Annotated in this window: 110 protein-coding genes and 1 pseudogene (2 of these 111 running past the window's edge); 40 read left to right on the forward strand and 71 right to left on the reverse strand. The window is 56.7% G+C overall.

Features of this window, described 5'->3' with window-relative positions:
• From SOM40_RS02430 to SOM40_RS02440, 3 genes and pseudogenes are all read left to right on the forward strand, one after another.
• Positions 1-115: the final stretch of a type II toxin-antitoxin system HipA family toxin gene (locus SOM40_RS02430; RefSeq protein ID WP_320530010.1), read on the forward strand. The gene continues 1163 nt to the left of window position 1, outside the view; only the last 115 of its 1278 coding nucleotides appear in the window; its start codon lies beyond the left edge, outside the window; it ends in the stop codon at positions 113-115.
• A pseudogene (locus SOM40_RS02435) lies at positions 97-429 on the forward strand (DUF1176 domain-containing protein); the annotation flags it as partial. The gene SOM40_RS02430 and the pseudogene SOM40_RS02435, both read left to right, overlap by 19 nt.
• 141 nt (positions 430-570) lie before the next feature.
• Positions 571-804: a type II toxin-antitoxin system CcdA family antitoxin gene (locus SOM40_RS02440; protein WP_320529877.1), complete on the forward strand. Its 234-nt coding sequence runs from the start codon at positions 571-573 to the stop codon at positions 802-804.
• A gap of 185 nt (positions 805-989) precedes the next feature.
• Here SOM40_RS02440 and csiR read toward each other — a convergent pair whose 3' ends face one another.
• The 5 genes from csiR to glaH are packed head-to-tail and all read right to left on the reverse strand — an operon-like array spanning position 990 to position 6746.
• Positions 990-1673, reverse strand: coding sequence for a DNA-binding transcriptional regulator CsiR (gene csiR / locus SOM40_RS02445; RefSeq protein WP_320529878.1), 684 nt, complete (start codon positions 1671-1673; stop codon positions 990-992).
• Positions 1674-1718: 45 nt separating this feature from the next.
• Positions 1719-3002, reverse strand: coding sequence for a 4-aminobutyrate--2-oxoglutarate transaminase (gene gabT, locus SOM40_RS02450; RefSeq protein ID WP_312189579.1), 1284 nt, complete (start codon positions 3000-3002; stop codon positions 1719-1721).
• A 14-nt stretch (positions 3003-3016) separates the two neighbouring features.
• Positions 3017-4465: an NADP-dependent succinate-semialdehyde dehydrogenase gene (gene gabD / locus SOM40_RS02455; RefSeq protein ID WP_320529879.1), complete on the reverse strand. Its 1449-nt coding sequence runs from the start codon at positions 4463-4465 to the stop codon at positions 3017-3019.
• A 23-nt stretch (positions 4466-4488) separates the two neighbouring features.
• Positions 4489-5757, reverse strand: coding sequence for an L-2-hydroxyglutarate dehydrogenase (lhgD, locus tag SOM40_RS02460; protein WP_320529880.1), 1269 nt, complete (start codon positions 5755-5757; stop codon positions 4489-4491).
• A gap of 11 nt (positions 5758-5768) precedes the next feature.
• A complete protein-coding gene (gene glaH / locus SOM40_RS02465; RefSeq protein ID WP_106996111.1) occupies positions 5769-6746 on the reverse strand; it encodes a glutarate dioxygenase GlaH in 978 nt (325 codons plus the stop codon).
• Between the two features lie 350 nt (positions 6747-7096).
• Here glaH and SOM40_RS02470 point away from each other — a divergent pair, with 350 nt between their 5' ends.
• The 8 genes from SOM40_RS02470 to SOM40_RS02505 all read left to right on the forward strand — a co-directional run bounded on the left by SOM40_RS02470 (position 7097) and on the right by SOM40_RS02505 (position 15775).
• Positions 7097-8578 (forward strand): APC family permease, encoded by a 1482-nt coding sequence (locus SOM40_RS02470; protein WP_320529881.1) that lies wholly within the window; start codon positions 7097-7099, stop codon positions 8576-8578.
• A 32-nt stretch (positions 8579-8610) separates the two neighbouring features.
• Positions 8611-10035 (forward strand): aminobutyraldehyde dehydrogenase, encoded by a 1425-nt coding sequence (patD, locus tag SOM40_RS02475; protein ID WP_320529882.1) that lies wholly within the window; start codon positions 8611-8613, stop codon positions 10033-10035.
• A gap of 144 nt (positions 10036-10179) precedes the next feature.
• Positions 10180-10599: a FosA8 family fosfomycin resistance glutathione transferase gene (locus SOM40_RS02480; RefSeq protein WP_312189597.1), complete on the forward strand. Its 420-nt coding sequence runs from the start codon at positions 10180-10182 to the stop codon at positions 10597-10599.
• 354 nt (positions 10600-10953) lie between these two features.
• Complete coding sequence (locus SOM40_RS02485) at positions 10954-12195, forward strand: MFS transporter (protein ID WP_391488317.1); 1242 nt, start codon at positions 10954-10956, stop codon at positions 12193-12195.
• 17 nt (positions 12196-12212) lie between these two features.
• Positions 12213-13364 (forward strand): mandelate racemase/muconate lactonizing enzyme family protein, encoded by a 1152-nt coding sequence (locus SOM40_RS02490; RefSeq protein WP_320529883.1) that lies wholly within the window; start codon positions 12213-12215, stop codon positions 13362-13364.
• Positions 13358-14254, forward strand: a complete 897-nt coding sequence (locus SOM40_RS02495) for a dihydrodipicolinate synthase family protein (protein ID WP_320529884.1) — start codon at positions 13358-13360, stop codon at positions 14252-14254. The genes SOM40_RS02490 and SOM40_RS02495 overlap by 7 nt, the downstream gene beginning before the upstream one ends.
• Positions 14251-15144: a 2-dehydro-3-deoxygalactonokinase gene (locus tag SOM40_RS02500; protein ID WP_320529885.1), complete on the forward strand. Its 894-nt coding sequence runs from the start codon at positions 14251-14253 to the stop codon at positions 15142-15144. The genes SOM40_RS02495 and SOM40_RS02500 overlap by 4 nt, the downstream gene beginning before the upstream one ends.
• Positions 15134-15775, forward strand: coding sequence for a beta/alpha barrel domain-containing protein (locus SOM40_RS02505; protein WP_320529886.1), 642 nt, complete (start codon positions 15134-15136; stop codon positions 15773-15775). Before SOM40_RS02500 ends, SOM40_RS02505 begins: the two co-directional genes overlap by 11 nt.
• Here the strand turns inward: SOM40_RS02505 and SOM40_RS02510 are convergent.
• From SOM40_RS02510 to SOM40_RS02530, 5 genes are all read right to left on the reverse strand, one after another.
• Complete coding sequence (locus tag SOM40_RS02510; protein ID WP_225759687.1) at positions 15713-16402, reverse strand: helix-turn-helix domain-containing protein; 690 nt, start codon at positions 16400-16402, stop codon at positions 15713-15715. The two genes, SOM40_RS02505 and SOM40_RS02510, sit on opposite strands and share 63 nt — an antisense overlap.
• Before the next feature lie 134 nt (positions 16403-16536).
• Positions 16537-17358: an alpha/beta fold hydrolase gene (locus SOM40_RS02515; protein ID WP_166181463.1), complete on the reverse strand. Its 822-nt coding sequence runs from the start codon at positions 17356-17358 to the stop codon at positions 16537-16539.
• Between the two features lie 30 nt (positions 17359-17388).
• Complete coding sequence (locus SOM40_RS02520; protein WP_320529887.1) at positions 17389-18999, reverse strand: MFS transporter; 1611 nt, start codon at positions 18997-18999, stop codon at positions 17389-17391.
• Complete coding sequence (locus SOM40_RS02525) at positions 18996-19406, reverse strand: DoxX family protein (protein WP_370635197.1); 411 nt, start codon at positions 19404-19406, stop codon at positions 18996-18998. Before SOM40_RS02525 ends, SOM40_RS02520 begins: the two co-directional genes overlap by 4 nt.
• A gap of 5 nt (positions 19407-19411) precedes the next feature.
• The gene (locus SOM40_RS02530) at positions 19412-21283 is read right to left on the reverse strand and encodes an amidohydrolase (protein WP_320529888.1); all 1872 of its coding nucleotides are present in this window, start codon (positions 21281-21283) and stop codon (positions 19412-19414) included.
• Positions 21284-21520: 237 nt separating this feature from the next.
• On the opposite strand from SOM40_RS02530, the gene SOM40_RS02535 reads away from it, so the two are divergent.
• Genes SOM40_RS02535 through SOM40_RS02550 form a run of 4 tightly spaced genes read left to right on the forward strand, consistent with a single transcriptional unit; the run spans position 21521 to position 23131 of the window.
• Positions 21521-22213: a hydrolase gene (locus SOM40_RS02535; protein WP_106995638.1), complete on the forward strand. Its 693-nt coding sequence runs from the start codon at positions 21521-21523 to the stop codon at positions 22211-22213.
• A 59-nt stretch (positions 22214-22272) separates the two neighbouring features.
• Complete coding sequence (locus SOM40_RS02540; protein WP_032616311.1) at positions 22273-22482, forward strand: DUF1427 family protein; 210 nt, start codon at positions 22273-22275, stop codon at positions 22480-22482.
• Positions 22479-22736 (forward strand): DUF1427 family protein, encoded by a 258-nt coding sequence (locus SOM40_RS02545; protein WP_106995639.1) that lies wholly within the window; start codon positions 22479-22481, stop codon positions 22734-22736. Before SOM40_RS02540 ends, SOM40_RS02545 begins: the two co-directional genes overlap by 4 nt.
• A gap of 26 nt (positions 22737-22762) precedes the next feature.
• Positions 22763-23131, forward strand: a complete 369-nt coding sequence (locus SOM40_RS02550; protein WP_320529889.1) for a response regulator transcription factor — start codon at positions 22763-22765, stop codon at positions 23129-23131.
• 108 nt (positions 23132-23239) lie between these two features.
• On the opposite strand, the gene SOM40_RS02555 is transcribed toward SOM40_RS02550, so the two are convergent.
• Positions 23240-24370, reverse strand: a complete 1131-nt coding sequence (locus SOM40_RS02555) for an RNA-guided endonuclease InsQ/TnpB family protein (RefSeq protein ID WP_312189780.1) — start codon at positions 24368-24370, stop codon at positions 23240-23242.
• 108 nt (positions 24371-24478) lie between these two features.
• On the opposite strand from SOM40_RS02555, the gene SOM40_RS02560 reads away from it, so the two are divergent.
• Entirely contained in the window at positions 24479-30082 is a 5604-nt protein-coding gene (locus SOM40_RS02560; protein ID WP_320529890.1) for a trifunctional serine/threonine-protein kinase/ATP-binding protein/sensor histidine kinase, read from the forward strand.
• 9 nt (positions 30083-30091) lie between these two features.
• Here the strand turns inward: SOM40_RS02560 and SOM40_RS02565 are convergent, their stop codons facing one another.
• The 6 genes from SOM40_RS02565 to SOM40_RS02590 all read right to left on the reverse strand — a co-directional run bounded on the left by SOM40_RS02565 (position 30092) and on the right by SOM40_RS02590 (position 33871).
• Positions 30092-30691, reverse strand: coding sequence for a response regulator transcription factor (locus SOM40_RS02565; RefSeq protein ID WP_106995642.1), 600 nt, complete (start codon positions 30689-30691; stop codon positions 30092-30094).
• A 320-nt stretch (positions 30692-31011) separates the two neighbouring features.
• Complete coding sequence (locus SOM40_RS02570) at positions 31012-31554, reverse strand: VapC50 family PIN domain-containing toxin (RefSeq protein WP_320529891.1); 543 nt, start codon at positions 31552-31554, stop codon at positions 31012-31014.
• Positions 31554-32015: a helix-turn-helix domain-containing protein gene (locus SOM40_RS02575; protein WP_106995644.1), complete on the reverse strand. Its 462-nt coding sequence runs from the start codon at positions 32013-32015 to the stop codon at positions 31554-31556. Before SOM40_RS02575 ends, SOM40_RS02570 begins: the two co-directional genes overlap by 1 nt.
• Before the next feature lie 128 nt (positions 32016-32143).
• The gene (locus tag SOM40_RS02580; protein ID WP_320529892.1) at positions 32144-32557 is read right to left on the reverse strand and encodes a VOC family protein; all 414 of its coding nucleotides are present in this window, start codon (positions 32555-32557) and stop codon (positions 32144-32146) included.
• 1 nt (position 32558) lies between these two features.
• Positions 32559-33716 (reverse strand): MFS transporter, encoded by a 1158-nt coding sequence (locus tag SOM40_RS02585; protein ID WP_166181468.1) that lies wholly within the window; start codon positions 33714-33716, stop codon positions 32559-32561.
• Positions 33713-33871: a hypothetical protein gene (locus SOM40_RS02590; protein ID WP_166181469.1), complete on the reverse strand. Its 159-nt coding sequence runs from the start codon at positions 33869-33871 to the stop codon at positions 33713-33715. The genes SOM40_RS02585 and SOM40_RS02590 overlap by 4 nt, the downstream gene beginning before the upstream one ends.
• A gap of 98 nt (positions 33872-33969) precedes the next feature.
• Between SOM40_RS02590 and SOM40_RS02595 the strand changes: the two genes are divergently transcribed.
• Positions 33970-34740: a DeoR/GlpR family DNA-binding transcription regulator gene (locus tag SOM40_RS02595; RefSeq protein ID WP_320529893.1), complete on the forward strand. Its 771-nt coding sequence runs from the start codon at positions 33970-33972 to the stop codon at positions 34738-34740.
• Here SOM40_RS02595 and SOM40_RS02600 read toward each other — a convergent pair.
• Positions 34737-35033 carry an SH3 domain-containing protein gene (locus tag SOM40_RS02600; protein ID WP_320529894.1) on the reverse strand — a complete coding sequence of 99 codons (297 nt, stop codon included), beginning with the start codon at positions 35031-35033 and terminating at the stop codon, positions 34737-34739. The genes SOM40_RS02595 and SOM40_RS02600 overlap by 4 nt on opposite strands.
• A gap of 206 nt (positions 35034-35239) precedes the next feature.
• Between SOM40_RS02600 and SOM40_RS02605 the strand changes: the two genes are divergently transcribed.
• On the forward strand, positions 35240-36361 hold the full coding sequence (locus SOM40_RS02605; protein ID WP_312996632.1) for a ribosomal protein uL16 3-hydroxylase: 1122 nt from the start codon (positions 35240-35242) through the stop codon (positions 36359-36361).
• A 41-nt stretch (positions 36362-36402) separates the two neighbouring features.
• Here the strand turns inward: SOM40_RS02605 and SOM40_RS02610 are convergent, their stop codons facing one another.
• The gene (locus tag SOM40_RS02610; protein ID WP_106995658.1) at positions 36403-36588 is read right to left on the reverse strand and encodes a DUF2767 domain-containing protein; all 186 of its coding nucleotides are present in this window, start codon (positions 36586-36588) and stop codon (positions 36403-36405) included.
• Between the two features lie 211 nt (positions 36589-36799).
• Here SOM40_RS02610 and SOM40_RS02615 point away from each other — a divergent pair, with 211 nt between their 5' ends.
• From SOM40_RS02615 to foxA, 3 genes are all read left to right on the forward strand, one after another.
• Positions 36800-37033, forward strand: coding sequence for a DUF2171 domain-containing protein (locus tag SOM40_RS02615; RefSeq protein ID WP_106995659.1), 234 nt, complete (start codon positions 36800-36802; stop codon positions 37031-37033).
• Between the two features lie 147 nt (positions 37034-37180).
• The gene (locus SOM40_RS02620) at positions 37181-38161 is read left to right on the forward strand and encodes a helix-turn-helix domain-containing protein (RefSeq protein WP_320529895.1); all 981 of its coding nucleotides are present in this window, start codon (positions 37181-37183) and stop codon (positions 38159-38161) included.
• 120 nt (positions 38162-38281) lie between these two features.
• On the forward strand, positions 38282-40390 hold the full coding sequence (gene foxA, locus SOM40_RS02625) for a ferrioxamine B receptor FoxA (RefSeq protein ID WP_225759675.1): 2109 nt from the start codon (positions 38282-38284) through the stop codon (positions 40388-40390).
• 102 nt (positions 40391-40492) lie between these two features.
• Here the strand turns inward: foxA and SOM40_RS02630 are convergent, their stop codons facing one another.
• Complete coding sequence (locus SOM40_RS02630; protein WP_320529896.1) at positions 40493-41908, reverse strand: aminotransferase-like domain-containing protein; 1416 nt, start codon at positions 41906-41908, stop codon at positions 40493-40495.
• Between the two features lie 176 nt (positions 41909-42084).
• Here SOM40_RS02630 and SOM40_RS02635 point away from each other — a divergent pair, with 176 nt between their 5' ends.
• The gene (locus tag SOM40_RS02635; RefSeq protein WP_320529897.1) at positions 42085-42246 is read left to right on the forward strand and encodes a DUF1127 domain-containing protein; all 162 of its coding nucleotides are present in this window, start codon (positions 42085-42087) and stop codon (positions 42244-42246) included.
• Positions 42247-42339: 93 nt separating this feature from the next.
• On the opposite strand, the gene SOM40_RS02640 is transcribed toward SOM40_RS02635, so the two are convergent.
• On the reverse strand, positions 42340-42594 hold the full coding sequence (locus tag SOM40_RS02640; RefSeq protein ID WP_106995664.1) for a DUF4282 domain-containing protein: 255 nt from the start codon (positions 42592-42594) through the stop codon (positions 42340-42342).
• A 115-nt stretch (positions 42595-42709) separates the two neighbouring features.
• Complete coding sequence (gene pdxR / locus SOM40_RS02645; RefSeq protein WP_320529898.1) at positions 42710-44101, reverse strand: MocR-like pyridoxine biosynthesis transcription factor PdxR; 1392 nt, start codon at positions 44099-44101, stop codon at positions 42710-42712.
• A 101-nt stretch (positions 44102-44202) separates the two neighbouring features.
• On the opposite strand from pdxR, the gene SOM40_RS02650 reads away from it, so the two are divergent.
• The gene (locus tag SOM40_RS02650; RefSeq protein ID WP_320529899.1) at positions 44203-44655 is read left to right on the forward strand and encodes a carboxymuconolactone decarboxylase family protein; all 453 of its coding nucleotides are present in this window, start codon (positions 44203-44205) and stop codon (positions 44653-44655) included.
• A gap of 13 nt (positions 44656-44668) precedes the next feature.
• Here SOM40_RS02650 and SOM40_RS02655 read toward each other — a convergent pair whose 3' ends face one another.
• Positions 44669-45571, reverse strand: coding sequence for a LysR family transcriptional regulator (locus SOM40_RS02655; protein WP_320529900.1), 903 nt, complete (start codon positions 45569-45571; stop codon positions 44669-44671).
• A gap of 100 nt (positions 45572-45671) precedes the next feature.
• On the opposite strand from SOM40_RS02655, the gene SOM40_RS02660 reads away from it, so the two are divergent.
• A complete protein-coding gene (locus tag SOM40_RS02660) occupies positions 45672-47087 on the forward strand; it encodes an aldehyde dehydrogenase family protein (RefSeq protein WP_320529901.1) in 1416 nt (471 codons plus the stop codon).
• Between the two features lie 86 nt (positions 47088-47173).
• Here SOM40_RS02660 and SOM40_RS02665 read toward each other — a convergent pair whose 3' ends face one another.
• Together SOM40_RS02665 and SOM40_RS02670 are read right to left on the reverse strand one after the other, a co-directional pair.
• Positions 47174-47674: a GNAT family N-acetyltransferase gene (locus SOM40_RS02665; protein ID WP_181247332.1), complete on the reverse strand. Its 501-nt coding sequence runs from the start codon at positions 47672-47674 to the stop codon at positions 47174-47176.
• 24 nt (positions 47675-47698) lie between these two features.
• On the reverse strand, positions 47699-47968 hold the full coding sequence (locus SOM40_RS02670) for a type II toxin-antitoxin system TacA family antitoxin (RefSeq protein WP_106995670.1): 270 nt from the start codon (positions 47966-47968) through the stop codon (positions 47699-47701).
• 161 nt (positions 47969-48129) lie between these two features.
• On the opposite strand from SOM40_RS02670, the gene SOM40_RS02675 reads away from it, so the two are divergent.
• The 4 genes from SOM40_RS02675 (at position 48130) to SOM40_RS02690 (ending at position 50177) form a co-directional block, all read left to right on the forward strand.
• Complete coding sequence (locus SOM40_RS02675; RefSeq protein ID WP_166181481.1) at positions 48130-48453, forward strand: antibiotic biosynthesis monooxygenase family protein; 324 nt, start codon at positions 48130-48132, stop codon at positions 48451-48453.
• Positions 48446-48844: an amino acid-binding protein gene (locus SOM40_RS02680; protein WP_312077802.1), complete on the forward strand. Its 399-nt coding sequence runs from the start codon at positions 48446-48448 to the stop codon at positions 48842-48844. The genes SOM40_RS02675 and SOM40_RS02680 overlap by 8 nt, the downstream gene beginning before the upstream one ends.
• Positions 48816-49511: an ArsR/SmtB family transcription factor gene (locus SOM40_RS02685; protein WP_320529902.1), complete on the forward strand. Its 696-nt coding sequence runs from the start codon at positions 48816-48818 to the stop codon at positions 49509-49511. Before SOM40_RS02680 ends, SOM40_RS02685 begins: the two co-directional genes overlap by 29 nt.
• Positions 49512-49787: 276 nt before the next feature.
• Positions 49788-50177 (forward strand): hypothetical protein, encoded by a 390-nt coding sequence (locus SOM40_RS02690; RefSeq protein ID WP_320529903.1) that lies wholly within the window; start codon positions 49788-49790, stop codon positions 50175-50177.
• A gap of 56 nt (positions 50178-50233) precedes the next feature.
• Here SOM40_RS02690 and SOM40_RS02695 read toward each other — a convergent pair whose 3' ends face one another.
• Positions 50234-54349 (reverse strand): autotransporter outer membrane beta-barrel domain-containing protein, encoded by a 4116-nt coding sequence (locus SOM40_RS02695; RefSeq protein WP_320529904.1) that lies wholly within the window; start codon positions 54347-54349, stop codon positions 50234-50236.
• A gap of 387 nt (positions 54350-54736) precedes the next feature.
• On the opposite strand from SOM40_RS02695, the gene SOM40_RS02700 reads away from it, so the two are divergent.
• From SOM40_RS02700 to bglB, 7 genes are all read left to right on the forward strand, one after another.
• A complete protein-coding gene (locus tag SOM40_RS02700; RefSeq protein ID WP_261644686.1) occupies positions 54737-55300 on the forward strand; it encodes a helix-turn-helix transcriptional regulator in 564 nt (187 codons plus the stop codon).
• Between the two features lie 109 nt (positions 55301-55409).
• Positions 55410-55877 carry a MarR family winged helix-turn-helix transcriptional regulator gene (locus tag SOM40_RS02705; protein WP_225759667.1) on the forward strand — a complete coding sequence of 156 codons (468 nt, stop codon included), beginning with the start codon at positions 55410-55412 and terminating at the stop codon, positions 55875-55877.
• Positions 55877-56944: an HlyD family secretion protein gene (locus SOM40_RS02710; RefSeq protein ID WP_166185067.1), complete on the forward strand. Its 1068-nt coding sequence runs from the start codon at positions 55877-55879 to the stop codon at positions 56942-56944. Before SOM40_RS02705 ends, SOM40_RS02710 begins: the two co-directional genes overlap by 1 nt.
• The gene (locus tag SOM40_RS02715; RefSeq protein WP_320529905.1) at positions 56934-58001 is read left to right on the forward strand and encodes a DUF2955 domain-containing protein; all 1068 of its coding nucleotides are present in this window, start codon (positions 56934-56936) and stop codon (positions 57999-58001) included. Before SOM40_RS02710 ends, SOM40_RS02715 begins: the two co-directional genes overlap by 11 nt.
• Before the next feature lie 69 nt (positions 58002-58070).
• Positions 58071-59744 (forward strand): hypothetical protein, encoded by a 1674-nt coding sequence (locus SOM40_RS02720; RefSeq protein ID WP_320529906.1) that lies wholly within the window; start codon positions 58071-58073, stop codon positions 59742-59744.
• A gap of 242 nt (positions 59745-59986) precedes the next feature.
• Positions 59987-61042, forward strand: a complete 1056-nt coding sequence (locus SOM40_RS02725; RefSeq protein ID WP_320529907.1) for a hypothetical protein — start codon at positions 59987-59989, stop codon at positions 61040-61042.
• A complete protein-coding gene (bglB, locus tag SOM40_RS02730; protein ID WP_320529908.1) occupies positions 61039-62208 on the forward strand; it encodes a beta-galactosidase BglB in 1170 nt (389 codons plus the stop codon). The genes SOM40_RS02725 and bglB overlap by 4 nt, the downstream gene beginning before the upstream one ends.
• Here the strand turns inward: bglB and SOM40_RS02735 are convergent.
• Both SOM40_RS02735 and SOM40_RS02740 read right to left on the reverse strand, forming a co-directional pair.
• Positions 62104-63384 (reverse strand): DUF445 domain-containing protein, encoded by a 1281-nt coding sequence (locus SOM40_RS02735; protein WP_320529909.1) that lies wholly within the window; start codon positions 63382-63384, stop codon positions 62104-62106. The genes bglB and SOM40_RS02735 overlap by 105 nt on opposite strands.
• Before the next feature lie 69 nt (positions 63385-63453).
• Positions 63454-64218, reverse strand: a complete 765-nt coding sequence (locus SOM40_RS02740) for a metallophosphoesterase (protein WP_320529910.1) — start codon at positions 64216-64218, stop codon at positions 63454-63456.
• A gap of 117 nt (positions 64219-64335) precedes the next feature.
• On the opposite strand from SOM40_RS02740, the gene SOM40_RS02745 reads away from it, so the two are divergent.
• Together SOM40_RS02745 and SOM40_RS02750 are read left to right on the forward strand one after the other, a co-directional pair.
• The gene (locus SOM40_RS02745) at positions 64336-65334 is read left to right on the forward strand and encodes a type IV toxin-antitoxin system AbiEi family antitoxin (protein WP_320529911.1); all 999 of its coding nucleotides are present in this window, start codon (positions 64336-64338) and stop codon (positions 65332-65334) included.
• Positions 65297-66112, forward strand: a complete 816-nt coding sequence (locus SOM40_RS02750) for a nucleotidyl transferase AbiEii/AbiGii toxin family protein (protein WP_320529912.1) — start codon at positions 65297-65299, stop codon at positions 66110-66112. The genes SOM40_RS02745 and SOM40_RS02750 overlap by 38 nt, the downstream gene beginning before the upstream one ends.
• Here the strand turns inward: SOM40_RS02750 and SOM40_RS02755 are convergent.
• Positions 66109-66744 (reverse strand): LysE family translocator, encoded by a 636-nt coding sequence (locus SOM40_RS02755; RefSeq protein ID WP_225759661.1) that lies wholly within the window; start codon positions 66742-66744, stop codon positions 66109-66111. The two genes, SOM40_RS02750 and SOM40_RS02755, sit on opposite strands and share 4 nt — an antisense overlap.
• A gap of 47 nt (positions 66745-66791) precedes the next feature.
• Complete coding sequence (locus SOM40_RS02760; protein ID WP_320529913.1) at positions 66792-67535, reverse strand: AraC family transcriptional regulator; 744 nt, start codon at positions 67533-67535, stop codon at positions 66792-66794.
• A gap of 159 nt (positions 67536-67694) precedes the next feature.
• Between SOM40_RS02760 and SOM40_RS02765 the strand changes: the two genes are divergently transcribed.
• Complete coding sequence (locus tag SOM40_RS02765; RefSeq protein WP_262672793.1) at positions 67695-68117, forward strand: hypothetical protein; 423 nt, start codon at positions 67695-67697, stop codon at positions 68115-68117.
• 79 nt (positions 68118-68196) lie between these two features.
• Positions 68197-69567, forward strand: a complete 1371-nt coding sequence (locus SOM40_RS02770) for an NAD-dependent succinate-semialdehyde dehydrogenase (protein ID WP_106995688.1) — start codon at positions 68197-68199, stop codon at positions 69565-69567.
• A 134-nt stretch (positions 69568-69701) separates the two neighbouring features.
• Here SOM40_RS02770 and SOM40_RS02775 read toward each other — a convergent pair whose 3' ends face one another.
• The 33 genes from SOM40_RS02775 to SOM40_RS02935 form a co-directional block, all read right to left on the reverse strand.
• Positions 69702-70247, reverse strand: a complete 546-nt coding sequence (locus tag SOM40_RS02775) for a YfaZ family outer membrane protein (protein WP_106995689.1) — start codon at positions 70245-70247, stop codon at positions 69702-69704.
• A gap of 332 nt (positions 70248-70579) precedes the next feature.
• Positions 70580-71533, reverse strand: coding sequence for a GTPase (gene yjiA / locus SOM40_RS02780; RefSeq protein ID WP_106995690.1), 954 nt, complete (start codon positions 71531-71533; stop codon positions 70580-70582).
• Positions 71534-71543: 10 nt separating this feature from the next.
• The gene (locus SOM40_RS02785) at positions 71544-71747 is read right to left on the reverse strand and encodes a YbdD/YjiX family protein (protein WP_032616354.1); all 204 of its coding nucleotides are present in this window, start codon (positions 71745-71747) and stop codon (positions 71544-71546) included.
• Positions 71748-71840: 93 nt separating this feature from the next.
• Positions 71841-73991: a carbon starvation CstA family protein gene (locus tag SOM40_RS02790; protein WP_320529914.1), complete on the reverse strand. Its 2151-nt coding sequence runs from the start codon at positions 73989-73991 to the stop codon at positions 71841-71843.
• Between the two features lie 218 nt (positions 73992-74209).
• A complete protein-coding gene (locus SOM40_RS02795) occupies positions 74210-74479 on the reverse strand; it encodes a YkgJ family cysteine cluster protein (RefSeq protein WP_320529915.1) in 270 nt (89 codons plus the stop codon).
• Positions 74476-76047, reverse strand: a complete 1572-nt coding sequence (locus SOM40_RS02800; RefSeq protein ID WP_320529916.1) for a cobalamin adenosyltransferase — start codon at positions 76045-76047, stop codon at positions 74476-74478. The genes SOM40_RS02795 and SOM40_RS02800 overlap by 4 nt, the downstream gene beginning before the upstream one ends.
• Before the next feature lie 48 nt (positions 76048-76095).
• A complete protein-coding gene (locus SOM40_RS02805; protein ID WP_320529917.1) occupies positions 76096-77178 on the reverse strand; it encodes a chemotaxis protein in 1083 nt (360 codons plus the stop codon).
• A gap of 43 nt (positions 77179-77221) precedes the next feature.
• The gene (locus SOM40_RS02810) at positions 77222-78121 is read right to left on the reverse strand and encodes a helix-turn-helix transcriptional regulator (RefSeq protein ID WP_320529918.1); all 900 of its coding nucleotides are present in this window, start codon (positions 78119-78121) and stop codon (positions 77222-77224) included.
• A gap of 203 nt (positions 78122-78324) precedes the next feature.
• Positions 78325-79569 carry a capsule polysaccharide biogenesis protein gene (locus SOM40_RS02815; RefSeq protein WP_320529919.1) on the reverse strand — a complete coding sequence of 415 codons (1245 nt, stop codon included), beginning with the start codon at positions 79567-79569 and terminating at the stop codon, positions 78325-78327.
• An 85-nt stretch (positions 79570-79654) separates the two neighbouring features.
• A complete protein-coding gene (locus SOM40_RS02820; protein WP_320529920.1) occupies positions 79655-81658 on the reverse strand; it encodes a capsule polysaccharide biogenesis protein in 2004 nt (667 codons plus the stop codon).
• 50 nt (positions 81659-81708) lie between these two features.
• On the reverse strand, positions 81709-82257 hold the full coding sequence (gene rfbC, locus SOM40_RS02825; RefSeq protein ID WP_262661083.1) for a dTDP-4-dehydrorhamnose 3,5-epimerase: 549 nt from the start codon (positions 82255-82257) through the stop codon (positions 81709-81711).
• Between the two features lie 52 nt (positions 82258-82309).
• Positions 82310-83182: a glucose-1-phosphate thymidylyltransferase RfbA gene (gene rfbA, locus SOM40_RS02830; RefSeq protein WP_166181505.1), complete on the reverse strand. Its 873-nt coding sequence runs from the start codon at positions 83180-83182 to the stop codon at positions 82310-82312.
• 86 nt (positions 83183-83268) lie between these two features.
• Positions 83269-84156, reverse strand: a complete 888-nt coding sequence (gene rfbD / locus SOM40_RS02835) for a dTDP-4-dehydrorhamnose reductase (protein WP_320529921.1) — start codon at positions 84154-84156, stop codon at positions 83269-83271.
• On the reverse strand, positions 84156-85241 hold the full coding sequence (rfbB, locus tag SOM40_RS02840) for a dTDP-glucose 4,6-dehydratase (RefSeq protein ID WP_320529922.1): 1086 nt from the start codon (positions 85239-85241) through the stop codon (positions 84156-84158). Before rfbB ends, rfbD begins: the two co-directional genes overlap by 1 nt.
• Positions 85242-85307: 66 nt before the next feature.
• Positions 85308-86333, reverse strand: coding sequence for a glycosyltransferase family protein (locus SOM40_RS02845; protein WP_320529923.1), 1026 nt, complete (start codon positions 86331-86333; stop codon positions 85308-85310).
• Positions 86321-88333 carry a glycosyltransferase family 2 protein gene (locus SOM40_RS02850; RefSeq protein WP_320529924.1) on the reverse strand — a complete coding sequence of 671 codons (2013 nt, stop codon included), beginning with the start codon at positions 88331-88333 and terminating at the stop codon, positions 86321-86323. Before SOM40_RS02850 ends, SOM40_RS02845 begins: the two co-directional genes overlap by 13 nt.
• A 69-nt stretch (positions 88334-88402) precedes the next feature.
• Positions 88403-89311: a glycosyltransferase family 92 protein gene (locus SOM40_RS02855; RefSeq protein ID WP_320529925.1), complete on the reverse strand. Its 909-nt coding sequence runs from the start codon at positions 89309-89311 to the stop codon at positions 88403-88405.
• 78 nt (positions 89312-89389) lie between these two features.
• On the reverse strand, positions 89390-89767 hold the full coding sequence (locus SOM40_RS02860) for a hypothetical protein (protein ID WP_320529926.1): 378 nt from the start codon (positions 89765-89767) through the stop codon (positions 89390-89392).
• A gap of 224 nt (positions 89768-89991) precedes the next feature.
• Positions 89992-91158 carry a nucleotide sugar dehydrogenase gene (locus tag SOM40_RS02865; RefSeq protein ID WP_320529927.1) on the reverse strand — a complete coding sequence of 389 codons (1167 nt, stop codon included), beginning with the start codon at positions 91156-91158 and terminating at the stop codon, positions 89992-89994.
• An 83-nt stretch (positions 91159-91241) separates the two neighbouring features.
• Complete coding sequence (locus tag SOM40_RS02870; RefSeq protein ID WP_320530012.1) at positions 91242-92210, reverse strand: SDR family NAD(P)-dependent oxidoreductase; 969 nt, start codon at positions 92208-92210, stop codon at positions 91242-91244.
• A gap of 22 nt (positions 92211-92232) precedes the next feature.
• Positions 92233-92961 carry a hypothetical protein gene (locus SOM40_RS02875; protein ID WP_320529928.1) on the reverse strand — a complete coding sequence of 243 codons (729 nt, stop codon included), beginning with the start codon at positions 92959-92961 and terminating at the stop codon, positions 92233-92235.
• 33 nt (positions 92962-92994) lie between these two features.
• Positions 92995-94221, reverse strand: coding sequence for a glycosyltransferase family 2 protein (locus tag SOM40_RS02880; RefSeq protein ID WP_320529929.1), 1227 nt, complete (start codon positions 94219-94221; stop codon positions 92995-92997).
• Positions 94222-94245: 24 nt separating this feature from the next.
• A complete protein-coding gene (locus tag SOM40_RS02885; protein ID WP_320529930.1) occupies positions 94246-96660 on the reverse strand; it encodes a glycosyltransferase family 2 protein in 2415 nt (804 codons plus the stop codon).
• 2 nt (positions 96661-96662) lie between these two features.
• Positions 96663-99230 (reverse strand): class I SAM-dependent methyltransferase, encoded by a 2568-nt coding sequence (locus SOM40_RS02890; protein ID WP_320529931.1) that lies wholly within the window; start codon positions 99228-99230, stop codon positions 96663-96665.
• 126 nt (positions 99231-99356) lie between these two features.
• Positions 99357-100559 carry a sugar transporter gene (locus SOM40_RS02895; RefSeq protein WP_320529932.1) on the reverse strand — a complete coding sequence of 401 codons (1203 nt, stop codon included), beginning with the start codon at positions 100557-100559 and terminating at the stop codon, positions 99357-99359.
• Between the two features lie 15 nt (positions 100560-100574).
• Positions 100575-101225, reverse strand: coding sequence for an ABC transporter ATP-binding protein (locus SOM40_RS02900; protein ID WP_320529933.1), 651 nt, complete (start codon positions 101223-101225; stop codon positions 100575-100577).
• Between the two features lie 10 nt (positions 101226-101235).
• Complete coding sequence (locus tag SOM40_RS02905; RefSeq protein WP_320529934.1) at positions 101236-102036, reverse strand: ABC transporter permease; 801 nt, start codon at positions 102034-102036, stop codon at positions 101236-101238.
• 54 nt (positions 102037-102090) lie between these two features.
• Positions 102091-103854: a polysaccharide biosynthesis/export family protein gene (locus tag SOM40_RS02910; RefSeq protein ID WP_225759639.1), complete on the reverse strand. Its 1764-nt coding sequence runs from the start codon at positions 103852-103854 to the stop codon at positions 102091-102093.
• A gap of 17 nt (positions 103855-103871) precedes the next feature.
• Positions 103872-104246: a hypothetical protein gene (locus SOM40_RS02915; RefSeq protein WP_106995706.1), complete on the reverse strand. Its 375-nt coding sequence runs from the start codon at positions 104244-104246 to the stop codon at positions 103872-103874.
• A gap of 485 nt (positions 104247-104731) precedes the next feature.
• Positions 104732-105244 carry a 4-hydroxyphenylacetate 3-monooxygenase reductase subunit gene (locus tag SOM40_RS02920; RefSeq protein ID WP_320529935.1) on the reverse strand — a complete coding sequence of 171 codons (513 nt, stop codon included), beginning with the start codon at positions 105242-105244 and terminating at the stop codon, positions 104732-104734.
• A 17-nt stretch (positions 105245-105261) separates the two neighbouring features.
• Positions 105262-106824: a 4-hydroxyphenylacetate 3-monooxygenase, oxygenase component gene (gene hpaB, locus SOM40_RS02925; protein ID WP_106995708.1), complete on the reverse strand. Its 1563-nt coding sequence runs from the start codon at positions 106822-106824 to the stop codon at positions 105262-105264.
• 182 nt (positions 106825-107006) lie between these two features.
• Positions 107007-107333, reverse strand: coding sequence for an addiction module antidote protein (locus SOM40_RS02930; RefSeq protein WP_261644704.1), 327 nt, complete (start codon positions 107331-107333; stop codon positions 107007-107009).
• 12 nt (positions 107334-107345) lie between these two features.
• Complete coding sequence (locus tag SOM40_RS02935) at positions 107346-107678, reverse strand: type II toxin-antitoxin system RelE/ParE family toxin (RefSeq protein WP_261644705.1); 333 nt, start codon at positions 107676-107678, stop codon at positions 107346-107348.
• A gap of 391 nt (positions 107679-108069) precedes the next feature.
• On the opposite strand from SOM40_RS02935, the gene SOM40_RS02940 reads away from it, so the two are divergent.
• On the forward strand, positions 108070-108525 hold the full coding sequence (locus SOM40_RS02940) for a hypothetical protein (RefSeq protein WP_261644706.1): 456 nt from the start codon (positions 108070-108072) through the stop codon (positions 108523-108525).
• Between the two features lie 135 nt (positions 108526-108660).
• On the opposite strand, the gene SOM40_RS02945 is transcribed toward SOM40_RS02940, so the two are convergent.
• The 8 genes from SOM40_RS02945 to hpaD all read right to left on the reverse strand — a co-directional run.
• Complete coding sequence (locus tag SOM40_RS02945; protein WP_320529936.1) at positions 108661-109578, reverse strand: nucleotidyl transferase AbiEii/AbiGii toxin family protein; 918 nt, start codon at positions 109576-109578, stop codon at positions 108661-108663.
• Positions 109571-110344 (reverse strand): type IV toxin-antitoxin system AbiEi family antitoxin, encoded by a 774-nt coding sequence (locus SOM40_RS02950; RefSeq protein ID WP_312189756.1) that lies wholly within the window; start codon positions 110342-110344, stop codon positions 109571-109573. The genes SOM40_RS02945 and SOM40_RS02950 overlap by 8 nt, the downstream gene beginning before the upstream one ends.
• 99 nt (positions 110345-110443) lie before the next feature.
• A complete protein-coding gene (gene hpaA, locus SOM40_RS02955) occupies positions 110444-111334 on the reverse strand; it encodes a 4-hydroxyphenylacetate catabolism regulatory protein HpaA (RefSeq protein ID WP_106995711.1) in 891 nt (296 codons plus the stop codon).
• A gap of 9 nt (positions 111335-111343) precedes the next feature.
• The gene (gene hpaX, locus SOM40_RS02960) at positions 111344-112696 is read right to left on the reverse strand and encodes a 4-hydroxyphenylacetate permease (RefSeq protein ID WP_320529937.1); all 1353 of its coding nucleotides are present in this window, start codon (positions 112694-112696) and stop codon (positions 111344-111346) included.
• A 21-nt stretch (positions 112697-112717) separates the two neighbouring features.
• Positions 112718-113515 (reverse strand): 4-hydroxy-2-oxoheptanedioate aldolase, encoded by a 798-nt coding sequence (hpaI, locus tag SOM40_RS02965; protein ID WP_320529938.1) that lies wholly within the window; start codon positions 113513-113515, stop codon positions 112718-112720.
• 9 nt (positions 113516-113524) lie between these two features.
• Complete coding sequence (hpaH, locus tag SOM40_RS02970; protein ID WP_261644711.1) at positions 113525-114328, reverse strand: 2-oxo-hept-4-ene-1,7-dioate hydratase; 804 nt, start codon at positions 114326-114328, stop codon at positions 113525-113527.
• Positions 114329-114460: 132 nt separating this feature from the next.
• Positions 114461-114841, reverse strand: a complete 381-nt coding sequence (locus tag SOM40_RS02975) for a 5-carboxymethyl-2-hydroxymuconate Delta-isomerase (protein ID WP_320529939.1) — start codon at positions 114839-114841, stop codon at positions 114461-114463.
• A 9-nt stretch (positions 114842-114850) separates the two neighbouring features.
• Positions 114851-115343, reverse strand: partial view of a 3,4-dihydroxyphenylacetate 2,3-dioxygenase gene (hpaD, locus tag SOM40_RS02980; RefSeq protein ID WP_261644713.1) — the 3' portion only. The gene runs 359 nt beyond the window's last position; only the last 493 of its 852 coding nucleotides appear in the window; the start codon falls outside the window, past its right edge; its stop codon occupies positions 114851-114853.

Raw genomic sequence — 115343 nt, forward strand, 5'->3', positions numbered from 1 at the left:
GATATGTGGTGAGGCTTCATTGAGTGAAGTGGATCGCAGGTTTTTGTGGGGACGAGCGTTCCTCAATCCATTCATATTTGAAGGGGCTCCAGAAGCGATCATGCAGCTGCGTTGATTCGCGTTTTCTATTGTTGGCGAGCAGCCTATAACGAGGGATACGGTTACTGGGTGGTTGACAGCAAGCTTGAGGGAAAACCGGTTCTGATTACAAATTCTGGCTCTGATTACGCCGAGGGTGTGATTTCAATGAGTCAGAAAGGACGTGGCATCGGGGATTGCTGGACGTTGGCAAGCTGGGTTTGGGATGGTGAGACATTCCGCAAAAGTAGCCTTGCCACAACCGGGATGTGCCGTAATTTGCACCTCGGGGGCACCTGGGATTTACCTACCTGGGTGGCGGATGTTAAGCCCGCAAGTAAGCAAAAATAACGTCCCTTTGTGATTCCTCCTCGCATTCTGATACGGCCTTCCCGATTATCTTGTGGGAAGGTTGTGCTTAAAGGCATTCTGCTTTCACGAGCGGACCAGCCAAAATGGATATGTACCCAAATACATATAGGGATAAATATCATGTTTCGTACAGAACCAAAGAGAGCCGTCACCCTGACCGTGGACCCAGCCCTCTACGATGAAGTGAAGCAATCCGGGGCGAACATATCCGCTCTCCTTAATAAAGCACTGCTCGACGAACAGAAACGGCTGCAGGCCGCTCGCTGGACAGAAGAGAACAGGGAAGGTTTGGAAGAGATGCGCCACTTTTTTGAAACCCACGGCCGCTTTTCTGACGAACCAGGGAAGCTGTGATGCAATTCTGCGTTTACCGCATTAAAGGAAAGAACAAGGCCTATCCGTACCTGCTGGAGGTGTAGTCCCCCTGGCGGATGATTATTTGGGGCGCGGCGCATCTGCATCCGCCAGTGCAGCATCGCTTCCAGGCGCACAAACACGCATCCACTTCAAATTGCCTGTTTTAAGGTGCATTTAACTTTTCAGGTCGCCAGACCCACCCCCATCGCCCCCCTAATTATCGGAATCGGTGTCAACAAATGCTGATACATCAGTTCCCCCGCCTTATCCGCATCCCGCGCCAGCACCGCGTCCATCAGCTTCTGATGCTCCACATGCTTCTCTTCTAACATCGCCACCGACAGCACCGTCTTCCGCAGCCACACATACCGATACCGCGCCGCCAGATCAAAAAGCCGTTCCCGCATCTGCATCAGATACTGCGACCCACACCCGGCCACAATCGCGGTATGAAATGCCTGATGCCGCTGATCCCACTCGTCCAGCATCGTCTCGCTGGCGTCGCGGGATTCGAGCTTGTTCAGCAGATGCATCCGGGCGAGAAGGTCGGCTTCCCACTCTTCGCCGCCGCGCTCGATGGCGAGGCGCACCAGCATCGCCTCCATATTGGCGCGGGCATCAAAGATATCGAGCAACTCCTGTTCGGACATGGGGGCCACCCGGTAGCCTTTCTGGTTAATGACCGTGACCAGCCCCTCGGCAACCAGCTGCGACAGCGCTTCGCGCAGCGGGCCGACGCCCAGTTCATACCGGGAGGTCAGCAGGCTCATCCGCAGCTTCTCATCCGGGTGATACACCCCACGGATAATGTCGTTCTTCAGCCAGCGGTAGCCGTCGATGGCCGTTGCCTGGGAAATGATGGTCATGGTCGTGCTCCTTGAATACGGCCCGGCCTGCACCGGGCGTAAAGATTAACCCTGCTTCGCCTCGTCAAAACACGCGGCGATAATCGCCAGCCCCTGTTGGAGCTGCGCCTCTTCCACGGTCAGCGGCACCAGGATGCGCAGCACATTATGGTACGGGCCACAGGAGAGCAGGATCAGCCCTTTGTCCCGCGCCCGGGCCACAATCTGCGCCGTCAGGGCGGCGTTCGGCTTATGATGGTCGCCCTCTTCAAACAGCTCGATGGCGATCATCGCCCCCAGGCCGCGAACGTCGCCGATCTCAGGGTGTTTTTCAGCGATAGCCAGCAGGCCTTCGCGCAGGGTGTTACCTAATTTATTGGCTTTACCCAGCAGATCTTCCTGCTCGAAGACTTTCATCACCGCCAGCGCGGCGGCGCAGGCGATCGGGCTCCCGGCGTAGGTGCCGCCCAGCCCACCCGGAGCGATGGCATCCATCACCTCGGCACGTCCGGTGACGCCCGCCAGCGGGAAGCCGCCGGCAATGGATTTGGCGAAGGTGGTGATATCCGCCGCCACGCCCATCTGCTCCATGGCGAAGAAGGTCCCGGTGCGGCCCGCGCCGCTCTGCACTTCATCGGCGATCAGCATGATGCCGTGCTCGTCGCACAGGTCGCGCAGGCGCTGCATAAAGGCCGGGGAGGTGGCGTAGAAGCCGCCTTCACCCTGCACGGGTTCGATCACGATGGCGGCGATATCTTCCGGCGCGGCATCGTTCTTGAAGATGCGATGGATGCTGGCGATGGCGTCGTCATCGCTGATGCCGTGCAGGGCGCAGGGATAGAGCGCGCGATAGACGTGGCCCGGCATCAGCCCCATGCCTGCTGAGTAAGGGTTCACTTTCCCGGTCAGCGACAGGGTGTAGTGGGTGCGACCATGATAGGCCCCGGTAAAGGCGATGGTGCCGTTGCGCTTAGTCGCCGCGCGGGCAATCTTCACCGCGTTCTCGACCGCTTCGGAGCCGGTGGTCACCAGCAGGGTCTTTTTCGGAAAATCCCCCGGCACTTTCTGGTTCAGGGTTTCACAAAGCTCCAGATAAGGTTCATAGGCCAGCACCTGGAAGCAGGTGTGCGACAGCTTTTTCAGCTGCTCTTCCACGGCGCTGACCACCTCCGGATGCAGATGCCCGGTGTTCAGCACCGCAATCCCTCCGGCGAAATCAAGATACTCACGGCCTTCGACGTCCCACACCCGGCAGTTCTCGGCCCGGGCGGCAAAGATAGGGTGGATCTGACCCACGCCGCGGGGCACGGCATTGCTACGACGCTGCATTAACTCTTTGTTGGTGCTCATTGGATGCTCCTGAATTAAAGGCCGATGCACATATATTTGATTTCTAAGTAATCTTCGATGCCGTATTTGGAACCTTCCCGACCCAGGCCGGAGGCTTTAATGCCGCCGAACGGGGCGACTTCGTTGGAGATAATCCCGGTGTTGATCCCGACGATGCCGTACTCCAGCGCCTCGCCGACGCGAAAGACGCGGCTCAGATCGCGGGCATAGAAATAGGCGGCGAGGCCGAACTCGGTGTCGTTAGCCATATGGATAACATCTGCTTCATCCTTAAAGCGGAACAGCGGCGCCAGCGGGCCGAAGGTCTCCTCTTTAGCCACTTTCGCATCACCGGGTACATCTACCAGAATAGTCGGTTGGAAGAAGTTGCCGCCGAGTTTATGCAGCGATCCGCCGGTAATAATGCGCGCGCCTTTCTCCACCGCGTCGGCAATGTGTTCTTCGACCTTGTCCACCGCCTTGCTGTCGATCAGCGGCCCGATAGTGACGCCCTGGGTCAGGCCGTCGCCGATCTGCATCTTAGCCACCGCCTGCTGGAGTTTTTCGGCAAAGCGATCGTAAACGCCATCCTGCACGTACAGGCGGTTGGCGCAGACGCAGGTCTGCCCGGCGTTGCGGAACTTCGAGGCCAGCGCCCCTTCCACGGCCTTATCGAGGTCGGCATCGTCAAAGACAATAAAAGGTGCGTTGCCCCCCAGCTCCAGGGAGACCTTTTTGATGTCCTTCGCGCACTGGGCCATCAGCTGGCGGCCAATCTCGGTCGAGCCGGTAAAGGAGAGCTTGCGCACCAGCGGGTTGCCGGTCAGCTCGTTGCCGATGTCGGACGCCGAACCGGTGACCACGTTAAACACCCCAGCGGGGATCCCGGCGCGGTGCGCCAGTTCGGCCAGCGCCAGCGCGGAGAACGGCGTCTGACTGGCGGGTTTGAGCACCATGGTGCAGCCGGCTGCCAGGGCCGGGCCGGCCTTGCGGGTGATCATCGCCGCCGGGAAGTTCCACGGGGTGATGGCCGCCGTCACGCCAATCGGCTGTTTAATCACGATCAGCCGCTTGTCCGCCTGATGGCCTGGAATGGTATCCCCGTAGACGCGTTTCCCCTCTTCGGCGAACCACTCTATAAAGGAGGCGGCATAGCTGATCTCACCCTTGGCTTCCGCTAGCGGTTTACCCTGCTCGAGGGTCATCAGCTGAGCCAGATCGTCCTGGTTAGCCATCATCAAATCGAACCAGCGGCGCAGAATAGTGGCGCGCTCTTTGGCAGTGAGCGCTCGCCAGGCGGGCAGGGCACGGTTCGCGGCCTCAATCGCCTCGCGGGTCTCGTCGGTGCCCATTTTCGGCACGCTGCCCAGGGTCTCGCCGTTCGCCGGGTTGGTCACGGCGAGGGTCTCACCACGGTGGGCGTCGCGCCACTCTCCTTCTATATAAGCCTGCTGGCGGAATAAGCTGGGATCGTTGAGTTGCATGATGGCTTCCTGTCTCAGAATGATTAACGGGTAAACGCGGCATGTAAGGTCTCCACACTACCGGCAGCCCGCAGCGCACGCCCGGGGTTGTGCTGGCTGGCGAGCAGGGTCTGAACCTTGCTCACAATATGCGCCCCGATGGGGATCGCCGAGGTCGCTGCCGGGGAGGGGGCATTACAGGTATGGATGGTGCGCGGCGTGGTGACAAATAAAAAGTCGTCGATCAGCTTACCTTCTGGCGAAACTGCCTGCGCCCTCACACCCGCAGGCCAGGGGTGCAGATCCTTCACCGTCAGGCCCGGGCAGTACTTCTGCACCCGTTTCAGATAGCCGCTTTTGCACAGCGAGTTTTTCATCTCGCCGAGGCCCGAGCGCAGGTTGTTCTGCAGCACCCGGCGGATGCCCGTTGAGCCAATAATTTCCAGCATATCGGAGAGGGAGAAATCGCCCTTGCGGTAGCCCTCGCGCTTAAAGGCCAGCACCGCGTTCGGCCCCACCGTCACGCTGCCGTCGATCATCCGGGTGAGATGCACCCCGAGAAACGGCATCGCCGGGTCGGGGATGGGGTAGATAAGGTGGTTGACGATCTGATTGTGCTCCGGCGCGAGGCGGAAATACTCCCCGCGGAACGGGCAGATAATAAATCCGGGGTCGATGCCGAGCATCTTCACCAGCCGGTCGGCCATCAGCCCGGAGCAGCTGATTAAGGTGGTGGTTTCAAACTCGCGTCCGTCATGGGTGTGGATCACTACTCCGTCGGCGTGCTCTTTCAGGCCGCAGACCTCGGCGCGATAAAACACCTCTCCGCCCTTCGCCTGGAAGCGGTTCGCCATCGCCGCCGCCACTTCGCGATAGCTGACGATCCCGCTGGAGGGAACAAAAATCCCGCCCAGGCCGGTGATGTTTGGCTCGCGCTCGCGCAGTTCGGCGGCGCTGAGCCACTCGCGCTCGATGCCGTTGGCGGCAGTGCGATCCCACAGGGCCCGCATCCGTTCCATTTCGAGTCCGGAGGTGGCCACCAGCATCTTGCCGCAGGTGTCGTAGCGGATATTATTTTGATCGCAGAAGGCTTTGGTCGCCCGGTTGCCCGCCAGGCAGAACTGCGCCTTCAGGCTGCCGGGGGTGTAATAGACCCCGGCATGGATCACCCCGCTGTTGTGCCCGGTCTGGTGGCTGGCGGGGCCCGCCTCCTTCTCCAGCAGCGCAATGCGGGCATCCGGGTAGAGCTCAATCAGCTGCATGGCGGTGGACATGCCGATAATGCCGCCGCCGATAATCACGAAGTCATACATCCGCGCCATCCCTACTGATGAGTCTGATAGTGAGTAGTGGCGTAGCTGATATAGCCGCGCTGGCGCATCAGCTCCCGGCGCAGATCCGGGTGCGGGGTAAAGCGATCCCGGCCGTGCAGCCAGAACATATTGTTAATCAGCAGGAACTTACCCACCGGAACAGGAACGGAAACGATGCTTTTGCTGCTCTCCAGCGCGTCAGAAAGTTCGCTCAACCAGACGCCCTCCTCAAAATCTTTCGGCTGGACGAACTGGTCGATATAGCGCATCACCGGGCGGCCCTGCTGGTCGACGTCAAACACCGGATGGAACACATCGGCGGCGACGTTTTTGCTCGGGGGGGCCGTCCAGCGCAGGGGGCGACGGGCCAGCGGATGGCTGAAGAATTTATCCAGCGATTCCCAGTCGTCGAGATGCAGCAGCAGGGAGTTGCCGCCCTGCATGTTCTGCTCGTCGATCTTCATCATCAGCACGTAGTCGGTGACTTCGTCGACGAAGGTGCCGTCGTTGTGCAGCTCCAGCACGCGGTGGGGCTGGCGCAGATAGCTGTCTGAATTATCAACGTTTTTCACCGTAAAGCGGGCGTAGTACTGGCCGCTCATGGCGTCGTAATTTGAGCGGCCAATCAGGTGTGCGACTGCGGTGGCGATCTTCACCATCTCGTCGGCCTGGGCGACGTTATCTATCCCCTCGGCGTCGATCAGCAGCGCGCCCTGGTCCCGGCTGAGGAGGGTGTTCAGCAGCAGGGGCTGGAGCTGATTGCCGCACAGGTCATCGAGGATCTTCGCCACCCGAAAGCGCAGGAACGATTTGTACTCCAGGGCCTGAATGGGCCACTGCTCCACCTCCCGCAGGAACTGCTGCGTGACCTCCGCTGAGAACGTCAGCTCCAGCAAACGCGGAGACTGCACGGATGTCGCGATGCTGAAACCGGTGATGGTCCGGGACAACGCCTCGTCGGGCTGTTTTACGGCGGTAAGTGCATTCATCAGAATCAATCCTCTCAGAAAGTTTCAGGAGCAGGGCAGTGCATTTCGTAGCCATAAATTAAAAATATCTACATTTTTACGAAATGGGCCTGTTCCGCAGTGAATGTTTGAATTTTGTGATGAAGGCGTGAAAAACGGCGAAATGGCGGGGAAAATGCATGTACAGGTAGAGATGTGAAAAACCTCGCGTGATGCGCCTCACGGAAAATCATGGTTATCCTTAACAAAAACGTGACATATCCATACAAATCTTAACAAATCGCCCGAGCGACGCTGTACGGCCTTGAGGCGCTCTTCTATACCTTGATTCGTGTTACCTGCGACTCAACCACATCACAGAGAATAAACGTATGGAACAGACTTCTGGCAAGAAAAGTGAAGCAATTCATAGCGATACTACACAGCATTTCAACCGCTCCATCGGCCTTATCTCTAACTTTTCGCTCGGGTTCACCTACCTCTCACCGCTGACGGCGGTCTACTCCCTGTTTGCCCTGGCGGTGACGCTGGCGGGGCCTCCGGCGATCTGGTGGATCCCGATTGTGGCCTGCGGGCAGCTGCTGGTGGCGCTGGTGTTTGGCGAAGTGGCGTCGCAGTACCCGATCACTGGCGGTCTCTACCCCTGGGCGCGCCGCCTGTGGGGCCGCAAATATGCCTGGATCGCCGCCTGGATCTACCTTTGGGCGCTGGTGGTGACCATCACCTCGGTGGCGGAATACACCGCCACCTTCGTCGGGTCGCTGTTCGGATTTGAGATTTCGGCTGGCAATATGCTGATCACCTCAGTGGTATTGCTGCTGCTGATGATGGCGGTGAACATGTCCGGCACCAAAAACCTCGCCCGGGTCGCCCGGATTGGCTTCTGGTGTGAGATCATCAGCGTGATCGCGCTGGGGATCTACCTGCTGCTGTTCCACCGCGCCCAGCCCTTCTCGGTGGTCTTCGACTCGATGGGGGTGATCGCCAAAGACGGCAGCTACCAGCCCGCGTTTATGGCGGCGGCGCTGATTGGCCTGTTTATGTTCTTCGGCTTTGAAGCCTGCGGCAACGTGGCGGAAGAGGTGAAAAACCCGAGCAAAAAGATCCCGATTGCGATGATCCTCAGCATCGTGTTTGGCGCCCTCTCGGCGATGGTGTCGATCCTCGGCTACCTGCTGGCCTCCCCGAACCTGATGAATATCGTCAACGGCCAGATCGCCGATCCTATCCCGGCGATCCTCAACGAAGCCCTCGGCGAGACCGGTGCCACGGTGTTTATCATCATCGCGGTGATCGCCATGCTGTCGTGCATCCTCTCCCTGCAGGCCGCGTTAAGCCGTCTGATCTTCTCCTTCTCCCGCGACCAGATGCTGCCGGGTAGCGCCTGGATGTCGAAGCTGTCGAAAAACAGCGTCCCGGACAACGCGATGATCGTCAGCTGTCTGCTGCCGGTGCTGATCTGCGTGTGGGTCTACTTCCAGCCGGATAACCTGGCGCGTATCACCGCCTTTGCGGTTATCGGCATCTACATCTCCTTCCAGATGGTGGTCCTGGCGGCGCTGCGCCAGCGGCTGAAGGGCTGGAAACCGGCCGGGGAGTGGAGCGTCGGCGGCTGGGGGATGCTGGTCAATATTCTGGCGCTGGCCTATGGCCTGTGCGGCATCTGGCTGCTGGCGCAACCGGCCGAGAGCGCCAGCTTTATCGACCGCTGGACGGTGCTGGTGGGCCTGGCGGTGGTGGTGATCTCCGGTCTGATTTACATGGCGCTGGCCCGTCCGTTCGGGCGCTCGAACGCGCCGGAAAATGACGCGATTGAGCATGCAAAACGCCTCAACGCAGGACAACCTCTGTAATTTCCCGGAACATAAAAACAATGGAGTCGGCTATGCAAGACAACTTATTGATCAATGGCGAACTGATTGCGGGTTCAGGTGAGAAGCAGCCCGTTTATAACCCGGCGACCGGCGAGGTGCTGCTGGAGATTGCCGAAGCCAGCCCGGAGCAGGTGGATGCCGCGGTGCAGGCCGCCGATCGTGCCTTCCGCCAGTGGGGCCAGACCACGCCAAAAGCACGTGCCGAATGCCTGCTGAAACTGGCGGATGTCATCGAGCAGAACGCTGACACCTTCGCCAGACTGGAGTCGCTGAACTGCGGCAAACCGCTGCACTGCGTGCTGAACGACGAGATCCCGGCCATTGTCGATGTGTTCCGCTTCTTCGCAGGTGCAACCCGCTGCCTGAACGGCCTCGCTGCCGGGGAGTATATGGAAGGGCACACCTCGATGATCCGCCGCGACCCGGTGGGTGTGGTGGCCTCTATCGCCCCCTGGAACTACCCGCTGATGATGGCGGCGTGGAAGCTGGGCCCGGCGCTGGCAGCGGGGAACTGCGTGGTGCTCAAGCCGTCGGAGATCACCCCGCTGACCGCCCTGAAACTGGCCGAACTGGCCAAAGATATCTTCCCGGCAGGGGTGATTAACGTCCTGTTTGGCCGGGGTAAAACCGTGGGCGACCCGCTGACCGGCCACGACAAGGTGCGGATGGTCTCCCTGACCGGCTCCATCGCCACCGGAGAGCACATCATTTCCCACACCGCGCCGTCGATTAAGCGCACGCATATGGAGCTGGGCGGCAAAGCGCCGGTGATCGTCTTTAACGACGCCGACATCGACGCGGTGGTCGAGGGCGTGCGCACCTTTGGCTTCTACAACGCCGGGCAGGACTGCACCGCGGCCTGTCGCATCTATGCCCAGAAAGAGGTCTACAACGCGCTGGTGGAAAAACTGGGCGTCGCCGTCGCCAGCCTGAAAATGGGCGCCCCGGAGGATGAGACCACCGAGCTGGGACCGGTCAGCTCCGCCGCCCATCTGACCCGCGTCAGCGAGGCGGTGGAACGCGCCAAAGCCCTGCCGCACATCCACGTGGTCACCGGCGGCAATGTGGCGGGTGGCAAGGGGTACTACTTCCAGCCGACCCTGCTGGCCGGGGCGAAGCAGGAGGATGAGATTATCCAGCGCGAGGTCTTCGGCCCGGTGGTGAGCGTCAGCGTGTTCGACGACGAAGAGCAGGTGCTGGAGTGGGCCAACGACTCACAGTACGGCCTGGCCTCATCGGTCTGGACTCAGGACGTAGGCCGCGCGCACCGCATGAGCGCCCGCCTGCAGTACGGCTGCACCTGGGTGAACACCCACTTTATGCTGGTGAGCGAGATGCCGCACGGCGGGCAGAAGCTGTCCGGCTACGGCAAGGATATGTCGATGTACGGGCTGGAGGATTACACCGTGGTACGGCATGTGATGGTGAAGCACTAACCGGCATCGCCCGGCGGCGCTTCGCTTGCACGGGCCTACGGGTTTTGTAGGCCGGGATCGCTACGCGTCACCCGGCGTTTCTTTTTATACGTCGATAAACATGCTAAAGAAGTGACATTCACCCTTATCCAGGACTAGCCCCCCATGCTCCACGCCCTCAACCATCTGACCCTCGCCGTCAGCAACCTGCCGGCCAGCATCGCTTTCTGGCGCGATCTTCTTGGTCTGCGCCTGCACGCTGAATGGCACACCGGGGCGTATCTCACCTGCGGCGATCTCTGGCTCTGCCTGTCATATGATGAAACCCGACAATTCATCCCGCCGCAGAACAGCGACTACACCCACTACGCGTTCTCCATCGATCCAGAACACTTCGCAACCTTCACGCAAAAGCTTCAAGACGCTGGCGTTACCGTGTGGAAAGAGAACAAAAGCGAAGGGGAGTCGTTCTACTTTCTTGACCCGGATGGGCACAAGCTGGAACTGCATGTAGGGGATCTGGCCGCGCGGCTGGCGGCGTGTCGGCAGCAGCCGTATGCGGGAATGGTCTTTACGTCAGCCTGATGCCCGGCGGCGCTGCGCTTGCACGGGCCTACAGGTTTCGTAGGCCGGGTAAGCGCAGCGCCACCCGGCGTAAAAGTTTTCAGGCCAGTTCGGGTATATAGCCTCAGCCCATTTCCTCACTGTTTCACTATGTGAAACATTTCGCTCGACGCTTCTTTGATTCCCCTCACGCATCCCGATCCTGCGCTCGTCAGCCTCTGCGGATTCTTTACACTCAGCTTCATAACAATCACGTCACATTTGTTGACTCCTTTCCTGACCTCAGGAGGTTATATGGCTAATACCGACTCTGAATTCGCAGGTGATTACGCCCCTGCCGGGCAGCAAGCGCCCGCCCAAAGCCGTACCAAAATGATGCTCTCGGCGGGCATCGGGCATTTTATCGAGTGGTTTGATTTCGGGCTGTACGGCACCCTGGCGGCGATTATCGCCACCAACTTCTTCGCCAGCGGCGATCCGGTTATCGGGCTGCTGAAATCCTTCGCGGTCTTCGGCTCTGGCTTTCTGATGCGTCCGCTGGGCGGGCTCTTCTTTGGCTCGATGGGCGATCGGTTAGGGCGGCGCAAGGTGCTGGTGACCGTCATCGTCATCACCTCCTGCTCCACCTTCGTGATGGGCATTTTGCCGACCTGGCATCAGGTAGGAATACTCGCCCCGGTGCTGTTGGTGATTACCCGTCTGGTGCAGGGCTTTGCCGCTGGCGGTGAAAGCTCAGGCGTCATTACCTATCTGGCCGAAAGCGCCAAACCCAACCGGCGCGCCACGCTCACCTGCTGGAGTGAAAACTTCAGTTTTATGGCCTTCGTCTGTGGCTCCGGGCTGGTGCTGTTTCTCACCCATACCCTCGGCGAAAGTGCCATGAACGACTGGGGCTGGCGCATTCCGTTCCTGCTGGCGGCCCCACTGGGGTTAGGCGGGCTCTATATGCGCCGAAATATGGAAGACTCCAGCGAATTTAAAAAGCTGAAACAGACCGGCAAGCTGGAGAAATCGCCCCTGCGCAAATCGCTCTCCACCTCTTCACGCGCCTTGTTGTTCTGCACCGGCTTCGTGGTAGTAAAAGCGGTCAGCAGCTGGGTGCTGCAGTCCTTTATGCCGGGCTATCTCTCGACCCATTTGCACTACAGCAAAACCGACGCCTATCTCATCACCACGCTCGGATTACTGAGCGTCGCGGTCTGTATGCCGATCACCGGCTATCTCTCCGATATCTGGGGGCGCCGCCCGCTGATGCTGATGGGCTGTGGGGGCTTCATCCTGCTCACTTACCCGGCAATGCTGGTGATGAGCCAGGGATCGGTGGGTTCCTCCATCGCGGCCATGAGCATGCTGGGCATCTTTGTCGCCATGTTTAACGGCGGCTGCGGCGCGGCGATGGTTGAACTGTTCCCGACCGCCATTCGCTACGGCAGCATCGCCATCGCCTACAACCTTACCGTGGCGATCTTCGGCGGCGTCACGCCGCTGGCCTCCGCCAGCCTGATCTCGCTAACCGGCGATCCGCTTTCCCCTGCGTGGTACGTGATGATCACCGCGCTTATCTCATTCATTGCCGTGTGGCTGGCCAAAGAGACCGCCGGCAAGGTGCTGGATTAACTGTTCCCGGAGTTGTTATGAAAATACGTCACGTTGAATGTTTTCCGCTGAAGATTACCCCAAAGCAGGCCTATCTCGGGGGGAGCGTTGAGGGGCATGGCAGCGATTACTACTATCGCCCGGAGTACCGCTGCGTCTACTCGCGCAAAATGGAGACCTGCCTGGTCAAAATTACCACCGACGACGGCTGCGTAGGCTGGGGTGAAGCGCTGGCCCCGGTGGTTCCGCAGGTGATCGCGGAACTTATCACCCAGCTCTTCGCCCCGCTGCTGATCGGGCAATCGGCTTTTTCAAGCGGAGTGCTGAACGCCCGCATGTACGATGCGATGCGCGATCGCGGCCATATCACCGGCTACCATATCGATGCCCTTGCCGCCGTGGATATCGCTCTGTGGGATCTCAAAGGCAAGCTGCTCGGCCAGCCGGTGTGGCAACTGCTTGGTGGCGCTTATCGCCAGACGATCCCCTGTTATGTTTCCGGGCTGCCCGAGCCGGACCTGCCCGCCCGTTGTCAGCTGGCGAAACGCTGGCAGGAGAAGGGCTTTAATGCCGTCAAGCTGGCGCTGGGCTACGGCGTGCGGGAAGACATTGCCAACGTGAAGGCCATACGTGAAACCCTGGGCGAAGAGGCGCAAATCTTCCTCGATGCCCACTGGAATTACAGCGTGGCAGAAGCCGCCGAGCTGGCCACGGCGTTGCGCGAATTCGGCGTCGGTTTTCTCGAAGCGCCATTGTTGCCGGAAGATGTGGCAGGGCACCGTGAGCTGCGGGCCAAAAGCCCGGTGGCGATTGCGCTGGGCGAAACCGAGCGCACCCGCTACCAGTTCAAACCCTTTATCGAGCAGCGGGCGGCGGACATTCTGCAGCCGGACGTGGGCCGCACCGGCATCAGCGAGCTGATGCACATCGCCTCGCTGGCGGAGACCTGGAACCTGAAGGTCGCCCCGCATCTCAGCGTCGGTCTTGCGCCCTGTATCGCCGCGTCGCTGCACGTCGCCGCCGCCATCCCCAATCTCTACATGCTGGAGTATCAGCCTCCGGTCTTTGAGATTGCCAACCAACTTCTCACCACGCCGCTCATCTGCCAGCAGGGGGCGTATCAGCTGCCGCAGGGGCCGGGGCTGGGTATTGAAATCAATGAAGACGCCGTCATGGAGGCAACATGTTAAAAGGCAACGTACCGATTCTGGCCACCGCGTTTGATGCAGAGGGCGAAGTGGATTTCGCCTCGATTGAGCGGCTGGTGAAATTCCTCCTGCAACAGGGCGTCGATGGCCTGGCGCTGTTCGGCAATGCCTCTGAAGGCTATGCCCTGACCCTGGGCGAAAAAGAGGCGCTGTTCGCCTGCGTGAAAAAACTCACCGGCGATCTGCCGCTGGTGGCCGCCGCCGGGGGAGCCGCCTCTGCGGTGGCGATAGAAGATATCGCCCGGATACAGCGCTGGGGGGCGCAGGTGGCGATGGTCAATCCGCCGTCGGTGGTGAAACCTGGCCCGGAGGAGATCGTTAATTTTTACCGGGAGATCTGCGCGGCCTGCGATATCGACATCATGATTCAGGACGCGCCGCTGATGACCGGGGTAAACATCCCGGTGGCCACCCTGGTCACGCTGTGCCAGTCGTTTCCGGCTATCAAGTACATCAAAGTGGAGCAACCGCCCACCACGCTGAAAATTACCGCCCTGAAGCAGGCGCTGGGCGACAGCGTCGGGCTGTTCGGCGGCCTGAACGCCGGTTTTCTCTACGAAGAGCTACGCCGCGGGGTGATCGGCACCATGCCCGCCTGCGAATTCCCGGACGTCATCAACATGATTTTGCAGGCCTGGCAGCATAACCCGCGGGAAGCGCAGTCGCTCTTTTACCGCTATCTTCCCTTCCTGCGCTATGGCGTGCAGCCGGGCATCGGCGTGGCGATCCACAAAACCGTGCTGCACCGGGCGGGGATCTTCACCACTGACGTGGTGCGCGAACCGGCCAAACGGCTGGACGCGGTCACCCGCGACGAGTTGCAGGATCTCACCGACGCGCTGCCGCTGGCGGTGTCTGGAGCGCGGGTATGAATTACATTGCCGTTGACTGGGGGACCAGCAATTTTCGGGCGATAAGCGTGCGCGACGGCCAGGTGATCCGCACCGTGCAGGAGACCTGCGGCGTGGCGACCTGCGAGCGCGCTGAATTGCCGTCGATCCTGCGTAAGCAGTTGCTGCGGCTGGAAGAGGCCTGGGACCCGCATTTGCCCGTGCTGTTGTGCGGCATGATTGGCAGCAATATTGGTATTGCCGATGCGGGCTACATGGCGTTGCCGCTGAGCTTCCGCGACCTGCTGGGTAAGGGCCGCGAATTGCCCGGTATCCTTAGCAATCCGCTGACCTTACGACCCGGTATCTGCGATCCGCTGGCTAACGAAGTCTGCCGTGGCGAAGAGATGCAGTTAGCCGGGGCCATCGCCCTGACGGACGCCTGCACCTTTGCCGCCGTGGGTACCCACAGCAAATGGATGACCATTGACCGCCAGCAGCAGCGCGTGACGGGCCTGCGCACCCTGATGACCGGCGAGCTCTATCACCTGGTGTTAAATCATTCGGTGGTGGGTAAAGGGCTCCCCCCTCAGGTGACCTCCGCCAGCGCCTTCAGCGAGGGCGTCGCCGTGGCGCAATCGGTCGAGGCCGGGCAGGGCGAGCTGGTGAGCGAGCTGTTCCGCTGTCGGGGACGATACATTCTGGGGGATCTCGACCCGGCCAGCGCCGCAAGCTGGCTCTCCGGCCTGCTGATTGGACACGAGATCCTGCGCGGTCACCCCGGAAATGCGCGCGTCTGTTTTATCGGCAGCCGTGCCTTGCTTCCCCTCTACCAGCAGGCCTGCGAGCACATCGGGCTGCCCTGTTCCACCCTCGAGGCGGAAACCGCGCTGATTGCCGGGCTCAATGAGGTATTTCGACATGATGGTTAACGCCGGGATTATTGCGATTTTACGTGGCATCACCCCTGCCGATTGCGTGGAGCAGGTGGCCTGCCTGCGCGATCATGGCATCACCACTATTGAGATCACCACCAACTCACCGGAGTGGATCACCAGCCTGCGACGGCTGCGTGATGCCTTTGGCGATGGGGTGACGGTGGGCGCTGGCACAGTGTTAACGCCAGAGCATGTCGCACTCTGCGCCGCCGCCGGGGGGCAATTTATCCTCACCCCCAACCTCGATCTGCGGGTGATCCACGCGGCAAAAAGCCAGGGGCTGGGGGTGTGCGCCGGGGTGATGACGCCCAGCGAGATTTTCAGCGCCTGCGAGGCGGGGGCCGACGTGCTGAAGATTTTCCCGGCCAGCGCCCTTCCGGAAAACTATCCGCAACTTATCAAGGGCCCGCTGTCAGCGCCGGTGCGCTTTTCGGCGGTGGGGGGCGTGGACGTCAATAACGCCGCCGATTATCTGCGTTACTACGACAGCGTGGGGATCGGCAGTGCGCTCTATCGCCCCGGGCAGTCGGTCGCCGCCACGGCGGAGCGTTGCGTGCAACTGCTAGAGGGGCGGGAGCGCGGCGCCGCTGATTTTGCGCGCGGCAGAGATCAGAAAATGGCGTAGCTTGTCGATGTCCAGCTTATCGCCCTGGATGTTCGACAGGGCGATGGCGGCCTGCATTCCCGGAATAATGCAGGCCATCCGGTAATCCGTTTCGTTAAAGGTTTTACCAAACACCTGATGGCGCCGGGCCTCTTCGATATCGCGTTTGAGCAGCTGATAATCGTGTACGCCGAGGCGCGCCACGATCTCTTCGTCACTCATGGCCGACAGCAGTTTGATGCCAATCACCGAGTCATGCACCGGAAAAGATTCGTAGTTTCCGATGGCTCTGGCGATGCTTTTGCCGCCGCGGGTATGAATGAGGTAGACCACGTTTTTGCCGCTTAACACCCCTACGACAATCGACACCGAGTGGCTGCCGGTCTCCTCCAGCATCTCCAGCACGGCGGTATAAAACGCTGAATTATGGATCGCGTTCGCCGAGAGACGATGGATGCCCATCCCCAGGCTGTACTTGCGCCTGGCGTCCTGCTGCACCATCTCCAGCGCCAGCAGCGTTTGCATCAGGCGGGAGACTTTCGCCGGATCCAGCCCCATCTCACGGCCAATCTCACGAATACCAAAAGCACGACTCCCTGTCGCCAGCAGATTCAGGCAACGGAATGCGTCAAAGACAGTGCTGTTCATCTCACCTTCCGGGCAATGTATTCAGTGAGTTGAGTGTAAGGCGAGAAGGGGAGGAAAAGTATTGTCGGCAACGACGAGTGTGAACACGACGGGAAAAAAGATAACCGGGGAGCTCACGCTCCCCGGGCAACGCCTTACAGCGACTTCACAAACGTCAGCAGATCTTCGTTCAACTGGTCCTGATGGGTCAGCGCAAAGCCGTGCGGTGCATTGTCATACACCTTCAGTTCCGCCTTGCTAATCAGCTCCGCCGCCACTTTGCCAGTGGTTTCGAACGGTACGATCTGGTCGTTGCTGCCGTGGATCACCAGCGTCGGCACGTCGACTTTCGCCATATCCGGGCGGAAGTCGGTTTCGGCGAAAGCGGTCACGCAGTCGAGGGTGCCTTTCAGCGACGCCAGCAGGGCGATGTTCAGGGTCTGTGTCAGGCCGCCTTCAGAGACGTTCTGCCCGGCGTTGAGGCCGTAGAACGGGGTGGCGAAATCGCTGATAAACTGGGCGCGATCTTTCAGCAGTCCGTCACGAATACCGGCGAAAACAGACTGATCCACGCCCTGCGGGTAGGAGTCGGATTTACCAAAGATCGGCGTTACCGCACCCAGCAGCGCCAGGCCTGCCACGCGCTCGGTGCCGTAGGTGCCGATATAACGGCTCACGTCGCCGCCGCCCATCGAGAAGCCCACCAGCGTCACGTCGCGCAGATCCAGCGTGGTGATCAGGTCGTTGATGTCAGAGGCAAAGGTGTCATAGTCGTAACCGTTCCACGGCTGATCTGAACGGCCAAAGCCGCGGCGGTCGAAGGCGATGGCACGGAAACCGCGCTCGGCCAGATAGTTAAGCTGGCTGTCCCACATGTCGGCATCCAGCGGCCAGCCGTGGCTGAACAGAACCGGTTTACCTGCACCCCAGTCTTTGTAGTAAATCTGAGTGCCATCTTTCGCTTTAATCGTCGCCATAGTCTCTTCCTCAAAAAGTTGTTTTAGGTTTTAAACCGGCGCCACCAGATAACGGGTCGCCGGGGGTGCATCGCCCTGATGAAAAGCCAGCACGCGGCTTTGCAGCAGGTGGTCATTCATGGTGTGACGCTCCTGCAGGCGCAGGTGTTCCACCCAGGATCCCATCAGGAAAGTCTCGATATAGAGACCCGGCTGGTCGATATCTTCATACACCGCCCAGCTGATGGCGCCCGCGCGGCGGCGCACCCGGCGCAGCTCGTGGACGGCCTGCAGGAAATCGCTTACCGCTTCAGGATCAATCAGATACTCACAGGAGACCAGTACCGGGCCGCGCTCGTTGGGGATGCTCTCCCGCGCGTCGTCGGCAATCAGGCCGCTGGTATCGAGGTTCAGGTTGGGATCTTTCTCCAGCTTCCAGCGCAGCACCGTGGCGCTGGCCAGCAGCATCCCGATAGTCGCCACACAGAGTGACGTGGCGGTGTTAACGTGCGAGGCAATCTGTCCCCAGATGGCGCTGCCCGCGGTCATCGAGCCGAAGAAGACCGTCAGATAGACCGCCAGCGCGCGGGCTTTTACCCAGCGTGCGGCGCTGCGCTGCGCCCCCAGGTTGAGGGTGGAGAGCACCGCAATCCACGCAAAGCCGGTAAAGAACTCAAACAGGTTCAGCAGCCAGAAGTGGCGCACAAAGGCCAGAGCCAGCATGGTGAGGGCGAAGACCAGGCTTGCCGCCACCATCAGCTGGTCGGCGTTCAGACGCTGGCGCAGACGCGGCAGCAGCACCGCCCCGGCAATCGCCCCCAGCCCGATGCAGGCCAGCATAATGCCGTACCCCGCCGGACCGAGGCCCAGCTCGCGACGCGCCACCAGCGGCAGCAGCGCCCAGCCCGCGCTGGCGAAGACGAAGAACGCCACGGTGCGGATCAACACGTTACGCAGCACCGGAGCAGCGTGGACGTAGCGCACCCCGGCGCGCACCGCCGAGAAGAAGTGCTCCGGCGGCAGGCGCTGCACGGATGCCGCAGGCTTCCAGCGCCACAGCACCCAGGCCACGCCCAACACCGACAGGGCGTTGAGCATAAACACCATCCACGGCCCGGCCAGCGAGAGCAAAAAGCCCCCCAGCGCCGGGCCGATGGCACGACTGATGTTCACCCCCAGCGAGTTCAGCGCTACCGCCGGGCCCAGCTCCGCCTTGCTCACCAGATCCGGCACCACCGCCTGGAACGGCGGCGAGCTCATGGCGCTGCCGACGCTCAGCAGAAACGCCGCGGCCAACAGCACCGTCGGCGTGACCTGCCCGGTAAAGCTCAGAACCGCCAGCCCCGCGGCGGCAATAAACATCCACAGCTGGGAGAAAAGCAGATATTTACGCCGGTCGACGATGTCCGCCATCACCCCGGAAGGCAGGGCGAAGAGGAACATCGGCAGGCTGCTCGCCGCCTGCACCAGAGCGATATCCAGCGGATCGGCGCTGAGGGTCAGCATGCTCCAGTTGACCCCCACGTCGCTCATCCAGGAGCCAACGTTGGAGACCACCGTGGCGATCCACAGCATGCGGAATACCCGCTGGTGCAGCGGCTGCCAGGTGGACATCGTCGGGGCAGGCGGATGTTCCACGTGCGCGTCGGTAATCTGGGTCATGCGAATCTCTCCGTGACACGCGAGCGTACCCGCCACGCGCCGGGGCCGGTGATCGCCAGCGTCGTAAAGATGATCAGCAGCAGCCAGCCAAACTGGCCTTCAGCAATCGACCAGCCCGGATGCACCACCAGCATCGCCACCAGCAGCACGGCGATGATCGGCACGCAGGCCAGCCGGGTCGCCACGCCGAACAGGATCAGGATCGGGCAGATCACTTCGGCGACGATCGCCGGGATCAGGCTGAAATACGGCCCGAAGCCAAAGGGATCTTCGATCCGCGTCAGTTCTTCGCTGAAATGCAGCACCTTCGGCAGGCCATGCACGTACAACAGCAGCAGGCTACCGGTGATGCGCAGGAAGAACAGCCCCAGGTCAATCCGGGGCAGGGTCTGTGTGTGTGAGTTCATCATGATTAAAACGCGAAGCAGCTGCAGCCCAGCGCTCCCCAGAAGGCGTTATCGTCGGACACCGGCATCTCTGCGCTGCGGGCGAAATCATGCCCGTGGTTATGTACCCCGCACGGGCCGCTGCAGTGGTGCACAGCCTGCATTCCCACGCGGGTGGCCTGCGGTGGCGCGCTGCGGTAGTGGCCTGGTACCTTGACCACCGGCGACCACTCCGGCAATACCGGGATGGATGGCGGGGCCAGCGGGCCGAAGCTGCCTGCGGCGTAGACGATGTTGCCATCCACCACCGTCAGCACCGACTCGATGCCTTTGATCTCCTCTTCCGGCACGCGGAAGAAGTCTTTGCTCAGCACCGCGAGATCCGCGAGCTGGCCTTTTTTGATCTGGCCTTTCTGGCTCTGCTCGTTGGAGAACCACGCGCTGCCCTGGGTCCAGAGCATCAGGGCGGTGTCGCGATCCAGACGGGCGCTGTGATCGTACATCTGCATCCCGCCCACGGTACGGCCAGAGACCAGCCAGTAGAGCGCGGTCCACGGGTTGTAGCTCGCCACGCGGGTAGCGTCGGTGCCCAGACCTACCGGCACGCCGGTCTCCAGCATCCGGGTGACCGGTGGCGTGTGGCGCACCGCTTCCATCCCGTAGCGTTCGGCAAAGTACTCGCCCTGGAAGGCCATGCGGTGCTGCACGGCGATGCCGCCGCCAAGGGCCTTGATGCGGTCGATGTTGCGCTGGGTGACGGTCTCGGCGTGGTCGAAGAACCAGTGCAGGCCGTTGAAGGGGATCTCCCGGTTGACCTTCTCGAAGACGTCCAGCATCCGGCTGATGGACTCATCGTAGGTGGCGTGCAGGCGGAACGGCCAGCGGTGCTCCACCAGATGGCGCACCACGCGCTCCAGCTCGTCCTCCATCCCAGGGGCCAGATCCGGGCGCGGCTCGAGGAAATCTTCGAAGTCGGCAGCAGAGAAGACCAGCATTTCGCCCGCGCCGTTATGGCGGAAGAAGTCGGTGCCCTGGCCCGGCTTGAGCATATCGGTCCACTTCTCGAAATCTTCCAGCTCGTGGCCAGGACGCTGGGTAAACAGGTTGTAGGCGATGCGGATCGTCATCTGCTTTTTCTCATGCAGCTCGGCGATCACCTCATAGTCTTCCGGGTAGTTCTGGAAACCGCCGCCCGCATCAATGGCGCTGGTCAGCCCCAGACGGTTCAGCTCGCGCATAAACTGGCGGGTAGAGTTCACCTGCTGTTCCAGCGGCAGTTTTGGCCCTTTGGCGAGGGTGGCGTAGAGGATCATGGCGTTCGGACGGGCGATCAGCATCCCGGTCGGGTTGCCGTTGGCGTCGCGCTGGATCTCACCACCCGGTGGGTTCGGCGTATCTTTGGTGTAACCGACGACCTTCAGCGCCGCGCGGTTGAGCAGGGCACGATCGTACAGGTGCAGGATAAAGACCGGGGTATCCGGCGCGGCGGCGTTGATCTCGTCCAGGGTCGGCATCCGGCGCTCGGCAAACTGGAACTCGTTCCAGCCGCCCACCACGCGGACCCACTGCGGAGACGGGGTGCGCAGGGCCTGCTCTTTCAGCATCCGCAGGGCGTCAGCCAGCGAGGGCACGCCTTCCCAGCGCAGTTCGAGGTTGTAGTTCAGCCCGCCGCGGATCAGGTGCAGGTGCGAGTCGTTCAGGCCGGGAATAGCGGTGTGGCCTTTCAGATCAACCACTTTGGTGGCGTCGTCGTGGTACTGCATCACCTCGGCAACGGTGCCCACTTCAAGGAATTTGCCGTCGCGCACGGCCACGGCTTCGGCAAGCGGGTTTTCACGATCGACGGTATGAAACTGGCCATTCACCAGAATCAAATCTGCTTTAGCAGAGGAAGTCATAACTGCTCCTGACTGAGAGGGGAAATGTCAGGATTATTGGAACCGGTTACCGGAAAAAACCAGTTATACAATGGGATAGCTATACCAAAGTATAACTATACCTGCGTATAACTATACGAAAGGTTAATTATACAAAGAGATAATTACGCCAGCGCGGAGAGTCATCCAGGATACAGGTATCGCATCGTCGCCGCGTCGTGCGACGGATTTCATCTGTTCACCTCACTGGATACCATTATGTCTAACTCAAAACTCGAAGTGTTAACCCCGGATAACTGTCAGATGATCTTCATCGACCAGCAGCCGCAGATGGCGTTTGGCGTGCAGTCTATCGACCGTCAGGTGCTGAAAAACAACGTGGTAGGGCTGGCGAAAGCGGCCAACGTGTTCAACATCCCAACCATCATCACCACCGTTGAAACCCAGAGCTTCTCCGGCAACACCTTCCCGGAACTGCTGGACGTCTTCCCGGGCAAAGACATTCTTGAGCGTACCTCCATGAACTCCTGGGATGACCAGAAAGTGCGTGACGCCCTGAAAGCTAACGGCAAGAAGAAAGTGGTGGTTTCCGGCCTGTGGACTGAAGTGTGCAACAACACCTTCGCCCTGTGCGCAATGCTGGAAGGCGACTACGAGATCTACATGGTGGCGGACGCGTCCGGCGGCACCTCAAAAGAAGCTCACGACTTCGCGATGCAGCGCATGATCCAGGCTGGTGTGATCCCGGTTACCTGGCAGCAGGTGTTGCTGGAGTGGCAGCGTGACTGGGCACACAAAGAGACCTACAACGCGGTGATGGATATCGTGCGTGAGCACTCCGGCGCCTACGGCATGGGCGTGGATTACGCCTACACCATGGTGCACAAAGCCCCATCTCGCCAGAAGAGCGAGCACGAAACCCTGGCGCCAGTCCCGGCTCCGGTTCGCTAAGTTTTCAGCGGCAGGCTGGGCCCTCATCCGGCCTGCCGTTGACCTCTCTGGAGTCCACCATGAGTACTGGGTTAATTTCCCTTGCGGCAGGCGTGTTAATCGGCCTGCTGTACGCGCTGCTGAAAGTCCGTTCCCCCGCACCGCCTGCGCTGGCGCTGATTGGCCTGCTGGGGATGCTGGCAGGCGAACAGGCCACCCGCCATTTTCTGCATGCTGATGACACCGCGCAAAAAGCGCCCGTCACCCTCTCCACAGGAGCCTCGTCATGAAAGCCTGGGTTGTTTCGCTGAGCTGTGGAATTCTGGCAGGGGTGATTTATGCCGCAATTGATGTACACTCGCCCGCGCCACCCGTTGTCGCCCTGTTAGGGCTGTTTGGCATGCTGGTGGGGGAACAGCTGATCCCGATTGGCCGCCGCCTGTTCAGCCGTCAGCTGACGATGAGCTGGTTTCGCCATGAATGCGTCCCCAAAATCAGCGGCACTGCGCCTCCACCCCGTCCCGGTGACGGTAGCGAGGGTTAATCACGTTTCGTTTGAGGAAAGAGAGCATGCCGCAGCGCATAGCCATCATTGATGATGAACGGTCTGTTCGCAGCGGGTTAAGCAACCTGCTGCAGTCGGAGGGGTACGCAACGGAAGCCTTCGACTCGGCGGAGTGTTTTCTCAGCCACCCCACCGCGCTGACAGACGCGGCGCTGGTGATTGTCGACATCCGCCTGCGCGGGATGACCGGGCTGGAGATGTTCGACAAACTGCGCCTTATCGCCACCTCGCCGCCCCCGCTTATTTTTATCTCCGGTCATGCGGATGACAATATCCAGCGCTACGCTGTTGATCACGGCGCCGTTGCTTTTTTGCGCAAGCCGATTAATGTCGATGTGTTGCTGGCGCACATTCATCGCGCGCTCACCACCTGACAACACCTGCAAACATCCCCACGAGAACCATTAATGAAGAACAATAAGGAACGTGGTTGACTGCTCCCCACCGTAAACGGCGAGGATTCCCACTTCACGGAGCCGAACCTAAGCCGCTTTATACGATTCAGGATTTACTGTCTCTCCATGGGCTAACACTGCCAGCCCGGCAGCTTTGATATTACGGGCCGCGTTAATGTCACGATCATGGTCTGCGCTGCATTCCGGGCAGCGCCATTTACGCACATTAAGAGGCATTTTTTGCATGGTGAAACCGCAGCAGCTACAGCGCTTTGAGGACGGGAAAAACGGATCGATAGCGACTACATTACGTCCCGCCCACTCGCCTTTATACTCAAGCTGGCGCACTAACTCACCCCAGCTTACATCGGCAATTGCTTTGGATAGCCGCGGATTGTGGAGCATATTTTTCACTTTGAGGGATTCAACGCAAACAACTTGGTTATCGTTAATCAATTTGCGGGATAGCTTGTGCAGATTATCCAGTCGGCAATCGGCAATTTTCGCGTGGAGTCGAGCTACCTTTAAGCGGGCTTTAGCGCGGTTATTCGAGCCTTTCGCTTTCTTGCTTAACCGGCGCTGGAGTAGCGCCAGGCGTGCCGCATACTTTGCAGTATGGCGGGGATTACCTTGTTTGAATCCGGCATCGGTGACGAACAAATGTTTTAAACCAATATCAATGCCGACCGTTTTAGCAGTGATCGGCAGTGGTACAGGTTCAAACTCGCACAGGCAGGATACGAAATACCGTCCGGCGGCATCTCTGGTGATGGTGATAGTGGAAGGGCTGGACGGCAAAGGGCGACTCCAGCGTACATCTAGCGGTACCTTGCTCTTGGCTATATACAGCTTGCCATCGCGGTATTTAAACGCACTGGCGGTCAATTCAGCGGCCTGTTTATGGCGCTTACTTTTGAATACTGGATATGCGGCACGACCTTCAAAGAAGTTTTTGAAAGCGTTCTGCTGGTGGCGCAGAGACTGCTGGAGTGGTACGCAAGAAACGTCATTGAGCCATGCAAGTTCGGGCTTCTTTTTCAGTGTTGTCAGATGTGCGCTGGCCTGTGTATAGCCGATTTTTTCCTGATGCTCGTTGTACGCATCAGTGCGCCAGCGGAGGATGTTGTTATAGACAAAACGCACACAGCCAAACGTCCGCGCTAAAAGCTCAGATTGTTCAGGTGTTGGATAAAACCGATATTTATATGCGCGTTTCATATCGTGCATATTAGGGTAAAAAAATATGAAATCACAAAAAGAAGTTAGATTAGGTACCACCAATTTTCCTTTACGCCCGACTGAATGAAGCCTCCAGGAGGCACTTTGATGAACAACCCATCGCTGCCTGCACTCTGGCCCGCCCCCGGAAATTTATCCGAAGGGCGGGCTTTTGTGCTTAAAGAAGACGTCATTTTTACCCCGCTGGGGCAGGAGGGGAGCCTCTGCTGGCTGAATGCCCGCCTGCCCAGCTCCGGCGGGTCGTTTATCATCGCCACCGGGGTGAGCGATGAAGAAGAGGCCAGCGCAACGCGCCTGCTGCGCAACGAGTTTGCCCTGCGGGAGTACCTGAGTGACGACTGGGCTATCCGCCCGGTGGCCAGCACGCAGTACCACGGGCGCTTTGCACTGGTTTATGCCCCCTTTTCATTTGTGCTGCTAACCAGGATTGTCGGCGCGCCGATAGCCTGTATCCAGAGCTTTCTCGATCTGGCGATCCGCATCAGCCTGCCTTTACGCCTGATGCACCTGCGCAACCTGGTGCATGGGGATATCAAGCCCGGCAATATCTTTATTCACGATGACAACAGCTGTCGGCTGGGAGGCTTTGGCCTGTCGTCCGGCACCTCAGAAGAGCTACAGCAGGCGCGGCTGACGACCATCGGCGGCACGCCCGCCTACATGTCGCCGGAGCACACCACCCGCACCCATCGGGCGGTGGACAGCCGCAGCGATCTCTACAGCCTGGGGGTGGTGTTCTACGAACTGCTCACCGGCAGCCTGCCGTTTGAACTGAGCGGCGAGGATCAGGGCAAGTGGGCGCACTATCACATCGCCTCCGAACCGCGCTCTCCCGACGCGGTGTACCCCGGCGTGCCCGCCATGCTGTCGGCTATCGTCCTCAAACTGCTGGCAAAAAAACCGGAGAATCGCTACCAGACCGTCGATGGCCTGATTGCCGACCTGCGCCGCTGCCAGGCCACCCTCAGCGACGACGGGGAGATTGCCGCCTTTACCCCTGGCCTGCAGGATCGCTCTCCGGCCTTTCATCTCACCGATACCCTTTACACCGCCCATCCCCAGGCGGCGGATCTGATCCACGCCTTTGACCGGGTGAGCCGCGATAAGCTCGCCGGATTTGTGGCCATCAGCGGCCCGTCGGGGATCGGCAAATCCTCGCTGATCGCCTCCGGGCTGAAAGCGTTGCAGCACCGCAGCGTGCTGCTGGCGGTGGGCAAGGTGGATCAGTTTTCCCCCACGCTGCCCTATGCGGCGCTGACCTCGGCGTTTCGTACCCTGGTGCTGCATCTGCTGGGGCTGTCGGCGGAGGAGGTGGCCCAGTGGAAGGTCCGTCTGTCGCGCGAGCTGGAGGGCTACGAAGCCTTAGCCGTCAGCCTGGTGCCGGAGCTGCGGCTGCTGCTGGAGAGCAAACCGCGCTTCTCCAGCGACACTTTCTCCATCGATGCCCGGGCGCGCTTCAGCCACATGGTGCTGGCCCTGGTCAACACCTTCGCCAGCGCGGGCAGCCCGCTGGTGCTGCTGCTGGACGATATCCACTGGATCGACCCCGCCAGCCTGCAAATTCTCGAGTATCTGCTGACCCATGGCGGCAGCGTGCCGCTGCTGATGGTGGTGGCGCACCGGGATGCCTGCTCGCTGCCGGACAATGTCCTGCACAATCAGCTGGCCAGCCTGCACCGGGCCTCGCGCAATACCACCGAGCTGCGCCCGGAGCCGCTGTCGGTGAAGGCGGTCTCGCGCTGGCTGGCGAGCATCTTCCATACCCGCTCGGCGAACACCGCCGATCTGGCCGGGCTGATCCACGAAAAAACCGGCGGCAACCCGCTGTTTGTGCATGAGTTCTTTCGCCGCATCGTTGATGACGGGCTGGTGACGCACAATAAATATCAGGATAAGTGGCACTACGATCTGCACGCCATCCGCATCCGGCACTACACCGAAAACGTGGTCACCCTGGTGCTGCAGCAGCTGGAGGAGATGCCGGAAGAGACCCGGCGGCTGTTGGGCAGCATCGCCTGTCTCGGCGGCAGCGGCGAGCTGGAGATGGTCTGCCGCGTGGTGGCGATGTCGGTGCCGGAGATCCGCTATGCCCTGCACCCGGCGGTGACGGCGCAGCTGCTGACCCTCAGCGACGGCAGCTATGCCTTTACCCACGACCGGGTGCAGGAGGCGGCCTTCGCTCTGCTGGATAACGCCGAGCGCAGCCGTCTGCACCTTACCACCGCCAGCCTGCTGGCGGAGTCGGCCCGTCAGGCGGCGGGCAACGAGATCCTGTTCCGCGCCGTGCATCACGTCACGGCGGCGCTGGACTGTATTCAGCCTGCGCCCCAGCGGGAGATGTTCCGCGAGCTAAGCCTGCTGGCGGCCCGCCGCGCCCGGCGCTCGGGGGATTACCTCTCGGCCCTGAGCTATATCCAGACCGCCCGCGCGCTGGGCAACGCCGGTGCGCTGCCGGAGAGCGCCAGCGACTTCACCCTGGACAGCGAGGAGGCCGGGTGCCAGTTCGCGCTGGGCAATCTCGACAGCACTCGTCAGCTGTGCGACCGCATTCTCAACTCCCCCGGCGGGCTGGCGGAAAAAGCGCGGGCGGCCAACCTGCTGGCCGAAGTTTATATGCGCCAGTCCGATAACCAGCTGGCGCTGGAGGCGACCCTGAGCTGGCTGGCGGTGTTTGGCATTCATGTCAGCCGCCACCCGGAAGCCGCCGAATGCGACGAGGCCTGGCACAGCCTGTGCAACCGCGTCGGCGATAACCCGCAGGAACACTTTGCCGGGCTGCCGCTGATGAACGACGGCGACACCGAAGCGGTGATGAATCTGCTCAACAGCGCCTGCGTGTTCGCTAGCTTTACCCGCTCGCGCCTGCATTTCGTTCTGCTGTGCCGGATGATGCACCTGACCCTCGATCACGGCATTACCGGCGCCTCCGCCCCGGCGATCGCCTGGTTCGGGGTGCTGATTGGCCACCGTTACGCCGAGTATCGTCTCGGGTTCCAGTACGGCATCCTGGCGCGGGATCTGGTCAACCGCCACGGCTTCGACGCCTTTGAGGCCAAAACCCTGCTGCCGCTGGATCAGCTCAGCGTCTGGACCCAGCCGCTCTCCTGGGCCATCGAGTGCGCCAAAGCCTGCTTCACCTCCGCCGTCACTCACGGAGACATGACGATGGCCTGCTTTGCCGCCTGCCACCAGGTGATCAACTTCCTCACCCGGGGCGATCACCTCGATGGGGTGCTGACCAGCATTGAGCGCGGCCTGGCCTTTGTGCGCAAAACCCATTTCCAGGACGTGGAGGCGATCCTGATGATCCAGCGCCACTACGTGGAGCACCTGCGCACTCCGGTGAGCGGCCACTGGACCGCCATCGACGTGCTGCCGGAGTCCCTGCTGCCTGCCGCGCCAGAGCAGGCCACGGAGCAGACCTCCACCATGCTGTTCTGGTTCTGGCTCTACCGCGGGATGGCCCACTTCGCCTGCGGCGAGTTCCCGCAGGCGGCGGATAACCTTGCCCAGGCCGGGCGATTTGCCTGGTCCGCGCCGGGCCATATTCATCTTCTGGATTACCATCTTTACAGCGCCCTGACGCTCTCGCAGCAGCTGACGCCGGAGACCTTTTCCGCCGATCTGCGCCGTCAGATCCACCTTCATTACGACAAAATCGTTCTCTGGGCGCGGATCAATCCCGGCACCTTTGCTGATAAAGAGGCGCTGATCTACGCCGAGATCGTACGGCTCGACGGCATGAACAGCATCGCCCTTGAGCAGTACGAGAAGGCGGTGCGGCTATCGCGCGAGGGAGGCTTTAACGCGTTCAACGCTCTGGCCCACGAGCTGGCCGGACGCTTCGCCCACGCCTGCGGCTACACCACCGCCGCCGATGCCCATTTCCGCGGGGCGATGACCGCCTGGGGCCGGGCCGGGGCGCAGTCTAAAGTGCGCCAGCTGGAGCGGGATTTCCCCTACCTGCTGACTCCCGGTCAGGCCAACGCCTGGGACACGGTGACCTTTGCCCGCAACGAGGAGATCCGCGATCTGCAGAGCGTGATCAAGGCCTCGCGCGCCCTGTCGGAGGAGATCAACCTCGAGCGGCTGATCGAAACCCTGATGACCATCCTGCTGGAGCGGGCCGGGGCCCAGCGCGGCTTGTTGATTCGGGTGAATGACAACAACATCCCGGAGATCGAGGCCAGCGCCAGCACTACCACCGACGGGGTGCGGGTGCAGATCCGCAAACAGGTGCCGCTGGCCACCGACATGCCGCTGACGGTACTGGCGGCGGTGATCCGCACCGGGCAGGAGATCCACACCGGCAAACCGGAGGAGTTCCATCCTTTCAGTCAGGACCCGTATCTGGTGACCTCCGGCGCGGCGGTGATGTGCGTCCCGATGTTCAAACAGGCGCGGCTGGTGGGGGTGCTCTATCTGGAGAACCGCCTGATGCCGGAAGTCTTTACCGTGGAACACTCCCGGGTGGTGAGCCTGCTGGGGGCGCACGCCGCCATCTCGCTGGAGACCGCCCGGCTGTATGCCGAGCTGCTGGAAGAGAACCTCCAGCGCCGTCGGGTTGAGAAAGAGCTACGGGCCAGCCAGACCTCGCTGATGCTCGGGGAGCAGATCAGCCACACCGGCAGCTGGCGCTGGGAGCTGCAGCAGGATCTGATGTTTATGTCGGAAGAGTACGCCCGCATCCTTGGCCTGCCCGAAAAGCAGAAGATGATCTCGATGGCCGAGTTCCTGACGTTTGTGCATCAGGATGACTATCCGCGCATCAGCACCCTGGTGACGGAGAGCGTGCGCGATGGCCTGACCATGCGCGCCGAGTTCCGCATCATCCGCGCCGACGGCGCCACCCGCACCATTCTGGGGATTGGCGATCCGGTGGGGGTGGGCAGCGAAGTGAACGAGTATTACGGCATCATCACCGACATTACCACCCAGCGGACGGCGGAAGACGCCATGCGGGTGGCGCAGGCGGAGCTGGCCCGCGTCGCGCGCGCCACCACCGTCGGGCAGCTCACCTCGTCGATAGCCCATGAGATCAACCAGCCGCTGATGTCGATTGTTGCCAACGCCGGGGCCAGCCTGCGCTGGCTCAACCGCGATCCGGCCCGGCTGGATAAGGCCCGCATCGGGCTGGAGGAGATCGTCTCCGAGGGCGAGCGGGCAGGGGAGATCATCCGCAGCCTGCAATCCCTCACCCGCAAGCAGGACCCGGCTTTCGCCCGCATCGATCTGCACCATCTGGTGCGGCACATTATCACCCTGTCGCGCAGCGAGCTGGAGCAGCGACGCATCAGCGTCAACTATGCCCTGGCGGCGGCGGACAGCTTTATCGTGGGGGACAGCGTGCAGATCCAGCAGGTGCTGCTGAACCTGGTGATGAACGCGGTGGAGGCGATGGCTGAGATCAAGGATCGTCCCGGCACCCTGCTGCTGTCGACGTCGAACCCGGAGGGCGGGGGGATTACCTTTGAAATCGCCGACAGCGGTACCGGCATCGGGCCGGGGATGAGCGAGCGCATCTTTGACTCGTTCTACTCCACCAAAGCCCAGGGGATGGGGGTGGGACTGACCATCAGCTACAGCATTATCGAGCGGCACCGGGGCAAGCTGACGGCCCGCAATCGCGAGCCGCACGGCTGTATCTTCGCCTTTACCCTGCCGCTGGCAGCGAGCGAGGAATCACTCTGACGGCAGGCTTCAGGTCAGGCGCTCGGCGGCCCTGACCAGATCCGCCAGCGAGCGGGCCTGCATCTTGTCCATCACCCGGCGGCGATGGACTTTAACGGTGATTTCGCTGACACCCAGCTCGGCAGCAATCTGCTTGTTCAGCAGGCCGCTGATCGCCAGCTGTAAAACCTGCTGCTCACGCGGGGTGAGGGAGAGATGGCGCTGTTTCAGGGAGTACTGCTCCCGCAGGTGCGAGGCATTATCTTCCGCCAGCTTCAGCGCCGCACCAATCGAGTCGATCAGATCGTTCGATGCGACCGGCTTGGTGAGAAACTCGTACGCGCCGCCCTTCATCGCCTTCACCGACATGGGAATGGTCCCGTGCCCGGTGAGGTAGATAATTGGGATTTCGCGCCCACCGGCCTTCAGGGCATCCGCCACCTCAAACCCGCTGATGGTCGGCATCTGCATATCGAGGATCACGCAGGAGGGCACATCTTCAAAGGTGTGTTGCAGAAAAGATTCTGCCGAAGAAAAATCGAGGGCGTTCAGCCCGGCAGACTCCAGCAGCCCAACCACGGACCGCCTGACAGCGTGATCATCATCAACGACGTAAACAATGTGTTCCATTAATAGCCCCAATGATTCAGCCTGACAGAGATGAGAGGATTTTCGCTCAGCGTGAAAACCACCCCCTGATGTTCAAGCGATTATGGTGGCAGCCTTCGAACGCAACTACTCTAACACATTAATTCTCATTATCATTTAACAATATGATAACTATATGAAAGCAATATGTGGTTTTTCAAAACCGCTTTTCACATTGAGTAAGCGTAGGCCAGAAATGGTTAAATTGTCGGCAATTGAGAAGGGGTGAGTGATAAACGCAGTGGGTTCAGGCGCATGCCGGAGAGAGGGCTAAATCATTACTCTATATTTTTCCAGCTCAGTCACTGTTTTCGGCAAGCCCAGCTGTAGCAGGCCTTGCAAAAATTGGTCTGGGGTGAGGGGGGATGACGCAGGTGCGAACGCTGCATTCTCACCGCTTCGAGAACCAGCGCATGGTTCAGGTCAAAAAGGTCTGATAAGAACTCATCAGGGTGAAGCGCTTTGACATCAAATTCAGCCAGGTTTCCGCCAGGAAAATCGACAAGGTTGTAGGTCACAATCACTTCGGAATCCGAACGAATAGCTGCGGCGAGCACATGCCTGTCATCCTGATCCGGCAGGTTAAGGCCATCAATAATGCTCTCATACCCTGATACGAAGGCGTCGCCGAAGGCTTTATTCATTAGCATTTCGGTGCGCTTCAGCTGGTCTGGGGTGATATCAGGGCGATTAATAAGCAGATTTCGCTGCCATTCATCGTGTATCTGGGTAGTCCATTTGGGCTGATATAAGCCAGTCTTCCCTATGTGCATGAGAAGATCCCGCAGCATTGATGGGTATAGCACGCAGGCATCAAGAACGACGGGATAGGGTGAGTGTGTCATCAGTAAAAGCCAAGCTCCTGACTTTGTTCCGCCAGCTCGCGAAGTGCTTGTATGCTTTCTGCATCACGCTGATCTTTGTACTTCATCAGGTCTGCAAAAAGAATACGGCGATGACGGCCAGTTTTATGGAACGGTAGCTTGCCTTCCTCGAGAAGTTTCACCATATGTGGGCGAGAAACATTCAGGATATTGGCTGCTTCCTGCGTAGTTAGTTCGGCATGCACAGGCACAACCTGGACGGCGTTGCCCGCAGCAAGTTCACCGAGAATACTCATCAGAAGCGTCAGTGAAGAGGTTGGCAGCTCTATTTGATGAGTGACATCCTGTGCATCCTGGATCGTAATTTTTTGCGTTTCCTGCTTTGTGGACAGAAACGTAGCAAGCTCCCTTTGTCCGCGTACAGCTGCCTCAATCTCCTTTGGAGCCGGTAACGTAAGGCTGTTCAGAAGTGAGTTTGTCATTTCAGTATTCCAGTAGTGTCGAGTTTCATGTTTACGGTGAGTAAAAGTACACCATAGAGAACTGTAATCGAAACAAACGAAAAGCACAACAAACGAAATAAACGAAAAAGCCCCGCATTGCGGGGCTTTTACTCCAGGTAGTATTCAGTGGGTACCCACTTCCCCACCAGCTCAATACGGTTCCCATCCGGATCCGCAATCACCGCCTCATAATAGCCATCTCCGGTCATTCGTGGGGCGCTCAGTAGCGTGTTGTTTAACCGCGCCTGCTCCGCCATGCGATCCACATCCGCTTTGCTCCCGACGTTCAGGGCGATATGCGCCCAGCCGATAAACTCCGGGTGGGCGGGGGCATCGGGCAGATCCGGGACGGTCATCAGCTCGATGGTCGGCCCGTCGCTGAGGGTCATAAAGTGCGATGCAAATCCCGGGCGGTTTTTACTCAGGTAGCGCTCGTTACAGCGTGCGCCAAACACCGTTTCCCAGAAGTGAACCTGGGCGTTCAGGTTGCGGGTCCAGAGTGCGACATGTGCAATATTCATCTTATCCCTCGCTGCGGGCGGGTTGGTTGGCGGTGACGGTCACAGACAGCGCGGCGACGACCAGCATCAGCACCATAATGACCATAAACGCCTGGGTTAACGAGGTGGCATGCGCCACGTAGCCGATAATCGCGGGTCCGGCGAGCACGCCGAGATAGCCCAGCGTGGTGATGGCCGGTACGGCAACCGCCTGCGGCATGCGGGTCTGACGGCCAACGGCGGAGAACATCACCGGCACGATATTGGCGCAGCCGGCACCCACCAGCACATAGCCGACCAGCGACAGCTGCCACTGCGGGACAAAGGTCACCAGCGCAAAGCCGACGGCAGCCACCAGCGCGCCGCCGACCACCGCACGCAGGGCGCCGGTACGGGCAATCAGTTTGTCGCCGGTTAAGCGGAAAAGGGTCATCGCCACCGCAAAGCAGGTGAAGCCCAGCCCGCCCAGCGACTCCGGTACGCCCCGCACTTCGGTCAGGAACACCGCGCTCCAGTCCAGCACCGTCCCTTCGGCGAGGAACACCGCAAAGCAGATGGCACCAATCAGCAGCACCACGCCGCGCGGTACGGCAAAGGCCGGGCCGGAGGCAGGGTTGGCCCACGGCAGCAGCCCTTTCAGGCTGGCGGCCAGCATCAGAATGACGCTCAGGATGATGATCAGACAGGCGGCAAAGGCGCTGGCTCCGAGGGTCAGCAGCAGGGTCATCGCCCCCGCGCCCGCAATCCCGCCGACGCTGTACATACCGTGAAAACCGGACATCACCGGCGTGGGCGAGTCGCGCTCGACGATGATCGCCTGAATGTTCATGGCGCAGTCTGTCACCCCCACGCCCACGCCGAACAGCAGCAATGCGGCGGCCAGCAGGCGCGGATCCGGAATGATCGCCAGCAGAGGCGTGGTGAGCATCACGATCGCCAGCGCGGTGACAATCACCCGACGGCAGCCGTAGCGGCTGGTCAGCATCCCGGTGAGCGGCATCGCAATCAGCGCCCCCATTCCCAGGCACAGCAGCAGCGAGCCGAGCGTGGCCTCGTTGACGCCAGTATTGGCCTTCGCGTAGGGCACCAGCACCGCCCAGGTGGCGGTGACGTAGCCGGCAATAAAAAAGACGATCCGGGTGGCAAGCCGCTGAACGGCGCCGGTGGTCTGCTGGGTCATTTCACATCCTTATAAGGTTTCAGTCCCGGGGAGGCCGGTGTTTTATGCTGCTCCTTTTCCCCGGCGCGCGCATTGGCGGTTACAGGCTCAAACAGGAAGCCGTCATGGGGCCTGGTGGCGGGCACCTGCTGGCGGTAATTATCATCGTATTTCATCGTGACGCTCCGGTTTAAGGCCTGGTGGATTGACAGAGCGCGCCGTCATGCAACATTATGCGCATTGTTGCTCGATTCAAATCCAGAGAAGATAATTTATGCTCGATTATGCAGCTTTCCCGGAACAACGACAAGATCTGATCCGCCAGATCCTGCAGGAAAATGGCAGGGTAGTGTGCGCCGAACTGGCGAACCGAATGCAGGTCTCGGAACACACCATTCGCCGGGATTTACATGAGCTTAGCAAAGAGGGGTTCTGTAAGAAGGTCTACGGCGGGGCGGTATTGCAGCTGGCGGATGCCGGGAACTTCTTTAGCCGCGAGCAAAAAAATTACGCAAAAAAGGTCACGATCGCGCAGAAAGCGGCAACCCTCATCAAACCAGGCAGCTCTATTTTTATTGATACCGGCACCACTAACCTCGCGCTGGCGAAGGCTTTGCCAGCGGATCTGGCGCTTACGGTGGTTACCAACTCTCCGGCCATTGCCACCGAACTGCTGCGTCATCCCCTGTGCGAGGTGATTATCACCGGCGGCCAGATCCAGCGCACCTCCGGCGGTGCGGTGGGGGCCACGGCGGCGAACCAGATCCAGGGGATTATTTTCGATCAGGCATTTATCGGCGGCTGCGCGATGGATCCGGGGATGGGGTTAACCGGGTTCGACTTTGCCGACTGCGAGTTCAAGAAAGCGGTGATCGCCCAGAGCAGCCAGACCATTGTGGCGCTCACCACCGATAAAATCCCCGGCGTGGCGCGCTTTGTGGTGGCGAAAAGCCGCGACATCGACGTGCTGGTGGTAGAGGCGAACCTGGATCAGGAGACGATCGCGGCCTTTGCGGCGCAGGATGTGCGGGTGATCATCACCTAACGTACCTCAAACACCACCGCCGTCCATTTGACTCTGGTATATGGCGGAAACGCGGGGCAAGGCTCAATCCGGGTACAGGCACCCGACCAGATAAAGGTATCCTCATCAATCCGGTACCAGTGCGGATTGCCCTGCACCGCATCGCCCACCACTGTCGCCTGCACGCTGATGCGGCTCCCCGCAGGCAGCTCGTCGGCCACAGGTGCGAAAACGGACGGGTTCTCTTTTCGCGTATAGACCCCCATCAAGGTCTTCACACAGGCGGAAACGGGCAATTCGATAAATGGGCTCATGGCAGGCCTCATAGCAATACACTCCTTGTCATTAACGATATAAGTCGCTCTGTAACTCGCGCTCACGATAAAGCGTGAAACTGTCAGGCTGTGTCATGCGAATGGCTGAATGCAGCAGATTTCATCCCCGCTTGACCCACGACAAGGCAGCCTGGCCCGGCCTCTTTCTATAATCAGGCCCGTTTGTCTTTTCACTGGTGCTAACCATGGCGTATCAACTCAACCTCAACTGGCCGGAATTTTTAGAAAAATACTGGCAAAAGAAACCTGTCGTATTAAAAAACGCCCTGCCCAATTTTATCGATCCTATCAGCCCGGATGAGCTGGCAGGGCTGGCGATGGAGCCGGAAGTGGACAGTCGCCTGGTCAGCCATAAAGAGGGTAAATGGCAGGCCAGCAACGGTCCGTTCGAGCACTTCGACGACTTAGGCGAAACCGGCTGGTCATTGCTGGCGCAGGCGGTCAACCACTGGCACGCTCCGGCTGCCGAGCTGGTCCGTCCGTTCCGCGTGCTGCCGGACTGGCGTCTGGACGACCTGATGATCTCCTTCTCCGTCCCGGGCGGCGGCGTGGGTCCGCATATCGACCAGTACGATGTGTTTATCATCCAGGGGATGGGCAGTCGTCGCTGGCGCGTAGGGGACAAACTGCCGATGCGCCAGTTCTGCCCGCATCCGGCGCTGCTGCATGTCGATCCTTTTGAGCCGATCATCGACGAAGATCTGGCCCCGGGCGATATCCTCTACATTCCACCTGGATTCCCGCACGACGGCTTCACCCATGAGACTGCCCTTAACTACTCGGTGGGCTTCCGTGGTCCGAACGGCCGGGATCTGATCAGCAGCTTTGCCGATTACGCGCTGGAAAACGATCTGGGCGGCGAGCACTACAGCGATCCGGATCTGACCTGTCGTGAACACCCGGGTCGGGTAGAGGAGTACGAACTCGAACGCCTGCGCAAGATGATGATCGAGATGATCAGCCAGCCGGATGACTTTAAGCAGTGGTTTGGTAGCTTCATCTCCACCCCGCGCCATGAGCTGGATATTGCCCCTGCCGAGCCGGAATATACGTCTGAAGAGGTGCTCGACGCGCTGCTGGGCGGTGAAATCCTGACGCGCCTAAGCGGGCTGCGGGTGCTGAATATCGGCGGTAGCGTCTTTATCAACAGCGAACAGCTGGAGACGGTGGATGCGACAGCGGCGGATGCCCTGTGCCGCTACACTGAGCTGGGCCAGGCGGAGCTCGGCGCTGCGCTGCAAAATCCGGCATTTGTAAAAGAGCTGACCGGTCTGATTAACCAGGGATACTGGTTCTTCGACGAGTGATCGTACCGGCGGCGCAGGGCGCAGGCCCCACGCCGCCAACGTTAAGCCGCGAGGATATGACAAGCTCTCCAGTAATCCAGAAGACGCTCGTCATCGCTTTCTCGCTCGGCTTTGCTTTTCATGGCCCGGGCAAGATTTTCTCTCGACACCTCCTGGCCTTTTTGCACAACCTCTAAAACCGCTTCACCAAGAGCCAGGGATATTTCGGTGTGATTTGCTTCTACCATATATGCCTCCGTGTTGAGTGCGTGATATTAATTATGTCGCACAGTAACGGGTGTAGAATATTTCTCGGCACATTCTTATATATTTAATATAACCTCCAGGCCGTTGCGTAAATAATGTTTCGAAATGCTAATGAAGCGGTAAATAACGAATTTATGGTCTACAGTTAGTTTCGTATCACAACGCGCAAACACATGATGAGGAGAATTAACCATGGTAAACAAGAGTGAAATCAAGGAACATGCTCCGGTTGTTGCAAGCTGCGGTCACCATGTCGGCACGGTTGACCATCTTGACGGCGAGCGTATTAAGCTGGCAAAAAACGATTCCGAATCCGGCGGCAAACACCATTATATCCCGCTGGAATGGGTCGATAAAATTGACGGCAATAAAGTGGTGCTGAATAAAAATCATGAAGAGACGTTTGCGAGCTGGCAAGAGGCGTAATGCTCTGACGATCCACTTTATTAATATTTGGCTCTGGCGTTTCGCCGGAGCTTAATATTGCTGAAAAGGCGGCAATTTTACCTGCATTGCCGCCGCGCTAAAGGAGTGATACTGTTTTATTTTTAATAGCTTCCTCCAGGCGCAGGCATGTCCAACACAAGGCTCCATAATCCGACCGCTGCAACGAAAAAAACCTTTTCCGTGGCAGACTTTAAGGTATTTGGCGAGCGCTACGGCATTGACTACCGCTTTCCCCTGCTGACCGATACCTGTGCCAACACCAGCCCCGTGCTGCACGGTGATGTCGAAGAGATGACTCTCCCGTCCGGCATTTCGTTAACCCATTCCGATGTACGCGTGCTGCAACCCTATGAAACCACCTCTCGCCACAGCAGTCCCTTGTACGTGCTGGTGGTGCTGGAAGGTTGCGTGACCCTGACCCTAAGCGGCGAAGTTTACTCTGTCCGGCCCGGCATGGCGTTCAGCGCCAGGCTGAGCGAACAGCAGGCAATGTCTGCCCGTCACGATGCGGATATTGCCCTGAAAACCCTCTCCTTTGGCGTCTACCCTGACGATGCCCGCCGTGAAAGCCTGCTCGCCTCTCTGCTGACGCAGTGGGAGAAACTTAACGCGCCCACCTTTGTCTGGCAGGTACCCGATTTTGTGCTGGCCGGCATTCAGCATGCCCGACAGCGCGAGCGGAGCAGCCTCTCGCGCCAGCTGCTGCTGGAAGGGGTGATGTACCAACTGCTGGGCCACGGCCTGCACCTGCGGGAGCAGCAGGGTACGGCGCTGGCAGCGGCGTCCAGCGGGGAGCACGCCCGGCTGGAGCAGATCCGCCACCTGCTGGAACAGGCCCCGGAGCAGGATTACACCCTCGCCCAGCTGGCGGCCCGGGCGGCGATGAGCCCCAGCAGCCTGCGGAGTAAATTCCGTCAGGCCTACGGCTGCACGGTGTTCGACTACCTGCGCGACTGTCGTCTGGCGCAGGCGCGGCGCTATCTGCTGGAAGGCCACAGCGTCCAGCAGGCGGCGTGGATGTCGGGCTATCAGCACGCCACCAACTTTGCCACCGCCTTTCGTCGTCGCTACGGCGTCTGTCCCGGCACGATCCGCAGCAGTAGTTAACCCGCTTTTCCCCGATCGCCAACGTTATTGATGCGGTTTGGCATTACGCATACGTACTCTGGCGGCGCGCATAGCTATCTTCCAAATGAAAAAGGTAATAATTCTTATTAACAATTAGAAATGGTTTTGGAGATTTTCATGTTCGCTAAATCGCGGCTGGCACTGGTAGTGGGATGGGTTACCGGGAGCGTTGCACTCCCCCTGATGGCGCAGGAGACGCCGAAAACCGAAACCGTGGTGGTAACCTCGCAAATGCAGAGCGGCGCCACCAAGCTGGCGACCCCCGATATCGAGACCCCGCAGGCGGTGTCGATCGTTACCCGCGAGCAGTTCGAAGAGCAGGGTGCTACCAGCGTACGTCAGGCGGTGAGCTACACCCCGGGCGTCTACAGCAACCAGATCGGCGCCTCAAACCGCTTTGACTACATCGTGCTGCGCGGCTTCTCCGACGGCAGCCTGGACAACGTCTACCTCGACGGTCTGAAGATGATGGGCGACACCAACTCCCACAGCTCGCTGGTGGTCGATCCCTGGTTCCTGGAAAATATTGAAGTGGTGCGCGGCCCGGCTTCGGTGCTGTATGGCCGCTCCTCTCCGGGCGGGATCGTGGCGCTCACCTCGCGCAAACCCTCGTTCGATCCGGGCGGCGAGATCAAGCTGTTCGCCGGGAATAACGATCAGCGCGGGGCGATGTTTGATGTCACCGGCGCGCTGGACGACAACGACCGGGTGGCGGCCCGTCTGAGCGGCATGACCCGCTATGCCGACTCCCAGTTCGATCCCCTGAAGGAAGAACGTTACGCCCTGATGCCAAGCCTGACCTGGCGCATCACCGATAACACCCGTCTGGATCTGATGGCCTATCTGCACCGCGACCCTGAGGGCGGGAGCCACTCCGGCCTGCCGTACGACGGCACCGTGGTGCCGCATAACGGGAAGATGATCTCCAACACCTTCTTCGAAGGTGAGGATGATTATGACAAGTACGATCGCCGCGAGGAGATGGTCGGCTACAACATCGAGCATATGTTTGACAGCGGCTGGTCGGTGCGCCAGAAGCTGCGCTATCTGCATACCAAAGTGGAGCTGAATCAGGTCTACGCTGCCGGCTGGCTGAACGAAACCGAGCTTAACCGCGGATATTCCGGCTCGGACGAGAAGATGGATGCCATCACCCTCGATAACCAGATCGACGGCAGCTTCGATACCTGGGCGGTGAACCATCGGGTGCTGATTGGCCTCGACTATCAGGATCGCAGCAACAATACCACCGGCTATTACGGCGGTTTCCCGCCGATCAACGCCTTTAACCCGGTGTACGGTGCGAAGCCTGACTACATCACCATGTACAGTCAGGAGAAGCACAAGCTGCGCCAGACCGGCTACTACCTGCAGGATCAGCTCTCGCTGGACCGCTGGCGTCTGACCCTGGGCGGTCGCTACGACCAGGTGAGCGTGTCGAATATCGACAAGCTCAACGATACCCGTAGCGATCTGGACAAGAACAACTTCAGCAGCCGTGCGGCGCTGCTGTACCTGTTTGATAACGGCATCGCGCCGTACATCAGCTACTCCACCGCCTTCACGCCGACCAGCTTTGCCGATGCCAACGGCGATCTGCTGGATCCGATGGAAGGCAAGCAGTGGGAAGCGGGGGTGAAGTTTGAACCGGAAGGGATGAACAGCCAGTTCAGCGCCTCGGTGTTCCGCATCAACCAGAAAAACATCGCCACCAAAGAGGAGCCGACCGATCCGTACCGCTCTATCGGCGAGATCGAATCTGAAGGGGTGGAGCTGGAAGCGGTAGGGCAGCTGACCGACAACCTGCGTCTGCAGGCGGCCTATACCTACACTGACATCCGCTACAAGAAGAGCAGCCCGGAGGAAGAGGGCAAGCGTGCGGTCTATGCGCCACGCAATATGGCCAGCGGCTGGCTCAGCTATGACGTCAAAACCGGGCCGCTCGATGGCCTGACGGTGGGCTCCGGCGTGCGGTATGTGAACGGCGTGACCAGCGATCGCATGAACACCCACACGCTGCCGTCGTACACACTGGTGGATCTGGCGGTGGGCTATGACCTGTCGAAGGTCGGGCTGACGGGAGTGAGTGCCCAGCTGAACGTTAACAACCTGACGGACGAAAGCTACGTGGCGGCGTGTAACTCGTTGTCATACTGCTACTTTGGTGCCGAGCGCAGCATCGTTGGCAGCGTGTCGTGGAAGTTCTGATGTGGAGGTAAAAGCAAAACGGCAACCTCGTTGCCGTTTTTTGTGTTTGCTCCCTCTCCCCGTGGGAGAGGGCCGGGGTGAGGGCAAACAGGCCGCACCCCACTACGCCTCCATCGCAATATGAATCGCCTCACCCATCTTTTTCAACGCCTCGCGGTTCTTCTCGTTCGGCGGTAACGCCACGTTGATCCGCAAGCAGTTGCGATACTTCCCCGACGCCGAAAACAGCGATCCCGCCGCGGCCTGGATCTTCAGGCGACTCAGCTGCTTGCTGACGCACACCATATCCACCTGTTCCGGCAGCTCCACCCACAGCAGGAAACTGCCCTGCGGGCGCGTGACGCAAATCTCCGCCGGAAAATACTGCCGCACCCAGCAGGTGTAACGCTCCATATTCTGCTGATAAATCTGGCGCATACGGCGCACGTGACGATGGTAATGCCCGTCGCGGATAAACGCTGCCACCGCCATCTGCGTGCCCGGCACGTTAAACCCGCCCGCGGCATATTTCATGTGCATCACCCGGTCGTAATACCGCCCCGGCACAATCCAGCCGACGCGCAGCCCGGGGGCCACGGTTTTGGTAAAGGAGCTGCAGAGCAGCACGCGTCCGTCGATATCTAACGAGTGAATGGTGCGCGGGCGCGGGTACTCCACCGCCAACTCACCGTAAATATCATCCTCCACAATGACAATATCGTGGCGCTGGGCCAGGGCCAGCACCTGACGTTTGCGCGCCTCCGGCATGATAAACCCGAGCGGGTTATTGCAGTTGGGCACCAGGATCACCGCTTTGATCGGCCACTGCTCCAGGGCCAGCTCCAGGGCTTCAATGCTGATCCCGGTTTGTGGATCGGTAGGGATCTCAATCGCCTTGATGTTAAACCCACGCAGCATCTGCATGGTGCCGTGGAACGACGGCGACTCCACCGCCACGATATCCCCCGGCTGGCACACCGACAGCAGGGCCAGTGACAGCGCCCCGTGACAGCCGTTGGTGATCACAATCTCATCTGCCGCCACCGTCGAGCCGCCGTCCAGCATCAGGCGGGCGATCTGCTCGCGCAGCTCGTGCCGCCCCTCCAGCACGTCGTAGCTCAGCATTTCCCCGGGATTATGCTGGGCGATGCGGCTCATCTCACGCCACAGCGGCTTCAGGCTCGGCTGATTCAGATCCGGCGAGCCGCCGCCAAAGGAGATCATCTCCTTATCGGCGCGGGCATCGAGGAGCATCATCACCTCATCCCACTGGGTCACCTCTACCGGGCGCTGCACCGGGCGGGTCATCGCCGGAACCGGCGGCTGCGCTTTGCGCGAGGAGACGAAGTAGCCTGAGCGCGGCTGGGGGGTGATCAGCTGTAAATTTTCGAGGATGTGATAGGCCTGCTGTATGGTGCTGATGCTGACCCCGTGCTCCTGGCTCAGCGCGCGCACCGAGGGTAAACGCTCCCCGCTGCGATACAGCCCTTGTTCAATGCGTTGGGCCAGCAGATTGGCCAGATGTTGGTAGCGCGTCATGCTGTATCCTTTGTTTTCACCATACAGATGCAAAGACCAGTACAGATTGCGGCGATAAATGCCATTCAGAGGCATTATTAGCGGATCTGTATGTTAAACAAAAGTTGTTTTTGAATCTGTATTGCCGCTCCCCATTTCCGTGATGATAAACCTACTGACACGATGAGGAGCGCATCATGGAATTTTACGAAAACCGGGCCAAACGGCCGTTTGCGGTGTTTATCTGGATCGGGCGGGCGGTGAAAAAGTGGTATCGCATTAACCGCACGCGCCGGATTCTGCACGGCATGAGCGTTGAGCAGTTAAAGGATGTCGGGCTGTCGCGATTTGATGTGTAGTGTATTGCCCGGTGGCGCTGCGCTTACCGGGCCTACAAACACATCCGAATCGTAGGCCGGGTAAGGCGCAACCGCCACCCGGCATAAAAGGCATCACTCGACGCCAGGTTTTCCGGTGTTTTCCGCAATACGGCGCAGATATTCGTTATTTTTAAATGCCACCATGATCAGCTCAAACATCACGCGGGTACCGATCAGGCTGAACAGCATCCCGAAAAAGCCCGCGATCAGATGTTCGGTAAACATGGAGTAGATCCCGCCGATGAGGATAAACAGCATGGCGATCCAGTAGAAGAAGACCAGCACGCGCGGCGTTAACAGATAATCGAATCCCAGAAGTGATTTCATTTTTCTTGTCCCTGTAGGTGTTAAATTTGCGTGTTGATTATAAAGGCCGTCGCGGTAATTCATACCTTTATCATTATCTGAATCCAGCCTTTTATGGTGCAAAATCAGGGGGTTGCTATTTAAGAAGATCGCAGGTTTGGATCTTCGGTCGCGTGAGCAGGGCAACGGCCTCGTCATAGCTGCGCACGTTGTTGTACCCCATTACCAGCCCGTAGCGCTTGTCCGACCCGCTGTACCACGCCGACAGGGCATTGACCTGCAGCTGCTGCTGTTGCCAGCAGCGGGCGATCTCCTGGTCGCAGCTGCCTGTGGTTAAAAACGCCACGATATGCATCCCGCCGTCGTTCTGCTCGGTGAAGAACCGATCCCCGTAGACCTCGTGCAGGGCGGCAATCATCCAGTCGCGCCGCTGCTGATAGAGGGCGCGCATCTTTTTCAGATGGCGGAAGAAGTGGCCGTCGTTGAGGAAGGCGGTGAGGATCTTCTGCGTCAGCACCGGCTGGCCGCTGGCGAGCAGATCGGCGCAGTCGTTAAAGGCCGACACCGTGCTGGCGGGCATCACCACGTAGCCGAGGCGCAGGGAGGGCATCACCGTTTTGCTGAAGGTGCCCATGTAGATCACCCGATCCTGACGATCGAGGCTTTTCAGCGACGGCAGCACCTTGCGGGTGTAGTGAAACTCGCCGTCGTAGTCGTCCTCGATGATCCAGGCCTCGTTCTGCCCGGCCCAGTCGAGCAGCTGCTGCCTGCGTGGCAGCGACAGCGTCACCGCCAGCGGGCTCTGGTGCGACGGAGTGACAATGGCAAAACGGGCGTCGGCGTGGTGGCGCAGCAGATAGTCGGTGTCCATCCCGGAACGATCCACCGGCACGGTGTGCAGGCGCGGCACGATCCGCCGGAGCAGCTGCTGGCCCATAAAATAGCCCGGATCTTCAAACACCACCTTGTCGTTGCGGCTGGCGAGGGTGTCGAGGATAAGCCGCAGGCTGCCGCTGTAGCCGCTGGTGATCAGCACCTGGTCCGGCGTGCAGGACAAGCCGCGGGAGATATTCAAATAGCTGGCGATCGCCTGACGCAGGGGAGCCCAGCCCATCACCGGCGGGTTGAGCATCTCCTCCTGACGCATGGCGCGCACCGCCTGTCCGGCCAGCAGCAGCCACTTTTTATACGGAAAACTGTCCAGCGCCGGGATGCCGGGGCGCAAAAAGCCCGCCCGTTCCCGCTGGCTGACCAGCGATTCCGGCAGTTGGCCCGTCAGCGGGTCATTGGGCGGTGGAGGCATGGCGGGAAGGGTTAAGTCCGGGTTGACCCACGTGCCGCGCGCCCCGTGGCTCACCAGATAGCCCTCGCCGATCAGAATGGCATAGGCGGTTTCAACCGTTTTACGCGCCACCTTCAGCTCTTCCGCCATCACGCGGATGGCGGGCACCTTGTCGCCGGGTTTGAGGACGCCGCGGGTGATATTGTCCCGGTAGCGGGTGTAGATGTCGTGATAGCCCGGCTTCATGTCCTACCTCATTTCGCGCTTTTTGTATCTTTTTACTATGTCATGAACGGCGTAGATTTGCCCCATCGCATTTCATATGCCGCACATCAAGAGGAAAGACAATGAGCACTCGCGTTAACCACCATAAAGCCACACCTGCCCTCGCTAAAGCGCTCTCTGACCTGAGCATGGCGGTGAGCCAGACCTCCATCGACCCGGCGCTGAAGCACCTGATCGACATCCGCGTCTCCCAGCTCAACGGCTGCACCTTCTGTCTGGATATGCACTCGAAAGAGGCCAAAATTGCCGGTGAGCGCGAGCTGCGCCTCTACCACCTGACCGCATGGCGCGAGTCACCGCTGTTCAGCGCCCGTGAAAAAGCGGCGCTGGCCTTCACCGAAGCCCTGACCCAGATCGGCCCGCACGGCGTCAGCGACGTGCTATACCGCAGCGTGGCGGAACACTATTCGGAGATTGAGATCTCCGAGCTGAACTTTGCGATCGTGGCGATCAACGCCTGGAACCGCTTAGGGATCACCTCCCGGATGGAACCCGGCGCGCTGGATGGCGCCTAAGGCCTGAACAAAGCTAACCTCGAGTAAGACCGCGCTCGCGGATCATCGCCACCAGCGCCCGCAGCCCGGGCGGGACGTGGCGATGCCCGGGGTAGTAGAGACGCAGCCCGGCAAAGGGCTGGGACCACTCCTCCAGCACGCTCACCAACTCCCCGCTTTCCAGCTCCTGCTGAATATAGAGTTCCGGTAAAAATCCCACCCCCAGACCCGCTTTTACTGCCCGGATCGAAGCAAACAGATCCGAGGTGGCAAAACGCGGCGGCACTGCCAGGGCGATCTGTTCCCCGCGCCGCGCCAGCTCCCAGCGATAGATCCCTCCGTGGGCCATCCGCATACCGATCCCCTGATGATGCAGCAGATCGTCCGGGGTTTGCGGCGTGCCGTAACGGGCAAAATAGTCCGGCGTGGCGGTGACCAGCTGACGAATGTCGGGGGTGAGCGGGACGGCGATCATGTCCTGCTGCACCGACTCCGCGAGGCGCACCCCGGCGTCGTAGCCCTCCGCCACGATATCGATCATCCGCGCTTCGCTCACCGCCTCGACGCGCATTTTTGGGTAGCGGATCATGTAGTCGATCAGCAGCGCATCCAGAAACAGCGCGCCGACATTATTGGGAATATTCAGGCGCAGGGTACCGGCAGGCTCGTCGGTATCGCTGTGGATCTCTTCATCCGCCTGACGAATTTCCTGCAACGCCGGGCCGATGCGCGCCACATAGCGCTGCCCGGCGTCGGTAAGTCCCACGCTGCGGGTAGTGCGGTTAAACAGGCGGGTTTGCAGACGGCTCTCCAGCCCGGCAACGGCGTTGCTTACGGCGGTGGCCGACATCCCCAGCTCCTGGGCGGCGGCGCGAAAGCTGCCGCGACGCACCACGGCCATCACCACTTCCAGCTCGGTCAGTCCTGAACGGTGCATAGATTATCCTGAAAATCGAAACAACCTTTGCAGCATAGCGTGGATTATCGCAACGGAGAAGGCGTGCCAGACTGGGTTCATCCAGTCTCAGGAGGTTTATATGCAGCACATCGAACAGATCTATATCAACGGTGAATTTGTCACCCCACACGGGACGGAACGTTTTGATCTCTGTAATCCGGCGACGGCGCGGGTGATCGGTCAGGTGCGGCTGGCCGACGCGGTGGATGCCGAACGCGCCATTGCCGCCGCGAAAGCCGCTTTTCCGGCATGGTCGCAAACCACAAAGCAGGAGCGCATTGCCGCGCTGCAACGGATGCAGGCTGCGGTGGCGGCCCGTCACGACGATCTGCTGGAGGCGGTGATCGAGGAGTACGGCGCACCCGCGTCGCGCTCGGCGTGGATGGCACGCTATCCGGCGGAGGTTATTGGCCAGGCGATTACGGCGCTGAAGGCGTTTGAATTCACCACCACGGCAGGCGCAGCCAGGGTAGAGATGATTCCGCTGGGCGTGGCCGGACTGATCACCCCGTGGAACAGCGACGCGGGCTTTATCTGCGGCAAACTGGCAGCGGCGTTGGCCGCAGGCTGCACGGCGGTGATCAAGCCCAGCGAGATGAGCGCCCTGCAGACGCAGATCGTGACCGAGGCGCTGCACGCCGCCGACCTGCCGCCGGGGGTGTTTAACATCGTTACCGGGCGCGGCGACACGGTGGGGGAGACCATCAGCCGTCACCCTCTTGTTGCGAAAATCTCCTTTACCGGGTCAACGCAGACCGGCAAAGCGATCCTGCGCAACGCGGCGGAGAATTTTACCCGCGTCACCCTGGAGCTGGGCGGCAAATCCCCGACGCTTATTCTTGATGATGCCGATATCAACCAGGCCGTTCCGCTGGCGGTGCAGGCCGGGCTGATGAACAGCGGGCAGGCGTGCGTGGCTGGTACGCGCATCCTGGTGCCGCAGTCGCGGAAAGCGGAATTCGAGCAGGCGCTGGCCCAGGCTATCGCGGCGGTCAAATCGGGCGATCCGCGCGATAGCGCCACCGAAGTCGGCCCGATGGTCAGTGAAAAACAGTGGCAGCGGGTGCAGGGGTATATTCGCAAAGGGCTGGAGGAGGGCGCGCGCCTGCTGGCGGGCGGGGAAGGACGGCCGGAAGGCACCCGGGACGGCTGGTTTGTCCGTCCGACGCTGTTTACCGATGTGCATAACCAGATGGCCATCGCCCGGGAGGAGATTTTTGGCCCGGTGCTGTGCGTGATCCCGTATCGCGACGAGGCAGAAGCCATCGCCATTGCCAACGACACCGACTACGGCCTGAGCGCGCTGGTGCTGGGCAGTGACGCGGAACGCGCCCGCCGCGTGGCGGAGCAGATCCAGTCCGGCCGCGTGCTGGTAAATACCCTCGCCCATGAGCCTGAAGCGCCCTTTGGTGGGTTCAAGCACTCCGGCGTGGGGCGCGAGATGGGGGCGTGGGGGCTCAGCGCGTTTATGGAACCGAAGTCGATCCTCGGCTAAAAAACGCCCGGCGGCGCAAGCTTGCCGGGCCTACGGTTCGGGCCTTTCCAGGCCGGGTAAGCGCAGCGCCACCCGGCAACCCAAGCTTATTCGACAAAAAGCTTTTCAATGGATTTTGTGGGATAAAAAAGAGCATCGGCGTTGCTACCCGTCAAAGGAATAAAGCCGAGCCTCAGATAAAAATCTTTCGCCTTATCGTTGAGTGCATCCACAAACATGCCGTGAATACCCACAGCCTGCGATGCCAGCCAGACCACTTTCATGGCATGTGTCACCAGCGTTATCCCCCAACCCTGACCTTGCAGATCCTGGTGTACCGCAAGGCGCCCGAGTGTGACGCTGGGCACATTGACATACGGCACTTTGCGCTGCTGCGTTTTTGAGGGCAGGGTCTCTTTCTCAAAGCAACTGCCAGACAACGTATAGTAGCCCAGCACTTTTGGTATAGGGTCGTCGGTAACGAGAAGATAGGCGCGTAACAGTCGACCACCATGCTGGCGCGCAAGGTGTTCCAACAGAAAACGGTTAAGGCTGATTTCCCCGCAGTTGAAGCCTGTTAAATCATAGTGAGTCTCTTGCGAAAACATCCTTATTGTCAGATTAGCCACGCCTTACTCCATGTTTTGCAGACGTTTTGCTGCGCGTTTCAGCCTGTCATTGGGCTCTGGCGGGTTATCGAGTGCATCCATAACGCGATCCCACGAATCCTCATTAAGGATCAGGCGGCGATGCTGCTCAATGACTTCGGCAGCACGTTCAGAGGCACTGTTAACCATAAACTGGGTGATTGTCTGGTTAGTCATCGCCGCAGCTTCTTCGATCAGATTTTTGTCGTCGTCAGTTAACCTGAGGTCGATGCGCTGTTTTTTCAGTGCTGGCATTTTTACTCCGGGGTTATTTTTTTGTACGGATATTTTCCGTACGATGACTATAAAGCTGAACAGGACGTTTTTCAATCATATCCCCACATTTCGCTCCTCACCGAAGCATCACCTTTTTCTTTCCTTCATCCTCTCCTGACCCTCACAACGGAGAGACCCTCATGATTGCAGTGCTGTTTGAAGCCAAAGCGCAACCCGCGCATCAGGCGCGTTACCTGCAGCTGGCCGCCGAGCTGAAGCCGCTGCTGGCGGATATCGACGGCTTTATCGACATCGAACGTTTTCAGAGCCTGACCACCGACGGCAAAATCCTCTCCCTCTCCTGGTGGCGGGACGAAGAGGCGATCCGGAGCTGGAAGCAAAACGTCTTTCACCAGGCCGCGCAGGCCGAAGGGCGAGCGTCGATCTTTGCCTGCTACCGCATTCGCGTGGCGCAGGTGATACGGGAATACGCCTCAGAAACCGGAGGGCATGCCGATGTATGACGTCCATGTGATTTTTAACGACGTGCCCGGCGAGCTGGCACGTTTTGGTCAGCTGCTGGGGCAACACGGCGTGGGGCTGGAGGGCGGCGGCGTCTTTGGCGTGGAGGCGCATTTTCTGGTGGAGGAGGGCGAAAAGGCCCGGCGTGTGCTGCTCGACGGCGGGTTTAACGTGCAGGCGGTGCGAAAGCCGCTGATCCGTAAGCTGAGACAGGAGCGTCCCGGCGAGCTGGGGGAGATCGCCGCCGCGCTGGCAGGGCAGGGGGTGTCCATCCTCACCCAGTACAGCGATCATGCGAACCACCTTATTCTGCTGACGGATAATGATAAGCTGGCCGCAGAGATCACCGGGCCATGGGTTGCCAATGCTAAAGACCAGTTTACCTCCCGATAACAGCGCCGCGCTGGAGCTGGCCGTTGCGGCCGTCGCGACGGCGATGGCGGACCCGTCCCGGGTGAAAATGCTCTGCGCCCTGATGGACGGGCGGGCGTGGACCGCCACCGAACTCAGCGCTGTGGCGGATGTGGCCCCCTCTACCGCCAGCGGGCATCTTACCCGGCTGCTGGACGGGAAGCTGATCACCTGCCTGTCTCAGGGTCGGCATCGCTACTATCGGCTGGCAGGGCATGACGTCGCGGAGCTGGTGGAGCAGATGATGGGGCTGTCGTGGGGGCGCATCACGCCGCCGCAGACCACCGCGCCGGTACCGATGCGTCACGCCCGCACCTGCTACGACCATCTGGCGGGCACGGTCGCGGTGCAGATCTATGATTTTATGCAGGCGGAGGGGTGGCTGGTGGCAGATGGGTCAGCCCTCACCCTGAGCGGGCGCGAGGCATTCCTGACATTGGGGATCACGTTAAATAGCAAAACCCGGCGTAAAGCCTGCTGCGCCTGTCTGGACTGGAGCGAGCGGCGGTTTCATCTGGGCGGTGAGGCGGGCGCGGCGCTGCTGGTGCATCTCGAAACCAAAGGCTGGATCCAGCGGGTCGTGGGGTTTCGCGAGGTGGTAGTGACAGCATCAGGTCAGCGTGCCATCGATCGGCATTTTAGCCGCTGAGAAAACGCCCGGCGGCGCACGCTTGCCGGGCCTACAAAAACAGCACCCACCCGGCGTCAGCGCGTAACGATGCTTCATAATTATTTGCATTGCTTATATGTAATGCTGAACTTATTCATAAATTAAATCTATTTGGTTTGAGAATTTTCGCATGTCGCTTTTTACTATTATCGTGATTGAGGATTCTCATGTAGCATAAAAAATTAAGCTGCGATCCCGCCAGCTAAATAGCGAGTTGTTTAAAAGTGCAATGTATTAACAGGGAGAAGATATATTGTGTCTAAAATGAAGAGTTACGCAGAGAGCGTGCTGTTCCAGAGTATTATTTCATTATCAGAGGGCACAGGGACGGTAGACAGCCTTGCCGCACTGTCCGAAAATTATATATCCCGTCTCGGAAGCAGTGATGTCCCCATTCCGCTGCGCAAAGCGCTTAAAGACGTTAAAGCTCTTCTGGCAGCGCTTATCGAAAAAAACTACAGCCAGACCGGCAGTCATGCCGTATGGATGAGCAAAAAGCAGTGTCTGCTGACCCTGATTACGGAGTTATATACTGATGTTGTGGCGTGGAATGCGGTTGAACAATATATTTCGGCGTCACAGTTTCTATTATTTTCTGAAGGGAAAAACGGATCTGAGCGTCATTCGCATAACGTGATAAATTAATATTCACTACTGGTTATAAAAGAAAGCCGCATACTTATGTATGCGGCTTATTTGTTTTAGAAGGCGAGCGACCAGGTGGCGCTCATTGTCTGATTAGTGTCGTGCTGAGAGGCATTCACGTTATAGCCCACGCCGAAGGTCATCGTGCCTTTCTGCATTTTGACCCCCAACTGGCCGTTGAAGGCGGTGTCGTCCATGATCTCTGCGCGGATGGTATCGCTGCCGCTGATGCCCACGGTGCGCAGGGTATTTTGACTCTCCCGGTCGCCGGTGACAGCCACCACGCCCGCATCGGCTTGGGTGCTCATCTTCCAGCCGGAATCCAGTGCGAAGGTTTTCGCCACTTTCACCCCTACCGGGAACTGCCAGATGTTCTGGGTACCTTTATCGGTATGGAAGACGCGTTCATCCTGACCATTTTTGGTATCAAAGGCCTCGGTCGTGAGCTGGTTATAGCGCACGCCCGCATGAGGAATGATATCCAGCACGTTGGTTTCGATCAGGTACTCGCCCCGCACGCCCGCGCTGAACAGCATCCCGTCCACGTTCGCCTTCAGCTTGTTGCCTGCTTCCATCCAGCCCGGCTGTTTCTGGTCAACATCGTTGCTGGTCTGGGTCAGGCTGACATCGCCCGTCAGGTTCCAGCGATCCTGGTTCCAGTTCTGGTACAGAGTAACGCCCCAGAAGCTGAAATCATTGTGGGTGGCGTTGACGTCGCCGCGTGAATCGCTGTCGCCATTACCGGCATGGAACGCCGCGCCGCTGCGCAGGGTGCCGTGTTCGGTCTGCCAGGCTTTATCTCCTCCCATCATCAGGCCGTAGAATTTGCTGTTCTGGCCGTAGCTCAGGTTCCCGGCATTCAGGTCGCTGCTGCGCGGGTTGCCGTACTGGGTGTGAACCCAGACGCTGGCGTCGGTGTCAGTAGGTTGCAGAGCCAGGTTAGCAACGGAGTTACGCTCCAGGACGGCATCCACCGCCGCATTGCCCGCCGCCCAGGTGTTGTGCTGCACCCCGCCCGCGGTGGCGATCTGCGCCGCGCTGTTGACGGTTCTCACCACCTCATCCACGCTCGCCTGTGGCGTGTCGATGGCTACCGACAGATAACGCGCCCCCGCCTGGCTGGCAGAACGTGAGTTCTCCCCGCTGGCGATAAGCTGATCCAGCGCATGGGTGGTGACTACGCCCGGCAGGACGTCCTGTGCCGCGCGCGCCTTGGTGGTGACCAGCACCTCGCCGTCACGCTCTTCGGTGGTGGCCGTCAGCAGTTTGTTCAGCAGCAGGTTCTCATTCTGCCAGCCGTTTCCGGTGAAATTGACGTCGCTAAAGCCCCGGGCAACCGCGTAGGTCTGGTTGGCCTTCGCATCGGCAACGTAGAGTGCGGCGCTGTCCGCCACGTTCAGGCTGCCGTCGGTCGCATTCAGCGCCGCCTGGCCGTTGGTCATCTCTTTGGTGTTAACCATCAGCAGAGAGTGGTCGGCAAAGTCGACGCTGTTAAAGGCGGCGTCACGGTCGGCGGAGTTGCCGGTCAGAGAGCCGTCGACCCGCAGCCCGCCCTGGGAGGCGTTAAGGAATTGCGGGGTATGAACAGAGACCGCCGCCGTGATGGCGTTTTCACCCCAGGTTAAGCCGCTGTCGGCGAAACGGGCTTCTGCTGCGGTAGTAGTGGTATCCCCCAGTACCAGCAGGGCGTTCTGACCCACGGTCACGCGACCGTTGATCTCATTGCCGCCACTTGCCACGCGGGAGGCGTTAGCCAGCGTGCCGCCCTCGGTCCATGCCGGGTCGATAAACATCCGCGCACCCTGCAGATCCAAACGTTCTGCCATCAGCGTACCCGCAGCGGTGACATCACCGACGGTGATCTGCGCATCCTGGCTGGCCGTAAGCTGCCCTGCCTGCAGGGAACCGTTCACCGCCAGCTGAGCGCTCTCCTGCAGCGCCATGTCGCTGTGCAGGGTGGCCTGCTGTTGCACGGTGACCAGGCCACTGCTGATAACGCCGGCCGCGGATCCGCCGGAGACCAGAGTATGGTCGCCTGCCACGATGTTCAGTGTGCCTTCCGGGGCCACGGTGACGGTGCCGGTAAGATGGCTGGTCACATCCTGCATCGCCGTGGTACCTAAGTTCAGCGTCCCGTTATTGACCGCGACCGCAACAGGCGTATCCGGTGCGCCAGCCACGTCGAACAACGCGCCTGCGGCCCCGGTCAGGGTCAGGGTCTGGTTGCCGCCAATCGCCACTGACGGCTGGCCTTCACCTTCAAACCGCAGCTGTGCCGCGCCAAAGCCGTTACGCACGAAAATGGCATCATCGGTGATGGCATCTTTCTCGCCGATGCTGAGCTGGTTTTTACTGGAGGTGACCTGAGTATTAGCCAGCACCGCCTGGGTCATGGCAGCGTCGATCACGCTGGCGGTGCCCGCCACGTTATCCGCATTCTGCAGGGTGCCGAGCATCACCAGGCTGTTGCCTTCCGTCGCGCCCAGCAGGTCATTGACTGCCTTCACATAGTCCAGATGGTAGGTGTCATCGGTCAGGATCAGCGTGCTGTCGGTAAAGCTCATGCCCGCGCCGGTCTCGTTATAGCCTTCAGGCAGCAGGGAGGAGGCCGCCAGGTTGAACAGCTGGTCGGAACGGGTTTGCAGCTGGCTATGGTTGACCATGTTCAGCGACGCGCCGCTGCTCAGCGCCAGGGTATCGGCGATCAGTTTGGTGTTATCAAAGGTTAAATTACCGCTGCTCAGCTGCACCGGGGCGGTCACTGTGGTGCCGTTAACGGTGAGGGCGTTACCCACGTTGGCGTCGGTAAAACCGTCGGTCAGGACCAGGTCGCCCGCAACGGCCAGCTTGCCAAAGTTGCTGAACTGCGTCCCGCCAAATTCAGGCATGTTCGCCAGGTGCAGGGTACTTGCCTCGCCGCTGCCGTACAGTTGGCCCGCCACCTCAGTGTTATCCAGCCAGATGTCGGAGCGGAGTACCGTTGTGCCTTTCAGATTGACGTCCCCGGTCAGGGTGCTGTCGGTCAGATGCAGATCCACGCTGCCTTTGCCGGTGCTGGCGTCGATATTGCCCGTCAGCACGGAGCGGGTGATATCCATCGCTATCAGTGCGGCTTTGTTGGCAATCAGGTTGCCGTTAAGGGAGGAGTCTGCCAGCGAGGCGGTAATGCTGTCTGAGCCGGAAAGCACCGCATGGCCGACAATGGTGCTGTCGTTGTTGACGGTCAACTGGGTGGTTTTGCCATTGGACATGCTAATGGCGTTACCGTCTTTCTGGGTGGTTTTGGTGATACTGGAACCCGTAACGGACAGCGTGCTGTTACTCCCTGAGGTCGCGAGGGCCACCGAGCCCGTCAACTGGCTGTGGTCGACCACAATCGCGTGCGTTTTATCTGTGATGCTGAGGTTAGTGATTTCTATCGCATTGGCCGTTTTGGCAACGGCATCGGTGGTATCGATGGTGCTGCGCTCAACCCTAATCGTGTTGTTATCTTTGGTGTTGTACAGCAAAATGCTGCCTGCCAGAATACGGCTGTCCTGCACATTAATGTCGTGTGTCCCCGCGCCGCCTGCGTAGATCTTGCCTGTAATCAGGCTATTGTTCTGGATATCAATATCGGTATTGCCGCCGTCGGCAGCATCCAGATAAATGGCGCTCCCGACAAAATAACTCTTCGGATTCGCAGTGTTTTTCATATCATAATCCACCCCCTTAGCGGCACCGTTCAGGGTTGAGTGATCAACGATGATATGGGTATTTGTTTCGTATTTTGAGCTTCCCGCCTCAATGGCATCCACTGCGGCCCCATTGTTCAGGACCACGGTGGCTGAACCATCTTTACTGATGTTGATATAATGGCCGCTCAGATTCGCGCCATCAACAAGAAGCTGCTGTATATCCGAAGAGGTTCGGGAAGAGCTGCCGCTGGCAAAATAGATGTTTTTCGCTTCAGCCGCACTATTAATGGCCGCATCCTGAGTTTTTTGCGTGAAATACCATGCGGTAGGTTTTGGATTTATCGGGGACGTCATGTCATATTGCGTTAATCCGCAGGTTCCGGTAAATGCCGTGCCCGCACAGGTATTTGCCAGTGCTGGTGCCAAAATTAAACTGCTGCCCAGAATCATACTCATACTGATAGCCAGCTGATTCAGGCGAAATGATTTATTCATAAGGTGTCCCTCTAATTACGTAATGATTTTATTTCGCGATGGCGAATATAAAAATGCATACACCGTTTAATCCTTCGTTACATTTCGCAGCATATCAAAAGAAAATAAAAACAAGGGGCAGATTGCTCTTCCATTGCCTGGAAAAATCTTAAGTGGTCGGATATCTCGCTGTAATAACAGCTTAATAATTACTTCAAATATCTTTTTATGTGAGCAATAGCACGAATTGCTGCTCATTGCTTAGGAATATTCCTACAATCACCGGAAAACTGTTAATTGAAAATAATTACATTCTCAAGGATTATGATTAAATCCACAGTGATGATAAGGATATGGGCAATGATTATAGTATTAACATCCTGTAGATACTTTCAGCAGGGCTTTAACATGCTGGTCGATCGGTTACTGATCGACTCACCCTCATTTCAACGGGTGCTTTATCTTGATGACATTAAAAAAGCGACGAAAGAGGATCTTGCCCTGACCAAAGCCATTGTGGTGGATTATGGCGAGTCGGATATTAAAGTATTGAATGCGCTGCTGGACGTTAAAAACCGTTACGAGCAGAGCTATTTTATTTTTATTACCCGGGATGTGTGCTACGAAAGCACTATTGAAAATATTCTCATTAATACCATCGCCGATTACACCATCGACTGTAAAAGTGCGGTGCGAAAATTACACGCCTGTCTTACCCACCTTGCACAGGAAGATCAGCCGGTGACTATTTTTAAAAATGCCCGCTGGCATCATCTTGAAAAAGAGCAACGCTTAACCCGTATGGAGACCATGCTGTTGCCCTATATTGTGTCGGGGAAAAAGAATAAAGAAATTACCCGTTACCTGGACGTGACCGGAAAAACCGTCAGCCATCATCGACGCAATATTTATCGAAAATTCGCCGTGACCAATCTGACCGGCTTGTATAAGAAATTTGATCAGCGTGTTTGATCCCGGGAGGGGCCCGCACGCTTTCGCAATTCCTGCTCTTAACATCCTCGTTTCTTGATACTTACCCTGATAACTATTATCTTCTCAGCGTGTGAAGCGAGGTTCCCCCATGCGTGAAGAAGATCTGTTCTGCCGCAGGCCGATGGGCATGCGGATGGCAATGATTGTGCGTCAGTGGCGCGCGGTGATTGACGACGCCATTCTCGAGACCGGGTTAACCCAGTCGAGCTGGACGGTGATGATGCAGCTTGATCAACTGGGGGAGAACGTCTCGGTGAGCGAACTGGCGGAAGTGCAGGGCATTGAACTGCCGCCGCTGATGCGCACCCTTTCACAGCTGGAAAAGCAGGGCTATCTGCTGCGCACCACATCGCCTTATGACAAGCGCATCCGGCTGCTGACGCTCACACCCGAAGGGAACGCGGTGCTGAAAACGCTGACCCGGGTTATCGAAACGTTCCAGAAACGGGTATCGCAGAATATCGCCCCGGAGCATCTGGAGATTTTCAGCGCCACACTTAATCAAATCGCCTGCAATTTGCGGACAATCCGCGAAGAAGATAACAAGACCCAATAATCATGACCCCTGAACAAAAGTTTGCCCGCTGGGTAAGGGTAAGTATTGCCTCTTTCCTGCTGATGTTTGTCTATTTTATCGTCGCCGATATCTGGATCCCGCTGACGCCGGACGCCACGGTGATGCGCGTGGTCACGCCGGTGTCGGCGCGCGTCTCCGGCTATGTGGCAGCGGTGCATGTCCACAACAACAGCCAGGTGAAGAAGGGCGATCTGCTGTTTGAGCTCGACGCCACGCCGTTCCGTAATAAGGTGGAGGCCGCTGAGATTGCCCTGCAGCAGGCGCGTCTCGCCAATCAGCAGCTGGACGCGCAGATCGTGGCGACCCAGGCCAGCCTGAAAACCGCCCAGCTCACCGCCCGCAACGATAAAGTCACCTTCGATCGCTATCAGAAACTCAGCACCCTGCAGAATGTTTCCCAGGCGGATCTGGATAAGGTGCGTACCACCTGGCAGGGCAGCGAGCAGTCGGTGGCGAATCTGCAGGCCACCATCCATCAGCTGCGTATTGAGCGCGGCGAGCGGGATGAACAGCATAACGTATCCCTGCAAAAATACCGCAACGCGCTGGACGAGGCTCAACTCAACCTCGGCTGGACCAAAATCTACGCCGAGGCCGACGGCACGGTCAGCAACGTTCAGCTGAGCCCCGGCTTTTATGCTGCCTCCGGCTCGGCGGCGCTGGCGCTGGTAAACAACCAGAGCGATATCGTCGCCGATTTCCGCGAAAAGAGCCTGCGCCATACCCACCAGAACACCGACGCCGCGGTGGTGTTTGACGCCTTCCCGGGCCGCGTGTTCCGCGCCCACGTCACCAGCAGCGATGCCGGGATTTTAGCAGGTCAGGAGGCAGTCAACGGCCAGCTGTCGGAGCCGGAAACCTCCAACCGCTGGGTGCGTGACGCCCAACGGATGCGCATCCACGTAGCGCTGGACGACACCCTGCCGAAGCACCTCCCGACCGGGGCGCGCGCCACCGTGCAGCTCTACAACAGCGAAGGTCCGTTCGCCCGCTTCTTCTCCGGGATGCAGATCCACCTCGTCAGCCTGCTGCATTATGTCTATTAATACCCTCGCGAGGGTCTTTACCCCGCACGGCAACATCGTCTACACCGCCAACGACTTTCGCCAGACGCTGCGGATCGTGATTGCAGGGATGATTGCCCTGAGCGTGTCGAGCTTCTACAACACCAGTTACGGCGTCTTCTTCGTGATCTACCCGATCATGCTCCTGTCGCTGGTACCGGTGTTTAACCGCCACGTCGCTAAGCATTTTGTGTTCAGTTCTGCGCTGAACTGCATCGAAATGGTGTTTATTATCGGCTATCTGGCGCAGTGGCCGGTAATTATGACCCTGGTGGTGTTTGGCCTCTACGTGATGCGTTTTCGCTTTATGAGCCAGGGGCCGCTGTTTCTGTTCGGCTCGATGGGGGTAGTGTGTCAGAGCACCATGCTCAACTTTATGAGCTATCCCACCACCAACTGGCACACGCTGCTGTTCTCCAACCTCGAAGCCAGCGTGATGGCGGTGTGCCTGAGCGCGCTGATGCACTACCTGCTGCCGGATGTCGAGCCGCGCACGCCGCCGCCGCGGCTGGAGAAAGACGCCGCCCGCGTGCGCCACGAGTCATTGCTCTCCGGCACCGTGGCGACGCTGATTTTTGTGGTGTTCCAGATAAGCGATCTCAGCGATTCCCTCTCGGCGCTGATGGCGGGAGTACTGATCCTCTTCCCGATGCACTACCGCGGGGCGGTGATGAGCTCCCTGTGGCGCGTGGTCGGGGTGGTGCTCGGCTGCCTCTACATTCTGCTGGTGCAGCTGGTGCTGTACGATCACAGCAGCCATATGCTGCTGATGATGCCCCTGATTGGCCTTGGGCTGGCGTTTGGTGCCCGCCTGCACGTGATGGAGAAGGTGGGGGCCGGGGTCGGTTTTGCCAGCATCACCACCATCGGGATCATGTTCGGCCAGAACATGCACCCGGACGGCGACCTGGTGTTCAGCGATCTCTACCGCATCGTCTCGGTGACGGTGGCGCTGGTGGCGACCCTGACGATGGTGTTCATTATGCATCTGATCCTTAACTGCTTTGCGCCGACGCGCTACGTGATCCGCAATCCGTAGCACACATCTTCCCCGCGTTCTGTGCTATCACTGTCGGTCGATTAACTGGCCGACAAAAGGGATGACGATATGTGGCAGACGCGGGCGCTGGAGCTGAATAATCAGGCGTACTGGAACTGGGATAAGGCCTGCGAGCTGGTCGACTGGGCCGTGGCGCATGATTTTAATACCGTAGTAGTCGGTCAGGTGGATCTGTTCGACAAGTTGGTCTCCCCGAAAGGCTACACGCCGCATCTCGACAACGACCGCCTCTCCAGCCAGCAGCGTGCCCGCTGCGTCTACCTCAACCGTCTGGGGCTGCTGTGCCAGCAAAAGGGGCTGCGTTTTTACCTGCAGGCCAAAGAGTTCAGCTTCCCCACCGAGCTGCTGCTGGCGCACCCGCATCTGTTTGAGCCGGGCCAGGGCGTGCGGCTCGACGTCGATTTCTGGTGCGGATATCTGACCCGCAAAATCGCCCTGATCTGCCAGCGCATTCCGGCTCTCAGCGGCCTGCTGGTGGCGATCTCCAGCACCGATGGCCTGCTGCCGGTGTCCCGCCCCAACTGGGAGTTGCAGGCGGAGGGTGAGGTCAATCCGGCCCAGCGCGATGAACGCAGTCTGGCGATCTACAGCCGCTGCTTCAATGCCATGACCCGCACCATGCAGGCTGAGAACAAGCACCTGGTGCTGCGGGTGTTCCCGGCAGGCAACCACGATCTCAACAACGTGCTGGAGGCGATTCGCCCCCTGCCACAGAGCGTTAGCGTCTCGATCAAACTCACCCCGGAACGTTTCTGGCCCTCGTTTCCCAATAACCCGGCGCTGCTGGCGGTGCAGGAGCGGGAGGTGTGGGCGGATATCGATCTGGTGGGGGAGGAAGTCGGCTGGGGTGTACTCCCCTGGCTGCGCATCGACGAACTGCAGGGCCGCCTGCTGTGGTGCCGCTCGAACCCGGCGATCCGCGGCGTGGTGTGCAAAACCAGTTGGGAGGGGGTCGATAATCACTGGGTGATGGGCACCCTGAGCGAGTGCAATCTGGTGGCCTGTAGCCGGATAGTCACCAGCGATGGCCGTCATCTCAGCGTGGCACAGCTGCTGAGCGACTGGCTGGATGAGCGCTACGGCTGGTGCCCGGATGGCGAGACTTTTGACACCTTCCGCTCCCTGCTGGAGCAGGCGGGACAGGTGCTGTACGGCGCCCTCTACGTGCGCGATCACGTGTTCCATCGCCACAGCCAGGTGCCGGAGAGCTACAGCCAGGCGGTGTGGAGTCTCTACGGCCAGCTCAACCGAAACCACTGGCTGCCGGGATCGGAGCGCGATATTTTCTTCAGCGCCAGCGATGTGGAAGCCTCTTCCGCGTCGCTGTCGCGCATTGCCCGCGAGAAGGATGACGCCCGGGATGCCTCAGAGGTGTTGCAGGAGCAGGCTCTGCATTTTGCCGACACCGCCGCGTTCCCCTGGGCGCTGAAACGCCGCTGGCTGGAGGAGTGGCAGGGCTTTGCGCTCTACTGCCATCTGTTTGTTCACGCCCAGAAAGCCTTCTTTACCCTGCGGTTTGCCCGGGAAGTGGAGAACAGCTGGAGCATGCGCGAGATCTGCCAGATCAACATTCAGGAGCTGTATCGCAGCGCCGCCGAGCTGGACGATTTCTGCCTGAAACATGCCGACGCCTCCCCCGGCCTGCACGTGTTGTTCGATGCCTCCCGGGTGCGCGCCCTGGCGGACAGCCTGAGCGACGAGCTAAAAGCGCTGAAGGGCTAGTTTGTGTGATGCATATCACGTCGGTGGGGTTGGCTTATAAAACCGGCGTGATTTTTCTCATCTTTTTCTCTCTCCATCCGCGGCGGAATGCGATCCGCATCACGCTCCGTCTCCCCGTCGCGGCCAGTTTGTGAGTTGCCGGGCAGTTCCCGCTAATCCCCGCTTCCCGCTGCTCGCGGCAGATATCGAATCTGCTGATGATAGCGGCGCAATGTATTCGTTTTGCGAGAGATGAGGAAGATATGTCCCAGGGTGACTGGCAGTTAGCACAGGGCGACGCGCTCACGCGTTTTCTGGTTTCAGGGGCAAAAGCAGAGCGCTTTGCCGAGTTTTATACCGGTGAAACGGACGATCCTGCCCGTGAGGTGGGGCCCGATGCGGTGTCCTTTTGCCGCCGTGTGTTTCTGCAGACGCACGCCCGGCGGCATGTCGATCCCGCCCAGGCGCTGCCGTGCCGGGAAGCCACTGCTGGCGTGGATAATACCCTCGCTTTTTCGGGGTTCCGCCCGCAGGCCTACCATCTGCAGCGCTGGCTGAGGGTGGATCTGTTCGCGCCCTACCGCGGGATCTTTACCTTTCGCCTGGCGACCTGCGGCGGGGTACGGATCTGGAATGACGGCGAGCTGCTGGCGTGCTTCACCCCTTTTGCCCGCAACATATTGCAGCATACCGACGCCCCGCTGAGGCTAAACGCGGGCCGAAACAGCCTGCTGATCCATCTCGAAGAGCTCTTCGAGCGCGAGACACTTTTTGCCCTGGGAATGATTTATCTCGACGAACCCACGCTCGGCGTCGCGCTGCCGGAGGCGTGTCCGCCGATCGCGCCGCCAGCGGTTTGCGAGCCAGCCCAGGACGACAGCGCCTGCCGTCTGATGACCATGATGGCGCAGCGCGAGTATGGCCCGGAACTCGACGCCCTGCTGCTGCGCACCCTGAAGTGCGTCAGCGGCCGGGAAGAGGGGTCGGTGTTTGCACTGCTGGCGCTGCTCTCCCTCTGGCATCGCCACCAGGGGGAGTACTTCCCTGGGGTGCTGTGGCGACGGGTGAAATCCACGGTGCTGGGCTATCGCTACTGGCACGACGAGCGGGGCTGCGATGTGATGGCGTTCTGGGGAGATGAGAAGGTGCTCGCTTTCCAGACCGCGCAGTATCTGGCGGGGCAGCTGTTCCCGGAGGCACTGTTTATCGCCTCGGGCCGCCGGGGGCAGCAACAGCAGCGCCTGGCGCTGATGCGCGCGGCCGATACCCGGACGCTACGGGAGCAGGCAGAGGCATACCTTACAGGGGCAAAAGCATGAACAAAGAACAGCAGATGAAGACTCTGGATCGCGTGGTGCGCGGGTTTTGTCGCCTGAAAAATCTCGATGAAGTGGGCGTCGGGGACGGGTTCGCCATCAACTTCGAAGAGTGGGAGTGGGAGATTGGCGTCGGGCTGTATGGCTTCTGGCGCTTTGCGGAGCATCAGCAGGATGCCGTTCTACAGCAGTCGATCCTCGCCTGGTACGAGGGGCAAATTGCCAGAGGGCTGCCGGAGATGCAGATCAACACCACCGCGCCGATGATCGCCCTGGCGCTGGTGGCCGGACATCATCAGCGCCAGGATCTGCTGGAGACGGTCAGCGACTGGGCCGATGCCCTGCTGCGCGATCTGCCCAAAACGGAAGAGTGCGGGTTCCAGCACGTGGTGAAAGAGCAGCCCAACACCGGCCAGCTGTGGGATGACACCCTGTTTATGACCTGTCTGTTCCTCGGGGTGGCGGGCATTGTGTTAAAGCGTCGGGATCTGATCGACGAGGCCAGCTACCAGTTTCTGCTCCACACCCGCTACCTCAGCGATCCGGTCAGCGGCCTGTGGTATCACGGCTGGACTTTTGTCGATAAGCACCACTTTGCCGGGGCGTTCTGGGCGCGGGGCAATGCGTGGATCACCGTCGCCATTCCGGAATTTATCGCGCTGATGGGCGAGCATCTGGATGCCAGCGTGCGCCGCTATTTGTCGCAGGTGGTGTCGCGGCAGGTGCGCAGTCTGTGCGAACTGCAGGCGGAGAACGGCATGTGGCACACGGTGCTCGACGATCTGCTCTCGCCCCAGGAGTCCTCCGCCACGGCGGGCATCGCCTGGGGCATGCTGCGCGGGATACGGATGGGGATGCTGGATGCGTCCTTCAGCGCGCATGCCCTGCGCGCCTTCGAGGCGGTGATGGCGCGCATCGACGACGAGGGCATCGTGCTGGAAGCCTCGCGCGGCACCATGCTGGGCTGGGATATTCAGTACTACTGTGATATCGCCATGGCCCCGGTGCCCTATGCTCAGGCGTTAACCATCCTGCTGCTGCTGGAGTACGAGCAGGGCGGCTGGCTATCGGCCGATCAGAGGCAGGACCTCGGGCAGCTGCGAGAGCAGGAACAGAATCAGCCCAATGGTGCCGCCCACCAGGGTGCCGTTGACGCGGATAAACTGTAAGTCTTTGCCGATGTTGAGCTCAATCTGCCGGGACATATCTTTGGCATCCCAGCCTTTGACCGTATCGCTGATATGGCGGGTCAGGAACGCGGCAAACTCCGGCGCCACGCGATGGGCAGCCTGCTCGAGGTGTTCGTTCAGCGAGGCGCGCAGGTTGGTATCCGCCACCAGGGTTTCACCAAACCACAGCCCGGCGTTGGCGAGGCGCTGCTTGACGCGGGAGTCGTCGCTCTGCATGTCAGCCTTCAGCCACTGGCGCAGGTCGGCCCACATCTCACCCAGATAACGGTTAAAGGCCTCGTCGTTCTTCAGATACTCTTTGATGTTCTCCGCTTTAGCCGCGGTTTCAGGATCGTTTTTCAGGTTCTCCACCAGCTTCAGCACCGCGTGATCGAAGGCCTGACGGATCTGGTGGGTGCGGTCGTGGCTGACGTCATCCAGGATGGCATTCACCGCATTAGAGACCAGCTCGGCGCTCTGATCCCCCAGCCACTCGGTGGGCAAGATCATCGCCTTGCGCGGGTGTTCGGTCTTCAGCCAGTGGACGATTTGCGCGGCGATAAAGTCGCGGGTGGTGTCGCGCTGCAGGAGCGTAATCAGACGATTAATCACCGCATCCAGCAGCACCTGGTGGCGGTTATTTTTGGTCATGCTCTCCAGCATCGCGGCGCTGGTTTCGCTGAAATCGACCTTATCCAGCGCCTTGTGCACCGCCCGCTTGAGCATGCGCTGAATGCGCCCGTCGTCGGTCAGCTCAAGGAAGCCGCTCATCACCTGCATGATATGCTGCCCGACGCGCTGGGCGTTATCCGGCTGGCTGAACCAGTTGCCGATCAGCAGTGCTGGTTCATGTTTGCGAATCAGCGCCACCAGCGACTGGGTATCCAGAAATTTCTCCTGCACGAACTGGCCGAGATTATCGCCAATCCGGTCTTTATTACGCGGGATAATCGCCGTATGACGCGAAATAAACGGGATCGGCACCCGACGAAACAGGGCCACCACGGCAAACCAGTCAGCGAGAGCACCGACCATCGCCGCTTCGGCAATGGCCTTCACCCCCCGCACCCAGAAGGTCTGAGGCAGGAAGAGGGTGGCGATAAAGGTCGCAGCGGCAATCAGCAGCAGCGACAGCGCCAGGAGCTTGGCGCGTTTGAGTTCAGCGAGTTTTTCCATAGGGTTAAGGATAGAGGGAAGCGGCGAGAAGATGCAAAATAGTTCTGTTTGTTCACACTTTCATTTTGTTCACGTTGCGTGAACGTTTTGTAGCCGTGAACAAACAATGGAGGTTATTGTCATCCCGGGACTGCATAAACAGAGCGTCCCGCTGGCGGTATCGAATAACCCGAGCCCGGATTGAGGATGACGAGGTGGCAGGCCAAAATCCAGGTTCAGCGTATTTTCACGTAAACAACGTGATGGTTCCACCGGCGTATGGCCGCAAATCACTAAATCGATATCGGCGACAGGTGTTGAGACTGTGAGTCTGCGGCGACGGCGGCCAACGAGACAGCTGTGATGCGCGGCGGGATGTTGTTGCCAGAGCGCCTGTAAGAATTCGTCGAAATGATGCATGTTCTCCGGGATTTCGGCATGAAGCACCGCAAGACGTCGCTCGCCAGCAGAAACTAAAATCACCATGGGCAGATTTTCTATTTTCTTGCACAGCGCAGCCCGTTCATCTTCGGCCAGGGCAAAAAACCAGCCGCCTCCGTCCGCAATGATCTGTTCTTTTTTCGACATTTTGGCTGAATGGCTGGCCCGGTGCCAGTTGATAAGATTCTGTTCATGATTGCCGCGCACGGAAAAAAACCATGGCTGGTTAAGCAGATGCAGGCACTCCAGCGGTGAATCGCCGCGATCAAAAAGATCGCCAGTGACGATGAGGCGATCGCGTTGGGGCTCGAAATGAACGTGGCTGAGTAAGGCTTCCAGCATCGTCCAGCGGCCGTGTAAATCCCCGAGGATAAAATCCCGTCCGGCCGTGTCTGGCAAAAGTGAAACAATCATAAGGTTTCCATTCCGTTGAACCTGTGGATACTAAAACATCAGTTGCAGGTAGCGAAGGTTTGTTCATAAAATAGCAGCGTTCATGATGCGTGAACAATAAAAGGGCGTGAACAAGCGATGACGGAAAACGATATTATAGAGAGTCTCTTTGACCAGCTTCCCACGGAGCTGAGATTTCTTGATTTTGTCTCCTCGCAGTCCGGGAAAGACTACGGCGACGACGGCATTCTGAAGATGAGCATCCCTGGCAGTGAAGCGATCGCTTTTAATGTGGAGATAAAAACGCAACCACGACGATCCTGGCTTGAGCAATGGCACATGCGGCATCAAAACGATCCCTTGCCACCCCTGGTTGCATGCCTTTATCTCTCTCCCGCACTTCAACAGTACTGCGTCGAACATAATATCAACTTTATTGATAGGGCAGGAAACGCCCGAATTGTGGCCCCCGGCATCTATATCCATATCAGCGGCAAGAAGGGGGAACGGGCCACGCCTTCAGGCACCGTCTCTGTCGGCATCATGAAACTGCTGTTTGTTTTGCTCGCGGATGACAAGGCCATTAACTATACCTATCGGGAGATAGCGCAACTGGCGGGAATTTCGCTGGGCATGGTCAGCAAAGGCTTTGATTATCTGGAGAGTAAAAACCTCTACCGCGTGAGTCAGGGCGGACGGCGTTTAACCCGTGTTAACGATCTCTACTGGCTGTGGGTACAGGAATATCCTTTAGTGTTGCGGCCCAAACTGAAGACGCTGAAGATGCAGGGTGAAGTGCAATGGAGTGACAACCTGTTATTAGCGGGTGAATGCTGGTCGGGGGAGGTTGCAGGTCACATTCTCAGCGGGGGGTATTTGCATCCGGAAAACGTGAAATTATTTACCCCTTACAGCTTTAATGAGCGGCGGAAAAAACTTGATATGCGTCCCACACCCTCCGGAAATTGGGAGTTGATTGAGTGCTTCTGGGGAGAGACATTTCCTGTACGCGAAAATGAACGCGCCTGGGCGTTGTTAACTATCGCTGAGCTACTGGCGACCAATGACGATCGCAACATTGAGACAGCGAGAAAAATTAATGAAAAATACCTTCACATTACAAAGCCCACTGTCTGAGAACATTAGTGCCACGCTGGCGCGTATCTCGACCGTTTGCCGCGAGGCGCAATGCGACTTTTTTATTGCCGGTGCGATGGCACGTGAAGTGGTATTAACGCATCTTTATGGCCGAAATAGCGGACGGCATACGCGTGATATTGATATTGCTGTCCTTATTCATCGCTGGGACGATTTTCATGCGCTAAAAGCGGCTATGCAGGCGCAGGGGGCAATTGAGATACCGGGTAAAGTGCAGCGCCTGTTATGGGAAGGGGTCGAGGTCGATATTTTACCCTTCGGCGAGATTGCACGGGGCAATGAGATCCTCTGGCCGCCGGAGCTGGATGTGGCGATGTCCGTCGAAGGGTTTGAAGAGGCATATGCTAATACTCTGACGATTGAGATACCCGGTTGCGGCGACGTGCGTTTCTGTTCCTTGCCTGGACTGCTGCTGCTAAAACTCTTCGCCTGGCGTGAGCGAGGGGATGAATTTACCAAAGACGCCATTGATATCCACAAGATCCTGCATGAGTATCATCACGTTGAAGAGTCTCGTCTTTACGATAACGGCGAATGGGGCGATAGCGTGGAGTGGGACCCTGAACGCATGGGTGCGCTGCTGGCGGGCAGCGATGTGGCCGCACTGATGACCGACGAAAACCGAGCCAGCCTTCAGCAGTTTGATATGCAAAAACTGGTGGATGCCATGGTGCGGCAAAACCTTGATGTGAATGCGGCGCACGTTGAAAACCTGGTCAGTGATTTCTGGCGCACGCTGCTGGAAACACCCGCTTAAAAACGCATGACTATTATCCAGGTGCCAAACCCTATCAGCACCACCCCTGCCACACGCTCAATCTTCCAGAGGTTGTTGCTCAGCCGCCGTTGTACGCTGGGCAGGGCGATAAACGACACCACCGCCAGATCCCACATCAACACCACCGTGACCATCCAGATCCCGCTGACCGACTGCTGCAACAGGGTGACGTTCGGGCCGAGCAGCGCGGTCATCAGCGCCAGATAAAAGAGCGCGTTTTTCGGATTTAACACCGCCGACCCCAGCCCCAGCAGGAACTGTCGGTGCCAGGAGGGGCGCTCCGGCTCGGCCCTATCCAGTGCCAGCGTGCGGGCGCGGCTTTGCGCCAGATGCCAGCCGATCCACAGCAGATACAGCGCGCCCAGCAGTTCAATAATACTGAAAAGCAGCGTGAACTGACGCAGCGCGCTCCAGCCCAGTATCACCAGCAGGATATAGAGCCCGTTACCCGCGGCGATCCCCACGCACAGCCCGGCGCTGCCGCGCAGGCGGTGGCGGGCGGCGAAGCCCATCAGCAAAAAGAAATCCGGGCCGGGGCTGAGCAGGGCGACAAAATGCGCCAGCGCGAGGGCCAAAAAAGCGGGCGGGAAGAGAGTGGTTAGCAGTTCCATAGTGACCTCATCAGCAAAACTGAGGTCAGGCTACGCCGACGCGGGCGCTAATTATTGTCGGATATTGATCGGCCGGTGGCGTACTGGCGTGGGGTGGCGGCCGTGTAGCTGACAAAGGTTTTATGGAAGTGGCTCTGATCGGCAAAGCCGCTCTGGTAGCTGACATCAGCAATGTCATCCCCGGCACGCAGGCGCGCTTTGGCGAACTCTATCCGTGAGATGGCAAGAAAAGAGCCCGGCGTCAGGCCGGTATCCTGCTTAAAGGTTCTGATAAGCGTCTCTTTGCGCAGTGAGAAGCGTTGGGCTAATGCGTCCAGCGACGGCGGTGTTTGCAGGCTGTGGCGAAGTGCCTGCTGAAGCGCAAGGCTGGTGGGACGCAGGGGTACAGGCGACGTTGCCCTGGCGGCAAGCAGGGAGAGAAGCCTGTCGATAGCCGGGGCTGAAAGTGTTTCGACAACGGTCAGATACTGGCGAAACAGCGCTTCATTGCGGATCACCTGCATGGCGGGCTGAAGGTCGGTCTCCAGATAAAGCATATGGTAACTGCGCGGCTGTCCGGCGATCGGATTACAGCTGTGCGGCATCTGCGCGGGGATAACAATCAGATCGCCAGGGTAAAGGGTGAACGGCTCGCCGTTGCAGGTGCAACAGGTTTGCCCCTCCAGGATGGCACCAATGGACAGCTGTGCATGGCTGTGACGTTTGTAGGCCTGGGTACTTTGCCAGGTGCTACGTAGTTCCACGCCGGGCTGGCGAAGGAAGGTCTGATTAACGTGGCGCGTATGGGTCATGGTGTTTACCGGAGAGGTTTAGGTGTTTATAGCATGAGCGGAGAAGGGTGTCGCCTGTGATAATTTGGGGAGAGGTCGTTATGTGATAAGAACAGTGGGACATATAATACCGCAACGGTATCACAGGAATATCAGGGAAAATTATTAAGGGAATAAACTATGCACGTCAGCACGGCTATTAAAGGGTTACATCGACTGACCACCATCCTGTTACTTATTATCGTTGCAGGTTATTTTTCGTATGAATACTTCATGAAGAGCCGGAGCGACGATCGTTTAGTGATGCAAAAGGCGATTTCAGAAAACGTGACGCTTTACGTCACGCAGTATGGGGGCGGTGCAACCGTACCTGATATTTATCGCTATTACCTGGATGATAAAAATCAGACGATAGAGCAGCTCAGGAAAAGCGAGCCTTTTCTCGTTTCAGATAATGGTAGCGCGACAATTAGCGGCTACGGTAATACCGTTAATGTTAAGTTATCAGGGCGTATCTATTCTTTCAGTAATCTGACGATGTTCTACGCTCAGGAAAATCTGATTATCCCGGTAATTAACCTTACTGCCACAGGAGTACGTTAACATGTATACCTAACTTTACCTGCAAACCCAGCCATTTTGACTACCCTTAATACCCAACGCGGTAAAAAAGGAGGCAACAATGGCCTATCAGACAGTGAATCCTGCCAACAACAAACTCATCAAAGAATATCCTTCTCATACCGATGCTGATGTCGAAGCGGCACTGAGCACCGCTGATGCGCTCTACCACTCCGACTGGTCGAAGGGCAGCATGGATAAACGCCTGGCGGTGCTGCATAAGCTGGCGGATCTGATTGATTCCCGTACCGAAGAGCTGGCGAAAATTGCCAGTGAGGAGATGGGTAAACTCATTGCCCAGAGCCGCGGCGAGGTTAAACTCTGCGCGCAGATCGCCCGCTACTACGCGGATAACGCGAAGCAATTTCTTGCCCCGGTGAAATACCCGTCTGAGATGGGCGAGGCGTGGGTCGAGCACCACCCGATTGGCGTGGTGATGGCCGTCGAGCCGTGGAACTTCCCTTATTACCAGCTGATGCGCGTCCTGGCCCCGAACCTGGCCGCGGGTAACCCGGTGATCGCCAAACATGCGAGCATCGTTCCGCACTGTGCCGAGACTTTCGCCCATCTGGTGCGTGAAGCCGGTGCCCCGGACGGGGCATGGACTAACCTGTTTATCTCTTCAGATCAGGTAGCAACTATCATCGCGGACGATCGCGTGCAGGGTGCGGCCCTGACCGGGTCCGAGAAGGCCGGTAGCATAGTGGCCGCGCAGGCGGCGAAGCACATCAAGAAATCGACCCTCGAACTGGGCGGCAACGACGTGTTCGTGGTCCTGGACGACGCGGATCTGGAGAAGGCGGTGAAGATCGGCGTCAACGCGCGCCTCGCCAATGCCGGGCAGGTCTGTACCGCCGCCAAGCGCTTTATTCTGCATGAGAAGGTGGCCGAGCAGTTCCTCGAGAAATACACCGAGGCATTCCGCAACATCAGGATCGGCGATCCGCTGGACGAGAGCACCCGGCTGGGGCCGCTGTCCTCAAAAGATGCGCTTGAGACCCTGACGAAACAGGTGGACGAGGCGGTGAAGAATGGTGCGACGCTGCATTACGGCGGCAAACCGGTCCAGCGCGAAGGCAGCTTCTTTGAGCCGACCATTCTGACCAACATCACCCGGGATAACCCCGCCTATTTCGAAGAGTTCTTCGGCCCGGTAGCGCAGATCTACGTGGTGAAAAACGATGACGAGGCAGTGAAGCTCGCCAACGACTCGCACTACGGTCTGGGCGGCGCGGTGTTCAGTAAAGATATCGATCGCGCTAAAAAGATGGCCTCGAAAATCGAGACCGGGATGGTGTGGATTAACTGGCTCACCGATACCGCTGCAGAACTGCCTTTTGGCGGCGTGAAGCGCTCCGGTTACGGGCGTGAGCTGTCGGATCTGGGGATTAAAGAGTTTGTGAACCAGAAGCTGGTGGTGATTCGCCGCTAGCTATTTTCCCCGGCGGCGCTGCGCTTGCCGGGGCTACTCAACCGTAGGCCTGATAAGCGTAGCGCCATCAGGCGTTTTCCCTGCGGTAATAAAAAAACCTGCCAGATGGCAGGTTTTTTTAGTTTACGCGGTGGTTAGAAGCTTACGCCGCCGCCAACATAGGCGCCGTCAATCAGGGTGTGGTTTGGACGACCGTCTTTGCCGTCAACGCTCACGTGGCGGTAACCCACTTTCAGCGTAACAGGTTTAACTGGCGTCCAGCTTACGCCGCCGTTAGCTTCAACGTAGTTTTTAACGCTGTTGTTCAGGCCGTCTGGTGCCACGTAGCCTTCACCAAACACGTTGATGCTGTCGGTCAGCGCTACGTTCACGCCGCCACCGACCGGGAATGCCACGCCGTTATCGCCTTTTTTCGGGCCGATGTAGATCGCTTTTGCACCGGCATTCAGCATTACCGGGCCGACTTCAAAGTTGTAGCCTGCGCCAACGCCACCGGTCTGGGTGCCGTCATCGGTATTTTTCAGCCAGTTACCTTCGGTATACAGACCGGATGAGGATTTACCCATTTCCACATTCAGGTTGGTGAAGTTTTTACCCTGTTCAATGCTGCCGCCCATAGCCAGAGCAGAACCTGATACAGCAGTCAGCGCAGAAAGGAGAAGGATATTAAGCTTTTTCATGTTTTATGCCTCGTCATCAAATTAATCTGAGGGCACCTTAACAAGCGACGTTTATGACTGCAAATGTGATCGGGGTCGGGTTTTTATGCTGATTGTGTGAATTTATTTCAGTGTTATTGTTGCGGAATGGTGACTTTGTTGTGGGGTCAATCTTTGATTTAAGCGTGTTTAAGATCGATTTAGTTTATTCCCTAAACAGACGCTGAATAGCGCACAGATAAGCGTGTGCGGCGGAATAATGAAGATGAGTTTACTTACGCAAGCCGATTTGAGTTTTACAGTTTCTAACCTTTATTTACACTCCCTTTCGGTGAAAAAAGGGAGTGCCGATGTTATTTCTTCAATTCAGCAAACCCCGCGCGGATCTCCTCTTCGGGCAGTTCAATCCCGATAAACACCATCACACTGTGCGGCGTTTCCTCGCCCCACGGGCGGTCCCAGTCGGCGCTGTAGAGCCGCTGCACGCCCTGGAACAGCAGGCGGTTTGGCTCGCCGTCGATCCACAGCATCCCTTTGTAGCGCAGCAGTTTGTCGGCAAACGACAGGAGCAGGTTCTCCATCACCCGGGAGACGTCGCTGATATCTACCGGATAATCCAGCTCGACCACGATAGAGGAGACATCGTTCTGCTTGTCAGCCATAAAGTGGAAGCGCGGTTTAGCGGTGACGTTCTCTTCCAGCATAAAGCCGTTGGTGTTGAACAGCTGGGCGAGATCGATATCGCCAAAGGTCACGGTGTAAATTGGCGCGCGGGCGTTAATGCGCCCTAAACGTTCGCGCAGTTTTTCGCTCTCACCCGCCACGTCGGTTTTGGTCAGCAGGATGCGGTCGGCGTAGCCCACCTGCGACTGGGCGATGGTGAACTGGTTCATCTGGTCGTCGGCATGAACTGCATCGACCAGGGCGATCACGCCGTCCAGCAGGTAGCGCTGGCAGAGGATTTCGTGGGAGAAGAAAGTCTGGATGATCGGGCCGGGGTCGGCCATGCCGGTGCACTCAATCACCAGGCGGTCGAAGTCAATCTCACCCCGATCGCGGCTGTCGAGCAGGTCGAGCAGGGCATCTTCGAGTTCATTTGAGCGGGTGCAGCAGATGCAGCCGTTGGTCAGGGTTTTGATCTGAGTGGCGCGATCGCCAATCAGCTGGTCATCAACGGAGACTTCCCCGAACTCGTTTTCGATGACCGCGATTTTAAAGCCGTGTTGTTCGTTGAGGATGTGGCGCAGCAGGGTGGTTTTGCCCGCGCCGAGAAAACCGGTGAGTAGGGTAACGGCAATCGGTGTCATGGTCTCTCCTTTAGCAGCAGCGTACGCCGCCTTCTCCTCCTCCGCCGTAGCGCGCTTCCTGACGCTCGCGGAAGAATTCGTTGTAGGTCATGTACGGCTTATCCGGATGGTTGGTCTTCATATGTTCAACGTAGTTGTCATAGTCCGGGATGCCAATCAGCATTTTCGCCGCCTGACCGAGGTATTTTTTAGCTTCGCCTAAGTTACCAAACATTGTGTCATCCAGATAGAAAAAGCCCGGCGAGGGCCGCCGGGCGTTGTTTCCCCTCACCCCGGCCCTCTCCCCAAAGGGGAGAGGGGGAAAGGATTAATGGTGTGAAGAGGTCTTCACGCCGCCTTCCGGCACCGGCACATACGGGGTCTCTTTGTCCGTACGGTCGTCGGCGTTACGCACTTTCATCCAGGTTTTGATGCCGTAGAAGATAATGCTGTAAACCACCACCAGGAACAGAATGCTCAGACCGGCGTTGGTGTAGTTGTTCACCACGATATGGTTCATGTTGGCAATCTGCTGCGCCGTCAGCTCATCGCCTGCGGCAATCTTCTCTTTGTACTGGTTAGCCATAAAGAAGAAGCCTTCCAGCTGCGGATTGGTGCTGAACAGTTTCAGACCCAGCGCCCAGGTGGTGCAGAGCAGCAGCCACAGAGCCGGGACCACGGTCACCCAGATGTACTTGGTACGCTTCATCTTCACCAGCACCACGGTACCGAGCACCAGGGCTACAGCTGCCAGCATCTGGTTAGAGATCCCGAACAGCGGCCACAGGCTCTTCACGCCGCCCAGTGGGTCGACCACGCCCTGATACAGCAGGTAGCCCCATAGCCCGACGCAGCCCGCCGTACCCAGAATCCCAGCAACCAGAGAGTCGGTTTTCTTCAGGAACGGCACGAAGTTACCCAGCAGATCCTGCAGCATAAAGCGACCCGCACGGGTACCGGCGTCCAGCGCGGTGAGGATGAACAGCGCTTCGAACAGAATACCGAAGTGGTACCAGAAGCCCATGTCCGCCCATGGCAGCACTTTGTGGAACACGTGGGCGATACCCACCGCCAGGGTTGGTGCGCCACCGGCACGGTTCAGCACCGATGGTTCACCGATGTCTTTCGCGGTTTGCATGATCTGCTCAGGAGAGATCACGAAGCCCCAGGAGCTGACGGTTGCCGCCGCATGAGCGCTGGCGTCTTTCAGCTGCGCCATGATCAGCGCCGTGTTTTCACCGCCCATCTCATGCAGGTTCGGCATGGTAATGCCCAGACCGGCTGGCGGGGTGTTCATCGCGAAGTAGAGACCCGGCTCGATGATGGACGCTGCCACCAGGGCCATGATCGCCACGAAAGATTCCATCAGCATTGCGCCATAACCAATCAGGCGAGCGTCGTTCTCGTTCGCCAGCAGCTTCGGCGTGGTGCCGGAAGCAATCAGGGCATGGAAGCCAGACACTGCGCCACAGGCGATGGTAATAAACAGGAACGGGAACAGGGCGCCTTTCCACAGTGGACCGGTACCGTCAATGTACTGGGTCACCGCAGGCATTTTCAGCTCCGGGTTGATGATCACGATGCCGATCGCCAGCCCGACGATCACGCCGATTTTCAGGAAGGTCGCCAGGTAGTCACGCGGGGCGAGAATCAGCCATACCGGCAACAGGGCAGAGACAAAGGCATAGCCAACCAGCACGAAGGTGATGGTGGTGTCTTTGAAGGTCAGCGCCGGGCCCCAGTACGGGTCGTGCGCAATCACACCGCCGAAGTAAATGGACGCCACCAGCAGCACAATCCCGATCACCGACACTTCACCCACGCGACCTGGACGCAGGAATCGCATGTAGATCCCCATGAACAGCGCAATCGGTACGGTGGAGCAGACGGTGAACACGCCCCACGGGCTTTCCGCCAGGGCTTTCACCACGATCAGGGCCAGCACCGCGAGGATGATGATCATAATCAGGAAGCAGCCGAACAGGGCGATGGTGCCTGGCACGCGGCCCATCTCTTCTTTGATCATCTCACCCAGAGACGCGCCATTACGGCGGGAAGAGATAAACAGCACCATAAAGTCCTGCACCGCACCCGCCAGCACCACGCCGGCGAGCAGCCACAGGGTACCCGGCAGGTAGCCCATCTGTGCGGCCAGCACCGGGCCGACCAGCGGGCCCGCGCCTGCAATGGCGGCAAAGTGGTGACCAAACAGCACGTAGCGGTTGGTCGGCACGTAGTTCAGGCCGTCATTGTTAATGACCGCCGGAGTGGCACGCGTCGGGTCGAGTTTCATGACCTTCTGCGCGATATAGAGACTGTAGTAGCGGTACGCCACCAGATAGACCGATACCGAGGCTGCCACGATCCACAGGGCGCTGATGTGCTCGCCGCGGCGCAGGGCCACGACGGCAAGGCAACAGGCACCGAGGATCCCGAGCAGCAGCCAGGGAACGTGCTTAAGTAGTTTTTTAGTGTCCATAATAAAACCTGGTTTTTTAGATGAAAAAAAGGGTCAGGGTTCGCTGTGAGAGATGTTGAGTAATGCTGAGGCGATCTTGCCAGAGCCTTACGCGCGTAAAGGAAGGTAAATCGGTGAGTGGTTGTATGGCGGGATGAGCGGTCAAAGGTGAGGGCGAGTGGTTCAGGCTCGCCGTCGCAGGGGGGAATAGTGTGAAGGGGATCACGTGATACAGGGGCTCAGTCCAGGGTTTCAAGCACCTGACAGGCGATCTGATTCAGCGCGATGAACTCGCTCCAGCTGTATTGCTGCTGATAATTGAGCACAAATTGTTTTTCCACCTGGCAAATCAGGGGGCGGTTTTCATAGATGTTGCACAGCTTTGTCTCCACGCAGTAATGCCGGCAAATGCCATCGCCACGGTCGAGAAACCGGGTCTCATCTGCCCGGTTAACGTGGCGGCAGCAGGCACCGCACTGATTGCAGGGAAACGCGGGCGTCAGGATCATAAGGATTTTAGCCAGTCGTTGACAGAGGCAAGATTTCCCGCCTCGAAGGGCAGAGCGATGTTGCGTCGTTCAATTTCCTGGCGCAGCATGAACTCCCGTTCTAGCTCGCTGTTGACCAGGCTGAGGTGATGGGAGAAAAACGCCAGCTCTTCGACATTCATTGAAAACTCAAGCGCTGCCAGCTCCTTCAGGTAGCGATCCAGTTCGACATTCACTTTCTCGTAATAGGCCAGGCCACGCTGGAATTTATCCTGGAAGCGATCCAGAAATGCCCAGACGCTTTTCATGACACTGCTGTGTTCCAGAAAATAATGCATGGTCAGCGTGAGCAAGCCGGTCGCCAATGCGCCACAAAATGCTGCCAGTTCCGGACCGAAGGGGAAGGCGAAAAGCGTCGCTAACTGTTCGTTGATAATGACGCCAGCGGTCACCGCGACACCAGCGGCAATGATTTTACTGACCGCTTTCATCAGTTCGCCCGGCGTCAGGTTTTGCGGGTTAAAGACCATCAGCTTCAACGCCTGCACCAGGTTATTCCACATCTCTCGGATCAGCCTCACCGCCATTTTTTGGGTGGTGAAGACGATATTCATCAGAGTGGTGGTCACAGTGGATAACACGCCACCGATGGCGCCATCTTTGAAGGCAATGAGGAATTCTTTGAATTTGATGCGGATACGCTCCCATACGGCGCGTAGCGCATCGCCAAGATCTCCGACGAAATCGCTGGCCTGAAAATGGTGACGATGGCGCTGGAACATGGCCGGAATGCGTTCGCGAAATTCGAACCATACTTCTGCCAGTACCAGACCCAGCATCTGGCGAGTGCCCATTTTGAAGCCGTTAGTCAGCGATGCTTGTGAGACATTTAGGGCAAATTTGCTGCTGGTGTAATATGCCTGGCTCAGGGTAGCGTTGTATCGCTCCCGGGCTTTTTCATCCGCCTCGCGCATCTTGTCAAAATCGGCGCTGGCTTTATTCTCCAGCTTTTTAAGGCGCTTCTGTTCCTGTTCCGTGAGTGCCGGTTTGCTTTTCAGCACGGCAATCTCCTGTGTCGTTGCCTGATATTCCTTCTGCAACACCTTAATGAAATCGCTCATCGGTTTGGCTTTTTTGGCCTTATTAAGCGATTCGTTGGTGAAGGTCAGGTTGCTGGCATCATTCGCCAGCTCGACGCCGTCCATCTCCGCCAGAATGCGTCCGGCATCGTGGTGAATCTCATTGGCCGCAATGATGTGATCGAGATTGGTCACCCCATTGGCAGCGAAGGTCGCCCCGGTGTAACTATCTTTTAATTGTCCCGCCTCGCGCTGCTTTTTGCCCTCGCGGTTGGTGTTGATATAGTTTTTATCATGATGATAGAGGGTGGAGTTGTAGTCTTCGCGCTGTTCATAGCGTTGGCGCTCCGCTTCAGTACCATAAATGTTTTGCCGGACATTATGGATGGTATTCACATCACCACCGTTTTTGTCTTCGAACAGTAAAAAATCGAGCCCGAATGAGGTGGTCAGGCTTTTCACGACCGTGGTGTGTAGCTCGGCTCCCCAGTCGAAGGTTGTTGTGCTCATGATGACGTTTCCTGAATCAGTGTGCCGGGCCGGAGCCCGGCAGCAAGGTTAGGCTTTCGCTAAAAAGCGGACGTATTCCTGGTCTGAAGTTTCCAGAGCCTTATCCAGTGCCTGTTTGTTCAGCACGTTGATGCCGTTTTCGTCCACCTCAAGCTCAATCACGCCATCGTCATTGATAACCGCCTCGTTCAGGGCGTTGGTGACCGGTTTGAACAGCGGAGTGGTAATGACGTCGGTCATAATGGCGGCGAGCATGTACCCGTTTTGAATTGCCTGCAGAACGGATTCTGGTTCGTTAATCTCTTTTTGACCCGCCGCAATTTTTTGATGAGTCGCTTTCAGGATGTCGAAATAACGTTCGAAACTTTCATGCATGCGCACCAGCGAGTGATAGATGCTATCCACATAGTGGTTCACGTTGATCAGGTGGGCTTCGGCCTGATCCATCTGAGTAATGGCCTTGCGCACCTTGCGTGCCATCTCCTGGGCATTTTCCAGCGCCTTTTCGGCATGGTTATTGTAGGCCCAGCCCATAATGGCGATCAGTGGCGCCACAACGGCACCGCCCAGCACCATAGCGCCGCCGGCCATACCCCAGCCACCTGCCGCCAGAGACCCGCCGCCGATAGCGGCCATGGTGGCGTTATAGGCGGCTGCGCCAGAGAGGGCTGCAATTGGCGTGCCGGTAGAGGCCGCCGCAAACGCCATCACCCCACTGTAGACGGCAAAGCCTGCCGCGGCACCAGAGGTACCTGCGCCAATGACGGTGCCTAAAAACTCTGTTGCGGAGATCGAGAGTTTTTCAATCTGGTTCAGACGATGCTGGGGAACCTGCACGTTCAGATCTGTCTGCCCCTCTTTGGCCATTTTTTCTAACAGTGCTTTAGCGATGGTATTGAACTCTTTGAATTCAGTACCAATTTGCAACTCTTTCTCGCCCAGGCGTTCAAGCTTCTGTGAAGAGAGGGTATTGGCCGCCTCGAAAGTCTCTTTACGATTATCAAAACGCTCCTGGGCACCCTCAAAAATATCGTTGGCTTCAGATTTTTTCTGATAACCGTCATACGCTTTTTTCCCACCAAAAGCGGTCGCTGCTGCCGCAACGCCCAGAATGATAAAAGGTAAGGCCATTAGTTTTTCTCCATTGTGTGTCGTCTTTAATGCAACGTCCGCCTTAATCCACAGACTCAGGGGCCGCTGCCAGGTAATCTTCTAAAGTTTTAAAAAATGAGGCTTTCAACCAGGCCGGTTCCAGCACCTGTATGTTGGGCAGCCAGTAGAAGAGCAGCGGCAGGATCTGGTTCTCATGTGCGGCATGGCAGCGCAGGGTGATCCCCTGGCGCTCTTGCGCCAGAATTTGCTGACCAGGGAGCAGATCGCGGCGCGTAAAATAGTGCGCAATGCTGGTGGGAATAAATACGTCTACCTCAAACGTCTCTTCGCTGACCCAGGGATCGAGGTTTTTTTCCAGCAGGTCGAGGGTGTCATTATCCGGCGTGAAGGTTTCGCTACGAATATCCAGCCACTGGATCAGGCTCAAAGAAAACGATTTCAAACGCTTTTCTTCGGTAGCTTGTAAATACCATATGTTCTTTTTGTTAATTACTTTATAGGGATTAATCTGTCGGGACTTTCCTTTATACAGGATCTGGCAAACCTGCTGGCCCTTAATCGCCTTTTCAAAGGCGGCTAACAGGCCGTGAATATCTTTGGGTCCTGTGCGCTCGGCATCGTTGCCGAGGATCATAATATGGTTTTCCTCGACCCGTGACTCCAGCTTGTCCCAGAACTCGCGGCCCGTTGACGGGAAAAAATCATCCACATTCAGAAAGTTAGCAATGATATGATGCAGCCCCGGGCCTGACTGACCCGGACGGGTATGAATAAGCCGGTACTGCCCGTCTCCGCAGCGTTCCACAATGGGCGAAAGTGCATTCAGATCGCGATAGACCGTGCGCTCAGTAATATTAAATTTATGCATCAATGCCTGGCGGGTAACCACGCCGTGTAAATGAAGCTCCAGCAGAATATCAACCAACCTTTCAGCCGAGCGACTCCTGGTCGGAATTGTCATATTAGCTTCCCGTTATTTAAACCATTGCTGTGAATTATGCCGGTGCGGCTGACAAAATATGTCAGTACAGAATTGGGCATAAAAATTTGTCTTAGGTTATAACGGCCAGTTTCGGGATAAACATTAGGGATTTTTGCAACGAAGGGATAAAAGCGAGGGATAGATCGGATCCGCCGGGGCAAATTCCCCGGCGTGGGGAGGAATTATCGTTCGAGTTCGGAATCGGCAAGCGGTGTCGTCAGAGGGACTTCTGTCGGAATGTTGAGCCAGTCGGACTTGCCGTAAAAGACGGCATTGATCTGCGTGTGATAGAGCAGATGCGTACGAAAACGCTGGAACAACTTCATATCGGGGGCAAAGTTCGCCTGCCAGAACTGGTTCAGCGGCCCCTGCCAGGTTAACCCTTCGATGTCGTACAGCGCTTTGCCCATCACCTTGAGCGGTTTGTTATGGATCAACGCCGACAGGCCTGCAGTGCTGTTGACGGTGATCACCCCCCGGGTGTGAGTCAGCAGAGCGGGCAGGGAGAGATCGTGGACGTAGATCACCCGGCCCGTAATGTTGTACTTCTCGGTCAGCTTGTTGATCAGGGTGCCGTAAAAACGATGGCCGCGATCCATCGGATGATGCTTGAACACCAGATGGCGCTCTTTCGACGCATGGCGGGCAAAGGAGCGGATCACGGTTTCGATATAGTCACGCACGTCTTTATACGGGCTATGGTGAATAATCTGGCTGTCGTTATAGACCTGCAAAATCGCCAGGTAGTATTCGTTATCCAGCGTGCCGGTGATATGGCTCAACATGTTGCGCTGCTGCCAGCGGTACCACAGCTTACGGCGACCGGCGCGGAACCAGCAGCGCATCTCGTACCACGGGGAGAACGACTTGTGGTGGCGGTAGCCGCGGTAGCGATGGCGGCCAAACCAGCCCGCTGCATAGTAGAGCATGGCATGGGCGGCACGGTTAAAGGAGCTCGGCTTCCACGGCGTCGGGGTTTTTACCTCCGGCAGCGGCTGCTCGCGATAATACTTCGCATCGACAGGCATCGACGAGAAGGCATTCACGCCCCCTTTTTCCAGGGTGATGTAGAACGGCCGGAAATAGCCCTCTTCAAACGCCAGGAAATCGATGGATTTGCTGCGGGCCCACTTCTTCGCTTCGATGTGCATCGGTCGGCAGTCACCAAAACAGACGATGGTGTCGAAGGGGTAGGTTTTGTGTAACTCACGCAGCCAGAAGGCAAAATTCTTTACTGAGCCGGTATAGTGCAGCGCGGTCTCTTTCGCGGCATACCATGAGTCCCCGGCATTAAAGCAGACCTGCTTCACTTCACGGTGGCTGCTCTGCAACCAGCTTGCCAGACGTGAAAAGCAGGGGCCCATCGGTCCTTGTAGTAACAGATATCGACGGCCATTCAGCAGATGGCGGATAGCTTGCTCTTCCATTATTTTTCCCAGATCGGTCCGTTGATGAACAGTGTGTAACGGCTTGATGACCGCTTTTCTTTAATAAATCAGGATAAATAGTTCGCTAGCGAAGTGTCTGCGCGAGATAGCTCAGCTTGAGCTGCCAGCGTTGCCAGCGGCTGGCCTTCTGCGATGAGGAGTTTCCCTGCACCGCCAGCTGACGGATCAGCTGTTCCGGGCTCATCCACAAACCGCTCTGCCAGTCGATATAACGCGGATAGGCCACCAGCGTCAGGTAGACCAGCGCGGCCAGCGGCAGGGTACGCTGACGGCGCTCAGCAGGATGGATATCTTCGGTCAATCCCCAGCCGCTGTAGAACGGCTGGCCCCAGGTGGTGACCTTCACCCCCTGCACCAGCGCTTCGAACCCGCTGAGGGAGGTCATGGTGTGCAGCTCGTCGACATGGGGATAGAGGCTGGTCAGGCCGAGATCCAGCACCTGGCTGTCCACGCAGCTCGCCAGGCATTCGGCCGAGATGGCACCGGCCCGGTTGCCCGCCACCACGTCCGGGTGCGGTTTAAACAGGATATGCGCCTCGGGCCGGGCAGCGCGCACCGCCCATAGCAGCTGCTCGTTGCTGCGGATCACCGGGCTGCCGGTGAGGATCGAGGCATCGCCATCGACCTGGCCCACCACCAGCACCAGCGAACGTCCGTCGCCGGGCGGCGTGAAGGGCTGCACGGTGCCCACGTTATATTTACTGACCCCGTGCTGGCGGAGCAGATCCACCAGCGCCGCACCGCGCGCCAGCGCCTGCTCGCTGAGCGGCTGCTCATTAAGCAACTGCTCCAGCCCGCTCGGACGGCGGCTGTCAAAGTAGATCCCCACCGGATCGATGGAGAGCGAAGAGGGGCGACACAGGTTCGAGCCCAGCCCCCGGGAGCGAATAAAGCCATCTTCCACCCGGATCGGGTTTGCCAGCTCAGGATAACGGCTGCCCCAGACCAGCACCTGCTCGTCAGCGGCCAGCTGTGCAGGCGGAGTGCGCACGAAGCGCAGCTCCGTGGCCAGCGGCTGGCAGAAGGCGCGCATAAAGGCGCGCTTCCACAGCGAGAAGCCCACCATATAGAGGCGGCGATAGCGCGGGGCCGGGGTCAACTGACCCGCAATGACCTCCAGCACCTGCTCCACTTCGCAACGCTGGCCCAGGACCGGATCCAGATAGCGGGGATAGAGGATTAACGCCGCCGCCACCAGCTGCGGCAGGCTAATTTGGGCCTGACGACGTTCACACTGTTTGCTGTCGTGGGTCAGCCCCCAGCTGGCGTAGAACGGCATGCCGAAGCAGTACACCGCTTTGCCCAGCAGCAGGGCTTCAAACCCCATCTGCGAGGAGACGGTATAGACCGCCTCCACCTCATTCAGCAGGGCATGGGGATGGCAGTGCTCAGTGACCAGCTCCACCTCGTCCAGCTGCATCTGCGCCAGTACGCCGCGCTTCTTGCCCAGCCGGGTATCCGGATGGGTGCGCAGCAGCAGGCGGGCGTCAGGGTGATTCCGCCGCGCAGCCGCGACCATCTCAATAAAATCCGCCTCGCTGGCGAGCGCACCGGGGATAGAGAGATCCCCTGCCACCTGGTCGATCAGCAGCACGTTGGGGCGGGTGTCATTGTGCAGAAGGGCAGCCAGCGCGTCGGGCAGGCCGCTGTCGGCGGCATAACAGTTGTACTTGGTGATGCCCAGGCGCAGCAGTTCAGAGATGAGTGCGTCGGCCCGCGCCAGCATGCTGTCATCGCACGGCGTGGCGATCAGCTGCTCCAGGCGGCTCGGCTGGCGAGCGTCGTAGTAAATGCCCACAGGATCGGCGATCAGCGAGACGGCCTTGCCCCCTCTGGCGGGGTGGCCGATATACCCGATAAAGCCATCCTCCAGCTGCCAGTACGGCAGGCCGAGATCGTGGGCTTTCTGTTTGATCTGTCGGGTATTGGCTTTCTGGCCCCAGCCGACCAGCACATCGTCCTGCGCCAGCCGCATGCCCGTTTTAAAGGCGTGTAGCGGACGGCCAAGCATCGGCTCGAGCTGTGCTTTTCGGGCCAGGATCCCGGCTGAACCTGTGTAAAATTTCATGTGCGCTCTGTGCATCAGAAAACGCCCCGCGTCACTGCGGGGCGTGTGACTCAGAAGTACTCTGCGTCAGGGAAGGATTTGGCAACGCTGTCTTTGGCGGAGGTGAGGATCTCGCTGTCGATTTCTGGCCATGTAATTCCGATGGTCTCATCGTTCCAGCGGATACCGCGGTCGCTCTCCGGCGCATAGTAGTTAGTGGTTTTGTACAGGAATTCTGCGGTGTCGCTCAGGGTCATAAAGCCGTGGGCGAAACCTTCCGGGATCCACAGCTGACGCTTGTTCTCACCCGACAGATGCACACCCACCCACTGACCGAAGGTCGGGGAGTACTGGCGAATATCCACCGCCACGTCGAATACTTCCCCGGCCACGCAACGGACCAGTTTGCCCTGCGCATGTGGCGCCAGCTGGTAGTGCAGGCCACGTAACACGCCCTTTGAGGATTTGGAGTGGTTGTCCTGGACGAAGTTTACGCTGCGGCCAATGGCGGCTTCGAACTGCTGGTGGTTAAAGCTTTCGAAGAAGAAACCACGGTCATCGCCAAACACTTTTGGCTCAAAGATAAATACGTCGGGAATTGCGGTCTGAATTACGTTCATGGTGACAGCCTGATTCATAAATGGGGCTTCACGCCCCAGGAGTTAATGATGACTACTTGAGCATTTTCAGCAGATATTGCCCGTACGCATTCTTCGCCAGCGGCGCGGCTAATTTGCGCACCTGATCGGCATCGATAAACTTCAGACGGTAGGCAATCTCTTCAGGACAGGCCACTTTCAGCCCCTGACGGGTTTCGATGGTCTGGATGAAGTTGCTGGCCTCAATCAGGCTCTCATGGGTGCCGGTATCAAGCCAGGCATAACCACGGCCCATCATGGCGACTGACAGATCGCCCTGCTCAAGGTAGATGCGGTTCACGTCGGTGATTTCCAGCTCGCCGCGCGGCGATGGTTTCAGGCTTTTGGCAATCTCAACCACACGGTTGTCGTAGAAGTAGAGGCCGGTTACCGCATAGTTGCTTTTCGGTTCCAGCGGCTTCTCTTCCAGGGAGATCGCGGTGCCTGCATGGTCAAACTCCACCACGCCATAACGCTCAGGATCATGTACATGATAGGCAAAGACGGTGGCGCCTGCAGTTTTCGCCGCGGCAGCTTCCAGCTGTTTCTGCAGATCGTGACCGTAGAAGATGTTGTCGCCCAGCACCAGCGCGCAGTCGTCGCTGCCGATGAACTCTTCACCGAGGATAAAGGCTTGAGCCAGACCGTCCGGGCTTGGCTGCACTTTGTACTGCAGGTTCAGGCCCCACTGGCTGCCGTCGCCGAGCAGTTGCTCAAAGCGCGGCGTATCCTGTGGGGTGCTGATGATCAGGATATCGCGGATACCGGCCAGCATCAGGGTGCTCAGCGGGTAGTAGATCATCGGTTTGTCGTAGATCGGCAGCAGCTGTTTGCTCACCGCCATGGTGACCGGATAGAGACGAGTCCCTGACCCACCGGCCAGAATAATACCTTTACGCTTGTTCATAATCCTTCATTCTTCTGTTTGGTTACATGTTCCGGGAGGGCAAAACGCCCTACAACAAGGCATGCATAGCATACCCTGGGTTGTATTTATTTCCCGAGAATTTCGGCCAGCATGCGATCCACGCCGATAGTCCAGTCCGGCAGCGTCATCCCGAAGGTGCGCTGGAACTTGCTGGTATCGAGACGTGAGTTATGCGGACGTTTTGCCGGGGTCGGGAAGGCGCTGGTCGGGACGGCGTTCACCTGGGTTACGGCCAGCTCAACGCCTGCCGCACGAGCGGTGGCGAATACGCGCTGGGCATAGTCGAACCAGGTAGTGGTGCCAGAGGCGATCAGGTGATAAAGCCCGGCCACTTCAGGTTTATCCTGCGCGATACGGATTGCATGTGCGGTGCAGTCGGCCAGCAGTTCTGCTCCGGTCGGGGCACCAAACTGATCGTTGATGACCGACATCTCGCTACGCTCTTTACCAAAACGCAGCATGGTTTTAGCGAAGTTGGCGCCGCGGGCGGCATAGACCCAGCTGGTACGGAAGATCAGATGACGGGAGCAGAGCGAAGCGGCCTGTTCGCCCGCCAGCTTGGTTTCGCCGTAGACGTTCAGCGGGGCGGTCTGGTCTGTCTCGACCCACGGCTTTTCGCCGCTGCCGTTAAAGACATAGTCGGTGGAATAGTGCACCAGCCACGCGCCCAGCGCCTCGGCCTCTTTGGCGATGGCGGCAACGCTGGTGGCGTTGAGCCGCTCGGCAAAGTCACGCTCGCTCTCGGCTTTATCCACCGCGGTATGGGCGGCGGCGTTGACGATCACGTCCGGCTTCAGCAGACGCACGGTCTCGGCCACGCCTTCCGGGTTGCTGAAGTCACCGCAGTAATCGGTAGAGTCAAAATCCACCGCCGTAATACGTCCCAGCGGCAGCAGCGCGCGCTGCAGCTCCCAGCCCACCTGGCCATTTTTGCCGAACAGCAGAATATGCATCAGTTGCGCTCCTGGTAGTTCTTCGCGATCCAGTCCTGATAACTGCCGCTTTTCACGTTGTTGACCCACTGCTGGTTATCCAGATACCACTGCACGGTTTTGCGGATGCCTGACTCGAAGGTCTCCTGCGGCTGCCAGTTCAGCTCATGGCTCATTTTGCTGGCATCGATGGCATAGCGACGGTCGTGGCCCGGGCGGTCAGTCACGTAGGTGATCTGGTCGCGGTAGGAGCCGGTTTTCGGCACCATCTCGTCGAGCAGGTCGCAGATGGTGTGGACCACGTCGAGGTTCTGCTTTTCGTTGTGGCCGCCGATGTTGTAGGTCTCGCCCACCACGCCGGTGGTAACCACGGTGTAGAGCGCACGGGCGTGATCTTCGACGTACAGCCAGTCGCGGATCTGATCGCCTTTGCCGTAGATTGGCAGCGCCTTGCCGTCCAGCGCGTTGAGGATCACCAGCGGGATCAGCTTCTCAGGGAAGTGATACGGGCCGTAGTTGTTGGAGCAGTTGGTGACGATGGTCGGCAGGCCATAGGTACGACGCCATGCGCGCACCAGATGATCGCTGGAGGCTTTCGACGCCGAGTACGGGCTGCTTGGCGCGTACGGGGTGGTTTCGGTGAACAGCGGTAACTCAGTGCCTGCGCTCACTTCATCCGGGTGTGGCAGATCGCCATACACTTCGTCGGTAGAAATGTGGTGGAAACGAAACGCCTGCTTGCGGGTTTCATCCAGCTCGCTCCAGTAGGCGCGGGCTGCTTCGAGCAGCGTGTAGGTGCCGACGATATTGGTTTCGATAAAATCGGCCGGGCCGGTGATGGAGCGATCCACGTGGCTCTCGGCGGCCAGGTGCATCACCGCATCCGGCTGGTGGGTGGCAAAGACCCGGTCCAGCTCAGCACGGTTACAGATATCTACCTGCTCGAAGGCGTAGCGGCCGCTTGCGGCCACGTCGGCGAGGGATTCGAGGTTGCCTGCATAGGTAAGCTTATCAAGGTTGATCACCGCATCCTGAGTGTCACGGATGATATGGCGAACAACAGCAGAACCGATAAAACCGGCTCCACCGGTTACAAGAATTTTCATAAGCGTTTTTTACTTTTTCTATTGGATGAAATGGTCACCAGAAGGCAGTCTCTGCTCTGTCCTGTGTTAATGCATTAACGAATACGTATATTCCTTCGCATTATTCGCCAGCGCCTGACGCTTTTGCCCGGAATTTACCAGCAGCGATAAGGTATCGATCCACTTTTGCGGATCGTTGTTCAGCAGCACGCCGTTGATATTTTGCTCGATAAAGTCGCTGTACGGGGCGCAATTACTGTAAACCCCTACCGCGCCCATGCGCACGAAATCATAAAATTTTACTGGCCCGCGCGCCATATTAAATTCCGACTTCAGTAACGGGGCCAGACCAATATCAACCCGGTGATGCTGGGTGTAATCCAGATAGTTCTGCCAGCTCATCGGGTGTAAAACCGTCACACGCGGTAAGTCCCGGTAAAGCTTATAGATTTCATGCTCGCCAAAAATTTCGAAGCTGGCCTGTGGGCACTGGCTCAGCACGCCTTCGACCACTTCCCGCAGCCAGTATTTTTCTGCCTGATGCGAGCTGGAGCCGTGATAAGCAATTTTAACCGGCCGGGTGACGGCCAGCAGCTGCGGCGTGGGCTGGGCGGGCACCACATCGGGATTCAGGTGCGCATATTTGTTGGCCAGATACGGCGTCGAGACCCAGATAGTGTCGCAGTGGGTGGTGATCCAGCGGTGCTGCGCCGCAGAGCGCCGGATGATTTTGGTCCGGTAGGCTTTGGGCAACGCCGTTAAGGCTGACGGATCGAACAGATCGTCATCCATGAAATAGACCACCTGGGAAAGGTCGTCGATATTGCGCGTTATCTCCCGCTGCCACTCTGTGGAGATAAAGCGAATGACCACGATGGCGGTCCCTTTATCCACTTCGATAGACGGCGTGGTCAACGTATCCACCAGCCGACAGACGGCGTCGGGAAAACGACTTCTGATTGCCGCTTCAAAATAGGCCAGCGTCGGTGAATTCCCCTCATGCAAAATCAACAGTGAGCGGCACTCGGGCCAGCTCTCCGGCTGCGTCTCGCTGCTTTGCTTATTCAACTTCAGGTAGGGTTTAAAGAGTGCCTTTCTGATTAATTCGTCCATGGCAACACCACATTAGGAGCATGACTTAACGAGAAATCGGGTCGGTCATAGCTCAGGTTGGGATTGTATGCGGGATCGTGCTGGAGCCGCTGCGCCCAGCGTTTTTTCATGTAACGCAGCTCACCCTGGGAGCGCGCCAGCTGCTCTGGCGTGACATCTTTGCCGCGGGAGACCGACTCATGATGGTACAGCTCGGCAAAGGGGGTCCAGACGATCCGCCAGCCAGCCTCGCCGACCCGCAGACAGTAATCCACGTCGTTGAAGGCCACCGGCAGATTCACTTCATCTAAGCCGTTCAGGGACAAAAAGAGCTGGCGAGGGGTGAGCAGACAGGCTGCCGTCACCGCCGACAGCTCCTGGGCGCTCACCGCCCTGCGCTGATAGCCAGGTTCATCGGCGGCCAGCCCACTGTGAAAGTGATCGGCACAGCCGCCTGGCCCGACCGCGTCGCCCGCATGCTGCACCCGGCCATCGCCGTAAAAGAGCCTTGCCCCGACTATCCCGACGCCCGGACGCAGCAGGTGAGAGACCATCTCATCCAGCCACAGCGGATTGATCACCTCGGTGTCGTTGTTGAGCAGGCAGATCAGCTCGCCTGTGGCTTCGCGCACTCCGGCATTGTTAATAGCGGAGTAGTTAAACGGACGATCCCAGGCGATAACCCGGACCCCGTACGCCTGGGTGATATGTTCAAAATAAGCCAGGGTTTCAGGGTCGTCGCTCTGGTTATCCATCACCATGATTTCGATATTTGGATAACGGGTGTGCTGCACCAGGCTTTCAATACAGGGCCTGAGATGCGCCAGGCCATTGCGGGTGGGAATAATCACCGATACCCGCGGCAGCTCTGCCGGGAGCGGCCAGCGCCAGCGGCAGATGCCGTGCGGAGCCGACTCCAGCGTCACCCCGACGGGCAGGTCCTGCAGCAGGCTGGCCAGCGTTTCATACCCGTCCTGCTGCGGTAGCGTGTCCGGGACGTGCATCAGCAGAGCAGGGATATGCGCGATATCCTTCGGGGCGAGCTGGTGGGCCAGCTGCAACCATCCGCGATAGCTGTCGGCCCCATCTTGCGGAATGGCGGCAGAGCCCTGTTCCCGCCAGAGACCACACCAGCCGATATAGTTCTGACTGTGCAGCAGGGTTTCGTTCCAGTCCGGCTTGAAGTCCGGCGAGTGGCGCTTGCCTTTTTCATCCAGCAGATCGTGATCGCCGTAGATCCATTTTGCGTCCGGGGTCTGACGCAACTGGTGCGCCAGCCACACTAACGCGGCCGGAGCCAGTTCAGCCCCCACGGGGATGGCCCACTGCCATTCGCCCTCTGGTCTGTCTGCGGCAGGCGGCTGCTCCAGCACGGTGATATGCGTTGTCGGATAACAGAGTGCCGCGATGCTGGCCAGCGTGCGCTGGCGTGCCGCCTCATCGCCGCCGTTCACCAGATGCAGGCAGACGTGGGGCAGGTTGCCCCAGCGGGTCAGCAGACGATCGATCAGCCGGCGCTCACCGGGCTGCACGATATCGAAATTAGCCAGCCAGTGTTCGTAGGCGTGCAGCGGCCTGTCGTCGCGGATCTTGCCAACCAGCTCGTAAGCCTGCTGTAAATCGGTAAACCATAGGTGCCACGACAGCCCCAGACGCTTGCGCTTTTGCGCATTCAGGCGCTGATAAAAAGGCCACACCCGACGCAACCGGCGCCAGAGACTGTTGCCCGCCGACACCTGCGCAAAGCGGGTAATATTCAGTTCGCATTCCGCCCCTTCGCTGCTGGCGAGCAGGCCCACCTGACAGGCACCCACCGGTAGCCAGACCAGCTCCTGCAGGGTGCCACGGCGGGTAATCGGCAGGATCTGTTCATGCCAGAGCCCCTGGCTGCACTGCCAGCGCAGACGGGTTTCACCCCGCGGCTGGCGGGCACGCAGGGAGCCCTGGATCAGGAACCAGCCCGCGCGGGATAAAGAGGTGTCTGGCAGCGCCAGAGGGTGCCAGTGGTAATCGCTATGCATTAGGGATTCACAACCCGGAAGTGGGGAAGGCCACTTCTGACTCCTGTCGAATATGGGGAAAAACGTCGATTAGCCGATTAACTTTTTAACGCGGGTCGCCAGCCAGGAGTCGCTCTTCTGCGGACTCTCTTCTTTTGGCAAGGCATCCAGCTGCGCCTGCAACGCGGCCATTTCTGCTTTGACTTTCGGGGCCAGGGCGGCCGCCAGCAGGCAGGTTTCGTCGTTGCGATCGTGGGCTTTGAAATAGGCTTTGTGTTTTACGCGGTTTGCCGATGCTGCGCTGCCGCGCAGGTGTTTACCGAGTAAGAACTCTTCCAGTGATTTAACTGCGTAATGGTTAACCCGCACCCCGTTCCAGACTACTTCGGCGCTGACACCGGGACCATGTTTCGGGTGTAAAACCATGTCGTTGCCCAGCGCATCGATGTAGCGGCCATAGCGCAGATCGGCACAGTGTGGATTATGAAAATGGTTCACGCGCTCAGGTTTCACCACGCTTTTAAAGTTGTGGTGAACATTAAATTTTATAGGTGCATGGCGAGTGAAACGTTCTGTGACCAGACCTTCTTCGGCAAAGAGTTCGCCATTTGAGCCAAAAATGGACCAGTTCAGGGCAATGGCGCTGACGCTTTCATCAGAAAAATGCGACGCGAAGAAATCGACGACATTTACATCGGGCGATAACGGCAATAAAAACTCATCGGCGTCAATGAAGGCGAGCAGATCAATATCGCGGGAACAGCTACGTAAAATGCGCTCGTAGGCCGGGAGCTGCGGTTTTTGATTTACTACATCCGGTTGATCGATAACCGTCACAATCCCCAGACGCGCCAGGGAAGCGAGCAACTCGCGGCTTCCGTCACGACTGCCATTATCTGCAATTACAAATCCATTCACACCTAAAGCCCGGTGATACGCTATCCACTCAAGCAGGCCTGCAAATTCATCTTTAACGATGGCGGCAATATAGAGGTTCACATTTTTATCCAACCGATTATCGGAATACCGTGCCAGCCATCAGCAGGAATGCTTGATGCTGGCACCAGGTAAAACTTATCAGGCCGGGGAGAAATTCAACTCCGTCAGCCAGGTAATCAAACCATCAGACTCAAGTCCGAGGGTGATTTGAGACGAGAAGGGCACATTAATGCTGAAGCCACAGTTTAAGCGGGAATGATTATCCGCGGGTTCCTGCAGGACGGCAGCTATGACATCAGGGCGTTTGACATTGAACGGATAGCTATAGGTAGCGTAATCGTTCTTGATGGCAAGACGTGGTGAGCGTTCGCCATCTGCCAGTAGCCAGCCCCGGACTTCAACGCGACCGTGGGTTAGCGTTAGGGGCTCCTGGTTAGAGGTTGTATCAATGTTCCAGCGCAACTGTGCATTAGAGGCAGTCAATGGTGTTGCGGAAAGCGTGTATCGGTTTGTCATTCTTTTCGACACTCAAGTTATTATTAGTATTGCTTGGGTGGATAGACCACTTACGAAGTATGCATGGAAATTATATAGCACGATAACAATTCGTAAGGCCCGATTAACGCTCGGTTACACGCTTAATCATGTGGAATGACAGTATATTTTTCACCGGAGACAAAAAAATGAATACAACTCAGAGGTAGCCATATCCGCTTGTTCCTTGGGAATTTATTTATAAATCAATCAGATCCAAAAAGATCCCTTGTATACACTTTATCCGTTACTTCGCTTAACTCGCTCGCCATCCTGTTGCAAAGTATCACGTCGCTAATAGCTTTAAATTCATCCAGTTCGCGTATGACGCGAGAGTTAAAGAAGCTGTCTGCTTTGATGGTTGGTTCAAACACGACCACCTCGATCCCCTTCGCTTTGATACGCTTCATGATCCCCTGAATAGCTGAGGAGCGGAAGTTATCAGAACCGGCTTTCATCACCAGACGATGGATGCCCACAACCTTAGGCTGGCGGGCGATGACGCTGTCAGCAACAAAATCCTTACGGGTTGTATTAGCGTCAACAATCGCGCGGATCAGGTTATTCGGCACTTCCTGATAATTGGCTAACAACTGCTTGGTGTCTTTAGGCAGACAGTAGCCGCCATAGCCAAACGAAGGGTTGTTATAGTGCGTGCCAATTCGCGGATCCAGACCAATGCCTTCGATAATCTGGCGGCTATCTAATCCGTGAGACTGAGCATAAGTATCAAGCTCATTAAAATAGGCGACTCGCATGGCGAGGTAGGTATTGGCAAACAGCTTGATGGCTTCGGCTTCGGTACTGCCGGTTAACAGCACCTGAACGTCCTGCTTAATAGCACCTTCTTTGAGCAGATCGGCAAAACGCTGCGCACGTTCGCTGCACTCACCCACCACGATACGTGACGGATGAAGGTTGTCATAAAGAGCACGCCCTTCACGCAGGAATTCAGGGGAGAAAATCAGATTCTCAGTACCACACTCCTGACGCATCCGCTCGGTAAAGCCCACCGGAATAGTGGATTTGATGACCATAACGGCATGCGGATTAATACTCATCACATCGCGGATCACGGCTTCGACAGTATTAGTGTTGAAGTAATTGGTCTCAGGGTCGTAATCGGTCGGAGTGGCGATAATGATAAATTCTGCACTTTCATAGGCTTCGAATTTATCCAGCGTGGCTCGAAGATTAAGTGGCTTGTTGGCTAAGTAATCCTCAAGCTCTTTATCGGCAATAGGGGACTGTCGTTGGTTAATTTGCTCGACTTTCTCAGGCACGACGTCAAGGGCTATGACTTGATGATGCTGAGCAAGAAGTACAGCATTGGAAAGGCCGACATAGCCGGTTCCGGCGATTGTAATATTCATTGTGGATCGCTTAAATAAAGTAATTACATTCCATTGAAAGACAATATTGATGAAGCCATCTCAGCCAATACATAAGGGAATCACTATAATTTATGATATTCCCTGAACCAGGCGACGAAGCGATCAATTCCAGATTGAAGTTTAGTATCAGGTGAGAATCCGACAGCTTGGTTCAATTTACTTGTATCTGCGTAGGTTACAGGAACATCACCATCCTGCATTGGGTAATTAACTTTATCAGCCACTACACCACAGGCTTTTTCAATCGCTGAAATAAAATCTGCTAATTTTTCAGGTCGGTTGTTACCAATGTTATAGATTTCATATGGCAAATCATTAGCTGGTGGAGTGTCAATTAATCTAACGATACCTTCGACGATATCATCGATATAAGTGAAGTCTCGCAGCATGTCCCCATTGTTGAACACTTTGATAGGGCGGTTATGCAAAATGGCATCTGTAAACAGCCATGGTGCCATATCAGGACGTCCCCATGGGCCATACACTGTAAAGAAGCGAAGCCCAGAAATAGGAAGGTTGTATAAATGCGAATAACTTGCAGCCATTACTTCATTCGCTTTTTTAGTCGCTGCATAGTAACTCACCGGCAGATCAACACGATCTTCCTCAGAGAACGGTACCTTCTCATTCCGGCCATACACACTTGATGAACTGGCAAACACCAAATGCTTTACTTTGTGATGGCGGCAGGCTTCCAGGATATTTGAAAAACCGACCAGATTGCTTTCTGTATAAGCTTTGGGGTTTTCAATAGAATATCTTACACCAGCCTGAGCGGCGAGATTGACTACGTAGTCGAATTGGTGCTTATCAAAAAGATCGTCTAACGATTGATGGTCTGCTATATCCATCTGATAAAAGGTAAAATTAGGATTCCCTTCCAGGGTAGCTAATCTTGATTTTTTAAGCTCAACAGAGTAATAGGCATTCATATTATCGATGCCAACTACTTTATAATTTCCATTGTTTAAGAGGTATTTGCTTAATGCATGACCTATAAATCCAGAAGCACCAGTAATTAATATTTTAATTTTCATTATGAGCAATTCTTTATTATTTTCCTAAACGACGGAATTCACGGTTCAAAAAACCACATTTATTGATGTCATGTGCCTCATAAAAACAACTCTTCCTTAGCGTTTCTTGTGAATCAAAAAATTCTTCAGGAAGTGTGGATATGACGCCTTCATGAGCTTGTTTATTGTTTTTTTCGCCTATAAACGCTTCGTAATAATGTCTGGTACCATCAGGTTGAAGTTTTTTATCTCTTAAATAACTAGATTTTACCCAGAAGAAATTATGCCATAACCAGCCGTACTCTGAAGGGAAAAGCCCTGCTTTATATATTTCATTACTGCTTTTTAAACGATTCGTGTCCCATTTAAGGTTGTTTTCGCAATGAAACTTGAATATACCCATAGAAAGCTCATTATTATTAACAGAACCCTTCGAATGGCAGTAGAAAATTAATGATTCTGGTCCCTTTTTAGCAAAGTCAATGCAAGCTGAGATGCCATTGTATTCATAGTTATTCTGGTCGGATATATATTTGCTATAAATGAAAAAATTACATTCTTTTGCCATGTTCAAAAGAATCTTAGAAAATTTTTCAGGTATCGTTGCAACAATAAATTTCAAGCTTATATTATTTTCATCACATAATTTGGAAAGGAAAGATAATTGTTCATTAATATATCGTGCGCGACTCATTATTCTTTCATCATCATCGGCGTCAGTACCAAAATATGCAAAATAAAAAACGCTTTTAACATCATTAATCATATGTAAACACCTAGTGCAATTCTATTGCAGAGGTTAAATCAAGTTTGGAAAGGCAGAATTTAAGATAACTTTATGTTTACCTAAGTTTAGCTCACATATCGAATTTTTTGTATTGTCTAATATATGTATGGAAAGGCTAATTATGCCGTTTGAAAATATTTTTTTTGTATCAATTGAAATCATGAAACCACAGTGTGTGTCGTTGGCAATATTATGCCCACATAAGTCAAGTCTTTCAATTTTCTCAAACAGAAAGTCATTCATAAATCTTTCATTGTTAATTAATATCTTAATGTCATGTAATGACTCTTTATTTTTTGAAACCGCCCAACCTGTTATGACAACAACTCCATCAGCGTGGGTGATGTTATCAACGCAGCACGTTCCAGGGTTTTGATCGGATTTATATAAAGAATGAATTTTTATGCGTGTTTTTTTATTTAAAAGAGATGACTCAATAACATCTATGTTGTCTTTTACTTTAGATATAAATGAATATGGATATTGCTCTCTAACGGTGTTTACGTCATGATTATTGAAGAATTTTTCATTTAAATCAGAATCCTTTCCTGAGGGCCTACCTCTCGCCGCTTTTTTAGCAAAAAATTCAGTTTTAGATTTAACAACGTAATGATTGAGCCGACAAATATCCCAAGAAACAGTTTCGCTTAATCCAGTTAATTTGTTTATTTCTGTTAAGTTAGTTTGTACGTATTTTCCATTAACTTTAAAAAAGTGCGCATTTTCGCCCGTATCGATTAAGGCATCTTTTCTGATGACGGATTTATAATGGGTGTTAGTAGGGAAATCTTGAAATGCTCTATGATCAAATCGTTCAATTACCAATGAGTCATGACGGGGAGATATACATTTAGATGAACCATATATAGCCCAGTTCAAAGCCACGGCACCAATGTCACTATCGTTAAAAATATTCACGATAGCATTGATGCCTTGTGTTGTATCATTTAAATAGATAAATTCATCCGCGTCTATAAAGGAAATGTATTCATCTTCATCTTTAAGCTCATTTATGATTTTTTTATATGCTGGTAATTGGGGTTTAACGCCGTTCTCATTCTTATATTCAATTCTGGTAATAATTCCTAATGTGTGTAAATCACAAAGTAACTCTGATGAAGCATCATTGCTTACATTATCGACAATGTAAAATCTATTAACACCTATAGCTTGATGATAAGCGATCCATTCGAGGATATAAGGGCCTTCATTTTTAAAAATTGCACCAATACAAAACATATTATTACCTATAAGAAGTCAAAGTCAGATACTGAAATCTTCTCTCGATTGTGTCAGGTTCTGGCTATAAAAAGGATCAATTTCAAGAAGTTTTCCCCACTTGGACTTCATAAAATTCACTTCCTGAGCAAAACGGGCAATTTTCTCTGGCGAGTCTTCAGCACCTCGGCTAATCGACTCATAATGATAAAGTTCCGCATAAGGAGTCCAAAGGTTACGATATCCCGCCTCGCGTACTTTAAGACAGAAATCTACATCATTAAATGCGACTTTGAGGTTCTCTTCATCAAGGCCTGAAACTAGATCAAAGACTTCTTTACGAATAAGAAGACAAGCGGCAGTGACAGCAGAAAGTGACTGGGTCAGTACAAGGCGACTGAAATATCCAGGATGATGACGAGGGAAGTGTTTATGAGAGTGTCCACCTACACCACCAATCCCCAGGATAACGCCGCCGTGTTGTACGGTATCGTTGCTGTAATAAAGTTTGGCACCTACACAGCCAATTTCAGGACGGAGGCACTGACTCACCATTTCAGTTAACCAATCCGGATTAATTACTTCAACATCATTATTGACCAGACCAATAACGGTGCCTTTGGCATGACGCGCACCAAAGTTGTTAATCGCTGAGTAGTTAAACGGGAAGTCGTATGCGAGCACTTTGACGCGACGATCTTCCTGTTGGATCTGGTTGAAAAACTCCATCGTGTCGGCTTCTACGCTGCCGTTATCAAGGATAAGGATCTCGTAGTTGGTATAGGTACTTTTCTCAAGAATACTGCGCACAGCAGTTTCGGTCAGTGAACGTCGATCGCGGGTAGGGATCAGCAAACTAACCAGTGGTGCGGGGTCCGGTATTGGATAACGTACCCGATAGGTATTAGGCACCAACCCGGCATCAACTTCCACGCCTGCTTGCTGGGTAGCAAAATAGTCGCGCAATGCTTTGATGCCCGCATCGGTGGTGTAGCTTTTTTCGCCAGATGCCAGCGCGGTTGAGCCTTCGATAGTACGCCAGTGGTAAAGCACGCGAGGAATATGCACAATTTGCTCCGCCTGTACATAAGGCAAGCAGCGCAGCAGCAGATCCTGATCCTGGCTTCCTTCTACACCCAGACGGAAACCACCGATTTGCTGAAGCAGATTGCGGCGATAGACCCCGAGATGAGAAACGTAGTTTTGTGAGAAGAACAGATCCGGGTTCCAGTCGCTTTTGAAATGAGGATCAAAACGCTCGCCGCGGCCGTTAAGCTTGTCTTCATCGCTGTAAAGAATCTGGGTTTCTGGCTGTGCACAAATAGCTTGCGCCATGAACAACAGAGCGTGTTCTGGCAGGGCATCATCATGATCCAGTAATGCTACAAAATCGCCTTTGGCGATTTCCAGCGCGCTGTTAGACGCTGCCGAAATATGACCATTCTGTTGGCGGTAGACCACGTTAATGCGAGGATCTTTTGCTTCATATTCACGTAGCACACGCTGAACATGTTCTTTTGGCGATTTGTCATCTGCAATGCACAGTTCCCAGTGCGGGTAACTTTGCGCGATCACAGAATCTAAGCATGCACGTAAGTAGATCTCTGCCGGGTTGTATACCGGCATCACTACCGAAATAACAGGTGGTTTGGTCATTGTTGCCATTATTGCAGCAACGTCTGCTTTACTTGGCAAGGAAGGTATTTCGACGGTTTCAATCCACTCTTCATAGTCAACAGAAGGTAAAGTGAAACTAAAGGTCTCGTTATAGAGTGCCACCAAACGATCCATCGACAGACTACCGCTTTCAGAAGAAATAGACTCCTTAATCATCGTCATTTCCATATCACGATAACTTTGATGTTCCTGCTGAATACGAGCCAGCAATGCGGGCTCTATTTGGCTGTCGCTGATTGCCGTAATTTCGAACTGGCTAACAGAGAAGGTATCTTCTTGTTCCAGGGGATCGAAACGCAGTGCGATCAATGGGGATTCGAGATAAAACAGGCGGCTGGCCGTTACTGCTTTTTTGTACGGCAGGGTAACGGTTTCAAATTCATTGAACCCTTTCCCGGTATCCAGATAGAACTTGGCTAGCCCTTGTTTTCCAGAGCAATTCAGCGTCAAGTTAAACTGATACCATCCTTTTCCTGTTTGAGGCAGGTGCTGCAAATCTAGAATGAAATAAGGATCATTCCCTTCTGATTTCCATCCATGCATATACTCAGGGTCCGCAGAAAGTTGGTTCAGCGCGATCCAGGGCAAATGTACTGCTGTTGCAATTGGACTCCGTACTGACGTGACCCAGTCAGCACAGGGTTTACGTCCCAGCAGGGTACCATAACGTTTGAAATGTTCTCTTGCAGGAAGTCCCGTCTGGCGTACGTCCTGATAGGTTTGTAAATACCATTGCTCATCGAAATGCGTGAGCAGCTCGTCCTTGTTGAATTCAACGGTCATTGTTATTTTCTCATGTTGTCTGGCAGGCAATGACGCTGTTCTGCCTTTCCATGCAGGATGTAATGAAGTAATGGATTAATAGAGCCTTGGGCCACATCCGCATAAGTTTGTAAGTACCAGCGTGTATCAAAGAGAGCACTTGGGCTATAGCCCTTATCAGCACCAATCTGAATAAAGTGCTCAATGGCCGACAGGCCGGAGTCCGCAACTTCCGGATAACGATGCAAATACCAGAGCTCGTCGAACAGGCCAGATGCCGCAATACGTTCTGCATTGCTTACGGTAACTGATGATGTGGTTGATGGGCTTTCTTTAAAGGTACGACCCAGCGCACGCACCGGTGCAGTCAGTTTCCACGACACGGTCTGCTTAAGGTTTTGTGCGCGATCTTTTGCTTTTTGAAGTTGCTGTTCTTTTTGTTGTAGTTCACGAGTTAACTGTTCGGTATGACGAGTCATGATTGCCAGCTCGCGGAAACGCTCACTGATGTTGGCTTCCAGTGATTCGTTTTGCTTAGCCAGTTCACTGACACGGTTACCGAGTTGGGTCTGCTCTTCGCGCCATGTTTGCTGATGCAGCTGATGTTCTTCAGCCGCTTTTGCATGGGCTTGTTCACGCTCTTCCAGTGTTTGGGTGAGGACCGTGATTTCAATAACCTGCTCACCCAGCTTTTGGTTCAGCACACCTGCCTGTTGCTGATACTCTTCAGTCAGTTTCTTTTGTTCATTTGCTGACGTCTGTTCACGCTCTTCCAGCCATTGAGTCAGTGTTGCGATCTCAGTAAACCGCTCGCTCAGGCTTTGATTCAGCTGGCTTAAATGATGCTGATATTCCGCTTGTTCTGCGTGATGCCGCTGAAGCAAAGTAGACAATTCTTCACGCGTTTGCTCAAGTTCACTATTCTGTTTATCAATTGTCTGAGCGCTAACTGCCTGTGCTTGGTTCAGCCTAGTAATTTCGCCAGCACGAGCATCCAGATTGCTAACCATTTCCTGTTCACGCGTCTGCCAGATTTGCTGAGCCGATTCATACTGCTCCAGCTTAGTGTGGCTTGCCGCGAGGTCTGTGGTTAAGGCATCACACTGAGCCTGGATCTGAGCTTGGGCTTCAGTCAGTGTTTGTTTTTGTTGTTGCCAGTGGCGGGCTTCGGTCGCCAGAGTCTGGCTGAGTTCATCCTGCTGCTGATGCGCAGTAGTCAACGCGGTAGTCAGTTCATCAATCTGCTGCTGCAGCGCACTGAGCTGGTCTGCATACTCGGTCAGCACCCCGTTATTTTTGCTGAGTGCGAGAGTGAGCTGCGCGGCACGCTGGGTCTCTTCATTAAGATGCAGCGCTTGTTCATGCAGTTGCTGTTGCAGGACGACCTGCTGTTCCTGCGCTTCTGTTTGTTGCTCCAGCAATGACTGCTTTTCTTGCGCAAGCAAGTCACGTTCTGTAACAGTCTGGGTAAATTGCTCTCGGGTTTCTGCCAGCGCAGTTTCCAGGTTTTGCTGGCGTGTCAGACTCTCGTCTCGTTGTTGTTCACAAAGCGTGAGGTCTGTTTGCAGTTCGGAGGTATGTTGACTGGACGCCGCCAGCTCTGCGGTTAACGTGCTTACCTGCTGCTTCTGAAGGCTGAGTTCGGCGGTTTGATCGGCGTGTTGTGCAAGTTTGTCCTCCAGCGCTTTAATGGCGTGGTGCTGTGCGGTGATCTTCTCTGCCAGGCGACCCCTTTCCTGAGCCTGTTGCTCCATAACATCCTGGGTTTCGGCTTGCTGGTTTGCTTGCAGCGCGACCATCTGGCGCTTTATCTCACCGTTTTCCCAACTGTAACCGCAGGCTTTACCCAGACGAGAGAAGACCTCTTGCACTTGTCGTGTTGCTGATGCATTACCTGAAAGGTCATACAGGCCCATCATCTCCGATGATTGCTCGTTGCCTACGCCAATCACGCCTAACCCGTGCCCATGGGCGAACTCAAAATGAGGATACTGCAGCTTAAGCTCATCCATCAGTTGGAATACCCCAAAGCCGCGTTCCCGCACGTTGGTATCATGCATGATCACAACGGCTCTGTCAGACAGCTTCGGCAGCCAGCTTTCAAAATCATGACGCACGGCTTCGAGGGTATGCAGGCCATCAATATGCAGCAAATCAATGCTGCCTTGCGGGAAGTGTTCCAGAGCCTGGTCGAATGTGCTGCGCACCAGCGTAGAAAAATCGGAGTAATGTTGCTGGTTGTGCTCAGAGACCTGCCGATAAACTTCTTCGCCGTACTGGCCTGCATGCTCATCGCCACCCCAGGTATCTACTGCATAGCATTGGGTTTCGAGATCTAACTTCGTTATTGCCTGGCAGAAAGAAAAATAGGAGCTGCCGTAATGGGTGCCCAGTTCAACAATTTTGCGGGGTTGCAGGGTGTCGACTAACCAGAAAGCAAATGGAATATGTTCTAACCAGGCGGATTGTGCGATGTAAGAAGGGCGCCAAAAAATAGAGCGCTTGAAAATGAAATCCAGCTCGGTATTTGTTTGTTTCACTGTTGTTTGCTTGCGGATTGCCTGTGAACGGCTGCTTTGCTGAGTGCCCATGGGGAGATCCCTTCAATATGAGAACAATGATTATTTAGCGTGATCGGCAGGGCGACCACTTTATGATTAGGTAGCGAAAGGCCTGAGCTCACCTGGGGGTGATTCTGGTTTCATCGCAATATGCTGTTAGTCTTGATGCTCACGCAGAGTTGCAAGACCCATGACGAGCAAGCCATATAACAGGCACAGTAATACGCCGATGGTGGCCAGGTTATACAGGCGGCGTGGATATTCGGCATCTTCAGCCAGTGTCGGCTGGCTGATAACCAGCAGATGTTTAAGTTTGCGGTACGCTTCTATTCTGGCTTGTTCTAGGCTAATAAGACCGGTTTTGTAGAGGTCTGCCGCGAGTGTGGCCTGAGTTTGAACGTCCATATAGCTGGCGGTGACTTCGTTCATCGCATTTTTATCTTCACCGGTTAATCGAGCTTGCTCTTGTGCAAGCTGCTGGGTTAATGCGTCGACTCGAGCCTGCACAGAAACCACTGCAGGTGCGGTTACTTTCATATAGCTTTGCAACTGTTTTAACTGGGCCTGTTGCTGGGCCAGTTGGCCTTCAATCTGGCTAACTACACTCATGCGGGCCGTGCTGGTAGATTCGGGACTAATAAGATGATGGGTATTTTGAAATTCAAGCACTTTGGCTTTTTCGGCCTGTACCCGCTGATAGGCGCGATCAACTTCTTTTTCGACAAAGGCAAGCTGTTCCAGTGCGACCTGATGACCCAGTTTGTTAATAAAACCCTCAGATTCTTTCAACATTACACCTACTACTTTCTGACCATAGGCGGGATCAAATGCCTGCAATTCAATCGTCAGCACACCGGAGATATCATCCAGGCGCAATGTGAGGTGTTCACGGTAATACTTCAGAAACTCTTCCCGGCTGACATTGTCAGGCAGGCGAGAGAAGTAATCGACTTTATGGCTCTGGTAATGGGCTTTCAGACCTAACTCTTTATCTAGCTTATTAAGAAGATCGGCAGACTTGAGATAGTCCTGAATGAGCAGCGCATCCTGATGATTGTTACCCCCTAGCCCCAGCATCGAGAGGGCATCGGGCAACATTTTTATTTGGTCTGCCTGTTTAACCACCAGCTCAGCCCGGCTTACAAAACGATCCGAGGCAATGAAACCAAAATAGATGACGGCGACGGCAAAACAGGCTAATACCCATTGAAAACTGCCAAGCTTAAGGCTTTTTTTCCACGAGTTATGGGCAAGCTTGTAGCCGCTGGAATCAACAATGAAATGTTTAGGTTTAGTTTTTAATTTTTTCAGTTTGCGCATCAAACCGGAAGATTTATTGGAACGGGTTGGCTGGGTCATGATTTTATTGGCTTGTTATAGTTTTTGATAAATACTGATGGCATCTTCGATATTGTCGAACATTTCAAGCGTGCTGTTACGCAGCACAATTCCCATGTCACATTGCTGGCGTAAGTTCTTCATATCATGCGACACCATAATTAAACTGGCGGTCTCGCGTTTTTGATTAAAGACATCAATACATTTTTGTTTGAAACGGGCATCACCTACGGAAGTGATTTCATCGGTCAGGTAGATTTCAAAATCAAAGGCCATGCTGACGGCAAAGGAGAATTTTGATCTCATCCCACTGGAATAGCCTTTAATCGGCAGCTCATAATGTTGACCAATTTCTGAGAACTCTTTCACCCACTCTTCAATAGCATGCGTATCGCGTACACCATGAATACGGCAGACAAAACGGGTGTTTTCTCGTCCGGTCATGCTGCCCTGAAATCCCCCATTAAGTGCCAGGGGCCAGGATACGCGACAGTGACGAGAGATTTTTCCCTTACTGGGTGTATCCATCCCCCCTAATAGGCGTAATAGCGTTGATTTACCCGCCCCGTTGGCACCTAAAATACCGATATTGCGATCGCGAGGTAGTATGATGCTTACATCACGCAGCACATAGTTTCGACCGAATTTGGTGGGGTAATACTTTGAGACGTTATCCAGAATGATCATCGTAATTCACTTAGCTGGCAATCAGGCGGCGATGGCTCAAGCGATAGCAGCTCATTGCAAACGTTAGCAGAACTAGCGTTAAACATGATAAATAGCCCCAGCTGACATCAGGGCTAACATAACCGGCTAACCAGCCGCATCGAATCAATTCCACTGCATGAACGAGTGGGTTCCATACAAACCAGTGTTGGTACTGTGTCGGAATTGTTGCCAAGGGGTACATGACGCAAGAGATAAACATTAATGGCATCATTAATAAATCGAGAAATTTACTTGCCTCTTTGAATAAGTTACATACAACACAGAAGATAATTCCTAAAGAAAAAGAAAAGGTCATAAGTAAAAAATAAATGAGTATGACGAGTAAAGGATCGTTAGGGGTAGCATCAAAACCAAACCACATTAGTCCTAATACAAGAACACAACCCACAACCAGGCCGATAATAACCTCAAGGATAAAACGAGCAACAAACGTGGCGAATGGAGTTACTTGCCGATAGCAGAATAGACCCATATTGGCACTAACTGCGGATTGTAATTTACTCACCACATTTCTGAAAAAGAGGAATGGTAAGTAACTAGCAGTAATAAATAGCGGTGCAGGGACCCCTCCAAACCCGCCAGAGCTACGCATACCAAAAATCAAACTAAACGCGGTAATCATCAACAACGGATCCAGCAGCGCCCAGGCATACCCCAGCCGGTAACTCCCAAATCGTGTTTTCAGTTCACGGATAAGCAGGCCAAAGGTGACATCCCGCAGCACCTGAAACGAGCTGCGGGGCGTTTGATTGAGAACAGGTTTAAGCATGAGAAGGCCGATATAACAGAACGGGCCCGCCGTTAAGCGAGCCCGCTGTGAGGGTTAGTTCAGGACCACATTGGCCGCCACGGCAACCTGATAGATGACCTGAGTAATGTCTTTGATGGACTGCATCATTTTGCTGTCCACTTTCGGCATGACCAGAATCTGATCGCCCGGCATGACATTGCCCCCGTCTTTAAACTCCATCAGCCCGTTGGCATGCACCACGGCAATACGCTGGTCGTTCGCACGGTCGGTAAAGCCGCCCGCCCAGGCAACGTAGTCTTCAAGTTTCGCACCTTCGTTGTAGACCACCGCCTGCGGCATCATCACTTCGCCGCCAATCTGAATCAGGTCGGTCTTGTTCGGGATCACAATCTGATCGCCCTGTTCCAGCAGGATGTTGGCAATCACACCTTTATCCGACACCACCACTTTACCCAGCGGCTGGATCTTGCGGGCTTTTTCCACGAATCGCATCACCAGCTCGGCTTCTTTGGTCCGAATGGAGGCTTCACCGTCGGAACTGGCAGGCGCGGTAAACACGCTGCGCTCCAGGCGGTTGAGGGAGTCTTCCAGCATCTCTTTCTGCCGTGCCGCCACGCTCTTACGCATGATGTAGATCGAGCCGTAATCCGCCATGTTTGGGTCAATCGGGATGTGGTTCAGCAGATCGTGCAGACGGGTCTCTTTACGCACGGTGAAGTAAGATGGCCCGCGGTAGCTGCCCATCACTTGCACGTCGTAAACCTGCGCATGCATGTCGTCGTTAAACAGCACTTTGTCGCCGTCGCTCAGCTGAATGCGGTCAAAATCTTTATATGGCATATAGACCGAGAACGGGCCGTTGGAGCGATCGCCAATCACGCCCACGTGGCTCACCTTGGCGAGCGGCAGGGCGTAGTCGATCAGCTCCGAGCCGAGCGCGGTGCTGTTTTTTAACTCGAAGCGGAACGGGTTACGCACTTTACCGGCCACATTGATCATCGGGCCCTGCGGCTCAACCAGAATGACGTCCTGATCCTTCAGGGACAGCTTCGGCATTTTGCCCTGCTGCATAAATTCGTACAGGTCGATCTGCTGGACGACCCGGTTCTGACGTAACACCTTAATATGACGGTAGCTGCCGCGATCGGAGTCGATGCCGCCTGCGCGTTTCAGGAAATATAAAACGCTATCGGATGATTGTCCGGCATATTGTCCCGGACGGATCACCGGGCCGGTAACAAATACGCTGACCGGGGTCGCGGTAAGCAGATTAACGTAAACATTAACGTTATTGGTGAATACTTCGCTGATGTGGCTGGTGACTAAGTTATTGACTTTACTTGCCGCCACGTTTTTGACATTAATCGGGCCGACGTCAGGAATGAAAATATTGCCCTGATTGTCAACGGTCACCACGTTGGAGAAATTGACCGCGCCCCAGATCCAGATATTCAGCTTATCGCCGGGAGCGATCAGGTAATTATCGTTTAAGCCGTCGCTGCGCTCGGTTTCATAGCCACCGGCAAACAGGTTGGCACCATATGGAGGGGGCAGGCCGGACTCGGACTGCGGCAGGAGTTTACGCACGTCGGACTCGCCCGGAAGTAACATGCCCTGGCGGTTTTGCTGCGCAAAGGTACCGGTGGTGGAGGAGGTATTTGCCTGGCCACTCATCGCCTGTTCACCACCGAGTTGCAGTCGGCCATCGCCGGTATCTGCCGGGGTATTCATGCCAAAGGCCTGGGCATCTTCCTTAGTGGGTGCAGCAAAGGCAGCGCAAGAGGCGCAGGCCAGCAGCAGAATGGCACTCAATTGCCGAAATTTCGTTATTTTCACAACATTTCTCTTCAAAATTATTGCACGGCAAGCAGGTTGCTGGCGGATGCCTGTTCCAGTTGCGGTACCAGATACCAGGTATCACCGTTCTTGCAGGTCACGCCATGCTGCGACTGGTTGTAGTTGCGGTTACGCAGCAGTTCAATACATTCCAGACCCAGGGCGGAGACATATCGCTGGCCCAGGATATAGGTATTGCCATTGGCGCTCAGAGCCGCGCCCTGAGGCAGGGTATTCAGAGGTTGTTGCAGGTTGGCTGACATAGGCTGGAGTGTGGTTGAAGCGGCCGGATTGACAAGCGGTCGGGAGGCTTCAACCTGCTTCGGGGAATATGCACAGCCGCTCAGAATGAGGGCGAGCGAAATCACCAGAAGGCGAGTTGCGTTCTTCATTTGTAAATATTTTCCATATATTCGGAACCTGGCGTGTAAATATAAAAATTCGTCGGTACCCGACTGTTTATATTGCCCAAATAGTTGACCTGAAGGTCAGGAAGCAGAGGCGGCATAGCTGAGGAAGTGGAGCAAAAAAGGGCAAAAAAAAGGTAGGCTACCGCACGGAAATGACGATTCCGGTCAAGAAGTGTCCAGTTTGCTTTAGGGTGCTGCCATAAAAAAACTATTCAGTAAACAACTAAAACGTTTTTTTATTATTCATGAAAGTGTTTTTGTGTCGCGAAGATTACATAATTTTGCAGTTTGTGTCATTTCAAATTTAAGAAATCTGCCCTGAAAAAGGGGAAAAGTCCGAAACAACTATTAACTCTGGTGGGGAGAGAAGAAACGTATATTGTGATTAGTTTCAGATTGTGATTGTTTCATTTTGAGCAAGTGGAAAACAAATAAGCGCCAGCCGAAAATTCGGCTGGCGCAGGGGATTAAACGGTCATTTCTTGTTCAATTAACACCGGATGAAATCTGCGCTTAAAGTAAATCAGCCCGTGTCCCTCCTGGCTCAGGAGGATATTTTTGATCTCCACCAGGTATACCAGATGGGTGCCGATGGTCTGGACCTGGTTTATCTCTCCCTCCAGGCTGGCCAGCGCCTCTTTTAATACCGGCTGGTCCAGATGGCCTTTTTGCCAGCAGGAGAGGGTAAATCGCTCTTCCATCGCCATGCCGGTCATCCCGGCAAAATGGCGCGCCATTAGCTCCTGCTCGTGATTGAGCACATTAATACACAGCTTGCCGTTACCCTGAAATACCGGGTTCATGGCGCTGTTGGCGTTCAGGCACACCATCACCGACGGCGGGGTATCCGTCACCGAGCAGACCGCCGTGGCGGTAATGCCGCAGCGTCCGGCGTCGCCATCGGTGGTAATCACATTGACCGCCGCCGAGAGGCTGGCCATCGCGTCGCGAAAACGCAGACGTTGTTCATCATGTTGCATCTTGACCTCCCGCTGCGTTATTTCAGCAGCTTGTCCAGCAGGTTGATATCGGTGTTGTTGTGCAGGTGCGGAACCGTCCAGCCGTTCTGGTCGTACTCAGACAGGCAGCGGTCAACCATCGCCATCATCTTGTCCATGTTGCCGGAGCTCTGCGCCTGGCGCAGGCACTGCAGGCGGATTTCATCCTGGCTACCGGAGTAGTTGATCTCATACAGCTCGTGACGACCGCCGAACTCGCTGCCGATGGCATCCCACATCAGTTTCAAAATCTTGATGCGCTCCACGTGGTCCATGCCGTTGGAGCCGCGCACGTACTTCGCCAGGTATTTGTCGATCTGCGGATTGTTCAGATCCCGGGCGCTGGACGGGAGGTAGATCAGGCCGCTGGTGACGTTGCGCTCGATGATGTTTTTGATTTTGGCGTAGGCCATCGGGGCCATCACGCGGTAGGTTTGCAGCGCCGCGTGGTCCGGCAGATACGCGCCGTTGACCCACGGGGTGGCTTCCGAGCACATGGAGTCGCTCAGCGCCCAGAACATGTTGCGCCAGGCCACCACTTCACCGAGATCGGCCTGTACCCCGCGGAATTCGGAAGTACCTGTACACTCCAGCGATTTTTTCAGCAGGGCGGTGATGAAGTCGAGCTTCACCGCCAGACGCACGCAGGCCTGCAGCGGATACATGCGGGCGAAACCGCCCTCCATAGTCCAGCGACGGCAGCGGTCGAAATCGCGGTAGATCAGCACGTTCTCCCACGGGATCAGCACCTTATCCATCACCAGGATCGCGTCGTTCTCGTCGAAGCGGCTGGTGAGCGGGTAGTCGTAAGGAGAGCCGGTCGCGCCGGCCACCAGCTCGTAGGAGGCGCGGGAGATCAGCTTCACCCCTTCGGCATCCATCGGAGCGACGAACATCAGGGCGAAGTCCGGGTTGTCGCCCATTACCTGCGCTGAGCCAAAGCCGATCATGTTGTAGTGGGTCAGCGCCGAGTTGGTGGCGACTACTTTCGCGCCGCTGACGATGATCCCGGCGTCGGTCTCTTTTTCCAGCTTGATGTAGACGTCTTTCACTTCATCGGCGGGTTTGTGGCGATCGATCGGCGGGTTGACGATAGCGTGGTTAAAGTAGAGGCCACTTTCCTGAATGCGGGTGTACCAGTTGCGGGCGTTCTGCTCAAACTGACCATAAAAGGCCGGGTTAGCACCCAGCGCACAGCCGAAGGCGGCTTTGTAGTCCGGGGTACGACCCATCCAGCCGTAGCTCAGGCGTGACCACTCGGCGATGGCATCCCGCTGCTGGCGCAGGTCGTTGGCACTTTTCGCCACGCGGAAGAACTTATGGGTGTAGCCGCCGCTGCCGGTATCGGTGTTCCAGCACAGCGCGTCCTGCATGTCAGGTTTGTGCAGCGCGTCGTACAGTTGCGCGACCGAGGCCGCCGCATTGCGAAACGCCGGATGGGTGGTCACATCTTTTACGCGTTCGCCATAAATGTAGATCTCCCGGCCATCCTGCAGGCTCTTCAGATACTCTTCGCCGGTCAACGGACGGGTGGTGCTGGCACGGAAATCTTCGGGTTTCATAGGGACCTCGTATCGGTACAGAGTTGTTAAATTTGTGTTTTGTTTTTGTTGTTTAATTGAAGCGCCATGCAGGGGTTTCGTGAAGGGACGAATAGGTCAACGACGGGTACTTTTCAGGCGGGAGTGAGAATTGTGATCGGGGTGGGTTTTGCCGGGTGGCGCTGCGCTTACCCGGCCTACGGTTACGCCACTGCGTGTTGCGAGACTGTCGCTATGCGGGAGATAGGGAACCCTGTAGCAGAGGCAACCGCCGCAACACGCTTGAAAGACGGATTGCCATTTGGCGACAGTGACTTATATAGAGACTCGCGGCTAATACCGGCACGCTTCGCGATGGCTGTCATGCCTCCGGTTGCTTCGATGACATGGCGCAGGGCGAGTATGAACGCTTCGTATCCGCCCTCTTCATCAATCTCGAGGAATGCCTGGTGAAGGTAGATCGGCGCGAATGCCGGATCATCCTTAAGGAGTTTTACCATTGCATCATCATGAAGCACTGACTTTGCCATAACACTTACCTCTCATGTCCTGTTCTTATAGTCGTTAAGATACTTAACGGCCTTATCTATATCTGCATCTTGTTTCTTTTTAGTACCACCGAGGAGAAGCAGACTGACTGCTCCATCGACCGGATCGGTGACGTCGCTGAAATAGACGCGATAGCCCGGCCCCTGGGCAATTCTTAGTTCTGAAACGCTTTCCCTGCAGGGTTTGCAATCGCCGTAATTCCCTGTCGCCATTCGGGCAATGCGAGTTGCGATCATAGCTTTTGCTATCGGGTCTTTTACGCTGCGCAAATATTCATCGAACGGGTCGCGTCCATCGGCTGTTATGTAGTGCTGAATTTTAATCATTATTGTAGCCCATAGTTTACGATGTGCAATGGGCTGTCATCTTATGCGCAAAATCCACGAACAAAAACCCGGACTAGCGGGTTCTGGAAGCATGCTCGCAAAGTCTAAAGTAACCTGATGAAACACAGGGATTTGTCTTTTTTTTGTGTTCGTTGAGTCGTAAGGTGCCTGTGTTGCGGCGATAACCGCAGCCGGGCGTGAGAACCTGATTACATATGACTATACGGTTTAAGTACCGTACCAGCAGACATGCCGTTAAAATTACGGCGACGCTGGCGGGGCAACCTTAGGGTTGGCCGGGTTCATGTGTACCGGTTCTCACCCCCGTCAGCGTCTCCACCAAGGCGTGAGAACTTTGGTGGTGCCAATAAATACACATGGAGGTTATTTAATGACTACTATCCCAACCCCGTCTTACTCCCACTTCGAAGAAGACGTTATCCACCAAATCATTACCCAACCCCTCCCGGCCTCGGCAGATCTTTTCGACGTCGCGGACGCGTGTGCCGCATTTGTCTGCGTCCTCGTCGATACTCACGACGATGAAGCAAGCAATGCTTTATGTGGGCGCTTATTGCAGGCGTTAAATCAGTTCCGCCATCTGTGCGATGAGGATTTACCGCCGCATCTCATCGAGCAGCTGATTGCAGGTGAAAACGTAACCTCGTGCATCCCCGATTGCTGGCAGGAGACCGCCACCCTGGTGGAGTATGCCCAGGCGCTGACCCAGGCACTACTGAGCAATACGCTGCCGCCGCCATTGGCAACATCCTTAACGGGGTTACTGCATGACGTGGTGTATCTGTTAGCGGAATTTGTGAAGGAGCCGTACCTGACCGTGCATTAATTTTGTGCGGTCTGGTTGCCGGGTGGCGCTAACGCTTACCCGGCCTACGGTTTCGTAGCCCCGGTAAGCGAAGCGCCACCGGGGGAAAGAGAGCACTGAATACACTTCTGGCGTAACTATCTTAAAATTAGTACATCAGCTTACCCATTCTTCCAGAATCCTTTCCAGTTTCTCCATCGACTGAGCGCGTTTTTTCTCTGACATCCTGCCAATATTGTGCAATTTCCATTGCACGGCGGGCAAATGCTGAATATGGCTTTCTGGCGCTAAATTCCAGTCAGGTGCACCTTGTTTAAATGACATCAGAAAATCGAAATCCTGCTGAGTGAAATGTTTTTTCAACGTGCTTAACATTCTTTCGGGGACTTCAATCAGATCTTTTAGAGATGCATCCTGAAAGGTCATGCCGCTAAATTCATTGTGAAAAGGTTCGCTAATATCCTTCCAGCGGGGGTTAAGGACTTCGGACAACGGACGATTATGGCTGAGCAGGTAAGCGATAAAACCATTGAAAATAGCGCGGTCAATTCCTTGTGTATCAAGGAGCATTTTTACATCGTAAAAATCTCTGGGATGCTGGCGATCCAGCGCGGCGCATAATTTCCCACCATACAAATCAGGCAGTGAGACAACCGGGATCGCGGCAAACCCAAATTCATCTTCTACGGCTTCGACAACATCACGTTCTTGTGGGGGGTACAAGGTTCCCCGGGCAACGGGCGAGACTTCGATTTTAATTTGTGCATCGTCAGTAGTGACAATTATGCGCATCTCATCCGAATTATTCGTTTGTAGCACAGCGCTTATCCCGGCTTGAGTCTCCAGGTTAGTAGCGATGCGGCTGAGCGCTTCCCGTACCTTAGGCAGAGCCACCTCCCTGCTCTCCAGCGGAATATAGGCAAGATCGATATCAACTGAAAGGCGCGGAAAATTGCGAATAAACAGATTGATCGCCGTTCCACCTTTCAGGGCAAAACAGCTCTCGTTGGCGACATAAGGCAGTGTGCGCACCAGCAAAGTGACCTGGCGGTAGTAGGGGGAGGTTCTATCCATAGTTTCTTCCCTTCATAGTGAATTTTTCGGGCACGGTGATCTGGTATTGCGTGTTCAGCTTGCCATTAGCAACGATTTGACGGTTGCCCGACCCCAGATTGATTTTGCTGATATCCATACGTTTGAGCCAGGCATGCTCATAGAAACTGGCGAAAAACAGATATAAACGCTTGGTTTGGACTGCTTCGCTGAGTACAAGTAATTTCTCTACTTTGCGAGGGTTAAGGTTAACGAGTCCCTGAAAAAGTTCGGCTGCATGCTCAAATGAGACGTTCTGAGGCACCGCGCTTAACAGTTCGTAGGCTGCCAGTTCTGGCGCGCTGGCCGTTATTTTTTTCCCGTTTACCTCAAGCTCAGTACGGTATTTTTCATCCAGTTGAGGAAGTTTCAGGCCGGATATCACTCGCCAGTTAACTCCAGGAAATTCTTTAAACCATTTAGGGAGTAACGTTTTGTTTTCAGCGCTAAGCCAACATTGGCTCTGTTTAAGCTGGAGATAATGAGAACGTCCTTGCCAGGACAGGCTGGACAGCCCGGCCAGATAAACAGGGGCGGCAAGCTGGTTTTGCAGACACGCCAGAGCATCGCTCCAGTCTGGTTCACGCCCTGCGCGCGCATAAACGCCGGCACGCAGTTTGTTTAACCAGCCATTTTGCGCATATTTAAATGCCAGAGAGGGCGAGATGTTGTTCCGGGTCAGCCAGGATTGTAAAACCAGGCTGCCAGGAGAGGTGTTTTGCAGTAACCAGTTTAATTTCGACGACATAGATTCACTCATGGTGTCACTATAATCAAAAAAGTAAACTACCCGATGAGTGTGATGTCAAGGTCATCTGTTTTCACCACTCAGCACCACTCAGGAAATTCACGACACCGGCACCTTCTGCGTCCGATACCTGCTCGGCGAGCAGCCCACCAGTCGGTTAAAAAAGCGCGCAAAATAGGCCGGATCTTTAAACCCCAACTGCCAGGCAATCTCGTTTACCGCGCTATCGGAGAAGACCAGCAGCCGTTTGGCTTCGCGCAGCTGTCGGTCGAAGATGAGTCGTTTGGGCGGGCGGTTGGCGAAGCGGCGGCAGATGTCGGTCAGGCGTGATTCGGTAAGGTGCAGCGCGCTGGCGTAATCCGGCACCGTCCAGTGCTGGTGGAAGTGGCCGTCGACCATCTGGTTAAAACGCTGGAACAGTTTCAGCTCGCCGCGCATGCCGTTGGCCGCATGATCGTCAAGACTGGCGTTGCGCAGCAGCAGGGTAAACACCGCCTGGGCCAGCAGCACCAGGGTATGCTCCCGCCCTGGAAGCTGAGCGGTGGATTCCCGTTGAATCAACCGCCAGTAGTGAGAAAGCGCCGCCAGCTCATCCGGTTTATCCGCTAACGACAGGCAGATCCCCGGCAGGCCAAAGGTCTCCCGGGTGCCGGGATAGAGCACCTCGAGTAACGGCCAGATCAGATCTTCATGCACCGTCAGCACATGGCCGTCGCTGTCCGATTCGGTAAAAAAGGCGTGCGGCACCGACGGCGGCGTTAAGACGAACAGCGGTGCCTGCACCGAGTAGCGGTGATCGTCCAGCTGGAGCTCAATCTGCCCGGTATCCAGAAAGTGCATCTGAAAATAGTGGTCGTGGCGATGGGCCTGCATATCGCGGCCAAAAAAGGCCGCCATCCGGCTAAAGGACTGATAATGCACATCGTCCGTCCCCAGACTCTCGTCGTACTCTTTGCTGATGTCGATATTGGCAATCGGGCTCTGGCACATAACCGCTCCTCAATGGATCTTCTGCGCCGCCATCCCCGGCTCGCTGTCACGGCTCTCCTGGCGGGTCATCGGGATCCGGGTCAACACCAGCGCACCCACCACCAGCAGACCGGCGACGAACCATAGCCCGGAGCTGAAGCTGCCGGTGGCGTCACGCAGAATGCCGATCAGCAGCGGGCTGACGGCAGAGCCGACGTTGCCGACGGCGTTGATCACCGCCAGCGCTACCGCCCGGGACTGCAGGCTAATCACCTGATCCGGGGTGGTCCAGAAGATCGCCATGGCGGTAAAGGATCCGGTTGAGGCCATAATGATGCCAAGCAGCTGGATCAGGCTGTGATCGGTTGCCGACGCCAGCAGCCATCCCGCCGCGGCGAAGAGATAGGGCAGGATGGTGTGCTTTTTTCGCTCTTTCAGCCTGTCGGAGCGGCGGCTCCACCACAGCATCCCGAGGATGGTGCAAAACTGCGGGATCGCCGCCAGCAGGCCGATCACGATATTGCTGCTGCCGGTGTTGAAGCTCTGCAGGATCTGCGGCGTCCAGATGTTGATGGCGCTCAGGGTGTTGGTCAGGCAGAAATAGGCCAGGGTATAGAGCAGCACCGCCGGGGTCAGCACTTCGCGCAGCGTCGAGCGCGGCGTGGCGGCGTGTGCCACGGCATTCTCCTGCTCACGGGCGATCATCGTTTTGAGGGTCTGCTTCTCTTCGTCGTCCAGCCAGGTGGCCTGATCCGGCGTGTCGTTGAGGAAGAACCAGGTCACTACCCCGAGCACCACCGACGGCAGCCCCTCCAGCAGGAACAGCCACTGCCAGCCCTTCAGGTTCCACACCCCATCCAGGGCCAGAATATAACCCGAGAGGATCGAGCCCAGCATCATGGTCACCGGCATGGCAATCATAAACAGGGCGTTGGCGCGGGCGCGATGATATGCGGGGAACCACCAGGTGAGATAGACCAGGATCCCCGGCAGGAAACCGGCTTCGGCAATGCCTACCAGCATGCGCAGGATGTAGAGCGTCTGCGGGCTGGTGGCGAACATGGTGCAGGTCGAGGCGATGCCCCACACCACCATGATCCCGGCGATCCAGCGGCGTGCGCCAATCTTCGCCAGCATGATGTTGCTCGGGATCCCGCACAGCACGTAGGTGACGTAAAACAGCGTCGCCGCCAGGCCAAACATCGTCGAGGTGAGGCCCAGATCTTTGCCCATCGTCAGCCCGGCAAAGCCGATGTTGATCCGGTCAAGGAACGAGAAGACAAACAGAATAAAGAGAAAGACGATCAAACGACGGAACAGCTTATTTATAACGCGATGTTCTACAGCTTTTTTATTATCAGGGTGCAGGGTAGAGGTCGTCATGTTGCGCTCCAGATCTTACCTTTAGTAGACGGATTTATTGTTATTCACAGACGTAACCGGTTTATCGATAAAGCGTGCCGCCAGCGCTTCGGCGCCGCGGGCGAGCAGGGTGGTGTCGACGCCGACGGCGACAAACAGCGCCCCGAGTTCGAGATAGCGTTTAGCCAGCTGCTCGTTGGCCATCAGAATGCCGGGTGCTTTCCCCGCAGCGCGGATCTGCGCGATGGCCTGCTCGATAGCGGCCTGCACTTCCGGGTGAGTCGGATTACCGGCAAAGCCCATGTCGGCGCTGAGATCCGCCGGGCCGATAAACACCCCGTCTACCCCGTCCACATCGAGGATCTGCGGCAGGTTTTTCAGCGCCTCGCGGGTTTCGATTTGCACCAGCACGCACATGGCGTCGTTGGCCTGATGCAGGTAATCCGGAATGCGGTTCCAGCGTGACGCCCGCGCCAGCGCACTGCCAACGCCGCGAATACCCGCCGGTGGATAACGTGTCGAGCGCACCGCCAGCCGGGCTTCGTCGGCGTTTTGCACCATCGGCACCAGCAGGGTCTGCGCGCCCACGTCCAGCAGCTGTTTGATCTGCACCGGATCGTTCCACGACGGACGTACCACCGGCTGGCTGGGGTAGGGGGCTATCGCCTGCAGCTGGGTTAAGACGGTCTGCACGCTGTTGGGGGCGTGTTCCCCGTCGATCAGCAGCCAGTCGAAGCCTGCCCCGGCCAGCAGCTCGGCGCTGTAGCTGCTGGTCAGCCCCAGCCACAGGCCAATCTGCGGTTTCCCGGCCTTCAGCGCGTCTTTAAAGGCGTTATTCATGCGGTCTCCTTATACAAAGCGGCAGCTGATGGAGCCCATGTTGCCGTAGTCAACATGGAAGGTGTCGCCTTTGCTGGCGGTGACCGGGCGGGTAAAGGAGCCGCCGAGGATGATCTGCCCGGGCTCCAGCTGTACGTCGTAGGGCGCGAGCTTGTTCGCCAGCCAGGCCACGCCATTGGCGGGATGGTTGAGCACGCCTGCGGCGACGCCGGTCTCTTCGATCACCCCGTTGCGGTAGAGCAGGGCGGATATCCAGCGCAGATCCAGCTCGTCCGGGCGGATCGGACGACCCCCGAGGATCACCCCGGCGTTGGCGGCGTTGTCGGAGATGGTGTCGAACACTTTGCGTGGACGCTGGGTTTCAGGATCGATGTTATGGCAGCGGGCGTCGATCAGCTCCAGGGCTGGGATCACATAGTCGGTGGCGTTATAGACGTCGAACATCGTGCAATTCGGGCCGCGGAGCGGTTTCGCCAGCACGAAGGCCAGCTCCACTTCGATGCGCGGGACGATAAAGCGGTCGGTGGGGATGTCGCTGCCGTCGTGAAAGAACATGTCGTCGAGCAGGGCGCCGTAGTCCGGCTCGCTGATCTGCGAGCTGGCCTGCATCGCTTTCGAGGTCAGGCCGATCTTGTGGCCCTTCAGGGTGCGGCCTTCAGCCATTTTCAGGCTCACCCATTCGCGCTGCACGGCGTAGGCGTCTTCAATGGTGATCGTCGGGTAATCCAGCGAGATCGCGCGGATCTGCTCCCGGGTCTGTTCCGCCTGATGCAGTCGATGGGCGATCAGGGTATGGGTGTGTTTATCGAGCATGGCGATATCCTGTTTTATATTTGTTTTCTCCCTCTCCCTGTGGGAGAGGGCCGGGGTGAGGGCATCAGGCCGCAGAGATTTCCCCTCACCCTAACCCTCTCCCAAAGGGAGAGGGGACTGGCCGTGCCGGTATTACTTAAATAAGGCGTGCACGTTGTTCTGTTTGAAGTTCAGCGTCGGGTGCAGCTCTTCGATTTCAAACGACAGCGCCAGGTAACGGGCATCCATCAGCCCGGCGAAATGGTCTTTAATCAACGTAAACAGCATCTCGCCCACCTGCTGACGGCTCTCCAGACTGCGCCCGGCGCCGATCTTCAGCGTCATGTGCACAAAGGCGTAATCGTGCTTGCCGTCGGCCATCTGCCAGGTGTCCACCCAGTGCGCGCGGCTACGGATCCCGCCGAGGGGGAAGATCCCGGTGGCGGCCAGCGCCTCGTTCACACGGCTAAACAGGCCCGGCAGGTCGGCCTGCTCACGGATGTTCTCGGTACATTCGACAATAAAGTGCGGCATGGGGCGTCCTTAAGCGGGCAGAGGGAAAACGGCGTTAACCTGGCCGGTGCCAGAGCTGGGGAACAGCTCGGTGAGAAACTCCACCTTGCCGTCGTAGTTGTCCCAGCCAAGTACGCCCAGCAGCATCACCGTGTCGTGCATATTGCCTTCGCCGTAGCAGTAGTCGGCGTACTCCGGCAGCATGCTGCAAAACTCTTTGAACTGGCCTTCGCGCCACAGCTTCACCACCCGCTCATCCATCTGGCGGTCGAACTCGCGGGTGTAGCTGTTCATTCCCTCTTCGGCACGCTGATCGTCGATAAAGCGGTGCGACAGCGAGCCGCTGGCCAGCACCGCCACGGTGCCGTCATATTTCTCGATGGCGCTGACGATCGCCTCGCCCAGCCTGCGGCTGTCGGCAAAGTCATGCACGGTGCAGAACGCCGAGATGGAGACCACTTTGAAGTGCTTATCCGCGTTCATGTAGCGCATCGGCACCAGGGTGCCGTACTCCAGCTTCAGG

Origin of the sequence: Leclercia sp. CFBP8987 (assembly GCF_034044995.2) — a bacterium.
GTDB classification, from domain to species: domain Bacteria; phylum Pseudomonadota; class Gammaproteobacteria; order Enterobacterales; family Enterobacteriaceae; genus Enterobacter; species Enterobacter tamurae.

Coding starts and splice junctions, on each gene's coding strand:
- SOM40_RS02440 (WP_320529877.1), top strand. CDS start 571: ATGTTTCGTACAGAACCAAAGAGAGCCGTCACCCTGACCGTGGACCCA.
- csiR (WP_320529878.1), bottom strand. CDS start 1,673: ATGACCATCATTTCCCAGGCAACGGCCATCGACGGCTACCGCTGGCTG.
- gabT (WP_312189579.1), bottom strand. CDS start 3,002: ATGAGCACCAACAAAGAGTTAATGCAGCGTCGTAGCAATGCCGTGCCC.
- gabD (WP_320529879.1), bottom strand. CDS start 4,465: ATGCAACTCAACGATCCCAGCTTATTCCGCCAGCAGGCTTATATAGAA.
- lhgD (WP_320529880.1), bottom strand. CDS start 5,757: ATGTATGACTTCGTGATTATCGGCGGCGGCATTATCGGCATGTCCACC.
- glaH (WP_106996111.1), bottom strand. CDS start 6,746: ATGAATGCACTTACCGCCGTAAAACAGCCCGACGAGGCGTTGTCCCGG.
- SOM40_RS02470 (WP_320529881.1), top strand. CDS start 7,097: ATGGAACAGACTTCTGGCAAGAAAAGTGAAGCAATTCATAGCGATACT.
- patD (WP_320529882.1), top strand. CDS start 8,611: ATGCAAGACAACTTATTGATCAATGGCGAACTGATTGCGGGTTCAGGT.
- SOM40_RS02480 (WP_312189597.1), top strand. CDS start 10,180: ATGCTCCACGCCCTCAACCATCTGACCCTCGCCGTCAGCAACCTGCCG.
- SOM40_RS02485 (WP_391488317.1), top strand. CDS start 10,954: ATGCTCTCGGCGGGCATCGGGCATTTTATCGAGTGGTTTGATTTCGGG.
- SOM40_RS02490 (WP_320529883.1), top strand. CDS start 12,213: ATGAAAATACGTCACGTTGAATGTTTTCCGCTGAAGATTACCCCAAAG.
- SOM40_RS02495 (WP_320529884.1), top strand. CDS start 13,358: ATGTTAAAAGGCAACGTACCGATTCTGGCCACCGCGTTTGATGCAGAG.
- SOM40_RS02500 (WP_320529885.1), top strand. CDS start 14,251: ATGAATTACATTGCCGTTGACTGGGGGACCAGCAATTTTCGGGCGATA.
- SOM40_RS02505 (WP_320529886.1), top strand. CDS start 15,134: ATGATGGTTAACGCCGGGATTATTGCGATTTTACGTGGCATCACCCCT.
- SOM40_RS02510 (WP_225759687.1), bottom strand. CDS start 16,402: ATGAACAGCACTGTCTTTGACGCATTCCGTTGCCTGAATCTGCTGGCG.
- SOM40_RS02515 (WP_166181463.1), bottom strand. CDS start 17,358: ATGGCGACGATTAAAGCGAAAGATGGCACTCAGATTTACTACAAAGAC.
- SOM40_RS02520 (WP_320529887.1), bottom strand. CDS start 18,999: ATGACCCAGATTACCGACGCGCACGTGGAACATCCGCCTGCCCCGACG.
- SOM40_RS02525 (WP_370635197.1), bottom strand. CDS start 19,406: ATGAACTCACACACACAGACCCTGCCCCGGATTGACCTGGGGCTGTTC.
- SOM40_RS02530 (WP_320529888.1), bottom strand. CDS start 21,283: ATGACTTCCTCTGCTAAAGCAGATTTGATTCTGGTGAATGGCCAGTTT.
- SOM40_RS02535 (WP_106995638.1), top strand. CDS start 21,521: ATGTCTAACTCAAAACTCGAAGTGTTAACCCCGGATAACTGTCAGATG.
- SOM40_RS02540 (WP_032616311.1), top strand. CDS start 22,273: ATGAGTACTGGGTTAATTTCCCTTGCGGCAGGCGTGTTAATCGGCCTG.
- SOM40_RS02545 (WP_106995639.1), top strand. CDS start 22,479: ATGAAAGCCTGGGTTGTTTCGCTGAGCTGTGGAATTCTGGCAGGGGTG.
- SOM40_RS02550 (WP_320529889.1), top strand. CDS start 22,763: ATGCCGCAGCGCATAGCCATCATTGATGATGAACGGTCTGTTCGCAGC.
- SOM40_RS02555 (WP_312189780.1), bottom strand. CDS start 24,370: ATGAAACGCGCATATAAATATCGGTTTTATCCAACACCTGAACAATCT.
- SOM40_RS02560 (WP_320529890.1), top strand. CDS start 24,479: ATGAACAACCCATCGCTGCCTGCACTCTGGCCCGCCCCCGGAAATTTA.
- SOM40_RS02565 (WP_106995642.1), bottom strand. CDS start 30,691: ATGGAACACATTGTTTACGTCGTTGATGATGATCACGCTGTCAGGCGG.
- SOM40_RS02570 (WP_320529891.1), bottom strand. CDS start 31,554: ATGACACACTCACCCTATCCCGTCGTTCTTGATGCCTGCGTGCTATAC.
- SOM40_RS02575 (WP_106995644.1), bottom strand. CDS start 32,015: ATGACAAACTCACTTCTGAACAGCCTTACGTTACCGGCTCCAAAGGAG.
- SOM40_RS02580 (WP_320529892.1), bottom strand. CDS start 32,557: ATGAATATTGCACATGTCGCACTCTGGACCCGCAACCTGAACGCCCAG.
- SOM40_RS02585 (WP_166181468.1), bottom strand. CDS start 33,716: ATGACCCAGCAGACCACCGGCGCCGTTCAGCGGCTTGCCACCCGGATC.
- SOM40_RS02590 (WP_166181469.1), bottom strand. CDS start 33,871: ATGAAATACGATGATAATTACCGCCAGCAGGTGCCCGCCACCAGGCCC.
- SOM40_RS02595 (WP_320529893.1), top strand. CDS start 33,970: ATGCTCGATTATGCAGCTTTCCCGGAACAACGACAAGATCTGATCCGC.
- SOM40_RS02600 (WP_320529894.1), bottom strand. CDS start 35,033: ATGAGCCCATTTATCGAATTGCCCGTTTCCGCCTGTGTGAAGACCTTG.
- SOM40_RS02605 (WP_312996632.1), top strand. CDS start 35,240: ATGGCGTATCAACTCAACCTCAACTGGCCGGAATTTTTAGAAAAATAC.
- SOM40_RS02610 (WP_106995658.1), bottom strand. CDS start 36,588: ATGGTAGAAGCAAATCACACCGAAATATCCCTGGCTCTTGGTGAAGCG.
- SOM40_RS02615 (WP_106995659.1), top strand. CDS start 36,800: ATGGTAAACAAGAGTGAAATCAAGGAACATGCTCCGGTTGTTGCAAGC.
- SOM40_RS02620 (WP_320529895.1), top strand. CDS start 37,181: ATGTCCAACACAAGGCTCCATAATCCGACCGCTGCAACGAAAAAAACC.
- foxA (WP_225759675.1), top strand. CDS start 38,282: ATGGTTTTGGAGATTTTCATGTTCGCTAAATCGCGGCTGGCACTGGTA.
- SOM40_RS02630 (WP_320529896.1), bottom strand. CDS start 41,908: ATGACGCGCTACCAACATCTGGCCAATCTGCTGGCCCAACGCATTGAA.
- SOM40_RS02635 (WP_320529897.1), top strand. CDS start 42,085: ATGGAATTTTACGAAAACCGGGCCAAACGGCCGTTTGCGGTGTTTATC.
- SOM40_RS02640 (WP_106995664.1), bottom strand. CDS start 42,594: ATGAAATCACTTCTGGGATTCGATTATCTGTTAACGCCGCGCGTGCTG.
- pdxR (WP_320529898.1), bottom strand. CDS start 44,101: ATGAAGCCGGGCTATCACGACATCTACACCCGCTACCGGGACAATATC.
- SOM40_RS02650 (WP_320529899.1), top strand. CDS start 44,203: ATGAGCACTCGCGTTAACCACCATAAAGCCACACCTGCCCTCGCTAAA.
- SOM40_RS02655 (WP_320529900.1), bottom strand. CDS start 45,571: ATGCACCGTTCAGGACTGACCGAGCTGGAAGTGGTGATGGCCGTGGTG.
- SOM40_RS02660 (WP_320529901.1), top strand. CDS start 45,672: ATGCAGCACATCGAACAGATCTATATCAACGGTGAATTTGTCACCCCA.
- SOM40_RS02665 (WP_181247332.1), bottom strand. CDS start 47,674: ATGTTTTCGCAAGAGACTCACTATGATTTAACAGGCTTCAACTGCGGG.
- SOM40_RS02670 (WP_106995670.1), bottom strand. CDS start 47,968: ATGCCAGCACTGAAAAAACAGCGCATCGACCTCAGGTTAACTGACGAC.
- SOM40_RS02675 (WP_166181481.1), top strand. CDS start 48,130: ATGATTGCAGTGCTGTTTGAAGCCAAAGCGCAACCCGCGCATCAGGCG.
- SOM40_RS02680 (WP_312077802.1), top strand. CDS start 48,446: ATGTATGACGTCCATGTGATTTTTAACGACGTGCCCGGCGAGCTGGCA.
- SOM40_RS02685 (WP_320529902.1), top strand. CDS start 48,816: ATGCTAAAGACCAGTTTACCTCCCGATAACAGCGCCGCGCTGGAGCTG.
- SOM40_RS02695 (WP_320529904.1), bottom strand. CDS start 54,349: ATGAATAAATCATTTCGCCTGAATCAGCTGGCTATCAGTATGAGTATG.
- SOM40_RS02700 (WP_261644686.1), top strand. CDS start 54,737: ATGCTGGTCGATCGGTTACTGATCGACTCACCCTCATTTCAACGGGTG.
- SOM40_RS02705 (WP_225759667.1), top strand. CDS start 55,410: ATGCGTGAAGAAGATCTGTTCTGCCGCAGGCCGATGGGCATGCGGATG.
- SOM40_RS02715 (WP_320529905.1), top strand. CDS start 56,934: ATGTCTATTAATACCCTCGCGAGGGTCTTTACCCCGCACGGCAACATC.
- SOM40_RS02720 (WP_320529906.1), top strand. CDS start 58,071: ATGTGGCAGACGCGGGCGCTGGAGCTGAATAATCAGGCGTACTGGAAC.
- SOM40_RS02725 (WP_320529907.1), top strand. CDS start 59,987: ATGTCCCAGGGTGACTGGCAGTTAGCACAGGGCGACGCGCTCACGCGT.
- bglB (WP_320529908.1), top strand. CDS start 61,039: ATGAACAAAGAACAGCAGATGAAGACTCTGGATCGCGTGGTGCGCGGG.
- SOM40_RS02735 (WP_320529909.1), bottom strand. CDS start 63,384: ATGGAAAAACTCGCTGAACTCAAACGCGCCAAGCTCCTGGCGCTGTCG.
- SOM40_RS02740 (WP_320529910.1), bottom strand. CDS start 64,218: ATGATTGTTTCACTTTTGCCAGACACGGCCGGACGGGATTTTATCCTC.
- SOM40_RS02745 (WP_320529911.1), top strand. CDS start 64,336: ATGACGGAAAACGATATTATAGAGAGTCTCTTTGACCAGCTTCCCACG.
- SOM40_RS02750 (WP_320529912.1), top strand. CDS start 65,297: ATGAAAAATACCTTCACATTACAAAGCCCACTGTCTGAGAACATTAGT.
- SOM40_RS02755 (WP_225759661.1), bottom strand. CDS start 66,744: ATGGAACTGCTAACCACTCTCTTCCCGCCCGCTTTTTTGGCCCTCGCG.
- SOM40_RS02760 (WP_320529913.1), bottom strand. CDS start 67,535: ATGACCCATACGCGCCACGTTAATCAGACCTTCCTTCGCCAGCCCGGC.
- SOM40_RS02765 (WP_262672793.1), top strand. CDS start 67,695: ATGCACGTCAGCACGGCTATTAAAGGGTTACATCGACTGACCACCATC.
- SOM40_RS02770 (WP_106995688.1), top strand. CDS start 68,197: ATGGCCTATCAGACAGTGAATCCTGCCAACAACAAACTCATCAAAGAA.
- SOM40_RS02775 (WP_106995689.1), bottom strand. CDS start 70,247: ATGAAAAAGCTTAATATCCTTCTCCTTTCTGCGCTGACTGCTGTATCA.
- yjiA (WP_106995690.1), bottom strand. CDS start 71,533: ATGACACCGATTGCCGTTACCCTACTCACCGGTTTTCTCGGCGCGGGC.
- SOM40_RS02785 (WP_032616354.1), bottom strand. CDS start 71,747: ATGTTTGGTAACTTAGGCGAAGCTAAAAAATACCTCGGTCAGGCGGCG.
- SOM40_RS02790 (WP_320529914.1), bottom strand. CDS start 73,991: ATGGACACTAAAAAACTACTTAAGCACGTTCCCTGGCTGCTGCTCGGG.
- SOM40_RS02795 (WP_320529915.1), bottom strand. CDS start 74,479: ATGATCCTGACGCCCGCGTTTCCCTGCAATCAGTGCGGTGCCTGCTGC.
- SOM40_RS02800 (WP_320529916.1), bottom strand. CDS start 76,047: ATGAGCACAACAACCTTCGACTGGGGAGCCGAGCTACACACCACGGTC.
- SOM40_RS02805 (WP_320529917.1), bottom strand. CDS start 77,178: ATGGCCTTACCTTTTATCATTCTGGGCGTTGCGGCAGCAGCGACCGCT.
- SOM40_RS02810 (WP_320529918.1), bottom strand. CDS start 78,121: ATGACAATTCCGACCAGGAGTCGCTCGGCTGAAAGGTTGGTTGATATT.
- SOM40_RS02815 (WP_320529919.1), bottom strand. CDS start 79,569: ATGGAAGAGCAAGCTATCCGCCATCTGCTGAATGGCCGTCGATATCTG.
- SOM40_RS02820 (WP_320529920.1), bottom strand. CDS start 81,658: ATGAAATTTTACACAGGTTCAGCCGGGATCCTGGCCCGAAAAGCACAG.
- rfbC (WP_262661083.1), bottom strand. CDS start 82,257: ATGAACGTAATTCAGACCGCAATTCCCGACGTATTTATCTTTGAGCCA.
- rfbA (WP_166181505.1), bottom strand. CDS start 83,182: ATGAACAAGCGTAAAGGTATTATTCTGGCCGGTGGGTCAGGGACTCGT.
- rfbD (WP_320529921.1), bottom strand. CDS start 84,156: ATGCATATTCTGCTGTTCGGCAAAAATGGCCAGGTGGGCTGGGAGCTG.
- rfbB (WP_320529922.1), bottom strand. CDS start 85,241: ATGAAAATTCTTGTAACCGGTGGAGCCGGTTTTATCGGTTCTGCTGTT.
- SOM40_RS02845 (WP_320529923.1), bottom strand. CDS start 86,333: ATGGACGAATTAATCAGAAAGGCACTCTTTAAACCCTACCTGAAGTTG.
- SOM40_RS02850 (WP_320529924.1), bottom strand. CDS start 88,333: ATGCATAGCGATTACCACTGGCACCCTCTGGCGCTGCCAGACACCTCT.
- SOM40_RS02860 (WP_320529926.1), bottom strand. CDS start 89,767: ATGACAAACCGATACACGCTTTCCGCAACACCATTGACTGCCTCTAAT.
- SOM40_RS02865 (WP_320529927.1), bottom strand. CDS start 91,158: ATGAATATTACAATCGCCGGAACCGGCTATGTCGGCCTTTCCAATGCT.
- SOM40_RS02875 (WP_320529928.1), bottom strand. CDS start 92,961: ATGATTAATGATGTTAAAAGCGTTTTTTATTTTGCATATTTTGGTACT.
- SOM40_RS02880 (WP_320529929.1), bottom strand. CDS start 94,221: ATGTTTTGTATTGGTGCAATTTTTAAAAATGAAGGCCCTTATATCCTC.
- SOM40_RS02885 (WP_320529930.1), bottom strand. CDS start 96,660: ATGACCGTTGAATTCAACAAGGACGAGCTGCTCACGCATTTCGATGAG.
- SOM40_RS02890 (WP_320529931.1), bottom strand. CDS start 99,230: ATGGGCACTCAGCAAAGCAGCCGTTCACAGGCAATCCGCAAGCAAACA.
- SOM40_RS02895 (WP_320529932.1), bottom strand. CDS start 100,559: ATGACCCAGCCAACCCGTTCCAATAAATCTTCCGGTTTGATGCGCAAA.
- SOM40_RS02900 (WP_320529933.1), bottom strand. CDS start 101,225: ATGATCATTCTGGATAACGTCTCAAAGTATTACCCCACCAAATTCGGT.
- SOM40_RS02905 (WP_320529934.1), bottom strand. CDS start 102,036: ATGCTTAAACCTGTTCTCAATCAAACGCCCCGCAGCTCGTTTCAGGTG.
- SOM40_RS02915 (WP_106995706.1), bottom strand. CDS start 104,246: ATGAAGAACGCAACTCGCCTTCTGGTGATTTCGCTCGCCCTCATTCTG.
- SOM40_RS02920 (WP_320529935.1), bottom strand. CDS start 105,244: ATGCAACATGATGAACAACGTCTGCGTTTTCGCGACGCGATGGCCAGC.
- hpaB (WP_106995708.1), bottom strand. CDS start 106,824: ATGAAACCCGAAGATTTCCGTGCCAGCACCACCCGTCCGTTGACCGGC.
- SOM40_RS02930 (WP_261644704.1), bottom strand. CDS start 107,333: ATGGCAAAGTCAGTGCTTCATGATGATGCAATGGTAAAACTCCTTAAG.
- SOM40_RS02935 (WP_261644705.1), bottom strand. CDS start 107,678: ATGATTAAAATTCAGCACTACATAACAGCCGATGGACGCGACCCGTTC.
- SOM40_RS02940 (WP_261644706.1), top strand. CDS start 108,070: ATGACTACTATCCCAACCCCGTCTTACTCCCACTTCGAAGAAGACGTT.
- SOM40_RS02945 (WP_320529936.1), bottom strand. CDS start 109,578: ATGGATAGAACCTCCCCCTACTACCGCCAGGTCACTTTGCTGGTGCGC.
- SOM40_RS02950 (WP_312189756.1), bottom strand. CDS start 110,344: ATGTCGTCGAAATTAAACTGGTTACTGCAAAACACCTCTCCTGGCAGC.
- hpaA (WP_106995711.1), bottom strand. CDS start 111,334: ATGTGCCAGAGCCCGATTGCCAATATCGACATCAGCAAAGAGTACGAC.
- hpaX (WP_320529937.1), bottom strand. CDS start 112,696: ATGACGACCTCTACCCTGCACCCTGATAATAAAAAAGCTGTAGAACAT.
- hpaI (WP_320529938.1), bottom strand. CDS start 113,515: ATGAATAACGCCTTTAAAGACGCGCTGAAGGCCGGGAAACCGCAGATT.
- hpaH (WP_261644711.1), bottom strand. CDS start 114,328: ATGCTCGATAAACACACCCATACCCTGATCGCCCATCGACTGCATCAG.
- SOM40_RS02975 (WP_320529939.1), bottom strand. CDS start 114,841: ATGCCGCACTTTATTGTCGAATGTACCGAGAACATCCGTGAGCAGGCC.